108 protein-coding genes, 4 tRNA genes and 4 pseudogenes are annotated in these 113,511 nt (G+C 58.7%); 55 read left to right on the top strand and 61 right to left on the bottom strand.

The window, feature by feature from the left end:
* Together CHU71_RS01025 and CHU71_RS01020 are read left to right on the top strand one after the other, a co-directional pair.
* The coding region (locus CHU71_RS01025) for a recombinase zinc beta ribbon domain-containing protein (RefSeq protein WP_187271983.1) at nt 1-859 on the top strand (859 nt) is incomplete at its 5' end.
* A gap of 61 nt (nt 860-920) precedes the next feature.
* The gene (locus CHU71_RS01020; RefSeq protein WP_172454638.1) at nt 921-1,382 is read left to right on the top strand and encodes a GCN5 family acetyltransferase; all 462 of its coding nucleotides are present in this window, start codon (nt 921-923) and stop codon (nt 1,380-1,382) included.
* A gap of 25 nt (nt 1,383-1,407) precedes the next feature.
* On the opposite strand, the gene CHU71_RS01015 is transcribed toward CHU71_RS01020, so the two are convergent.
* A complete protein-coding gene (locus CHU71_RS01015) occupies nt 1,408-2,040 on the bottom strand; it encodes a type I restriction-modification system subunit M N-terminal domain-containing protein (RefSeq protein WP_223197396.1) in 633 nt (210 codons plus the stop codon).
* A 127-nt stretch (nt 2,041-2,167) separates the two neighbouring features.
* Between CHU71_RS01015 and CHU71_RS01010 the strand changes: the two genes are divergently transcribed.
* From CHU71_RS01010 to CHU71_RS13150, 5 genes and pseudogenes are all read left to right on the top strand, one after another.
* On the top strand, nt 2,168-2,776 hold the full coding sequence (locus CHU71_RS01010) for a CueP family metal-binding protein (RefSeq protein WP_147759913.1): 609 nt from the start codon (nt 2,168-2,170) through the stop codon (nt 2,774-2,776).
* Nucleotides 2,777-3,034: 258 nt separating this feature from the next.
* Nucleotides 3,035-4,603, top strand: a complete 1,569-nt coding sequence (locus CHU71_RS01005) for an alkaline phosphatase (RefSeq protein WP_147759912.1) — start codon at nt 3,035-3,037, stop codon at nt 4,601-4,603.
* A 189-nt stretch (nt 4,604-4,792) separates the two neighbouring features.
* Entirely contained in the window at nt 4,793-7,321 is a 2,529-nt protein-coding gene (locus CHU71_RS01000) for a hypothetical protein (protein WP_255456369.1), read from the top strand.
* A 29-nt stretch (nt 7,322-7,350) separates the two neighbouring features.
* Complete coding sequence (locus tag CHU71_RS00995) at nt 7,351-8,001, top strand: MOSC domain-containing protein (RefSeq protein WP_147759910.1); 651 nt, start codon at nt 7,351-7,353, stop codon at nt 7,999-8,001.
* Nucleotides 8,002-8,435: 434 nt separating this feature from the next.
* Nucleotides 8,436-8,525: pseudogene (locus CHU71_RS13150) on the top strand (aminoacyl-tRNA hydrolase); the annotation flags it as partial.
* A gap of 54 nt (nt 8,526-8,579) precedes the next feature.
* On the opposite strand, the gene CHU71_RS00985 reads toward CHU71_RS13150, so the two are convergent.
* Nucleotides 8,580-8,888 carry a HigA family addiction module antitoxin gene (locus CHU71_RS00985; RefSeq protein ID WP_083279048.1) on the bottom strand — a complete coding sequence of 103 codons (309 nt, stop codon included), beginning with the start codon at nt 8,886-8,888 and terminating at the stop codon, nt 8,580-8,582.
* Nucleotides 8,875-8,979: pseudogene (locus CHU71_RS12960) on the bottom strand (type II toxin-antitoxin system RelE/ParE family toxin); the annotation flags it as partial. The gene CHU71_RS00985 and the pseudogene CHU71_RS12960, both read right to left, overlap by 14 nt.
* Before the next feature lie 149 nt (nt 8,980-9,128).
* Here CHU71_RS12960 and CHU71_RS00975 point away from each other — a divergent pair.
* Both CHU71_RS00975 and CHU71_RS00970 read left to right on the top strand, forming a co-directional pair.
* Nucleotides 9,129-9,488, top strand: a complete 360-nt coding sequence (locus CHU71_RS00975; RefSeq protein ID WP_005530797.1) for a helix-turn-helix transcriptional regulator — start codon at nt 9,129-9,131, stop codon at nt 9,486-9,488.
* Nucleotides 9,485-11,377, top strand: coding sequence for a cation-translocating P-type ATPase (locus tag CHU71_RS00970; protein ID WP_147759909.1), 1,893 nt, complete (start codon nt 9,485-9,487; stop codon nt 11,375-11,377). Before CHU71_RS00975 ends, CHU71_RS00970 begins: the two co-directional genes overlap by 4 nt.
* 406 nt (nt 11,378-11,783) lie before the next feature.
* On the opposite strand, the gene CHU71_RS00965 is transcribed toward CHU71_RS00970, so the two are convergent.
* From CHU71_RS00965 to CHU71_RS00955, 3 genes are read right to left on the bottom strand one after another with little or no spacing between them, the layout of a single operon-like run.
* Nucleotides 11,784-12,566, bottom strand: coding sequence for a zeta toxin family protein (locus tag CHU71_RS00965; protein WP_239299026.1), 783 nt, complete (start codon nt 12,564-12,566; stop codon nt 11,784-11,786).
* Nucleotides 12,563-12,826 (bottom strand): hypothetical protein, encoded by a 264-nt coding sequence (locus CHU71_RS00960; protein WP_061925390.1) that lies wholly within the window; start codon nt 12,824-12,826, stop codon nt 12,563-12,565. Before CHU71_RS00960 ends, CHU71_RS00965 begins: the two co-directional genes overlap by 4 nt.
* A gap of 30 nt (nt 12,827-12,856) precedes the next feature.
* The gene (locus CHU71_RS00955; RefSeq protein WP_147759908.1) at nt 12,857-14,266 is read right to left on the bottom strand and encodes an aldehyde dehydrogenase family protein; all 1,410 of its coding nucleotides are present in this window, start codon (nt 14,264-14,266) and stop codon (nt 12,857-12,859) included.
* Nucleotides 14,267-14,392: 126 nt separating this feature from the next.
* Here CHU71_RS00955 and CHU71_RS00950 point away from each other — a divergent pair, with 126 nt between their 5' ends.
* Entirely contained in the window at nt 14,393-15,328 is a 936-nt protein-coding gene (locus CHU71_RS00950) for a helix-turn-helix domain-containing protein (RefSeq protein WP_147759907.1), read from the top strand.
* Nucleotides 15,329-15,337: 9 nt separating this feature from the next.
* On the opposite strand, the gene CHU71_RS00945 is transcribed toward CHU71_RS00950, so the two are convergent.
* The 10 genes from CHU71_RS00945 to CHU71_RS00900 all read right to left on the bottom strand — a co-directional run bounded on the left by CHU71_RS00945 (nt 15,338) and on the right by CHU71_RS00900 (nt 27,068).
* Nucleotides 15,338-16,669: an NAD(P)/FAD-dependent oxidoreductase gene (locus CHU71_RS00945; protein WP_086890507.1), complete on the bottom strand. Its 1,332-nt coding sequence runs from the start codon at nt 16,667-16,669 to the stop codon at nt 15,338-15,340.
* Nucleotides 16,670-16,685: 16 nt separating this feature from the next.
* Nucleotides 16,686-18,179 (bottom strand): APC family permease, encoded by a 1,494-nt coding sequence (locus tag CHU71_RS00940; protein WP_147759906.1) that lies wholly within the window; start codon nt 18,177-18,179, stop codon nt 16,686-16,688.
* A 237-nt stretch (nt 18,180-18,416) separates the two neighbouring features.
* Nucleotides 18,417-18,986: a GMC oxidoreductase gene (locus CHU71_RS00935; protein ID WP_304505060.1), complete on the bottom strand. Its 570-nt coding sequence runs from the start codon at nt 18,984-18,986 to the stop codon at nt 18,417-18,419.
* A gap of 96 nt (nt 18,987-19,082) precedes the next feature.
* On the bottom strand, nt 19,083-20,558 hold the full coding sequence (locus tag CHU71_RS00930) for an NAD-dependent succinate-semialdehyde dehydrogenase (protein ID WP_147759905.1): 1,476 nt from the start codon (nt 20,556-20,558) through the stop codon (nt 19,083-19,085).
* Nucleotides 20,559-20,566: 8 nt separating this feature from the next.
* Nucleotides 20,567-21,346 (bottom strand): HpcH/HpaI aldolase/citrate lyase family protein, encoded by a 780-nt coding sequence (locus CHU71_RS00925; RefSeq protein WP_147759904.1) that lies wholly within the window; start codon nt 21,344-21,346, stop codon nt 20,567-20,569.
* Entirely contained in the window at nt 21,331-22,116 is a 786-nt protein-coding gene (gene hpaH, locus CHU71_RS00920) for a 2-oxo-hept-4-ene-1,7-dioate hydratase (RefSeq protein ID WP_147759903.1), read from the bottom strand. Before hpaH ends, CHU71_RS00925 begins: the two co-directional genes overlap by 16 nt.
* 107 nt (nt 22,117-22,223) lie before the next feature.
* Nucleotides 22,224-23,300, bottom strand: a complete 1,077-nt coding sequence (hpaD, locus tag CHU71_RS00915) for a 3,4-dihydroxyphenylacetate 2,3-dioxygenase (protein ID WP_147759902.1) — start codon at nt 23,298-23,300, stop codon at nt 22,224-22,226.
* A gap of 33 nt (nt 23,301-23,333) precedes the next feature.
* Nucleotides 23,334-24,848 (bottom strand): 5-carboxymethyl-2-hydroxymuconate semialdehyde dehydrogenase, encoded by a 1,515-nt coding sequence (hpaE, locus tag CHU71_RS00910; protein ID WP_110378768.1) that lies wholly within the window; start codon nt 24,846-24,848, stop codon nt 23,334-23,336.
* 13 nt (nt 24,849-24,861) lie between these two features.
* Nucleotides 24,862-25,602: a GntR family transcriptional regulator gene (locus tag CHU71_RS00905; RefSeq protein ID WP_147759901.1), complete on the bottom strand. Its 741-nt coding sequence runs from the start codon at nt 25,600-25,602 to the stop codon at nt 24,862-24,864.
* Nucleotides 25,599-27,068, bottom strand: a complete 1,470-nt coding sequence (locus CHU71_RS00900) for a fumarylacetoacetate hydrolase family protein (RefSeq protein ID WP_110301743.1) — start codon at nt 27,066-27,068, stop codon at nt 25,599-25,601. Before CHU71_RS00900 ends, CHU71_RS00905 begins: the two co-directional genes overlap by 4 nt.
* A 123-nt stretch (nt 27,069-27,191) precedes the next feature.
* Here CHU71_RS00900 and CHU71_RS00895 point away from each other — a divergent pair, with 123 nt between their 5' ends.
* Nucleotides 27,192-28,553, top strand: coding sequence for an MFS transporter (locus CHU71_RS00895; protein WP_147759900.1), 1,362 nt, complete (start codon nt 27,192-27,194; stop codon nt 28,551-28,553).
* A gap of 296 nt (nt 28,554-28,849) precedes the next feature.
* A complete protein-coding gene (locus CHU71_RS00890; RefSeq protein ID WP_147759899.1) occupies nt 28,850-30,700 on the top strand; it encodes an FAD-dependent monooxygenase in 1,851 nt (616 codons plus the stop codon).
* A 69-nt stretch (nt 30,701-30,769) separates the two neighbouring features.
* Here the strand turns inward: CHU71_RS00890 and CHU71_RS00885 are convergent, their stop codons facing one another.
* Nucleotides 30,770-31,426: a hypothetical protein gene (locus tag CHU71_RS00885; RefSeq protein WP_147759898.1), complete on the bottom strand. Its 657-nt coding sequence runs from the start codon at nt 31,424-31,426 to the stop codon at nt 30,770-30,772.
* A 295-nt stretch (nt 31,427-31,721) separates the two neighbouring features.
* Here CHU71_RS00885 and CHU71_RS00880 point away from each other — a divergent pair, with 295 nt between their 5' ends.
* Genes CHU71_RS00880 through trpA form a run of 6 tightly spaced genes read left to right on the top strand, consistent with a single transcriptional unit; the run spans nt 31,722 to nt 38,398 of the window.
* Complete coding sequence (locus CHU71_RS00880; RefSeq protein ID WP_147759897.1) at nt 31,722-33,257, top strand: anthranilate synthase component 1; 1,536 nt, start codon at nt 31,722-31,724, stop codon at nt 33,255-33,257.
* On the top strand, nt 33,254-33,904 hold the full coding sequence (locus CHU71_RS00875) for an anthranilate synthase component II (protein ID WP_147759896.1): 651 nt from the start codon (nt 33,254-33,256) through the stop codon (nt 33,902-33,904). The genes CHU71_RS00880 and CHU71_RS00875 overlap by 4 nt, the downstream gene beginning before the upstream one ends.
* Nucleotides 33,905-34,927: an anthranilate phosphoribosyltransferase gene (gene trpD / locus CHU71_RS00870; RefSeq protein ID WP_147759895.1), complete on the top strand. Its 1,023-nt coding sequence runs from the start codon at nt 33,905-33,907 to the stop codon at nt 34,925-34,927. It abuts the gene before it with no gap.
* A complete protein-coding gene (gene trpCF, locus CHU71_RS00865) occupies nt 34,920-36,329 on the top strand; it encodes a bifunctional indole-3-glycerol-phosphate synthase TrpC/phosphoribosylanthranilate isomerase TrpF (protein WP_147759894.1) in 1,410 nt (469 codons plus the stop codon). The genes trpD and trpCF overlap by 8 nt, the downstream gene beginning before the upstream one ends.
* Before the next feature lie 30 nt (nt 36,330-36,359).
* Nucleotides 36,360-37,574, top strand: coding sequence for a tryptophan synthase subunit beta (gene trpB / locus CHU71_RS00860; RefSeq protein WP_147759893.1), 1,215 nt, complete (start codon nt 36,360-36,362; stop codon nt 37,572-37,574).
* Entirely contained in the window at nt 37,574-38,398 is an 825-nt protein-coding gene (gene trpA / locus CHU71_RS00855; RefSeq protein WP_147759892.1) for a tryptophan synthase subunit alpha, read from the top strand. The genes trpB and trpA overlap by 1 nt, the downstream gene beginning before the upstream one ends.
* A 139-nt stretch (nt 38,399-38,537) precedes the next feature.
* Here trpA and CHU71_RS00850 read toward each other — a convergent pair whose 3' ends face one another.
* Nucleotides 38,538-39,764, bottom strand: a complete 1,227-nt coding sequence (locus CHU71_RS00850; RefSeq protein ID WP_100086711.1) for a dicarboxylate/amino acid:cation symporter — start codon at nt 39,762-39,764, stop codon at nt 38,538-38,540.
* A gap of 167 nt (nt 39,765-39,931) precedes the next feature.
* Here CHU71_RS00850 and CHU71_RS00845 point away from each other — a divergent pair, with 167 nt between their 5' ends.
* The 3 genes from CHU71_RS00845 to CHU71_RS00835 all read left to right on the top strand — a co-directional run bounded on the left by CHU71_RS00845 (nt 39,932) and on the right by CHU71_RS00835 (nt 41,309).
* Nucleotides 39,932-40,387 (top strand): SdpI family protein, encoded by a 456-nt coding sequence (locus CHU71_RS00845; RefSeq protein WP_005530735.1) that lies wholly within the window; start codon nt 39,932-39,934, stop codon nt 40,385-40,387.
* 299 nt (nt 40,388-40,686) lie between these two features.
* Entirely contained in the window at nt 40,687-40,899 is a 213-nt protein-coding gene (locus tag CHU71_RS00840) for a hypothetical protein (RefSeq protein WP_239298894.1), read from the top strand.
* Between the two features lie 38 nt (nt 40,900-40,937).
* Entirely contained in the window at nt 40,938-41,309 is a 372-nt protein-coding gene (locus CHU71_RS00835; RefSeq protein ID WP_100086708.1) for a Rieske (2Fe-2S) protein, read from the top strand.
* Nucleotides 41,310-41,428: 119 nt separating this feature from the next.
* Here CHU71_RS00835 and CHU71_RS00830 read toward each other — a convergent pair whose 3' ends face one another.
* Entirely contained in the window at nt 41,429-42,493 is a 1,065-nt protein-coding gene (locus CHU71_RS00830; RefSeq protein WP_147759891.1) for an NADH:flavin oxidoreductase/NADH oxidase, read from the bottom strand.
* A 28-nt stretch (nt 42,494-42,521) separates the two neighbouring features.
* Between CHU71_RS00830 and CHU71_RS00825 the strand changes: the two genes are divergently transcribed.
* Together CHU71_RS00825 and CHU71_RS00820 are read left to right on the top strand one after the other, a co-directional pair.
* Nucleotides 42,522-43,481: a bile acid:sodium symporter family protein gene (locus tag CHU71_RS00825; protein WP_147759890.1), complete on the top strand. Its 960-nt coding sequence runs from the start codon at nt 42,522-42,524 to the stop codon at nt 43,479-43,481.
* Nucleotides 43,478-43,789, top strand: a complete 312-nt coding sequence (locus CHU71_RS00820; protein ID WP_049146217.1) for a hypothetical protein — start codon at nt 43,478-43,480, stop codon at nt 43,787-43,789. The genes CHU71_RS00825 and CHU71_RS00820 overlap by 4 nt, the downstream gene beginning before the upstream one ends.
* Here CHU71_RS00820 and CHU71_RS00815 read toward each other — a convergent pair.
* The 4 genes and pseudogenes from CHU71_RS00815 to CHU71_RS00800 form a co-directional block, all read right to left on the bottom strand.
* Nucleotides 43,786-44,118, bottom strand: a pseudogene (locus CHU71_RS00815) (branched-chain amino acid transporter permease). The gene CHU71_RS00820 and the pseudogene CHU71_RS00815 overlap by 4 nt on opposite strands.
* A pseudogene (locus tag CHU71_RS00810) lies at nt 44,118-44,821 on the bottom strand (AzlC family ABC transporter permease). Before CHU71_RS00810 ends, CHU71_RS00815 begins: the two co-directional pseudogenes overlap by 1 nt.
* A 17-nt stretch (nt 44,822-44,838) precedes the next feature.
* A complete protein-coding gene (locus CHU71_RS00805) occupies nt 44,839-45,435 on the bottom strand; it encodes a YqgE/AlgH family protein (protein WP_100086702.1) in 597 nt (198 codons plus the stop codon).
* A gap of 3 nt (nt 45,436-45,438) precedes the next feature.
* Entirely contained in the window at nt 45,439-46,842 is a 1,404-nt protein-coding gene (locus tag CHU71_RS00800) for a CCA tRNA nucleotidyltransferase (RefSeq protein ID WP_049064439.1), read from the bottom strand.
* Nucleotides 46,843-46,870: 28 nt separating this feature from the next.
* Between CHU71_RS00800 and CHU71_RS00795 the strand changes: the two genes are divergently transcribed.
* From CHU71_RS00795 to CHU71_RS00755, 9 genes are all read left to right on the top strand, one after another.
* A complete protein-coding gene (locus CHU71_RS00795) occupies nt 46,871-47,455 on the top strand; it encodes an NUDIX hydrolase (protein ID WP_147759889.1) in 585 nt (194 codons plus the stop codon).
* A complete protein-coding gene (locus CHU71_RS00790) occupies nt 47,452-49,479 on the top strand; it encodes a DUF6049 family protein (protein ID WP_147759888.1) in 2,028 nt (675 codons plus the stop codon). The genes CHU71_RS00795 and CHU71_RS00790 overlap by 4 nt, the downstream gene beginning before the upstream one ends.
* Before the next feature lie 20 nt (nt 49,480-49,499).
* Nucleotides 49,500-52,640, top strand: a complete 3,141-nt coding sequence (gene murJ, locus CHU71_RS00785; protein WP_147759887.1) for a murein biosynthesis integral membrane protein MurJ — start codon at nt 49,500-49,502, stop codon at nt 52,638-52,640.
* A 217-nt stretch (nt 52,641-52,857) separates the two neighbouring features.
* Nucleotides 52,858-53,385: a YceI family protein gene (locus CHU71_RS00780; RefSeq protein WP_005530720.1), complete on the top strand. Its 528-nt coding sequence runs from the start codon at nt 52,858-52,860 to the stop codon at nt 53,383-53,385.
* A gap of 110 nt (nt 53,386-53,495) precedes the next feature.
* On the top strand, nt 53,496-55,976 hold the full coding sequence (gene pepN, locus CHU71_RS00775) for an aminopeptidase N (protein WP_370450466.1): 2,481 nt from the start codon (nt 53,496-53,498) through the stop codon (nt 55,974-55,976).
* An 81-nt stretch (nt 55,977-56,057) separates the two neighbouring features.
* Entirely contained in the window at nt 56,058-56,612 is a 555-nt protein-coding gene (locus CHU71_RS00770; RefSeq protein WP_005530716.1) for a sigma-70 family RNA polymerase sigma factor, read from the top strand.
* A gap of 142 nt (nt 56,613-56,754) precedes the next feature.
* A complete protein-coding gene (gene trxB / locus CHU71_RS00765) occupies nt 56,755-57,681 on the top strand; it encodes a thioredoxin-disulfide reductase (RefSeq protein ID WP_005530714.1) in 927 nt (308 codons plus the stop codon).
* Between the two features lie 6 nt (nt 57,682-57,687).
* Complete coding sequence (gene trxA / locus CHU71_RS00760; protein ID WP_049064447.1) at nt 57,688-58,017, top strand: thioredoxin; 330 nt, start codon at nt 57,688-57,690, stop codon at nt 58,015-58,017.
* Between the two features lie 61 nt (nt 58,018-58,078).
* On the top strand, nt 58,079-59,260 hold the full coding sequence (locus tag CHU71_RS00755) for an N-acetylmuramoyl-L-alanine amidase (protein WP_005530710.1): 1,182 nt from the start codon (nt 58,079-58,081) through the stop codon (nt 59,258-59,260).
* A 29-nt stretch (nt 59,261-59,289) separates the two neighbouring features.
* Here the strand turns inward: CHU71_RS00755 and CHU71_RS00750 are convergent, their stop codons facing one another.
* Genes CHU71_RS00750 through rpmH form a run of 8 tightly spaced genes read right to left on the bottom strand, consistent with a single transcriptional unit; the run spans nt 59,290 to nt 64,148 of the window.
* Nucleotides 59,290-59,865: a hypothetical protein gene (locus tag CHU71_RS00750; RefSeq protein ID WP_005530708.1), complete on the bottom strand. Its 576-nt coding sequence runs from the start codon at nt 59,863-59,865 to the stop codon at nt 59,290-59,292.
* Nucleotides 59,865-60,878 carry a ParB/RepB/Spo0J family partition protein gene (locus CHU71_RS00745; RefSeq protein ID WP_046646417.1) on the bottom strand — a complete coding sequence of 338 codons (1,014 nt, stop codon included), beginning with the start codon at nt 60,876-60,878 and terminating at the stop codon, nt 59,865-59,867. Before CHU71_RS00745 ends, CHU71_RS00750 begins: the two co-directional genes overlap by 1 nt.
* A 6-nt stretch (nt 60,879-60,884) precedes the next feature.
* The gene (locus tag CHU71_RS00740) at nt 60,885-61,733 is read right to left on the bottom strand and encodes a ParA family protein (protein WP_147759885.1); all 849 of its coding nucleotides are present in this window, start codon (nt 61,731-61,733) and stop codon (nt 60,885-60,887) included.
* A gap of 10 nt (nt 61,734-61,743) precedes the next feature.
* On the bottom strand, nt 61,744-62,352 hold the full coding sequence (rsmG, locus tag CHU71_RS00735) for a 16S rRNA (guanine(527)-N(7))-methyltransferase RsmG (RefSeq protein WP_147759884.1): 609 nt from the start codon (nt 62,350-62,352) through the stop codon (nt 61,744-61,746).
* A gap of 25 nt (nt 62,353-62,377) precedes the next feature.
* A complete protein-coding gene (yidC, locus tag CHU71_RS00730) occupies nt 62,378-63,370 on the bottom strand; it encodes a membrane protein insertase YidC (protein ID WP_082254366.1) in 993 nt (330 codons plus the stop codon).
* Nucleotides 63,371-63,379: 9 nt separating this feature from the next.
* Nucleotides 63,380-63,595 carry a membrane protein insertion efficiency factor YidD gene (yidD, locus tag CHU71_RS00725; RefSeq protein WP_005530697.1) on the bottom strand — a complete coding sequence of 72 codons (216 nt, stop codon included), beginning with the start codon at nt 63,593-63,595 and terminating at the stop codon, nt 63,380-63,382.
* A 47-nt stretch (nt 63,596-63,642) separates the two neighbouring features.
* Nucleotides 63,643-64,002, bottom strand: coding sequence for a ribonuclease P protein component (gene rnpA / locus CHU71_RS00720; protein ID WP_046646415.1), 360 nt, complete (start codon nt 64,000-64,002; stop codon nt 63,643-63,645).
* A 2-nt stretch (nt 64,003-64,004) separates the two neighbouring features.
* On the bottom strand, nt 64,005-64,148 hold the full coding sequence (gene rpmH / locus CHU71_RS00715) for a 50S ribosomal protein L34 (RefSeq protein ID WP_005530694.1): 144 nt from the start codon (nt 64,146-64,148) through the stop codon (nt 64,005-64,007).
* A 611-nt stretch (nt 64,149-64,759) separates the two neighbouring features.
* On the opposite strand from rpmH, the gene dnaA reads away from it, so the two are divergent.
* The 5 genes from dnaA to gyrB all read left to right on the top strand — a co-directional run bounded on the left by dnaA (nt 64,760) and on the right by gyrB (nt 72,015).
* Nucleotides 64,760-66,373 (top strand): chromosomal replication initiator protein DnaA, encoded by a 1,614-nt coding sequence (dnaA, locus tag CHU71_RS00710; protein WP_100622282.1) that lies wholly within the window; start codon nt 64,760-64,762, stop codon nt 66,371-66,373.
* 578 nt (nt 66,374-66,951) lie between these two features.
* The gene (gene dnaN, locus CHU71_RS00705) at nt 66,952-68,133 is read left to right on the top strand and encodes a DNA polymerase III subunit beta (protein WP_005530690.1); all 1,182 of its coding nucleotides are present in this window, start codon (nt 66,952-66,954) and stop codon (nt 68,131-68,133) included.
* Complete coding sequence (gene recF, locus CHU71_RS00700; RefSeq protein ID WP_147759883.1) at nt 68,133-69,311, top strand: DNA replication/repair protein RecF; 1,179 nt, start codon at nt 68,133-68,135, stop codon at nt 69,309-69,311. The genes dnaN and recF overlap by 1 nt, the downstream gene beginning before the upstream one ends.
* Entirely contained in the window at nt 69,304-69,825 is a 522-nt protein-coding gene (locus CHU71_RS00695) for a DciA family protein (protein WP_049064461.1), read from the top strand. Before recF ends, CHU71_RS00695 begins: the two co-directional genes overlap by 8 nt.
* Nucleotides 69,826-69,960: 135 nt before the next feature.
* On the top strand, nt 69,961-72,015 hold the full coding sequence (gene gyrB / locus CHU71_RS00690) for a DNA topoisomerase (ATP-hydrolyzing) subunit B (RefSeq protein ID WP_147759882.1): 2,055 nt from the start codon (nt 69,961-69,963) through the stop codon (nt 72,013-72,015).
* A 98-nt stretch (nt 72,016-72,113) separates the two neighbouring features.
* On the opposite strand, the gene CHU71_RS00685 is transcribed toward gyrB, so the two are convergent.
* The 4 genes from CHU71_RS00685 to CHU71_RS00670 form a co-directional block, all read right to left on the bottom strand.
* Nucleotides 72,114-72,320, bottom strand: a complete 207-nt coding sequence (locus CHU71_RS00685; RefSeq protein ID WP_147759881.1) for a nitroreductase family protein — start codon at nt 72,318-72,320, stop codon at nt 72,114-72,116.
* A 20-nt stretch (nt 72,321-72,340) separates the two neighbouring features.
* Nucleotides 72,341-72,781 (bottom strand): hypothetical protein, encoded by a 441-nt coding sequence (locus CHU71_RS00680; RefSeq protein WP_100086697.1) that lies wholly within the window; start codon nt 72,779-72,781, stop codon nt 72,341-72,343.
* A gap of 69 nt (nt 72,782-72,850) precedes the next feature.
* Nucleotides 72,851-73,120, bottom strand: coding sequence for a hypothetical protein (locus CHU71_RS00675; RefSeq protein ID WP_005530678.1), 270 nt, complete (start codon nt 73,118-73,120; stop codon nt 72,851-72,853).
* The gene (locus tag CHU71_RS00670) at nt 73,117-73,329 is read right to left on the bottom strand and encodes a hypothetical protein (protein ID WP_005530675.1); all 213 of its coding nucleotides are present in this window, start codon (nt 73,327-73,329) and stop codon (nt 73,117-73,119) included. Before CHU71_RS00670 ends, CHU71_RS00675 begins: the two co-directional genes overlap by 4 nt.
* A 78-nt stretch (nt 73,330-73,407) precedes the next feature.
* Between CHU71_RS00670 and gyrA the strand changes: the two genes are divergently transcribed.
* The 7 genes from gyrA to CHU71_RS00635 all read left to right on the top strand — a co-directional run bounded on the left by gyrA (nt 73,408) and on the right by CHU71_RS00635 (nt 79,519).
* The gene (gyrA, locus tag CHU71_RS00665; protein WP_147759880.1) at nt 73,408-75,978 is read left to right on the top strand and encodes a DNA gyrase subunit A; all 2,571 of its coding nucleotides are present in this window, start codon (nt 73,408-73,410) and stop codon (nt 75,976-75,978) included.
* A 3-nt stretch (nt 75,979-75,981) separates the two neighbouring features.
* On the top strand, nt 75,982-76,326 hold the full coding sequence (locus CHU71_RS00660; protein WP_046646407.1) for a DUF3566 domain-containing protein: 345 nt from the start codon (nt 75,982-75,984) through the stop codon (nt 76,324-76,326).
* Nucleotides 76,327-76,465: 139 nt separating this feature from the next.
* A tRNA-Ile gene (locus CHU71_RS00655) sits at nt 76,466-76,542 on the top strand.
* A 9-nt stretch (nt 76,543-76,551) separates the two neighbouring features.
* Nucleotides 76,552-76,624 (top strand) — tRNA-Ala (locus tag CHU71_RS00650).
* A gap of 301 nt (nt 76,625-76,925) precedes the next feature.
* The gene (sucC, locus tag CHU71_RS00645) at nt 76,926-78,098 is read left to right on the top strand and encodes an ADP-forming succinate--CoA ligase subunit beta (RefSeq protein WP_147759915.1); all 1,173 of its coding nucleotides are present in this window, start codon (nt 76,926-76,928) and stop codon (nt 78,096-78,098) included.
* An 8-nt stretch (nt 78,099-78,106) separates the two neighbouring features.
* A complete protein-coding gene (sucD, locus tag CHU71_RS00640; RefSeq protein WP_114975752.1) occupies nt 78,107-78,991 on the top strand; it encodes a succinate--CoA ligase subunit alpha in 885 nt (294 codons plus the stop codon).
* 42 nt (nt 78,992-79,033) lie between these two features.
* Nucleotides 79,034-79,519: a MarR family winged helix-turn-helix transcriptional regulator gene (locus tag CHU71_RS00635; protein ID WP_049152008.1), complete on the top strand. Its 486-nt coding sequence runs from the start codon at nt 79,034-79,036 to the stop codon at nt 79,517-79,519.
* A 6-nt stretch (nt 79,520-79,525) separates the two neighbouring features.
* Here the strand turns inward: CHU71_RS00635 and CHU71_RS00630 are convergent, their stop codons facing one another.
* The 3 genes from CHU71_RS00630 to CHU71_RS00620 form a co-directional block, all read right to left on the bottom strand.
* Entirely contained in the window at nt 79,526-80,074 is a 549-nt protein-coding gene (locus CHU71_RS00630) for a DNA-3-methyladenine glycosylase (protein ID WP_147759879.1), read from the bottom strand.
* The gene (locus tag CHU71_RS00625) at nt 80,074-80,922 is read right to left on the bottom strand and encodes a polysaccharide deacetylase family protein (protein ID WP_147759878.1); all 849 of its coding nucleotides are present in this window, start codon (nt 80,920-80,922) and stop codon (nt 80,074-80,076) included. Before CHU71_RS00625 ends, CHU71_RS00630 begins: the two co-directional genes overlap by 1 nt.
* A 132-nt stretch (nt 80,923-81,054) precedes the next feature.
* A complete protein-coding gene (locus CHU71_RS00620; protein WP_147759877.1) occupies nt 81,055-81,327 on the bottom strand; it encodes a hypothetical protein in 273 nt (90 codons plus the stop codon).
* 171 nt (nt 81,328-81,498) lie between these two features.
* Here CHU71_RS00620 and CHU71_RS00615 point away from each other — a divergent pair.
* Nucleotides 81,499-81,571 (top strand) — tRNA-Ala (locus CHU71_RS00615).
* Nucleotides 81,572-81,656: 85 nt separating this feature from the next.
* Here CHU71_RS00615 and CHU71_RS00610 read toward each other — a convergent pair.
* The 6 genes from CHU71_RS00610 to CHU71_RS00585 all read right to left on the bottom strand — a co-directional run bounded on the left by CHU71_RS00610 (nt 81,657) and on the right by CHU71_RS00585 (nt 87,724).
* Nucleotides 81,657-82,136, bottom strand: a complete 480-nt coding sequence (locus CHU71_RS00610; protein ID WP_147759876.1) for a GNAT family N-acetyltransferase — start codon at nt 82,134-82,136, stop codon at nt 81,657-81,659.
* Nucleotides 82,137-82,146: 10 nt separating this feature from the next.
* Nucleotides 82,147-83,832 carry an ABC transporter ATP-binding protein gene (locus tag CHU71_RS00605; protein WP_244080947.1) on the bottom strand — a complete coding sequence of 562 codons (1,686 nt, stop codon included), beginning with the start codon at nt 83,830-83,832 and terminating at the stop codon, nt 82,147-82,149.
* Between the two features lie 92 nt (nt 83,833-83,924).
* Nucleotides 83,925-85,499: an ABC transporter ATP-binding protein gene (locus tag CHU71_RS00600; protein WP_147759874.1), complete on the bottom strand. Its 1,575-nt coding sequence runs from the start codon at nt 85,497-85,499 to the stop codon at nt 83,925-83,927.
* Nucleotides 85,500-85,563: 64 nt separating this feature from the next.
* On the bottom strand, nt 85,564-85,767 hold the full coding sequence (locus tag CHU71_RS00595; RefSeq protein WP_046646015.1) for a hypothetical protein: 204 nt from the start codon (nt 85,765-85,767) through the stop codon (nt 85,564-85,566).
* Between the two features lie 114 nt (nt 85,768-85,881).
* Nucleotides 85,882-86,694 (bottom strand): hypothetical protein, encoded by an 813-nt coding sequence (locus CHU71_RS00590; protein ID WP_147759873.1) that lies wholly within the window; start codon nt 86,692-86,694, stop codon nt 85,882-85,884.
* Between the two features lie 145 nt (nt 86,695-86,839).
* Nucleotides 86,840-87,724: a GDSL-type esterase/lipase family protein gene (locus tag CHU71_RS00585; RefSeq protein ID WP_147759872.1), complete on the bottom strand. Its 885-nt coding sequence runs from the start codon at nt 87,722-87,724 to the stop codon at nt 86,840-86,842.
* A gap of 364 nt (nt 87,725-88,088) precedes the next feature.
* Between CHU71_RS00585 and CHU71_RS00580 the strand changes: the two genes are divergently transcribed.
* Together CHU71_RS00580 and metE are read left to right on the top strand one after the other, a co-directional pair.
* Nucleotides 88,089-89,012, top strand: coding sequence for a methylenetetrahydrofolate reductase (locus CHU71_RS00580; RefSeq protein ID WP_049192027.1), 924 nt, complete (start codon nt 88,089-88,091; stop codon nt 89,010-89,012).
* The gene (gene metE / locus CHU71_RS00575; RefSeq protein WP_147759871.1) at nt 89,009-91,273 is read left to right on the top strand and encodes a 5-methyltetrahydropteroyltriglutamate--homocysteine S-methyltransferase; all 2,265 of its coding nucleotides are present in this window, start codon (nt 89,009-89,011) and stop codon (nt 91,271-91,273) included. Before CHU71_RS00580 ends, metE begins: the two co-directional genes overlap by 4 nt.
* Here the strand turns inward: metE and CHU71_RS00570 are convergent.
* Complete coding sequence (locus CHU71_RS00570; RefSeq protein WP_147759870.1) at nt 91,270-91,908, bottom strand: HAD family hydrolase; 639 nt, start codon at nt 91,906-91,908, stop codon at nt 91,270-91,272. The two genes, metE and CHU71_RS00570, sit on opposite strands and share 4 nt — an antisense overlap.
* A gap of 68 nt (nt 91,909-91,976) precedes the next feature.
* On the opposite strand from CHU71_RS00570, the gene CHU71_RS00565 reads away from it, so the two are divergent.
* The 5 genes from CHU71_RS00565 to CHU71_RS00545 all read left to right on the top strand — a co-directional run bounded on the left by CHU71_RS00565 (nt 91,977) and on the right by CHU71_RS00545 (nt 96,239).
* Nucleotides 91,977-92,507: a peptidylprolyl isomerase gene (locus CHU71_RS00565; protein WP_005530645.1), complete on the top strand. Its 531-nt coding sequence runs from the start codon at nt 91,977-91,979 to the stop codon at nt 92,505-92,507.
* A gap of 67 nt (nt 92,508-92,574) precedes the next feature.
* Nucleotides 92,575-93,219, top strand: coding sequence for a rhomboid family intramembrane serine protease (locus CHU71_RS00560; protein ID WP_046646011.1), 645 nt, complete (start codon nt 92,575-92,577; stop codon nt 93,217-93,219).
* Nucleotides 93,220-93,737: 518 nt separating this feature from the next.
* The gene (locus tag CHU71_RS00555) at nt 93,738-95,024 is read left to right on the top strand and encodes a hypothetical protein (protein WP_147759869.1); all 1,287 of its coding nucleotides are present in this window, start codon (nt 93,738-93,740) and stop codon (nt 95,022-95,024) included.
* A 55-nt stretch (nt 95,025-95,079) separates the two neighbouring features.
* Nucleotides 95,080-95,649, top strand: a complete 570-nt coding sequence (locus tag CHU71_RS00550) for a hypothetical protein (protein ID WP_100086688.1) — start codon at nt 95,080-95,082, stop codon at nt 95,647-95,649.
* Between the two features lie 11 nt (nt 95,650-95,660).
* Nucleotides 95,661-96,239 (top strand): hypothetical protein, encoded by a 579-nt coding sequence (locus CHU71_RS00545; protein WP_147759868.1) that lies wholly within the window; start codon nt 95,661-95,663, stop codon nt 96,237-96,239.
* A gap of 21 nt (nt 96,240-96,260) precedes the next feature.
* Here CHU71_RS00545 and CHU71_RS00540 read toward each other — a convergent pair whose 3' ends face one another.
* The 11 genes from CHU71_RS00540 to CHU71_RS00490 all read right to left on the bottom strand — a co-directional run bounded on the left by CHU71_RS00540 (nt 96,261) and on the right by CHU71_RS00490 (nt 107,526).
* On the bottom strand, nt 96,261-96,911 hold the full coding sequence (locus tag CHU71_RS00540; protein WP_005530637.1) for a response regulator transcription factor: 651 nt from the start codon (nt 96,909-96,911) through the stop codon (nt 96,261-96,263).
* 6 nt (nt 96,912-96,917) lie between these two features.
* Complete coding sequence (locus CHU71_RS00535; RefSeq protein WP_005530634.1) at nt 96,918-97,166, bottom strand: hypothetical protein; 249 nt, start codon at nt 97,164-97,166, stop codon at nt 96,918-96,920.
* Nucleotides 97,167-97,228: 62 nt separating this feature from the next.
* A complete protein-coding gene (locus tag CHU71_RS00530; protein ID WP_147759867.1) occupies nt 97,229-98,317 on the bottom strand; it encodes a sensor histidine kinase in 1,089 nt (362 codons plus the stop codon).
* 16 nt (nt 98,318-98,333) lie between these two features.
* Nucleotides 98,334-98,606: a cell division protein CrgA gene (gene crgA / locus CHU71_RS00525; RefSeq protein ID WP_005530630.1), complete on the bottom strand. Its 273-nt coding sequence runs from the start codon at nt 98,604-98,606 to the stop codon at nt 98,334-98,336.
* Between the two features lie 70 nt (nt 98,607-98,676).
* A complete protein-coding gene (pknB, locus tag CHU71_RS00520) occupies nt 98,677-100,629 on the bottom strand; it encodes a Stk1 family PASTA domain-containing Ser/Thr kinase (RefSeq protein WP_147759866.1) in 1,953 nt (650 codons plus the stop codon).
* Nucleotides 100,630-100,632: 3 nt separating this feature from the next.
* Nucleotides 100,633-102,075, bottom strand: coding sequence for a serine/threonine-protein kinase (locus CHU71_RS00515; RefSeq protein WP_147759865.1), 1,443 nt, complete (start codon nt 102,073-102,075; stop codon nt 100,633-100,635).
* Nucleotides 102,076-102,077: 2 nt separating this feature from the next.
* Nucleotides 102,078-103,505, bottom strand: a complete 1,428-nt coding sequence (locus CHU71_RS00510; RefSeq protein ID WP_147759864.1) for a penicillin-binding transpeptidase domain-containing protein — start codon at nt 103,503-103,505, stop codon at nt 102,078-102,080.
* Entirely contained in the window at nt 103,502-104,854 is a 1,353-nt protein-coding gene (locus CHU71_RS00505) for an FtsW/RodA/SpoVE family cell cycle protein (protein ID WP_147759863.1), read from the bottom strand. Before CHU71_RS00505 ends, CHU71_RS00510 begins: the two co-directional genes overlap by 4 nt.
* Entirely contained in the window at nt 104,855-106,216 is a 1,362-nt protein-coding gene (locus tag CHU71_RS00500; RefSeq protein ID WP_049151997.1) for a PP2C family serine/threonine-protein phosphatase, read from the bottom strand.
* The gene (locus tag CHU71_RS00495) at nt 106,213-106,665 is read right to left on the bottom strand and encodes an FHA domain-containing protein (protein ID WP_005530622.1); all 453 of its coding nucleotides are present in this window, start codon (nt 106,663-106,665) and stop codon (nt 106,213-106,215) included. The genes CHU71_RS00500 and CHU71_RS00495 overlap by 4 nt, the downstream gene beginning before the upstream one ends.
* 27 nt (nt 106,666-106,692) lie before the next feature.
* Entirely contained in the window at nt 106,693-107,526 is an 834-nt protein-coding gene (locus CHU71_RS00490) for a DUF3662 and FHA domain-containing protein (protein ID WP_046646656.1), read from the bottom strand.
* A gap of 191 nt (nt 107,527-107,717) precedes the next feature.
* On the opposite strand from CHU71_RS00490, the gene CHU71_RS00485 reads away from it, so the two are divergent.
* Nucleotides 107,718-107,802, top strand: a tRNA-Leu gene (locus CHU71_RS00485).
* 149 nt (nt 107,803-107,951) lie between these two features.
* Here CHU71_RS00485 and CHU71_RS13145 read toward each other — a convergent pair.
* Both CHU71_RS13145 and CHU71_RS00475 read right to left on the bottom strand, forming a co-directional pair.
* Nucleotides 107,952-108,347, bottom strand: coding sequence for an IS3 family transposase (locus tag CHU71_RS13145; protein ID WP_147759914.1), 396 nt, complete (start codon nt 108,345-108,347; stop codon nt 107,952-107,954).
* A 12-nt stretch (nt 108,348-108,359) separates the two neighbouring features.
* A complete protein-coding gene (locus CHU71_RS00475) occupies nt 108,360-109,085 on the bottom strand; it encodes an IS3 family transposase (RefSeq protein ID WP_147759862.1) in 726 nt (241 codons plus the stop codon).
* On the opposite strand from CHU71_RS00475, the gene CHU71_RS00470 reads away from it, so the two are divergent.
* Nucleotides 109,084-110,285 (top strand): IS3 family transposase gene (locus CHU71_RS00470; protein WP_370450465.1). Its coding sequence is split into 2 segments (ribosomal slippage): nt 109,084-109,378 and nt 109,378-110,285, totalling 1,203 coding nucleotides; the frame shifts between segments, so codons are not numbered across the junction. The two genes, CHU71_RS00475 and CHU71_RS00470, sit on opposite strands and share 2 nt — an antisense overlap.
* On the opposite strand, the gene CHU71_RS13140 is transcribed toward CHU71_RS00470, so the two are convergent.
* The 3 genes from CHU71_RS13140 to CHU71_RS00455 all read right to left on the bottom strand — a co-directional run bounded on the left by CHU71_RS13140 (nt 110,192) and on the right by CHU71_RS00455 (nt 111,985).
* Complete coding sequence (locus CHU71_RS13140; protein ID WP_187271981.1) at nt 110,192-110,641, bottom strand: transposase; 450 nt, start codon at nt 110,639-110,641, stop codon at nt 110,192-110,194. The two genes, CHU71_RS00470 and CHU71_RS13140, sit on opposite strands and share 94 nt — an antisense overlap.
* Before the next feature lie 529 nt (nt 110,642-111,170).
* Nucleotides 111,171-111,404 carry a hypothetical protein gene (locus CHU71_RS00460; protein ID WP_147759859.1) on the bottom strand — a complete coding sequence of 78 codons (234 nt, stop codon included), beginning with the start codon at nt 111,402-111,404 and terminating at the stop codon, nt 111,171-111,173.
* A gap of 8 nt (nt 111,405-111,412) precedes the next feature.
* Nucleotides 111,413-111,985, bottom strand: coding sequence for a hypothetical protein (locus CHU71_RS00455; protein ID WP_086890423.1), 573 nt, complete (start codon nt 111,983-111,985; stop codon nt 111,413-111,415).
* Between the two features lie 633 nt (nt 111,986-112,618).
* Between CHU71_RS00455 and CHU71_RS00450 the strand changes: the two genes are divergently transcribed.
* Complete coding sequence (locus CHU71_RS00450; protein ID WP_255456368.1) at nt 112,619-113,044, top strand: YjdF family protein; 426 nt, start codon at nt 112,619-112,621, stop codon at nt 113,042-113,044.
* The last annotated feature ends 467 nt before the right edge of the window (nt 113,045-113,511 follow it).

Genomic DNA, 113,511 nt, shown 5'->3' with positions numbered 1-113,511 from the left:
ATCCATACGAGCAATTCTCACTAACGAGAAGTACAAGGGTGACGCCCTCCTGCAGAAGTCGTACATCGCTGACTACCTGACGAAACGTCAAGTCATCAACCAAGGCGAAGTACCCCAGTACTACGTCACCGCCAGCCATGAGGCGATCATCAGCCCGGCAGTGTGGGACTTCGTCCAAGCCGAAATAGCTAAAGGGGCTAGAGATCAGCGAACCCAGCATCGCACCCGGCCCTTCTCATCGACCTTCGAGTGCGGCCAGTGCGGGCACTTCTTCGGCTCGAAAACCTGGCACGCGGGCAGTAAGTACGAAAAGGTCATCTGGCGGTGCGGCCACAAATACGCAGGCCAGGAAAGATGCTCCACCGGGCACATCAGCAATCAACGACTCAAGGACATGTTCCTTAAGGCCATTCGCCTTCGATTCGGCTCACCGACCGACACAGGTGTCAACCAAGCCGTTCTCGACACCCTCGACACGAGTGACCTGGAGGTTGAGGCCGCCGGGCTTCTCGCACAGATCAATGAGGTGGCCAAAAAGCTCCAATCGATGATCGCCCACAATGCACGAGTCGCCCAAGACCAGCAAGACTACGAGAAGGCGTTCAACGCAAGCCACGAACAGCACCAGGCGCTGTTAGCTGAACACGCTGCCGTGCTCGCCGAGATCCAGAACAAAAACAACCGACTGGCCGCCTACCATTATTACAAAAAGGAGACTGCGAACCTCGATATTGAACAGTTAGTCTTCAGTCCATACCTCTGCGTAGCTTTGGTCGACAAAGGCACCGTTAACATCGACGGTACGGTGACTTTCCACTTCCGCGACCGCAGCATCCAAGTAGTCGCCATCAAGCAGTAACCCAGTATCTACATCCAAGCGCCTGCCAGAACCTTGTGGGCGCTCGCGTAGTCTTGGAGTGGTGGATTGCTTACAATTGAAAGTTCTTCAGCAAGTTGAGGACTACGTGACGCCGTTCCAGGTGGTCGAGGGATTCGATGACCGCTGGTGGCACGACAGGGCTGGACGAGTCGGCGACGACACCCTGGGTGGCAAAGAGTACATCCAGTTTCTTGCCGATAGTGTGGAAGTCGGGCGCGCTGAGGTGACAGATTGGCCGCTCTCCGATAGCTATATCGGAGTTGACTCGACGGTGCCAACCAAAGAGATCTGGTTCTTTGAAATCCGCCATGACCTTCGCCGACAGCACTATGGGGCTGAGTTTGCAAGGCATCTGATCAGCCACTACGCAGGTTACCCCTTGATCGCTTTCTCCGAAGGCGCTGACGAGTTTTGGGCAGGAATTGGCTGGCACTATTACCCGCGTAAAGACGGGGATCCCCATTACCGCAAGCTCTTCGTTTCCCGGAAGATCGGCCCATGACCCTCGCTCGCTGGAAGTGAACCAGTCAAGCGGCTAAATCGTAGTTGGCGCGCGTTTGTATCCGTTGTGGCATGAAAGTTTCGATAATCCGCTGCTTTGGCGTGGGCTCCATGAGAGCGACGATGAGCTCGATGATGTGGCTGGGCGTGCGGAACTGGCCGTTCGTGCCGGAGGTGGACAGCTTGTCCAGCATGTACTCGTACAAGTCGCCCTTCATATCCTTGTTGGAGAAGTGCAGCTGGTCAATGAGCTCCATGACGCGTGAGAGCGTGGCTTCAGATTCGATATCGAAGGAGGCGTTGGCCATGTGTTCCTGGAAACCCTTGCCGCCCATCGCTTTGATAAAAGGGAAGACCTTGTTGATGATGGTGGCCTTGCGTCGGGCAATATCGCGGTCCTCAATGAGGTTGCGCCACCGCAAGTCCTGCTGGCTGGCGTCAAAGATGTCTTCCGTCGCGGTGGGATCTCCTAGCGCTCGACGCTTATCAATCTGGACCTGGCGCTCGTCGAGGTCCTTGATAAAGAGCAGGTAGGTGAACTGCTCAATGACGGAAACAGGGTTGGAAATGCCGCCGGACCAGAAGGTGTCCCAAATGCGGTCGACGTTGTTTTTGAGGGCGCCGGTAATCATGTACTTCAGGGTAGCTGTTGCAGCCATTGAGACAGCTATACGGGAAGGCTCAGCCCGCGTAGCGCGAAAAGATGATCCTTCTCTCATTCCATTGATGGATACCCCGGTGGGGTATAGGCTTGAGTCAACGTATTCGGAACTATTCGGAAGACTTATGAAACGCCTCATTTCTCTTGCAGCTGTGTGCGCCGCAGCCATCACCTTGTCCGCCTGCTCTACTGACAGCCCCGTACCGAGCGAAGCTTCGAAGAGCGCCGCTTCCAGCACCGACATCCAACAGGTGCCTGCCGAGGAGATCCTCGCCGAGTTCGATCTCGAAGGGTTGGATGGCCCGGAGATCATCGACAACCTGGACCGCATGCCCAAGGAGGAGCGCCCTAGTGATCTGCACGCCTCCGTGCTGCCGAACGAGCTAGTCCTCACCGCCGAGCAGGGCCAAGCATCCCTGCCCTTGCCAGAGGACAAGTTCTACGTCTCCATCGCGCCGTACATGACCCAGACCCATGACTGCTTCAACCACTCCCTGACCACCTGCACTGGTGAGCTCAGCAAGGAAGACATCCACGTCACCATCACGGATGACGAAGGAAACGAGCTGGTCAACGAAGACACGACGACCTTTGACAACGGCTTCATTGGCTACTGGCTGCCCGCCAATAAACACGGCACCATCACCATCAAGCAGGACGGCAAGACCGGTAAGGTCCCTCTGGACACCACCGAGGAGGGCGCAACCTGCATCACCACCCTGCAGATGACCTAATCCGCTCATTCATTCACTACGGTGAATCCCACGTCCTGGGGTTCACCGTTTGTCGTTTTATGGTGTCCACGCAGTGCTTGCTGACGTCCCGGAAATAGCGCTTTCACACCCACGCTTAAGTTCCCCTGACGTTTACCTGTCCGTAGCCTTCCCGGCATCCACACTGACTACGGTTCCACAGTGGATTCCGGCCATGCGAACAAAGGCCCCGGTCCGTCTCTTTTCTTGCACGCTCTTTTCACTTTAGAAAGCTCACTAATGCGTATTTCTTCTCGTGCGCTGCGCACCTGCGCGGCTGTGACCGTCGCTTCCCTTGCCACCGCTGGTGTCGTCGCTCCCGCGCAGGCCGCAACCTCTGGCCCGAAGAATGTCATCTACATGATTGGTGATGGCATGGGCTACAACCACATCGCCTCCACCAACCTCTACGAGTCCGGCCAGTCCAAGTACCTGGTTGAGGGCGCTTTCGACGGCGAGGCCAAGGAGCTCGACGGTGAGTCCGTTCAGGCCTTCGAGGACTTCGAGCGCCTCTCCATGACCACCTTCCCGGAGGGCGGTTCTTACGACCCGGCAAAGGCCTGGACCGACCACGACTACGTCAAGAAGAACAAGGTCACCGATTCCGCCGCTGCCGGCACCGCCATGGCCACCGGCCAGAAGGTGGACAACGGTGTGCTGGGTAAGTCCCCGTACGGCCACTCCCTGAAGAACATCTCCGAGCAGGCTATCTCTCACGGCAAGTCCGCCGGCGTCGTCAGCTCCGTCCCGTTCAGCCACGCCACCCCGGCTGCGTTCGCGGCGCACAACAAGAACCGCAACAACTACACCGAGATCGCCGCTGAGATGGTCGGTTCCGATCTCTCCGTCATCATGGGTGCTGGCCACCCGGAGTTCGATGACAACGCCCAGAAGGTCGATGCCTCGAACTACAAGTACATTTCCGAGGAGTCCTTCAACTCCCTGCGCGATGGTTCCGCTGGCTGGGAGTTCGCCGAGAACACCGCTGACTTTGAGAAGTGGGCCGAGGGCAACGTTGAGGCAGACAAGAAGTACTTTGGCCTGGCACCGGTTGCCTCCACTCTACAGCAGGGCCGCGACGGCAACCCCGATGCCGCTGAGCCGGGCACCGATCCGAAGAATGACGTTGTTGACCTGCCGACCATGACCACGGGCGCCCTCAACGTTCTGGGCCAGAACGACAAGGGCTTCTCCGTCATGATTGAGGGCGGCGCCATCGACTGGTCCGGCCACGCCAATCAGACCGGCCGCGATATCGAGGAAACCCAGGACTTCAACAAGGCTGTTGACGCCGCCATCGCTTGGGTTGAGGAGAACTCCAGCTGGGATGAGACCCTGCTCATCGTTACCGCTGACCACGAGACCGGCTACCTGTCCGGCAAGGACGAGACCCAGTCCTGGAATCCGCAGACCGGTGAGAAGGGCAAGGCTCCGCAGCACCAGTGGTACTCCGGTGAGCACACCAACCAGGTTGTTCCGTTCTTCTTCAAGGGCGCCGGTTCCGAGGACATCATGGCCAAGGCCACTGGTGAGGATCCGGTCCGCGGCAAGTACATCGACAACACCGACGTTGCCAACCTGATCATCCAGGACTGGTGGTTCGCCAATGACGGCGGAAACCCGGACCAGGGCGATAATGACCAGGACAACAAGGGCGACGACACCAGCAGCCAGGTCGGTTCCTCCGTCGGCGCTGGCTTCCTCGGCGCTGGTGTTGCCGCAGCTATCCTCGGCGCTATTGCCGCATACCTGCAGTCCATGGGCATCGTGAAGGTTGACTTCGCTGCCCTGCAGCGTCTGCTTCCCTAAGTTGCGCACAGCATTCACTTTTCGACAAGGCCCCCGGTTCGTTGAACTTTCTCAACGCCGGTGGGCCTTGTCTTCTGTCGACTATTGTGAGGTGTCCTATCGATAGGACACCTGTCCTGCGCATAGGACAGTCAAGCCCTCTACCAGCGACATGGCAACAGCACCCCACGGTGTCCTATGATGAAGCAAATGAGCGCGGAGATTTATTCACTTCCCACAACGCCGTTGGTCACTACCGGCATCGCCGAGCAGGGTCCCCGGATTTCACTGCGCCGGGGGAGCAACATCCTCATGCTGGAGCTGCCGGCTACCTACCCTGAAGCGGACCTGACGGACCCACGATGGGTAGTCAAGTCCCATTTCATCGATCGCCCCCACTCGGTGCGTGAATTCGCCACCGAAAAGCCGCTGGAAGTCGGCATCCCCGGGCCTTTTACCCGCATCGAGGTAACCCTGCGCGATGGCGATGAGGACCTCATCGAGACCGTCACCTTCACCGGCATCACCGATGAGGCGCCGTTCATCGTCTATGACCGCACCACCCTCATCGCGCCGCAGGGCACGCTCGAGGATGCCGAGCCGCTGGGCATCTGGGCCGGCTGGGAAGTGGGCCCGCTTCCAGAGCAGGTGAAGGTGCCGCAGAGGGAGCCGGTGGACGTCGCCAAGCACGGCGATTTTGAGTGGGACTTTGACGTCCACATCCTGCCCCACGCCCGGGGCCTCGACGACGAACCAGTGTTTACCCAATCTCCGCGCGTGCACCTCATTGCGGAAGGGGAGTGGCGCATCGATCTGACTTATGCGCCCCTTGGCGGCGAGCAGGAAGAGATTTCGGAGCAGACTTTCGACGCTGGCATCGCCGAACCTTTCCCCAGCGATCTCTATGAAGACCCGTGGGTGGGCCGGTACAAGGTGTCGCTGTGGCGCGATGAGGAGCTTGTCGACGTCCGCTTCATCTCCCTCGCCGAAGGCCTACACATGCGCGCTGCCAACGATGGTCCGCGCGGCATGGACTTCCGCATCATTGATGCCCTGGGCGCGCATTCGGCCTTCAGCTACACGCTGGCCTCGCCGCCTAAGAAGCCCATCGCACTCGAAAAGGGCCTACGCACCTTCGAGGACACCGAGGTCTCGCGCCGCGAGGTCGTAGCCAGTGAGGCCGGCTATGAGCTGGAATTCGATGTCTGGCCCGAAGCCCTCTTTAGCCGCGTCAAGCGCATCGGGTTGGAGCCCACCGAGCATTCAGACAAGCCAGTCATTTTCGCCGGGCAGCTCGATCAGGACGACATGTTCACCGTGCACTCGCCACGCCCGCTGCCGCTGGCGAAGTTCGTTACCATCGACGGCCGCCAGAAGATCAAGGAGCTGGCGCGCACCTCGAGGACAACGCAGTCGGTGACCAGCCTGGCCGTGCCGAATGCCGCGCTGGCCAATGCTGTGCGCAAGCAGCCTTCCGCTGAGCTCTTCCTCATGTGGTCCACACTGTCCTACGAGGACTACCTGGACTCCCTCCCGGCGGGGGAGCGCGAGGCTCACCAGGCCCGCAGCTTGGAGCGGCGCATCGTCGAGTACGAAGCATCCGCATCCACCAGCCTCATCTATGCGGCGCTGGCCACCGTCCGTAAGTCCCCCTTCGTCAGCCGTGGTCTGCTCAATGGCGATGAAATCATCATCGAACAGAACGCAGAACCGCAGGCAGATTTAGTGGGCTGGGCCTGGCCATTGGCCGAGCCCACGGTGGCGCCTACCCAATTGACGCCCACCGAAGAGGGGTTTGAGCTGCCCGCCGAGCTTGCTGAGCAGGGCTCGCTGCTTGTCGATGTCCGCGAGCTCCGCGCCTCCTCCAACCTCGCCGCCCCTGCACGCCCCTCCAGCGCCTCCATTGTGATCACGCCGGAAGGCTCACCGGCGGCGCTCGCCTCAAAGGACTGGACCCCGGAGCAGCTCTGGGACACCTTCCGCGCGCTCCACGTGCTCTCCCAGCGCAGCCCCAACCCCAAACTGCAGGCAATGTTCGACAGCACCATCGATCGCCTGCGCGCCCAGCCGGAGGCCGCGGTCCACGCCCTGGCGCGCACCGGCGTCAGCGTCAACCAGCAGGCCCGCTCGCTTGCGCGCACGCGCTTGTTCCACTCGCCGCTGGAGGCCGCCGCCGAATCCGGCGTCGATAGCTACCTGGATCTTCTCCTCGAGCCTTCCGCCAGCGAAAACCCCGAGCTCACCGCCGTGCGTGAGTCCGGTGCCGATGGCCTGACCCGACCGATGCTGCTCAACGCTGCGACCATTCACAGCCCCACACCGCCCGTCGACGATCTGATGGGGGAGGCCGGCCGCGTCGCCGCGCTGCGTGAGTGCTTTGCCAACAACGGCGCCCTCGATGCGCTGGGCACCATCGAGCACCTGCGCAAGGACGCCACGGCACTGGCCTCGCTGGTGCAAAACGCGGGCGTTGACATGTCCGTTAGCCACACCCTCATCGCGTTGGGCGCCTTTGCCAGCGGAAACACCGCCGACGAGCTCAACGCCGCTGCCTGGATGCCTTATATCTCCTATGCCTTCGCCCTGGCATCCCGCGCTGCGGCGAATGACATCATCATGGAAAGCCCCCTACTCAAGGAGGACATGCCCATGCTTGCCGACGTCCTCCCGCTCGCCCCCCGACTCTTCTTCTACGACCTCGTGACCGCCGAAGCGCTCTTCCGCGATCGCGACCTGTAAGCCCGTGAGGTGTGCCACAATAGGTGAGCATGAAGGTTATCTCCACGAACGTCGCTGTCCGCCGCCCCGAGCCGCACGGGCGGCACGAGTACACGGGCATCGATAAGCAGCCACGCCCCCTCCTGGATCTGGAAATACCCGGGCCCAACTACGGTGACGGCTCTGGCGTGGTGGGGGATTCCATCGGTGACCACGCCCACCACGGCGGTGCCGAGAAGGCCGTCTACGCTTATGCCCGCGAGGAGCTCGACTACTGGGAGGGCACGCTCAACCGCGTGCTGCGTGACGGCTACTTCGGGGAGAACCTCACCACCGAGGGGATCTCCTGGCCGAATATGCTGATCAACCAGCAGATTCAGGTGGGGGAGTGCGTGCTCGAAGTGTCTATCCCGCGCACACCCTGCGCCACCTTCTCCGGTTGGATGGACGAGTCCGGTTGGCTCAAGTCCTTCACTGAGCGTGGCGATTGCGGTTCCTACCTGCGCATCATCGAGCCTGGCCGCATCACTTCTGGCGATGAGATTACGCTCATCGGCCGCCCCGACCATGACATCACCATGGGCATGGCCTTCGCGGCCAAGATGGGGGACAAGGAGCTAGCCCGGCGCGTCGTGGACGCCGGCTGCCTTGCCCCAGTCCACCACGACCAGCTGGTTAAGCGCCTGCAGCCCCGCGACTAACTGCATTCCTTCTCCTCCACCTCCAACACTGCGCGATGCAGCTATAGCCGCCATAGCTAACATTGAGCGCTTCAATGACAAAATTCTCATTGAGGTTGTCATTGATGTACTCATTGCGCAGTTGACTTGGGCGACGGGCTTCGGCGTTTCCAGCCTCCACTGCATTTCCCCAGACCTGAAACCCGAAACCTACAGGTCGGCGTCGCCAAGCGCTTGCCGACGCCCCACCACCCACGCAGGAAGTTTCGGGATCGAGGTCTGGGGATTTGGCCGAGGTCAGCGCGGCCGGTCAGATGGGATTGTCATTGGCATTCTCATTGAGGCTACATTTCAGCCTTAAAGCCCGCATGTTTAAGAGTTATCCAACCACTCATTTGCTGTTTGACGACTGGATAGCCTCTACATGCCTCACTACATTACCGAGAACTGGATCCCCGACGCAGAGCTCGGTGCGACGCCGTCTCGAAGCGAAAAAGCGGCGCTCGGAACTCAAGTCCACGCGACGGCGGCCCCAAATTCCCTAGTTCGAACCATCCGCGTGCATATCCTCACGCTGACGGACCTGGTTCGGGTAACCGCTACGCTGAGACAGCTTGGACCGGTTGAATCCGCTCGATTTCCGAGAGGATCTTGTCTTCCGCCACGTCCAAGTCATATTGAGCCTGTAACCCGAGCCAGAACTGGGGGCTCATTCCGAAGAACTTAGCCAAGCGAAGAGCAGTGTCCGCGGTTACAGCCCGCTTTCCGTGGACAATCTCGTTGATCCGGCGGGGCGGAACGCCAATGGAGACGGCGAGCTTGTGCTGGGTGATCCCCATTTCTTTGAGAAAGTCCTCCATGAGGATCTCACCGGGGTGAACCGGAGGGAGCTTGTCAGTGGTAGTCAACGATCTCAACCTCCTCTGGCCCCGCGGCGGACCACCGAAAACAGATCCGCCACTGGTCGTTGATTCAAATGCTGAACTGACCCCGCCGATCACGTCGCTCCCGCGTTGGGTGGCAGCCAAACCACAAAGGATCAGTCATCTGCTATCCCATCGACTAATTCCTGCAGGTCGCAGGACCTTCGCGTAACCGTCAGTCCAGTGCATTTTGAATAGTTCAGCACACGTTGTATTATTCAGCACATGCTGACTATTGCTTCGCGCCTCGACGTCATGAACCGGCTCGGCCGGGCCATGGCTGATCCGACGCGTTCCCGAATCCTGATGACCCTACTCGACGGTCCGGGCTACCCGGCCGAGATTTCGCAAAGCTTGGATCTGACCCGCTCGAACGTCTCGAACCACCTGTCCTGCCTACGCGATTGCGGCATCGTCGTCGCTGAGCCGGAGGGCCGTAAGACCCGCTACGAAATTGCCGATCCGCACCTCGCGGCGGCGCTCGAAGCGCTGGTCAACGCTACGCTGGCCGTCGACGAGAATGCCCCCTGCATCGACACTGAGTGCTCGGTGCCCGGCTGCGGCGAGAAAGGAACGGACGCATGAGTTCAGCATGTGGATGCGAACACGAACCCGCCACGGAGATCGAAGAGCTCGATCGGCCATGGTGGAAGGACCCCGAGCTACTGCTACCGATCTTCTCCGGCGTAGCCCTCATTACAGGACTGGCGCTGGACTGGTCCGACTTGGAGACGCCCGCAACGGTACTGTTCTGGGTCGGCCTGCTGCTAGGGGCGTATACGTTCGCGCCCGGCGCGATCCGGAACCTTGTCACGAAGCGCAAGCTCGGCATTGGCTTGCTGATGACGATCAGCGCGGTCGGCGCGGTAATCCTCGGTTACGTCGGAGAGGCCGCGGCGCTGGCGTTCCTGTACTCGATCGCCGAGGCGCTTGAAGACAAGGCGATGGACCGGGCCCAAGGCGGACTGCGGGCACTGTTGAAGCTGGTACCGCAAACCGCGACCGTGCTGCGCGACGGTACGACGGCCGAGGTCACTGCGAAGGACCTTGAGGTTGGCGAGCTGATGCTCGTGCGCCCCGGGGAGCGGATCGCCACGGACGGCATCATTCGGTCCGGACGCTCCAGCCTTGACACCTCAGCGATCACCGGAGAATCCATTCCGGAGGAGGTTGCGCCCGGCGACGAGGTACCCGCGGGAGCGATCAACTCCGCCGGTGTGCTGGAGGTCGAGACGACCGCAGCTGGAACGGACAACTCGCTGACCACCCTCGTCGACCTGGTCGAGCAGGCGCAGGCGGAAAAGGGCGACCGCGCCCGGATCGCCGACCGGATTGCCCGACCCCTAGTGCCCGGGGTGATGATCCTTGCGGTGCTGGTCGGTGTGATTGGCTCGCTGCTGGGCGACCCCGAGACGTGGATCACCCGTGCGCTGGTGGTCCTGGTCGCAGCGTCGCCGTGCGCGCTGGCAATCTCCGTGCCGCTGACGGTCGTGGCCGCGATCGGCGCGGCCAGCCAGTTCGGAGTAGTCATCAAGTCCGGCGCGGCGTTCGAGCGACTCGGCGGCATCCGTCACCTGGCGGTGGACAAGACCGGAACCCTTACTCGCAACCAGCCCGAGGTTACCGGAGTGGTCCCGGCAGACGGATTCGATCGGGCGCAGGTGCTTTCCTTCGCGGCGGCGGTTGAGCAGCAATCGACGCACCCCCTCGCCGCGGCGATCGTGGCAGCGGAGCCCGAAGCGCCCACCGCCTTGGATATCAGCGAGGAAGCCGGTCATGGCATCGGCGGCACCGTCGAAGGCCGACGGGTGCTGGTCGGCAGCCCCCGATGGATCGACGCCGGGCCACTGAAGGCGGACGTTGAGCGTATGGAGTCCGAAGGCCAGACCTGCGTCCTAGTCACCGTCGATGACGCTCTCGCCGGGGCGATCGGGGTGCGCGACGAGTTGCGGCCCGAGGTGCCCGATGCCGTGCAATCCCTGCACGACAACGACGTGGAAGTGAGCATGCTCACCGGCGATAACACTCGCACCGCCCGGGCGCTGGCTGAAATCGCTGGAATCGACGACGTGCGCGCCGAGCTGCGACCGGAGGACAAGGCAAGCATCGTCGCCGAACTCTCCTCCAAGACGCCGACGGCGATGATCGGCGACGGCATCAACGACGCGCCGGCACTGGCGGGCGCAACGGTGGGCATTGCGATGGGAGCAACCGGCTCTGACGCCGCGATCGAGTCCGCTGACGTCGCCTTCACCGGCCACGACCTCCGGCTGATCCCGCAGGCGCTGCAGCACGCCCGCCGAGGCAGCAGGATCATCAACCAAAACATCGTGCTGTCTCTGGCCATCATCATCGTGTTGATGCCACTGGCGATCAGCGGTGTACTGGGCCTGGCCGCCGTCGTGTTAGTACACGAAGTCGCCGAAGTCATCGTGATCTTGAACGGCCTGCGGGCTGCACGAGCGAAACGCTGAGGCTGTGACCGGCAAGTCTTATAAGGGTTAAACCACGCGCCGAGCGCACACACACGTTGGACCAGGCGAGTCATTAGAGTTCACCGCCTGGTCCTTCTCGATGCGTGCAGGCACGGGAACTGTGGGTGAACCTAATAGTTCAACGGCCTGATACCGCTTGCAGATTCTTCACACGAGGTAGCGGAATGGACCGAGGCCGAACGAAAACCGGAGTTAGAGACAGCGCTCTTCAACCTACCCCCAATAACGCGAAACGTCATTAACGCCTCGCGTTACACGTTGAACTTGAACTCGACGCAGACGACATCCTCAGCCTGCTCGACCTCGCAGACCGCTAGCTCGCCAGCAGCCGCTTTGACACGAAGCTCCCACCGCCTACCGGGCGCGCAGTTCCACGGGCACAGCCTTAAAGTTTGCGGATACGCTCTGCATCAGCCACGAGGTTTTGCGTGAGCTTCTCCGCTTCAAGGCCACTCAAGTCGCAGCTGTCGAAGCGGGCCAGCCAATCAGCACGAATGGCGGGGGAGTCGAACCAGGTTGCGCGCTCGGCTTCAATATCCTCGATACCGCTCAAGGTGCGGCCGTCGCGGGTGCGGATCTCGAGGTCGTCGACAAGCGGGGCAATCGCTTGAAGCCCTGGGACGATGGCCTTAAAGCCCGACGTATGGGAAACCTCATTGGTCCAGCGCGGGTAGCGGCTCACGCGCTGCGCCTCCAGGTAGCGCTGGACGACACCGAGCCTGGAGACCTCCTGCGCCACCGCCAAGCCCACGACCCTCACGCGGAAACCCGCGGAGCGAAACTTGGCTATCTCACCCGCGATGAATTCCGGGTTGGACAGCGTGTTCTCAATGATGAGGGAGTGGCCGTGCTGCCGGCCATCCTCGATCAGCGAGGACATCCAATAGGGGACCGGACCGTTGGTGAGCACATCCATGCGCAGGGGGTCGCGCTCCATGATTTCGTCGAGGGCGGGGTGATACTTACGCAATTCATCCGAAGCTAGGACAACATGGTCGTGCGTAAGCGTCTCAATCACCGAAGACTTTCCCGATGCTGGTTGTCCTGCTAGGTAGATGACCTCAGGTTCCGCGGATGGCTGGCGAAAGAGATACGCGATACGCCGCTCAAGGACGCGGCGTTTAAAAGCATCATCGACCGGAAAATCCGCAGCCTTCAGCACTGTCACGCCACCTTTGCGCGGGTTTCAAGCTCATCGAGCAAGCGAGCAAAGAATTCCGCTGCGGCACGGATTTCCTCAAGGTCGGTGTTATCAACACCACTCACAATGCGCTGGACAAAATCCTCTTGTGCAGTCCAATACTTAATTTCTAGCTCACTGTCGGTCGCAAGCTGCTGGTGGAAATAGGCAGCTTTCAGCGAGGACGCAACCTCCTTCATTGCGTCGAAGGCTGCGTACTCGATCTCCGGGACGTTGGCGGTGCTCATGGCGCTTAGAATAGCAGCGCCACGGCGGTTTTAGCCGTTGATAATCTGCGGGTAGGCCAGGCCCTTGAGGCCCTCGGTGCCAAACTCCACGCCGTAGCCGGAGGACTTGATGCCGCCGAACGGCACGCGCGGATCTACGGCACCGTGGCTGTTGATCCACGTGGTGCCAGCCTCCAGCTGCGCGGCAACTTCCAGAGCGCGCTCACGGTTGGAGGACCACACGGAAGAGCCCAAGCCCACGTCAAGCTTGTTGGCCTGCTCGATGGCCCAATCCAGGTCTGTGTACTTCACAATCGGCAGTGCCGGGCCGAACTGCTCCTCGACGACCAGCGCGTTATCCGGGTCGATGTCCGCCACCAGGGTGGTGGGGTAGAAGTAGCCCGGCGCGTCATAGTCCGGGTCACCGCCCAGCAGCACGCGGGCGCCGGAGTCCTTGGCGGCGTTGACGAGCTTGTCCACGATGTCGAACTGCTGCTTGTTCTGCAGCGGGCCGAGCACGTTTTCTTCTTCCAAGCCCACACCCATCGGCGAGGCTTTGGCTACCTCGACGAGGGCTTCGCAGACGGCGTCGTAAAGCGATTCCGGCACGTACAGGCGCTTCATTGCCGCGCAGGTCTGTCCAGTGTTGATGAACGCGCCCCAGAAAAGGTCGCCGGCGATGGCGGCTGGGTCGGCGTCGTCAAGCACGATGCCCGCATCGTTACCGCCGAGCTCGAGGGTGAGGCGCTGCAGGTTCGCCGCAGAGGACTCGACGATCTTCTTGCCGGTCGCAGTGGAACCGGTGAACATGATCTTGTCGATGTCGGCGTGAGTGGTCAGCGCTGCGCCTACCGCGCCGTCGCCGGTGACAACCTGCAGGACGCCTTCCGGAAGCACGGAATTAAAGACCTTGATGAGCGCCAGGACGGACAGCGGGGTGTACTCGGAAGGCTTAACCACCACGGCATTACCCATGCGTAGGGCCGGGGCAATCTGCCAAATGGTGATCATCATCGGCCAGTTCCACGGGCCAATCGCACCGACGACGCCGAGCGGACGGTAGTGCACGGTCGCGGTGATGTCATCATCGACAGCGGTGTAATCAGGGGACTCGAAGGACGCCGTCGCGCGCAGCCACGCGGAGCACGCACCAACCTCGAAGCGAGCATTCGGGCCGTTCAGCGGCTTGCCCTGCTCGCGGGAGAGCAGCTCCACCAGCGGCTCCGCGGCAGCCTCAATGGCGTCCGCAGCCTTGAGCAAGAGGTCACAGCGCTCAGAGTCGCTGAGCTTTGCAAAGGACTTCTGCGCCTGAACCGCGCGTTCGACCGCCGCATTGAGCTCCTCAACGTTGCCTTCAGGCGCGACACCCACAACCTCTTCGGTGGCCGGGTTGATGATTTCGCGGCCCTCATCAACGGTGATGGCTGCCAGCAGATCATCGTAAGTGGTGTACTGAGACATGGCTTCTCCTTGTAGGGTAATCCGATACATTTCCACGTATTGTTACCCATGCCACACGCATGGGGTTGACTTAGAGCGCACACAATTTGTCTAAAAATGTGCTTGCAATCACGGTATAGTGCATTCATGTCCAACACGTCCCCGCAGAATTTCGATATCGCAGCGTGGCGCACCGCCGCGTCCGAATCCTTCGGCCAGCTCAATGTGTCCGCGCCGAACCCAGGGCAGTTTTGGGCAACCCTCGCGAGCGCTGCGGTGAGCGAGGTCTCCCTGTTCGACATGCATACCTCAGCACATACTGTCACCCGCCCAGGAGAGCTCATTGCGCGTGACGACGCCCCATTTTGCAAGCTCAGCCTGCAGCTTTCGGGCACCTCAACCATGACGCAAGACGGCCGCACCTGTGAATTGCACGCAGGTGACCTAGCACTCTATGTCACCGACCGACCATACACGCTGGACTACCCAGTCGAGCAGCACACGCTCGTCGTGCACTTCCCGGAAAGTTTCCTGCATCTTTCACCCGCACAGATCCGGCAGATCACCGCCAGCCCTATCTCCCGTGAACATGGTCTCGGAAAGGTAGCGGTCCCACTGTTTGAACAGCTGGCCTACAACCTCGATGTCCTTGAGGGACCGCACGCTTCGGCGCTCGTTCATTCCGCGCTCAATCTGCTTGTGGCCGTGCTCTCCTCGGAACTAGCGGCACAAGATTCTTCACCGGCGAACCTTCTTTTCAACCAGGCCACCGCCTACATCGACAAGCACCTGGCTGATCCCGATCTTTCGCCGAGCACCATCGCACAGGCACTTTTCGTCTCGGTGCGTCATCTGCACTCGCATTTCGCAGCGCACGATCTTTCCGTGGGTACTTATATTCGAACTCGACGCCTCGACCGGATCCGCGGCGAGCTGGGCGATCCCCTCCACTCCAAGGATTCCATCGGCACCATCAGCGCGCGCTATGGCCTGCACGATCCTTCGCATTTTTCGCGGATCTTTAAGGCCGAATACAAAGAATCCCCGAGCGCATACCGCTCGAGGACCCTCAGTACTGCCTAGAAGCAGGCGTTAACCGCGCAGCTTCTCGATGACCTCTCGCGCAGTAGAGATGCCTGTCTCGATGGCACCATCGACAACGACACCGCGCCAGCCGGAGGCCCAATCCGCGCCTGCAAAATGCAGTGCCGAGCTCGGCTCGCGGAAGTGGTGCCAACCGTTGGTGAACTGACCCTGGCGCAGAGTTGCCCAGGCCTGGCCCGAGTAGTCATCCGCCACCCAGTCGTGGCCTGTCACCCCGACAACTTCGAGGTCGGGACGCCACTGATCGATCGCCTTCTGCGCATCCTCAACGCTGTTGAGGTCGATCTTGTTGTGATCGGCGCCGAAAGCCACACAGATGGTCGTATCGTCATCCTCGAAGTACTCGGAGCGCAGGACAGACACCACGTTCGGCTGCGGAGCGTAGCCGAAGATATTGTGGTGCCCCTTGATCTTGATCCACGCCTTGAATCCGGTGGAGTTCCACTTCTTCTCAATGACTTCCTGCGAGCCCGCGGGCAAAGCAGGGGAGAAGTCGATGTGGCACAGCGCTCCGACGGGGACGGTGACGATGGCGGCGTCGGCAGTCTCGGTGGTGCCATCCGCATAGGTGACGGTGACGGAATCCGCATGGTGCTCGATCTTGGTGACCTGAGTATTCAGGCGGATCTCCCCGGAAAGGTCCTTGGCGATGTTGTTGTAGATTCCGCGCATGCCGTTGACCAACTTGTAGCGCAGGGTCTGCTCATCGACTAGCGACAAGCGATGATCGCACAACGCTGCCCACTGCTTGGCCATGAGCGAGGAGCCGGTTTCCGGGTAGCCGATATAGCCCGCGGACCAGTACGCGTTGCACAGGTCCTTTTCTTCTTGGGTGAAGTCGCCGTCCTCGAGCGGATCCATGACGCTGGCGGCATCAGCCGCATAGAAGGCGTCTTTGAGTTCATCGGAGGCGCCATAGTCCTCGTCGAGGACGAGGAGCGGCTTGTGCGGCTCCGGGAAGAATTCACGGGAGCCTTCGAAGATCTTCTCCATGGGTCGCGCAAGTTTCGCATCCATCTCGGCTTCAGTGCCGGACTTCAACTCGCCATCGGCAATCCAGTAGGCCGTATCTACGATCGGAGAGGCCACGACGTCTTGCTTGTAGCGTGTGATCTCCGACCAGATATGTGGCTGGTGCCAGTGGACCCATGTGGCCCCCAACTCGAGCGGACGGCCGAGGCGATCATCGGTCCACGCGCGGCCGCCGATGCGGTCGCGGGCCTCTACGATGCGGTAGTCGATTCCGGCAACCTGCAGCTCGCGTGCCGCAGTGAGGCCGGCGAACCCGGCCCCGACGATAATGACGTGCTTGTTAGACATGAAGTTTCCTTTGCTTTTAATGTTGGTCGAGGTTGTCATGGAGGCTGGCGTAGACCTGCGGTTTCTTGCGCTTGAGGAATTCACCCCAGATAAGGCCCAATACGCCGGAGCCGAGGATTATTCCTGGCATCACCCACACCAGTGCGGCGGAGCCTGTATCGCCGATCATGAGCGGGAAGTTCACCATCACGAGGATGAAGACCGCGGTCAGGCCGATGGTCGCGATGACCGGGGAAACAATGCGGGTGAAGATGCCGTAGTTCTCCCGGCCCTTGTTCAGCCAGACCATGATGGACAAGCTGGCGACACCTAGTAGGAACACCAGTCCAAAGGCGGCGGCGTTGGTAAGCCACGTGAACAAGGTGAGAATCGGGAACATCTCGCCGAGCTCGCTACCCGCGCCGACAATGGCAAAGCCGATGACGACGACTGCAGCGATCGCAGTCTGTGCAATGGAGCCCGCCACAGGGGCGCCGCTTGGCGACGCCTTGGCGAACAGCGCCGGCAGTACCCGGCTGCGTCCCAGGGAGAAGAAGTAGCGCGCGGCGGCATTATGGAAGGCGAGCAGTGCCGCGATGAGTGAGGTCACGAAGAGGACGTTGGCGATGTTGGCGGCGACGGAGGAGTATTCGCCCAACCACACGAACACCAGGTCCGGGCCCAGCTCGGTGGACTGATCGATGATCTTCGAAGGGCCAACTCCCTGCGCAAATGCCCACGCTGACGTGGCGTAAAAGAGCGCGATGATGCCGACCGCGATGTACGTCGCCTTCGGAACGGTGCGCTCCGGGTCGCGTGCTTCCTCGGAGTAGATGGCGCCTGACTCGAAGCCCATGAAGGCCGCGATGCCGAATGCCAAGAGGACGCCGATACCGTTGGTGAAGAACTGCTCGGGCTGTACGGTTTGCGTTGTCACGCCCTCCGGCGCGACGTTGAGTGAGAGGATAGAAACTCCTCCGACAACGACGAACTCCAGCGCTACGAGGACACCGAGCACCTTCGCTGAGAAGTCCACGTTGTTGACACCCATGGCGGCGACGAGCAGCCAACCCGCTGCAGCCGCAACCCACCAGGAGATATTCGTTCCGAACCAGCCGTTAATTAGATTGGCCAGCGAGAACCCAAAGATGCCATAGAGGCCGACCTGCATCATGTTGTAGGAGACCAGCGCTAGGATGGCTGCCGCGATGCCCTGGCGATTACCCAATCCCTCGGAGACGTACGCGTAAAACGCCCCGGAGTTCTGGATCTTCGAGCTCATCACTCCATACCCCACAGCAAAGAAGACCAGAATCAATCCGAGCACGAGGTAGCTCCATGGCACTCCGAGTAGTCCGGAGACTGCAAAGTTGGTCGGCACACCACCTGCCAGCACCGTAAGCGGGGCGGATGCGGCGATGATCATGAATACGAGTGAGGTGGTGCCAAGACGCCCGGCGCCCAGGCCGTCTTGTTGGGTCGAGGAAGCCTGGTGCCCAGGCTGTGTGCTTGGTTGAAGTTGCGCAACCATGACGGTCTCTCCTTCTGTAAGGGCTATGTCGACCCGCCAGATCCTCCGCAATCGAAGAGATCTCAACGGTGTTTGGATAGCTATTGTGTCTCAAGACACATAAGAATCATTGACCGTGCGCGCTCACGTTTTGACCATGAGTGCGGTCACATGGCAAAGGCTGCGAAACACACATACACAAAGAAAGCGCCACTCAAACTGCGCAAAAGCAGAGCGAGTGGCGCGTATGCGATGTTCTCAGCGCGCGAGAATAGCCTCCGCAGCTTTTTCTCCGATCATGATCGACGGCGCATTGGTGTTTCCGGTAGGAACCATCGGCATAATGGACGCATCGGCCACACGGAGACCCGCGAGTCCATATACCCGCAGTTCATGCGGATCAACCACCGCCATGGCGTCGACGCCCATTTTGCAGGTTCCGACCTGGTGGTGATAGGTGATTGCGGTATCACGGACGTACTGCTCAAGCTCGTCGTCGCCAACCTCAGAGCCCGGATACAGCTCCTCAGGACCCCACTCTTCAAGCGCCTGCTGTCGACCCACCTCGCGACATTCCTTGACCGATGCCACCAGCGCATCGACATCCGCCTGCACGCTTAGAGCGCCCAGGTCAATAGAGATCGGATCCGCATAGTTCGGCCCCGTGAGCTTCAACTCCCCGCGCGAAGCTGGACGCACAATGCCAGCCATGAGTGAGAAGCCCATTTCTGGCCCCTCCATATCCTCGTTGTACATCGGAACCGAAAAATACAGAGGCTGGGTGTCCGGCACCACCAATTCCGGACGTGACTTGGAAGAGACATGCACTTCGGCCGGAAGAACAGCCGGGGGTAGCCTTAGCACACAAAAGCAGCCGCCCCTCTATGAGGCGACTGCTTTCAGCGTTACTTTTATTCTCTTGGCTTAGGCGTTGGCGTAGGGATTGCGCACACCGATGTACTGCAGCGAGGTGTACTCCTCGATGCCCTCGGCGCCGCCCTCCCGGCCCATGCCGGACTGCTTGACGCCACCGAATGGGGCAGCGGCGTTAGAGATGACACCGGCATTAAAGCCCATGAGACCAAACTCTAGGCCATCGCCCACACGCCACATACGGTCGGAGTCTTCCGTGAACACATAGGAGGCCAGGCCATACTCGGTGTCGTTGGCCAGCTCGATGGCCTCGGCTTCATCGCTGAAGGTAAGGATCGGCGCAACCGGTCCGAAGATCTCCTCCTGCGCCACGCGTGATTCACGTGAAACATTGGTCAGGACGGTCGGCTCGTAGAAGTAGCCAGCACCCTCACCACGGCTTCCGCCGACGAGGACTTTGGCACCCTTGGCAACGGCGTCTTCGACGAGCGCGGCGACGTTGTCCTGAGCTTTCTTCTCAATGAGCGGCCCACAGGTAACGCCCTCATCCATACCGTTGCCCACCTTGAGCTCAGAGATCTTGGCGGCAAACTTCTGTGCGAACTCTTCGGCCACGGACTCGTGCACGATAAAGCGATTAGCTGCGGTGCAGGCCTCACCAATGTTGCGCATCTTCGCGCCCATCGCACCCGCTACAGCTTGATCCAGGTCTGCGTCCTTGAAGACGATGAACGGCGCGTTGCCGCCGAGCTCCATGGAGGTGCGCAGAACGTTGTCCGCAGCAGCCTTCAACAAAGTCTTACCCACCGGAGTAGAGCCAGTGAAAGACACCTTGCGGAGGCGCGAGTCAGCCATGACCGGCTCAGAAATGGCGGAAGCGGACTTGCCCGCCACGACGTTCAGAACGCCCTCCGGAAGACCCGCGTCAATCATGGTCTGCGCGAAGTACTGAGCGGTCAGTGGAGTCAGCTTCGCTGGCTTGAGCACCATGGTGCAGCCCGCAGCAACCGCCGGCGCAACCTTGCGGGTAGCCATGGCGAGTGGGAAGTTCCACGGGGTGATAAGCAGGCACGGGCCCACCGGCTTACGGCGGGTCACCATCTGAAGGGTGCCCTCCGGTGCGGGCAAGCTGCGGCCATAGTCACGCACGGCTTCCTCAGAGAACCAGCGCAGATACTCCGCACCGTAAGTGACCTCACCGTAGGCCTCAGCCAGAGGCTTGCCCATTTCCAAGGTCATCAACGCAGCGAATTCATCTTTGCGCTCGGTAACAAGCTCGAAGGCACGACGCAGAATGTTAGAACGCTCGCGCGGGGTTGTGCGCGCCCACTCGTCCTGGACGGCACAGGCGGCATCCAGCGCGGCCACGGCATCCTCCGAGTTAGCCGAAGCCAATGTGGCTAGTACCTCACCCGTGGCGGGATTCTCCACGTCGAAGGTCTCGCCTGACTCAGCATCGCGCCACTGTCCGTTAATCAGCAGGCCGGTCGGAACCTTGGCCAACAGTTGCTCAACATTGATAGTCATAAAAGTTGCTAACCTTTCTTCGAGAATTTATCCGCCAGCGTACGCGCCGCACCGGACAGCAGCTGGACATCAGCTCCTACCAGCGCAAACGACGCACCTGCGTCGAGATAACGCTGCGCCTGCTCCAGATTGAAAGCGTTGACGCCCACCGGCTTGCCCGCGGCACGGACCGCATCGAAAGTACGCTGCACTGCGTCCAGCACGTCTGGGTGGGTCTGCTGGCCCAGCAGCCCCATTGAGGCCGCCAGATCCGATGGACCGACAAATACTTGGTCAACACCATCGACGGCCGCGATCTCCGCCGCGTTCTCCACAGCGGTGAAGGACTCAATCTGCACGGTCAGGCTGACGGTCTCAGCCGCCTTCTGCAAATACCCCTCCACACCATTCCAGCGGGAAGAACGAGCCAACGCACTGCCGACGCCGCGCACACCGCGCGGTGGGTAATACATTGCCGCTACAGCCTTCTCGGCCTCGGCGACAGTATCGACCATCGGCACCATCAGATTCTGGGCACCAACATCTAGGTATTGCTTGATAAGTGCGGTGTCATTAACCGGAACACGCACCATGCGGGTTGGCCCATACGCATCCGTGGCCCGAAGCAATTCTGCGATGGTCTCCAAGCTATAAGGGGAGTGCTCGCCATCAATGAGCAGCCAATCGAAACCGGCGGAAGCAACAATTTCCGCCGCCACCTGGGAGCCGGAGCAAATCCAAGCGCCGATCAAGGGGGCGTCGTCAAGCGCGCGCGTGAAGGTTGGCGGAAGTTCTACTGGAATCGGCATGTGATTGCTCCCAACTTTCCATAATCGGCGTGGACGGTATCGCCCGGCTCCACCCACATCGGCTTGGTGAAGGAGCCGGCGAGGATGATGTCGCCCTTCTTTAAAGTGTCGCCGTGGGCATGCAGCCTGTTCGCCAGCCAGGCGACGCCCATTGCCGGATGGTTGAGCACCGCCGCGGCGACGCCGGTGTCTTCGATGGATTCATTGCGATAGAGGAGGGCGGAGACCCAACGGAGGTCAACGTCTTCGGGACGGACTGGGTTGCCGCCATAAACCATCGCACCGAGCGCCGCGTTGTCGGAGATGGTGTCCACGATGGTGCGGCCCTTCATCTCAATGCGGGAGGAGAGGATCTCCAAGGCTGGCACCACGTAATCGGTCGCGCGGAGCACGTCAAAGATGCTGCAGTTAGGCCCCGCCAGGTCCTCCTTGAGAACGAAGGCGAGCTCCACCTCGATGCGCACGTTCGAGAACTGCGCATGCTCGATAACGGAACCGTTCTCATAAACCTGATCCGCGAAAATTGCCCCGTAGTCCGGTTCAGTAATGCCGGTCGCCTCCTGCATTACCTTGGAAGTCAGGCCAATCTTGCGGCCAACGAGGCGCCGCCCACCGGCGATGCCGCGCTTTACCCATTCACCCTGGATGGCATAAGAATCCTCCACGCCCATGTCCGGGAAACGAGTGCTCAGCAGAGGAATCATCGTGCGGTCGCGCTCGGCCTGCGCCAGCTCATCCGCGATGGCTATATGTTGCTTGCTATCTAACATTGTCGAATTCCTTAGTTCGTTGTTTCACGTGAAACATGCAGAAAAGCTGGACCGCATTTCTGGGTTTTGATCAACCTTGAAATCACAGTCCAGCATCCATGAGAGCTTTAGAGCTGGTTGCCGAGCTTGAACTCGCCCTGCTTCCACTCCGGCATATCCTCGGAATCTTCCTTGCGGGTGTAGGAGAAGCCATCCGCGCCGATGGTCTGCTCCAGCTCGGACTCATCGGTGCGCTCGACCAGCGGAACCGGATTGCCATCGAGATCGAGGACGGTGGAGCCGTCGCGGTACCAAGAAGGAACAACCGGGGTACCCCACCAGTCGCGACGCTGATTGTCGTGGACGTCCCAGGTGACAACCGGGTTGTCTGGGTCGCCGGTGTAGTAATCCTGGGTGTAGATCTCCACGCGGTGACCATCCGGGTCGCGCAAGTAGAGGTAGTAGGCATTGGAAACACCGTGACGGCCTGGGCCGCGCTCGATAGCGTCAGACTCGCGGAGAGCGCCAAGCTTGTCACAGATGGCGATGATGTTGTGCTTCTCGTGGGTAGCGAACGCGATGTGGTGCATGCGCGGGCCGTCACCACCAGTCATTGCAGTATCGTGAACGGTCGGCTTACGGCGCATCCATGCGGCATAGACGGTGCCCTGCTCATCGCGAATATCCTCAGTGATGCGGAAGCCAAGATCCTCCATGTATTCCACGGCCTTCGGGACATCCGGGGTGATCTGATTGAAGTGATCCAAGCGAACCAACGCGCCCGGGATATGGGCGTCATAGCTCCACGCCAGACGCTCGCGGTGCTCTACCTCGTAGAAGAACTCGTATGGGAAGCCCAGCGGATCCTGCACACGCACAGAGTCGCCGATGCCCTTGACAAAGCCGTCTTTGTTGCGGCGAACTTCGCAGCCGCGGGCCTTGTAAAACTCCTCAGCACGGTCCAGATCTTCTGGGCTACGCACGCGGTAGGAGAAGGCCGCCACTGCCGGAACAGGGCCCTTGCGCAGCACCAGGTTGTGGTGGATGAACTCCTCGTAGGTGCGCAGGTAGATTGCGTTGTCATCTTCCTCGGTCACGACGAGGCCTAAGGTATCCACGTAGAACTTGCGGGAGGCCTCGAGGTCGGTGACGACGATCTCCATGTAGGCGCAGCGCAGAATGTCTGGTGCCTGAACGTTGGTCATGATGTGCTCCTTTTAAGAAATGAGAGAGATGGATTAGTCCTGCTTGCCGAAGACCGGGTTGTGAACCTTGTCGAGGTTGATGTGGACGGCCTGCTGGTCGGTGTAGAAGTCGATGGAACGGTAGCCACCCTCATGGCCCAGGCCGGAAGCCTTCACGCCGCCGAATGGGGTACGCAGGTCGCGGACGTTATTCGAGTTGAGCCAAACCATGCCAGCCTCGACGTTCTGTGCGAAGTTGTGCGCACGCTTAAGGTCGGAGGTCCACACGTAAGCAGCCAGGCCGTACTTGGTGTTGTTGGCCAGCTCGAGCGCTTCCTCGTCGGTGTCGAACGGGGTGATGGCAACGACCGGGCCGAAGATCTCTTCCTGGAAGATGCGGGCGGAAGGATCGACGTCCACGAAGACGGTTGGCTGCACAAAGTTGCCCTCTTCGAAGCCCTCTGGGCGCTCGCCGCCGGCTGCCAGCTTTGCTTCCTGCTTGCCGATCTCGATGTAGGAGGTGACCTTCTCGTAGTGCTCTGGGTGAACCAGGGCGCCAACCTCGGTCTTCGGGTCAGAAGGCAGGCCCACCTTCACACGCTTGGCGACGGCGGTGTAGCGCTCAACGAACTCATCGTAAATGTCGCGCTGAACCAGGATGCGGGAGCCGGCGGTGCAACGCTCGCCGTTCAGGGAGAAGACGCCGAAGATGCAGGCGTCGATAGCGGTGTCCAGGTCAGCGTCGGAGAAGACGATGGCTGGGGACTTGCCGCCGAGCTCCATCGACAGCCCCTTCAGGTGCGGTGCAGCGTTGCCGAAGATGATCTGGCCGGTACGGGACTCACCGGTAAAGGAGATGAGCGGGACGTCTGGGTGCTTGACCAGTGGGTCGCCCGCGTAGCCCTCTTCACCGAAGCCGTTGACTAGGTTGAATACGCCCTTCGGCAGGCCAGCTTCCTCGAAGATTCCAGCCCACAGCTGCGCAGACAGCGGGGTGAACTCAGCCGGCTTCAGAACAACGGAGTTGCCAGTTGCAATTGCCGGAGCGAGCTTCCAAGACTCGAGCATGAACGGAGTGTTCCACGGGGTGATAAGACCTGCGACGCCGATTGGCTTGCGGTTGACGTAGTTGATCTGGCGGCCTGGAACCTTGTAGGCGTCGTCAGCCTGCGCAACGATGAGGTCAGCGAAGAAGCGGAAGTTCTCCGCCGCGCGCTTTGCCTGGCCGTTAGCCTGGGTAATCGGCAGACCGGAGTCGAAGGACTCCCATGCAGCGAGCTTGTCAGCGCGGGTCTCAACAATGTCAGCAATCTTGTTGAGCACGCGTGCGCGCTCACGTGGCAGGGCCTTGGACCACTCGCCGCGCTCAAAGGCAGCCTTGGCGGCAGCAACCGCTTTGTCGATGTCAGCTGGCTTACCGGAAGCAGCCTTAATGTAGTTCTGGTTGGTTACCGGATCGAGTACGTCGAATTCGTCGCCATCAATAGAGGCAACGAACTCACCATCGATGTAGTGGAGGATCTTCTCTGGAAGGTCGGCTGGCTTGGCGGCGTCATTATTGATGCTCATTGCGGCATTCTCCTTAAACTGCGGTGTCTGTAATTTCTGCTTTTGCATTGCTGTCTGCCGGGCTTTCTGCCTGGCTATTTTTCTCGCGGTATCGGCGGGAAGTCTGCAAGCGATGTTCGCGCGCAACCTTTTCCACATAAGCTTCTTCCGCGCCGATCTCGATGAGAGCGAGCAGCTTTTCGTGTTCTGCCACCGATTCCAGGGCCCGCTCCGGTACGTAGCGGAAGGTGGAGACTCGGTGGTATTCAAGTTGGTCCCATTGCTCATAAACCAAGTTCACGAGCCTTTCGTTGGGGCACTTGGCGAAAAGCACACTATGAAATTCTTTGTTGAGCTTCGTGAACTCGTCTGGGTCGTGATGCACATCGAGTTCACGCATCTTCTGATTGATTGCTCGCGCCTTAGCAAAATCCTCAGCGGTGAGAAACGCTGCCGATTGGGCGGTGGCCCGTGCCTCCAGAGTGGCCACGATATCCATCGACTCGTAGTAGGCCTCGCGATTGTGCGTGGTTACCCTGGCACCAACATTGCGTTCGTAGGTGACTAGGCCCTCGGCTTCGAGTTGCCGGATGGCTTCGCGCACTGGAACGACGCTGACGTTGAGTTCTTCTGCAATTGTTGAGAGCACCAACCGATGCCCTGGCTCATACTCACGAGTGCGAATCTGGCGGCTTATCCAGTTATAGGCTTGCTGAGACTTACTCTCAGACGCGGATTGTTCAGATTTCTGGGTCTGATCCTTTGCTGAAGTCACTGACCACCACCATTCTTGAACTCAAGGTAAGCCTCTTTATTGGCCCCCGTTGGCGGGAACATTCCGTCGAGGCTGGCGCCTGCCTTTACTTGCTCAGCAACCCACTCGTCCTCATGCTCCTTGGCCAAAGCAGCGTCTGCTACCTCTTCGGCTAGGTCACGCGGAATGACGATGACACCGTCGTCATCACCAACGATGATGTCGCCCGGAACCACGGTGGCGTTTCCGCAAGAGACAGCGATGTCGCTATCCCACGGAACGTGCTTACGGCCGAGTACGCAAGGATGCGCACCCTGAGTGAAGACAGGGAGCCCGATTTCGCGAACCGCTTCATAGTCTCGAACGCCGCCGTCGGTCACCACACCGGCTGCGCCGCGGGTCTTAGCACGAAGCGCGAGGATGTCCCCCAAGGTGCCGGAACCCGGCTCCTGGCGAGCTTCGATGACGATGACTTCGCCTTCCTTGACGGTGTCGAAGACCTTCTTCTGCTCGTTTAGGCCACCGCCGTGGGACTTAAAGAGGTCCTCGCGTCCAGCTACGAAGCGCAGGGTGCGAGCCACGCCAACCATCTTGGTTCCCTTGGTCTGTGGGTAAACGCCTTCGATGACGCACTGATTGATGCCACGGCCTCGCAGCTGTGCGGAAAGACCGGCGGTCGGCGCTTCCTCCAGTTTCTTCTTCAGCTCTGCGGAGAGCTCAGAGGAGGGAAGTGGTGGCAGGCCTGCAGACTCGCGGTCACCGTATGCGTCCTCGCGCTGCTTGTCATCGACTTTCGGCAGGTTGCCCAGGGCTGGGTCGAAGTTAGCCGGGATTTCCACGACGGTGCTCTTCAAACGTCCAGAGGTGACACCGCCCGGCACGTCAACCTCGACCTCGACGACGTCGCCTGGCTCGATGACGGTGGAGCCGGCCGGCGTACCAGTCAAAATGATATCTCCAGGCTCCAGAGTCATGTGCTGAGAAAGATCTGCCACAAACTGGGCGAGTGGGAAGATGAGGTCCTCATCAGAGGAGGTGCCCTCCTGCACGACTTCGCCATTGACCCAAGTGCGCAGACGCAGGCCCTTGGGGTCGATCGTCTGGGCGTCGATAAGCTTCGGCCCAATCGGGGTGTAACCATCGCGGGACTTGGAGCGAGTGTTGGAGCCCTTGTCCTGCGCGCGGTAGTCGTAGATGCCCAGGTCATTGGAGGCAGTCACATATGCAACGTAATCCCAAGCCTCCGCGAGGGAGACGTTGCGGGCCGCCTTTCCGATGATGAGCGCAATCTCGCCCTCGAAAGCAAGCAGCTCAGTGCCCGCGGGGCGCTCGACGACGCCGCCGGACTCGGCAAGCGTGCTCGTCGCCTTGAGAAAGTAGCTCGGGGTCTTGGGCCAGCGGCCTCGTTGTGCGGCACGAGACTCAAAAGCCACATGCACAGCAATCATCTTGCCCGGTTTCTCAGGAAGAAATTGAGGTACAGCCATGAAAAATCCTTCTTTTCTCTCAAATGCTTGCCCAAATCGTATATTATCCCTACAATCACCGCAAGTGGTTTAATTCACAAAGCTTGGAACGTATATGGCAAGCCACATATTGAAAGGAAAAACATGTCGCACGCAACCGCCACCCCGACAATCACGACGAGCGAACGTCGCCGTGTTGTCGCTGCGACCACCATCGGTACCGCCATCGAGTGGTACGACTACTTCCTCTACGCCGCAGTTGCCGGCCTCGTATTTAACAAGCTCATGTTCGGCCCGCTGGAGGGTGGTCTCGCCACCATCATCTCCTTCCTGACCGTTGGCTTGTCATTCCTGTTCCGCCCGGTCGGCGCATTTCTGGCTGGACACTTCGCTGACCGCCTCGGCCGCCGCGTTGTCCTCATGGCTACCCTCTTTGCAATGGGTGGCGCCACCACACTCATCGGCGTGCTGCCCACCTACGACTCAGCGGGTGTTTGGGCCCCAATCCTGCTTATCTTCCTGCGCATCATCCAGGGTATTTCCGCTGGTGGCGAGTGGGGTTCCGCCGTGCTGATGGCTGTAGAGCACGCCCCAGTTAACAAGCGCGGCCTCTACGGCGCCGGCCCACAGGTCGGCGTCCCCGCAGGTCTGCTGCTTTCCTCCGGCGTGCTGTCCATCATGAATAGCATTGCGCCTGGCGACGCCTTCATGCAGTGGGGTTGGCGCGTACCGTTCCTGCTCTCCTTCGTTCTGGTCATCGTTGGCTACCTCATTCGCATGGGCGTCGAGGAGTCCCCAGTCTTCGAGGAGATCGCGGAGCGCCAGGAAGAAGAGTCTGCACACCCATTCACAGTGCTGTTCAAGAAATTCTTCCCGCTGGTTCTTACCGCAGCGCTTATCTTCGCTGGCAACGGAACCGTGGGTTACATGACCACCGGTGGCTACATCCAGAAGTACGCCTCTGACCCTGAAGGCCCAGTGGCACTGGCACGCGGTGACGTCCTCAACGCCGTTACACTTTCCGCATTCACTTGGGCAATCTTCACCCTGTTTGCCGGCTATATCTCCGACTTGATTGGCCGGCGCAACACCTACCTCATCGGCTTCGTCCTGCAGGCCATTGGTGCCGCCGCCCTCTTCCCGCTGGTCAACACCGGCGATCTGAAGATGCTGTACGTCGCCCTCATTTCCCTATCCTTGGGCCTTGGCCTTACCTACGGTGCACAGTCCGCTATGTACGCCGAACTCTTCCCAGCTTCCATCCGCGCAACCGGAGTTTCCATCACCTACGCTATCGGCTCGGTTCTGGGTGGCGCCTTCGCCCCGATGATTGCCGCCTCCCTGGTGGAAGCCACCGGCACGACCTTCGCCGTGTCCGGATACCTCGTCACCGCCTCCATCGTTGGTCTGGTATGCACGTTTATCCTGCGTGAACGCAAGGGTATTCCACTCGGCCCAGAGCACGAGACAGAGCAAGCCCGTGGCCACTTCATCTTCAACAAGTAGCCGCAACCGGTAGCCACCTAGCAGCCGCTCACAGACTTAGCCGCCAGTTTCTCCTACCCGGCAAGGTGGGAGAAACTGGCGGCATTTTTGCACCTCTCAAAGCGCACGAGCACAAACCCAGAAAACTCTTAAAAGTGATTGTGCAATATCGCGCCATCATATATGATTCGGCACATAGGACTTGGATCACAGATATATGACTCATTGAAGTGGGTCACCATCAGTCCCACGAGAACCTCACACACCGCGGGGGTTCCTCCCACCCCCTCCTCATCTCGGTTAGTAAGGAGACCACAGTGCAGTTCCACCACAACGGTTATGTTTCCCAAGACCCACGCGTCCTTGAGCCAGCAGGATACGGCGTAGATCGCCCATCTGAGCTCCCAGACACCATGGACGTCCTCATCGCCGGCTCCGGCCCGGCAGGCATGATCGCAGCTGCACAGTTGGCGATGTTCCCCAACGTCAACACCCGCATTATCGAACGTCGTCCACACCGCCTCATCTTGGGCCAGGCAGACGGCATCCAGTCCCGCTCCGTGGAGACCTTCCAGGCATTCGGCTTTGCTAAGGAAATCACCGAAGAGGCTTATGAAATCACCGAGATGTCCTTCTGGAATCCGGATCCCGAAAACCACGAGCACATCAAGCGCGGTGCACGCCCAATCGATGATGAGTTTGGCATCTCCGAGTTTCCGCACCTCATCGTGAACCAGGCACGCGTCCTCGACTACTTCGCCCGCTTCGCACACCGTGCCCCGGCGCGCATCAAGCCGGACTACGGCTGGAAGTTCATCGAGCTTGAGGTCGGGGAGGGGGAGTACCCCGTCGCCGCCCACTTGGAGGATGAGAACGGCAACCCACGTACTGTCCACGCCAAATACGTCATCGGCTGTGACGGCGCAAAGTCCCGCGTCCGCAAGTCCATCAGCCGCTCCCTGAAGGGTGACCAGGCCAATCACGCATGGGGCGTTATGGACGTGGTCGTCGACACCGACTTCCCTGACTGGCGCACCAAGTGTGCAATCCACTCCAAGGCTGGCTCCATTCTTCACATCCCGCGTGAGGGCGGCTACCTCTGCCGCGTCTACGTCGACCTCGGCGTTGTTCCAGAGGGCGACAACGGCAAGGTTCGCGAGACCCCAATCGAGAAGATCATTGAGAAGGCCAACGAAATCTACTCGCCGTACTTCATCGACGTGAAGATGGTGGCGTGGCACTCCGTTTACGAGGTGGGACACCGCTTGGTCGACGCTTTCGACGACAACAACGACACCCCACGCGTCTTCCTCACCGGCGACGCTTGCCACACCCACTCCGCCAAGGCTGGCCAGGGCATGAACGTCTCCATGCAGGACGGCTTCAACATTGGCTGGAAGCTCGGCCACGTCCTCGACGGCCGCGCGCCAGAGGAGCTGCTGTGCACCTACCACGGTGAGCGCCAGCCGGCCGCCCAGAACCTCATCAACTTCGACCGCGAGTGGTCCACCCTTATGGCCACCCCTCCCGAGGAGCTCGATGATCCGGAGGCAGTAGAGAAGTACTACGTTGCTGCCGAAGAGTTCGCTGCCGGCATGATGACGCAGTACGAAGAGAACATCATCGTCGGTGACACCCAGCACCAGGATCTGGCTACTGGCTTCCCCGTGGGCAAGCGTTTCAAGTCCTTCGAGGTGCTCCGCCGCTGCGATGCCTTCAAGCTTCACCTCGGCCACCAGCACTTCGCCGACGGACGCTACCGCATCTACGCTTTTGCCGACGCCCCGAAGGCTGGCGAGGAATCCAAGCTCACCGCCTGGGCTGAGCAGATGCAAGAGATTATCGCTAAGTTCAACCCGGAAGGCGCCGATGAGAACACCTACTTTGATATCAAGGCCATCTACCAGCAGACCAACCACCACGACTACGAGATTCTCGACGCTCCGCGTCTGTTCCGCCCCTTGAACGGCAAATTCAACATCCCAAACTGGGAGAACGTCTTCAACGCGCTTTCCCCAGAGGAGGACATCTTCGAGGCCCGCGGTGTCTCCCGCGAGGGTGCGGTCGTTATCGTCCGCCCGGACCAGTACGTGGGCGCAGTTCTGCCGCTTGACGACGCCGCGGCTGTCGAGGCGTACTTCGACAAGGCACTGTTGCCAACCAAGTAAGCAACGGCTCTAAATAACAGCCACAAACAAGGCCCCGCGTAGTGTTTCACGTGAAACACAGCGCGGGGCTTAAGTTTGAAGACAATATGAGTGCGTAGCCAAGAGCTCTTCCAAGCGTTCCTCGAGCGGCTGGCGGTTTAGCTCCGCAACCCTATCGCGAAGATCGGAAGCATCGAGTTCCTCAAGAACGTGAGTTAGAACCTCTTGGGAAGATTCTTCTTGATGCTCCAGCGCGCGATAGAAAGCGGCACTCAATATGATTTGTTCCATCACCGCTATGGACTTGCCCGGAGAATATTCCGGAGCATCCGGCTCAAAGTCCCAGACCTGGACCCAGTGGAGGCCGAAGAACTTGAGAGAATTACCTTCCACGACTTCGCGGGCGTAGGTGCGGGGAAGGGCAGCGCTACGGCGGGCCGGATCGAAGATGCCGAAGACTGGCTCGCCATCGTTCTCGCCAACCACGAGCCAATCGCTGCCGTGGTATTCCACCAGCGATTGGCCGAGCACGAGTTCAACCTCATCGACGCTGAGCTTCGGAGCGACCTCACGGGCGAAAGCGTCGACATATGGCGCTTGCCATGTCTTGTGCTGCTTCAGCTTCTCATCGTCGCCGTGAACTTCCATGAAACGCCTGAAGGTCTCCGCCGCTTCCTCACGGCGCTTGGTTAGTTGTTCCGAGTACTGTTCCTGAAGTGGTGCGAGTTTGGCTTCAAGCGTGTCCATGGTCACAATCATACATAGGAGCACTCATTTTGCCTGTGTATAAAATGTGCGCGAAACCACACACATAGCACACACTCATGCTATGGTGTGTTTCATGCAACTTCTGACCAACACATCCCAGAACTGGTGGTGGCGCGCGTAACTGCGGGCCAGTTCACTCGAAACCAGAAGATTTAGGCTCGCGCTATGCGGGCCTTTCGTGGTTTTATAGCCACCACGGCGCACGCGGCGCGAATCTAAAGCTTCAAAACTCAAGAAGCCATAGACAACATTTAGCCGCGAAAGGGCACCACTAATGCCACCAACCCCTACCGCCGGAACGGTCTTCCACACCGCCTCCCAAGCGATACCTTATGAGCAGGATGCGTCGCTGCTTTTCCACCGGCTCGCGCAGTCGAAGGATAGCCTCCTCCTTGAGGCCGCCGACATCGAGTCCAAGAAGAACCTCAACTGCATCGCCGTTCTCCAGGCCGCGCTGAAAGTCACCTGCCGGGGCCAGCGCGTCACAGCCACGCCACTAACTGAAGTCGGCGAGACAATGATGGCGCGACTCAAGGATCAGCTCGGCGAGCACTTTGATGGCGAAGATTTTGTATTTAGTCTTTCCTCCAAGAGCGACGAGCGCGAGCGCCTCCGCGATGTATCGACGGCCGCTGTTCTCCGAGCCCTTCAATTAGACGCTGGTTACTCCACTCCGGATGGAGCACTTCCATTCGTCGGCGGCGGCTTTGCTTATGACTATCTCGAGAGCTTCGAGAAACTGCCCGCCGTAGGGGAGGGGCCGAACGATTATCCGGATTATGAGTTCGTCGTCGCGCAGACGCTACTGACCATCGACCACGCCACGGAGACCGCCGCGTTGCATGCGGTCGATCTGAGCGAGGAAGCGGCGTCGTCAAGCTTGGCAGAGCTCGCATCCATCGAGGCACAAGAACTGGAGCCCACTCCAAGCCGCTATCGACTCATCGCGAAAGCTTCGATGCCCGACTCCGAGTTCCGCGCCATTGTGTCACAGTTACAAAATAACGTGACTGCGGGGGACATCTACCAGGTGGTGCCCGCGCGCGCATTTTCGCTCGATTGCCCCGATGCATTCGCCGCCTACCGTCAGCTCCGCGAGACCAACCCCTCGCCGTACATGTTCTACGTGCGCGGCGCGGACTACGAACTCTTCGGTGCCTCCCCGGAGTCGAACCTGAAGTTTAATGCCTCCACCCGCGAGGTACAGCTTTATCCCATCGCCGGTACGCGCCCGCGTGGGCTCAACCCAGACGGCAGCATCAACCATGAGCTCGACATCCGCAACGAACTCGAGATGCGTACCAACAACAAGGAAGTCGCCGAGCACACCATGCTTGTGGACCTCGCCCGCAACGACCTTGCCCGCGTGGCCGTACCGCAGACCCGCAAGGTCGCGGAGCTACTCCAGGTGGACCGTTATTCGCGCGTCATGCACTTGGTTTCACGTGTAACCGCCACTCTTCACGAAGACTACGATGCCCTCGACGCATACCGCGCCTGCATGAACATGGGAACACTCACCGGCGCACCGAAGCTACGCGCGATGGAACTCATACGCGTAACCGAGGGAACCCGGCGCGGCTCCTACGGCGGGGCAGTGGGTTACCTCAAGGGCGACGGTTCTATGGATAACTGCATCGTCATCCGCTCCGCCTACGTCAAGAACGGCCAAGCCGTGGTCCAGGCAGGTGCCGGCGTAGTCCGTGATTCCGTCCCCCAAGCTGAAGCAGATGAAACCCTGCACAAGGCCTACGCAGTCCTGCACGCCATCGCTCTGGCGCACAACGCCCAATTGGAGGTTGTCCGATGACCCATTCCCCGCACGTGGTGCTCATTGATAACCACGACTCCTTTGTCTACAACCTCGTGGACGCACTCGCTGGCTACAAGACCACCATCTTCCGCAACACCGTCTCCGTCGAGGAGATTCTGGCCGCACAGCCGGACATCATCTGCCTGTCCCCAGGCCCCGGCCACCCGCGCGATGCCGGCTGCATGATGGAGCTCATCGATCACGTGCTCGGCGAGATCCCGCTTTTCGGCATCTGCCTCGGCTTCCAGGCGCTGCTGGATCACCACGGCGGAACCGTCGAGCCTTGCGGCCCGGTACACGGCAAGTCGGTGCCGATGACGCTGACCAAAGAAGGAGCCCAGCACCCGATCTTCACCGGCCTTAACGTGGACTCCGAGCCGGACAACCCGAACTATGTGGGCACGCAGGTTCCAGTGGCCCGCTACCACTCCTTGGGTTGCACGCAGATTCCCGCCGGAATGCGGGCCTTGGCGACCACGGAGACACAGATCGGTGACGTAGTGATGGCGGCCGAGACTGACGATGGAATGGCATTCGGCGTGCAGTTCCACCCGGAGTCCGTGTTGAGCCCGAAGGGTCCAATCATGTTGGAACGTTGCATCGAGAATTTATCGCTGAAATCAATTAAGGGAGAGACCAAGTAAATGGAAAATAAGAATGCACTCAAGGCCCTCCAGGGTTACCTGGATATCACCGAACCCACGGTGGAGCAGGCCATCGAGGTCTTCACCCCGTTAACCATCGGCGAATATGACGACATCCACGTCGCAGCGCTTCTCACCCATATCCGCACCCGTGGCGAGACCTTCGCCGACGTCGCCGGCGCAGCCCATGCCTTTCTCACCGCTGGCCGCCCCTTCCCGGTGACGGGGGAGGGCCTCATGGACACCGCCGGAACGGGCGGCGACGGCGCGAATACCATCAACATCACCACGGCGGCGTCGCTAGTCGCTGCGTCCGACGGCGTGAAGATGATCAAGCACGGCAACCGTTCAGTCTCCTCCAAATCGGGTTCCGCGGACGTACTCGAAGCCATGAACATTCCGCTCGACCTCAATCCACAGCGCGCCGTGAAGCAATTCGAGGCCTCGAACTTCACCTTCTTATTCGCACCCGCCTACAACCCTGCGGTGGCCCACGTGCAACCAGTGCGCAAGGCGCTAGGCATCCCCACCATCTTTAACACCCTCGGCCCACTGCTTTCTCCGGGCCGCCCGGAATTCCAGATCATGGGCATCGCGAATCCGACGCAGGGCCAACTCATCGCTGAGGTATTCAAGGAGCTCGGCCGCACCCGCGCGCTCGTGGTCCATGGCGCGGGCACCGACGAGATTGCTATCCACGGAACCACTCACGTGTGGGAACTCAACGACGGCGAGATTAAGGAATATGACATCACCCCGGAGGAGCTCGGTATCGCGCGTCACGAGCTCGCGGAGCTCGAGGGCGGCGATGGCGCCGAGAACGCCGCGCTCATCCGCAAGGTCTTCGCAGGGGAGGGCAAGCCTGCGCATTACGACGCCATCGTGGCCACCGCGGGCGCCATGTTCTACCTCTGCGGCAAGGCCGAGTCCATCGCCGCAGGCGTGGCGCACGCCAAGGAAGTCATCGACTCCGGCCAGATGGCGCAATGGCTGCGTACCCACGAGGAGGCCTACTATGGCTAGTCTGCCAACGGTGCTGGAAGGGATCGTCGCCAAGCGCCGCACGCACCTCCCTGACATTCGTGAGCGCATCGCACACGTCGACCTTCAGGCGCTGCCCAAATCGGAGCGTTCGCTTTACGACGCCCTCAAGGGCACCAACCGCTTCATCATGGAGTGTAAGTCCTCCTCGCCTTCGCTCGGTCTTATCCGCGAGCACTACGAGCCGGGCAACATTGCGCGCATCTATTCGCGTTATGCCTCTGCCATCTCGGTGCTCTGCGAGCCGGACAGGTTCGGCGGCGACTATGACCAATTGCAGACCGTCGCAATGTCGACGCACCTGCCGGTTCTGTGCAAGGACTTCATCATCGATCCGATTCAGGTCTATGCGGCGCGCTACTACGGTGCCGATGCCATCCTGTTGATGATGTCGATCGTCGATGATGAGACCTACGCCGAACTCAAGGCCCTGGCCGATTCGCTTGGCATGGATGTCCTCACCGAGGCGATCACCAAGGAAGAGGTCGACCGCGCGGTTGCCTTTGGCGTAGATATCATCGGTATTAACAACCGCAATCTGCACGATCTCAGCATCGACCTGACGCGCTCAGAGCAGCTCGCCGAGTACATTCCGGAGGGCAAGATCGTGGTCTCCGAATCTGGAATCCGCGACAACCAGACGGTGCGCCGCATCGGCGGCCACGCCAACGCCTTCCTTGTGGGTTCCCAACTAACGAGTCAGCCCGACATCGATCTCGCCGCCCGCCGCCTGGTCTACGGCGACAATAAGGTCTGCGGACTAACGTCGTGGACCGCTGCTCAAGCAGCACGTGCCGCCGGCGCTGTGTACGGCGGGCTCATTTTCGAGGAAGCCTCTCCGCGTAATGTTTCACGTGAAACTGCGCAAGACATCATAGCCCATGAGCCGGACCTGCTCTACGTTGCCGTCTCCCGCCGCATCTCCAACTTTGAAGAACTCGCCCTCGACGGCATCCACGCCATCCAGCTCCACGCGCCATACCAGGGGAGCGTTGAGGGCGAGCGTGCTCTCATCAAAGAGGCCAGCAAGCATTCCAACCACGTCTGGCGTGCCATCGATATGACGGCACCTCACGCCCCAGAGTTGGTTGCAGCGCTTGCCGACGTCGCGAATCTCTTGGTCCTCGACACCGGTTCCGGCGGCACGGGGGAGACCTTCGACTGGTCAACAGTCCCCGCTGGGATTCCCGCCCTGCTGGCGGGCGGTTTGAATCTCGCCAACCTCGAGCAGGCCCTCGCCGTAGGTACGATCGGATTAGATCTGAATTCTGGCCTCGAGACACCACGCGGTAAGGATTCTGGCCTCGAGACACCACGCGGTAAGGATTCTGGCCTCATCGCCAGGGCGTTCAGCACCATTCGTACCTACACCAAGCAGAACTAATATCCACCTCCCAACCTAAGAGGAAACACCATGACTGATACACAAGAAACCAGGGAAACCCTGCTCCCGGCCTACTTCGGTGAATTCGGCGGACAGTTCGTTCCGGAATCCCTGATTCCAGCGCTTGATCAGCTCGAAAAGGCATTCGTGGACGCACAAAACGATCCTGAATTCCGCAAGGAGCTCGCGGGCTACCTGAAGGATTACCTCGGACGCCCCACCCCACTGACCGAGGCAACCAAGCTGGGAGGTAGGGCACGCATCTTCCTCAAGCGCGAAGACCTCGTCCACGGCGGCGCACACAAGACCAACCAGGTTATCGGTCAGGCTCTGCTGGCCAAGCGCATGGGCAAGACCCGCATTATTGCGGAAACCGGCGCGGGCCAGCACGGCACCGCCACCGCCCTCGCGTGTGCGCTACTTGACCTTGATTGTGTCATTTACATGGGCACGAAGGACGTAGAGCGCCAGCAGCCCAATGTTTATCGAATGGAGCTGATGGGCGCCAAGGTAGTACCCGTTGACTCCGGCTCCGGCACCCTCAAGGACGCTGTGAACGAAGCACTGCGTGACTGGACCGCTACTTTCCATGAGTCTCACTACCTCCTCGGTACCGCAGCGGGCCCACACCCGTTCCCGACCATCGTGCGCGAGTTCCACAAGGTCATCTCCGAAGAGGCCAAGGCGCAGATGATCGAGCGGACTGGCAAGCTGCCGGACCTCGTCGTCGCCTGCGTGGGCGGCGGCTCTAACGCCATCGGCATGTTCGCTGATTTCATTGAAGACCAGGGCGTCGAGCTTGTCGGCGCGGAGCCCGGTGGCGAAGGCCTCGATTCCGGTAAGCACGGCGCCACCATCAACAACGGCACCGTCGGCATTCTCCACGGCGCGCGTTCCTACCTCATGCGCAATTCTGATGGCCAAATCGAGGAGTCCTACTCCATCTCCGCAGGCCTGGATTACCCGGGCGTCGGCCCGCAGCACGCCCACCTGTCGAAGACCGGCCGTGCCAAGTACGTCGGCATCACCGACGCCGAGGCTCTCGAGGCCTTCCAGCTGCTGAGCAAGAAGGAGGGTATCATCCCCGCCCTCGAGTCTTCTCACGCCCTGGCCTATGCGCTCAAGCGCAAGGACGAGGACATCACCATCCTCGTCTCCCTTTCCGGCCGCGGTGACAAGGACATCGACCACGTCCGCCACACTCTCGAAGAACACCCTGAACTACGCCTCCAGGAGGAGAACTAATGAGCCGCTACGACAACCTTTTTGAATCCCTGTCCGGCGAGGGCGCATTCGTTCCCTTCATCATGCTCGGAGATCCCTTCCCGGAGGTTGCCCTGGAGATCGTCCGCGCGGCTGTGGCCGGCGGCGCCGACGCCCTCGAGTTGGGCGTTCCCTTCTCCGATCCGGTAGCTGACGGCCCCACGATCCAGGCCTCCCACATCCGCGCTCTGGAGAACGGCGCTACTGTCGACGCCGCGATTGAACAGATCAAGACGATCCGCGCCGAGTTCCCTGATCTGCCCATCGGCATGCTCATCTACGGCAACGTTCCTTTCACCCGCGGCATCGAGAACTTCTACCAGGAGTTCCACGATGCGGGCGCGGACAGCATTTTGCTTCCCGACGTTCCCGTGCGTGAGGGCGCCCCATTCATCGCCGCTGCAGTCAAGGCCAACATCGACCCAATCTTCATCGCCCCGGCACAGGCAAGCGAGAAGACCCTCGCGGGCGTTGCCAAGAATTCCAAGGGCTACATTTACGCCATCTCCCGTGACGGCGTCACCGGTACCGAAAAGGCCTCCGAAACCCGCGGCCTCGACGAGGTTGTGGCTAACGTGAAGCGCTTCGGCGGCGCGCCAATCCTTCTGGGATTCGGCATCTCCACGCCGCAGCACGTCGCTGACGCAATCGCCGCTGGCGCTTCCGGCGCCATCACTGGCTCCGCAATTACGAAGATCATCGAGAAGCATGTTTCACGTGAAACCGGCACCGACATCAATGTCGAAGCACTGAAGAAGGAAATCACCGACTTCGTTGCATCAATGAAGGCGGCTACCAAGAAGTAGAAAATCCTCCCCAGGTAGGAAGAAGTGGTCATATCCCAGCGGCATGCTTGGGGCATGACCACTTTTTCATCGTTCTTCTACTACCGCAAAAGGGCATAAAAAATGACCCGGTAAAACCGGGTCATCAGGAGCAAAGAGTCTAGCTCAGTTCTTGGCGAGCAGGTTCAGCATCAGCCTCAGCCTCAAGCCCGTCAATCTTCTCGCGAGCAAAGCGGTCCACAATCATGGCGATAGCGCCATCACCGGTGACATTAGCAGCGGTTCCCACAGAGTCGATTGCAATGTAGGCGGCGATCATGAGAGCAACGAGAGATTCATCGAAGCCCATGTTCGCCTGCAGTAGGCCAACTGCCACCATTACAGCACCACCTGGAACACCCGGTGCAGCAATCATCATGATGCCCAGCAAGAAAATGAAGCTCATCGCCTTGCCGAAAGAAACATCCATATCGGTCATCGTGACGATGGCGAAGGCATAAAGCGTCAGCTTCATCATCGATCCCGATAGGTGGATGGTGGCACACAGAGGGATGACAAAGCCCGCAACTGGCTTAGAAATACCATTCTTTAATGAGGACTCAAGTGTCACCGGAATGGTTGCCGCGGAGGATGACGTACCCAGTGCAGTGAAGTACGCAGGAGCCATATTCTTCAAAGCGGTAAACGGATTCTTGCCTGAGATGATGCCAGCAAGGATGTACTGGAAGACTAGGTAAACGATGGTCATAACGACGGCAAGGATCAGCACCTTTGCAAATGCAACCAAGACGTCGCCCAGGTTTCCATTCATACCCAGCGACAGGAACATACCGAAGATGTAGATAGGCAACAACGGAATGACGAAGCCCCAAATCACCTTGACTACAACGTTCTCAAATTCCTTAGTTATTGCGTAGAGATTGTCAGACTTTACCGAAGTCATGGCTACGCCAACGCAGAAGGAAAGCAACAACGCCGACATGACCTCAAATGGCGCCGGCATCTCGACGGTGAAGTAGGGAGCGAGTGCGCCTTCCTCAATATCGGAGACATTAGTGTTGATGGACTGACCCGCCAAAAGGGTGGGGTAGAGGGCAATCGAGAGACCGTATGCAATCAGACCGGAAATGATAGTAGAGCCATAGGCAATTCCGGCTGTGATGCCAAGCCACTTACCGGCACCGCGGCCAAGGCCAGCGATAGCAGGAGCGACGAGAGCGAAGATCAAAACTGGGATGAAGAAACCCAGGAAGTTACTGAACAATCCGTTAAAGGTGGCAAAAAGACGGCCGGCCCACTCCGGGAAGAAAGAGCTGGCAATGATACCTAGGATGATCGCAACGATGATCTTGAAGAGCAAAGAGTTAGTAATACTCTTGAGGTTCATATCGTTTTCTTTTCATTGTCGTGCGCTGAGTGTGACCACAAATTTCTATTGGTCGACACGCTCAGAATATTACCAAAGTCCGTGAATAAATTACATATAACTGATGGATTATTTTGGCAGGCTACCCTCGATTTTCTTCTGACTAATTCAGGGTTAAACTAAGGGGCATGCTCGCGATCGCAATCATCTTCTTTATCCTTGCCGCTATCCTCCTCGTTGTCGGTGGGCTGGCCACCGCACGAAAACTTCCGGGCAATAGCGTTGTAGGACTTCGCCTCGTGGAGATTCGCAAATCCAAGGAGGCTTGGGATAATGCACACGCGATCGCCGGCCCGTTCTGGGCACTCGCAGGAGTCTCCCTTGTTTTCGGTGGAATCGTAGCAATCTCCGCCTCTGGTTGGATGTGGACGATCCCGGCGTTGACTTTCGTCATCGCGGTGCTTGCCCTTTCCATCGGTTCCAACATGGGCTCCCGCGCGGCATTCCTGTGGGACGAGGCCCACAAGGAAGAAGAGGGTTGCGGCGATAGCTGTAATTGCGGCGACGGTGGTTGTGGTTCGGAGGCACCCGAGGTTGATCTCGGCGCACTCCGCAAGGCCGCTGAAAAGTCAGACCACGCCTAAAAACAGTTTCAGCCCTCGATTTCGGGGCTATCTTTATACCCAATTTTAAAGACACAGTGACTAAAACGACAGGGCCCGCGCTACAGGTTAAAAACTACGTCAAGGGTGACGATATTCAGCCGTTTTGCCAGGAGATTACAGTATTGGTGGCTCACTACTGCTTGCGTATCTAACTAGTAGTTCCGTTAATCAGATTCTGAAAATCTGAAGCTGGGTAAAGTCTGGGAAGATTGCACCAAGCCGCTTGGAAACGGCGCGGAAGCGTGCCGCACGCAGAACTCGCGCGCACAATGGATGACATGAAAGAAATGAATACCAAAAGCCTCGCCGTCGCGGCAGTAGCGGTTTCCGCGATCGCCATAGGCGCCATCATCAACAACGTAGGCACCAGCGGCGCCGACAAACAAGATTCTGCATTAGCCATTTACGACGATCTCGGAAACGAGGTTGGGTCTTACGATCTCGGGGGAGCAAACGCAGACTCTGTTCCCACTTGGGACCTAGAAGTCTAAAGAGTGAGATAGCTTAGAGAGTGAGATAGTCTAGAAACATGAATACGTGCTCTCGTCGTATGTTCCTCCTCGGCACCGCAACAACATTCGCCGGCGCCTACCTTGCTGCGTGCGGCAAGGAGCCAAGCGCAGAGATCGCCGCCACTGAGATCCCAGTGGGCTCGGCGGTCATGGTGGACAAAGTGATCTTTGTCCAGCCAACAGAAGGGGAGTTTAAGGCATACTCCCAAACCTGCCCTCACCAGGGAAGCTTGATTACCAAGATTGATGGCATGACCGCCACCTGCACTTCCCACTTCACGTCTTATGACCTTGCTGACGGTTCGGTCATCGACGGCCCGGGCACCAAGCCACTGACCGAGTACGGCGTCGAGTCGGACGGCACCACCGTCAAGAACGTCTCTGCTTAAGCCACAACAGCGCTTTAAATTAACACTATTGAATTACGGCGCTGACCATCTAGAGCTTTTGGCCCCGGAAGCATGAGAGTGTTTCACGTGAATCCATTGTTTCACGTGAAACATCATAATTACTTTGCACGGCTATAGGAGGGGAGGGGCTCCAATGGCTCACCCAGTTCCTCAGCCGCGTGGCGTGCCCAGTAGGCGTCCTTCAATGCGGCACGCCCAATCTCGATGACATCAGCACGATCATCTGAAAGAATCTGCTCCGCGTGCTGCGCCTCGGTAATGAGACCCACCGTTGATACTGGAAGCCCCGACTCTCGAACGCGCGTGGCGTACTCCACCTGATACTCGTGACCCACGGGGATCTCGGCGTGCTCGTTGCCGCCAGTAGAAACATCGACGAAGTCAACGTCATGTTCCCGCAAGAGCCTGGCAAATTCGATGGTTTGCTCCACGTCCCAGGCAAGACGGCCAGTAACCCAATCAGTTGCCGAAACGCGCATGATCAACGGCATCCCCTGAGGGATAACAGCACGAACCGCATCAACCACCTCAAGAGGGAAGCGGACGCGGTTTTCAAAGCTGCCACCGTAGGAGTCGATACGCTGATTGCTCAACGGACTCAAGAAGTTGTGTAGCAGGTAGCCATGGGCACCGTGCAGTTCAATGGTGTCGAAACCGGCCTCAACGGCACGCTTCGCCGCAGCGGCAAAATGCTCGACGGTTGCAGCGATTTCCTGCGCGCTCATCTCGCGCGGGGCAGTGTAACCCGGGTAGCTAATCGCGGAAGGGCCTATCGTTTCCCAGCCGCCCTCCTCTAGCGGGACCGAGCCGCGGGCATAGCCAGGCAGCATCGGATGAGTCGATGCCTTGCGGCCGGCGTGGCCAAGCTGGATGCCGATCGGCGCGTTAAGGCTGTGGGAAAACTCGACAATCTCTTTCCACTTGTCGCGCTGTTCATCATTCCAGATTCCGGCGCAATTAGGGGAGATCCTGCCTTCGGGGGATACAGCGGTAGCTTCGACAATGATGAGGCCAAAACCGCCGGCCGCACGGGAGCCGTAATGAACTAAATGCCAATCCTGCGGAAGACCCTCTACCGCCTGGTACTGACAAATCGGCGGTAGCCACGCACGGTTGGGGAACTCGAAGTCACGCAGGATAATCGGAGAAAATAGTTTAGTCATGGGCCAATGCTACCGATATGCTTTGAGGATGACTTCGCGCCTAAAGAAGATAGATCCGCTTATTCTCCTCATCATTTCCGCAGTGGTCGTGGCGATCATCTTTCCGGCACGCGGCCACTTTGCTGAGGTCTTTGACTCGCTGACCAACGTGGTCATCGCGTTGCTGTTCTACCTCTACGGCGCACGCCTGTCCACACAAGAAGCCCTCAACGGTCTGAAGAACTGGCGCCTACACCTGACTATCTTGGCGTTTACCTTCGTCCTGTACCCGATCCTCGGCTTGGCTCTGCGCCCGCTAACTCTGTTCATTTCCCACGACATGTACCTCGGCATCTTGTACCTCACCTTGGTGCCGTCCACCGTCCAGTCCTCCGTGGCATTTACGTCAGTGGCCAAGGGAAACATCGCCGGCGCAATCGTGTCAGCGTCGGCATCGAACCTAGTGGGCGTCATCATGACGCCGCTGTTGGTCATGGCTCTGATGGGCGCTGGAAATGGCATCTCTATCGACAGCTCAGTCTTCGTCGAAATCAGCCTCCTGTTGCTTGCACCATTCATCCTCGGCCAGCTAACCCGTAAGTGGGTCAAGGACTTCGCAGCAAGCAAAGGCACGAAGATTGTCGACCGCGGCTCCATCACAATGGTGGTCTACGCCGCGTTCTCCAAGGGAGTAGTCGATGGCATCTGGGACTCAATCAGCATCTGGGAGATTGTGTTCTTAGTCGTCCTATCGATCTTGATGGTTGCCTTTATGCTCTGGCTCACCAAGACCCTGGGCTCCAAGCTTGGCTTCCCCCGCGCAGACGTCATTGCCATCGAATTCTGTGGTTCTAAGAAGTCCCTCGCTACAGGACTACCGATGGCCTCGGTCATCTTCGCCTCCGGCAGCACCTCGCTGGGCCTGCTGATTCTGCCACTCATGATCTACCACCAGGTTCAGCTCATGATCTGCTCCTGGCTCGCGGCCCGGTATGCTGGGCAGTCATGAGCACTCTGATGTACGTCCGCACCACCATGGAAGTTCCCGGCGTAGGTTCCGCCATCCACATCGCGGAGATGGAAGAGGTTGACGTTAATACCTGCACCATGCTGCGCATGATTGCGCTGGCGCCAAACGACGCCGTCGCAGGCGCAGCCACTCCTTCCAAAGCCGTGGGAAACGCAGACATTCCCCAGCGCCAGGTACCACATCCCAACACCTACAACGACTTCCCCGACATCACGGCAGAGCACATTTCCGCTGACGACTTCGCGGCGCTGTGGCGCGAAGCAGTGGCTCTTTACGGAGAACTTTAGAATACGAAGTTAACCAGCACCATGTAGGCAGCGGTGCCGCCAAAGATGGAGAGGGCCGAGTCCTTCCTCCACCAGTGCAGCCCGGCAGTAATCGCCACACCAATCAGAGCGGCGAGGATTCCGCCGGGCGCTTCTTTTTGCCCAAAGACCGTATAGACCACGAGCACTGTCATAACGCCGACAGGCATCGTCATTCCAAGCAGGCCAATAAACTGACTGCCCTTGAGCGCCTTGATGAAGTAATAGGGAAGCTACCTAAGCAACACGGTAACGATGCAGATCGGGATGAGGACTGCAGCGACCATGGAGAGGGTTACACCGGCTGGCATTAGCGCTCACCCTTTCGCAGCACCATCGCAGAATCCAGACGCGGCGAGAAGAAGCGTAGGAGGAGCAAGCAGAAATAAGCCACCAACGCCACCATGAGAACCTGGCCAGGAAAGAGCACCGTGGCGAGAATGCCGCAGACTGCAGCAGACAAAGGCAGCGAGTAGTCCTTATTGTTGTGAAAAGAATCCATGGCCAAAACTACGAAGAGCGCCACGAGAGCGAACTCGAGTCCTTTAACGTTTGGCGGGATAATCTGCCCAGCCAGCGCACCCACGATGCCGCTGAGCACCCACAATAACTGACAAAAGACCTGGATGGTGAGAATGTGGACACCGGACAATCGCTCGTCACGCGGCTTGGCGGAAACGATGGCATAAGACTCGTCCGTGAGGGCATACGTGGAATAGGCGCGGCCCAAGAAGCTCTTAATATTGTCCCGCGGGAACGTGAGGCCATAAAAGATGTGGCGGAAGTTCACCATGAAAGCGGTGACCAACGAGGTAATCGCACTCGTTCCACCAGTGACCATGCTGATTGCGAGAAACTCCATCGATCCGGCGTAAATCACCACTGAAAAATGGGTGCCCACCACCATGCGAAGCCGGTTTGGACAATCAAAATTCCGAAGGCGAGGCCGAGTGGGACAAGACCCACGGCCACCGCCCATGTATCTTTCAGTCCCTTCAGTATCTCCTCGCGCATGAGGAAATACTAGAACACTAGTTATCGTCGATGTTCGCAGGGTAAGTGGAGTACAAAGGCAGCGGCATCGGCTGGCGCTTCATCACGTCGCCCCACAGATCCGCCGCGCCAGGTGTCAGGACATCTTGAGCAAGTGCGGGAGCCACGTACCAATCGCCCCGCTCAATCTCTTCTGAGAGTTGGCCAGGGCCCCACTCGGCGTAGCCGGCGAAAAGCCGCGCGCCGGTGACGAGTTCAGCGATGTCCTCGGGTTCTGAGCGCAAATCGACATGAACGAGGCGCGGGGCCAGCTTGTTGAGCTGCGGGTGCTCCTCGATGCGAACGCCCTGTTTGGCCATTCCGAGGGCCACAACGGACTGCTGATTCAGCGGTCCACCGATGTACAGGGCCTGGGGCTTAGCCACGACCGGCAGCCACTCGGGCAGCACGTTAAAGACGGCCACCTCCGAGCGCTTGGTCAGGTCCACGCCAAAGGTCATCATGTCATTGTGCTCAATGACAAGGATGACGGAGCGAGCAAACTCAGGGGAGAGCATTCCCGGCGCGGCGACGAGCAGTTGACCCGGTCCTGGTTCGTTGCGCTCTAGGGCGTTGAAAAGTCTGTCGGCATACATGTTCTACCTAGACTCCCACCACTCGCGCAGCTTCGCAATAGCAACGTCACGCTCGAGGGGTCCTTCCTCCAAGCGCAGCTCCTTGAGGTAGGACCACGCTTGACCCACCTCGGGCCCCGGGTTGAGCCCGAGGATCTCCATGATCTCGTTACCGTCGAGGTCAGGACGTACGCGGGCGAGGTCCTCCTTGGCGGCGATCTCAGCGATTCGCTCCTCAAGGTGGTCGTAGGTGCGCTGCAGGCGCCGTGCCTTCTTGGCGTTACGGGTGGTGCAATCCGCGCGCACGATCTTGTGGAGGCGGGGGAGCAGGTCACCAGCATCGGTGACGTAGCGGCGCACAGCGGAGTCGGTCCACTGACCTTCGCCGAAGCCATGGAAGCGCATATGCAGGTACACCAGCTGCCCGATGGCCTCGATGGTGGCCTTAGGGTACTTCAGCTTCCGCAGGCGCTTGCGCACCAACTTCGCACCAACGACTTCGTGGTGGTGGAAGGTCACCTTGCCGTCGGTGGTATCACGCGTGTCAGGCTTACCGACGTCGTGAAGCAGCGCCGCCCAGCGCAGGATCAGGTCGGGCTCCTCCTCCTGATCGATGGCCTGGCGCAAGACCGTGAGCGAGTGCGCGTAGACATCTTTGTGCTGCGCGTGCTCGTCGGGAGCCATGCGCAGGGCAGGAATCTCGGGGAAAATATGATCCAGAATTCCCGTATCAACCAGCAGTTCAATGCCGGTTTCCGGGTTCTTGCCCAACATGAGTTTGTCGAGCTCCACCTGCACGCGCTCGACGGTGATCCTGCGGATTTCACCCGCCATTTCAGTCATCGCGGTCTTGACGCGCTCGGCCACGTCAAACTCCAGCTGGGAGGCAAAGCGCGCTGCGCGCAGCATGCGTAGCGGATCGTCGTGGAAGGAGATCTCCGGCTTATCCGGGGTATCGAGGATCTTGTTCTTGAGATCCGTCAACCCTCCCATGGGGTCATGGAATTCGTAACCATCCTCTTTGAGCTCGATGGCCATGGCATTGACCTTAAAGTCACGACGCACGAGGTCGCCCTCCAGGGAATCACCGAAGACAACCTCCGGATTGCGGGAATCCCCGTCGTAGGAGTCGGAGCGGAACGTGGTGATCTCGATCTGCTGTCCCTTATATACAGCCGAGACGGTACCGAAGTCGATGCCTGTGTCCCAGACAGTCTCGGCCCATCCATCGAGGATTTCCTGGACCACCTCGGGGCGAGCGTCGGTGGTGAAATCTAGATCGTGGCCCAAGCGCGACAACAACGCATCACGCACGGAACCGCCGACGAGGTAAAGCCGGTTTCCGCGAGCTCGTAATTGCTCTGCGAGGCCACTGAGCGAGGCAAGAGTCGTTTCAACGCCGTTTAGCTGAGTGTCCTGAAAATTCACGGGTGTTAGTCTACTACGATTAGCAAGGATGACTAACCACGAACAAGGCTCCCGCAGGCGGCGTCGCGGCCGCCGCCCGGAAAGGCGCCCGCAGCGCAACTCCATCACGCGCATGACAACGCGTGATGAGACCTCCGCGGGTGGACTTGTCGTGTCTGGGCTCGCTGAGGCAGTCGACGGAGACAACGTCGATCTTTCGCGCATTTACGTAGCCCTGATCGGCCGCCTCGACCGGCGCGGCCGCCTGCTGTGGTCGATGCCCAAAGGCCACGTGGAAAACGGCGAGGATAAACACGTCACCGCCGAGCGTGAGGTCTGGGAGGAGACCGGCATTCACGGCAAGGTCTTTGCGGACCTGGGCATGATCGATTACTGGTTCGTCTCTGATGGGGTGCGCATCCACAAGACGGTGCACCATCACCTGCTGCGCTTTGTCGACGGCATCCTTAACGACGAGGATCCAGAAGTCACCGAGGTTTCGTGGGTTCCTGTCTCGGAGCTCATCGAGCACCTCGCATACGCCGACGAACGCAAGCTGGCGCGCATCGCTCATGACCTCTTGCCGGACTTGGCACGAAAGGAAGCCGCCGCAGGAAAGGCGACTCCGCGGTGAAGCGGCTTTCAGCGCTGATACTCGCAGGCCTATTAGCAGCCCCGGTTCCTGCGCAAGCGCAAACCAGACTTCCGGGCACCCTCGACTTCGATCTGCTTTCTGAAGCCACCGAAGACGGGGTCATGGAAGCGACCTTCCGCATTCACAATCCCACCGAGAACAAAGTGGAGGATCTCCAGATCAACAGCCGCCGCAACGATGCGGTGTCAACCACCGAGCAGGCTCAGGAAGAGCTGGCGGCGGGCGCCTACCCGTACTATGGGGCGTCGCAAAGCGTAGGCTCAATCGATCCTGGTGAGACCAAGGAAGTAACTTTCAAGGTCCCGCTCTCGCTGGGGCAGGAACCCACGCTGGCCATGACGGAGCCGGGAAACTACCCGCTCCAGTTCACTCTGACGGGAATGCAGGAGGGCCAAGCCAACAGCTTCGCCGACGAGCGGATGATCTTTGAATTCAACGCCGAGAAAGCACCAAGCGCTGAAACAGAGGATGCCGCGGAACTGCCCGAAGAACCGAACGCACTGACAGTGATTTACCCGATCACCTCGGAGATTAACATCGTGCCTGGGGAAACCGGGGGAGAGTCGCTCATCTTGAGCGATGATCACCTGGCGGAGGAGCTGCGCGAAGGCGGCCGCCTTGATAAGCTGCTGGATTCCTACCTCGATCACGATCTCAAAGGCGCAGGCTGCGTCGCACTGGATCCCGCGTTAGTGGATACCGTAAACCGCATGGCCGAAGGCTACACGGTCAATGACACGCGTCCCTCCATCGCCGAGCGCCCCAAGCGCTTACGTGACTCCTGGTTCAATGACGACGCTTCGCAGCGCGGCAAGCCGGGTACTGGAGCAGCCGATGCCAAGGCTTGGATCGAGCGCATTCAAAACCTGCAGTGCCACATGCCGCTGCCGTGGGCAAACACGGACATTAATGCCGTAGCTCATGTCAATAATGACTTCCTCACCTACGAGGCGCTCAATCGCACTTACGAAGACATCGTGGGCAAACCCACGTCCACATTGCTGCTTCCCAGTTCAGGGTACGTAAACCGCAAATTTGAGCGGCCGGCGCTCGTAGCAAATAACACCGGTTGGGTGGGTCAGGCCGCCACTTTCGACGCCTCTCTTGGCTCCCTGCTAAACCCCGGCGCAGCTTACACGAACCCCTTCCTGCGCTATGATTTCGCGCAAGACTCGCCGACCTCGCAGGCCTTGACCAGCGCGGCGTCGGTTAGCGTGGCGGCATCCGAGGGTGACGTGGTGGCAAAGCTGCCGAACTATCTGAGCCCGGAAACAGGGGAGCAGGTCCTCGACACAGCAACGAAGCTGTTGGACGCCGGAAAGGTGCGCCCCCGTGCGGTGACGGATCTGCCACTTGAAGAGACCGACCGCCCATTGGGCACGCCCTATGAGGACGAGTCTGCTTTCAGTGACGCCGACATCGTGCGCGTGGAACAGCAGGCGCGCTACACGGACGAGTTGACCAGCATCATGGTCAACGATCCGGCTATTGCGATGACGCGCTACGACTTCACGCTCCCACTACGCCGCGACCTCCTTGTGGCGCTGTCGGGTGACTTCAACGACCGCCTGAGCAAGCAATCTGAGGTGTTGCGCACGTTGCGCTCCTCAGTGTCGCTGATCCCACCTGGCAACGTTTACACGCGCGTCTCGGAGTCATCGCCGCTGCTCATCGTGGCAGAAAACGGGCTTCCGCTGCCTGTCGACGCCTCGCTCATCTACGAATCTGAAACAGCAACGCTTAACACTCCGTCGCGCGTGCGCATACCGGCAAAGGGTTCCATTACGGTATCCATGACCGCAAACATGCCTAACGTCGACCGAACTAACATCAGCTTGTGGTTGGCCACGCCGTCCAAACAGGCCATCTCCGAGCCGGTAAATATCGCAGTTCAGACCCGTGCCGGTATCGTAAGCGTGTACGGAGTCGGCGCCATCGCCGCTCTAACTCTCATTTTGGCCCTGCTATTCCGGCTGGGGCGGAGAAAAAAGAAAAGTTCCTAAAGAGATAGTTAGTTCCTTTTATGACTAATGAAAATGGCTCTCGTCGTCGCATTGTGACGCCCACGCCGCCGGCACCTGTGCCGGAAAAGAGGGTTGCACCGATGCCAGTGGCGGAAGACAAATCCGCGTTGAAAGGCGAACATGTAGAGACTGCTACTTCCGACGGCGCGGTTGTTCGCGCCACCGGATCCATGGCGATTGCCACGCTGATCTCCCGCATCACAGGCTTCCTGCGCAACGTTCTCATCGGTTCGTCGCTCGGTCCCGCGATTTCTTCCGCGTTCACCACAGCGAACCAACTTCCCAACCTCATCACTGAGATTGTCCTCGGAGCTGTCCTAACTTCCTTGGTCGTCCCAGTCCTGGTGCGTGCCGAGAAGGAAGACGCGGATAGGGGAGAGAACTTTGTACGTCGCCTCTTTACCTTGGCGTTCACTTTGCTGGGTATTGTCACGGTAGCCTCATGCATTTTTGCGCCCCAACTGACAACCATTATGTTGACAGATGACGGCGAGGTTAATGCCACCCAGGCAACGTCCTTCGCATATCTGCTTCTCCCGCAGATCTTCTTCTACGGCCTCTTTGCGCTTTTCCAAGCGGTACTCAATACCAAGAATGTTTTTGGACCTGGTGCTTGGGCACCGGTGGTCAACAACATCATCTCCATCGCGGTGCTGGTGGCATATCAAGTGGTACCAGGGTCCTTGCACCCAGAGGCACCATCTCCGGTTTCTGACCCTCACGTTCTCTTGCTGGCACTGGGTACCACTTTAGGTGTCATTGTCCAATGCCTGATCTTGTTCCCGTACTTAAAGAAGGCAGGAATTAACCTCAAACCGCTGTGGGGTTTGGACGATCGCCTCAAGCAGTTCGGCGGCATGGCCATGGCGATCGTGGCTTACGTTGCCGTATCCCAGCTGGGCTACATCATCACCTCGCGTATTGCATCGCAGGCAGATGAAGGTGCTCCCTTTACTTACCAGCAGGCATGGCTGTTGCTGCAGGTTCCATATGGCGTTATTGGCGTCACGTTGCTCACCGCAATCATGCCACGCCTGTCCCGCAATGCAGCGGACGGTGACGTCAAGGCAGTCGTACGCGATCTCACCCTAGGCACCAAGCTGACCTTCATCGCGCTGATTCCAATCGTCATCTTTATGACCGGATTCGGCATTCCGATTGCCCGAGGTCTCTTCCAGTACGGTGCCTTTGACGCAGATGCCGCTGAGCTGCTGGGCCTAACCCTCAGCTTCTCGGCGTTTACACTCATTCCTTATGCGTTGGTGCTGCTGCACCTACGCGTGTTCTATGCCCGTGAAGAAGCCTGGACACCAACCTTCATCATTGCCGGAATTACCTTCACCAAGGTTGTTCTATCCATGCTCGCACCACACGTGGCGGATTCCCCAGAGCGCGTTGTTATTCTTCTGGGTACGGCAAACGGCTTTGGTTTCATTGCCGGTGCGGTCATCGGCGGCTTCCTCCTCAAGCGCAAGCTGGGCAGCCTCGGTGGAAAGGAAATCCTAGGCACCACCTTGTGGGCCACGTTGTCTTCCGTAGCTGGCCTCGTTGTGGCCTTTGTCCTCAACATGGTCATCAATCTCGTTCTACCGGACTCCCTACCGCCTTTCGTCGAGCTCATCCGCTTGATGGTGGTAGGACTTACCTTCGTTATTGCAACTGGCCTGGTGCTCTCACGCTCCGGCTTGCCAGAGGTTATCAACCTGGGCCGCCAGCTGCAGCGCATTCCGGGAATGAACCGTCTTATCAAGATCGACGACGCCGAAGCCATCGAGGTCGAGGAGCCGGAGATCCAGGAAATCCAACCGATCTTCAACCAGGATGCGTTCAACTCCTCGCCAGTCCCACCGCCTATGTCGGCCGGCATTGTCCGCGGCCCGCGCCTGGTACCAGGTGCTCCAGTATCCGACGGACGCTTCCGCCTCCTTGCCGACTACGGTTCGGTCCCCGGCGCTCGCTTCTGGAAGGCCCGCGAACAAGCCACCGGCCGCGTCGTTTCCCTGACCTTCGTAGACACAACGGGCGAGGCTCCGATGGCTCCGGCAACCCCATCAGTGGCAGCACGTCGTTCTGCCGACATTTCTCGCAACACCCGCAAACTCGCCGAGCTTGGATTGGAAGCGGTGGCATCCAACATCCAGATTCTGTCCTACCGCCAGGGTTGCCTTGTGGTGGCCGACTGGATTGAGGGCACGCCGCTTAAGACGGTTGCGGAAGAAGGCGACCTCGATCCGCGTGCAGTAGCACGTGCGCTCGCTCCGCTGGTCGACGCCGCAACTACAGCGCACGAGCACGATCTTGTACTGGGTATCGATAACCGCAACCGCATCCGTATCGCTACGGACGGCGTCGCCAAGCTGGCGTTCCCTGCCGTACTCGAGCGCAATAGTGTGGAAACGGACGTCGATGGAATCAACTCCACCATTACGTTACTGACTGAATCCACGACATCTACGCCGCAGGAACTACGCGACGTTGCACATTCTGAGCAGTCGCTCGAGGAGCGCGCAAAGGTCTTGCATGCATATGCAAACGAGACAGAGCAGACTCTGGAGGTGCGCGAAGAAAAGGTCGAAACTCCTGAAGCCACTCCAGGCTTCGGTGGCCGCGGCTACTCGGGATCGGGCGCGATCATCTTGGGCGTCTTTGCCACCATCTTTGTTGTGGGTATGGCTGCACTGACCGCGTGGATCATGTCTTTGGTGGGGGAGGAGTCACCCGTAACCAAGCCAACGCAGACCGTGACCAGCTTCCCGAACACCCCGCCGGTGCTACTCAAGGAAAAGTCAGCGTTCACTGTTCCGGATAACAAGGAACAGAAGGCACTCGTCGACGGCAAGGGTTCCGCACGAGTGGACATCGCCGAGGGCGCACTCGTTACCTTAGAGAAGCCGACTCAGCTGCATGTGCTGCAGGTCAGCCAGTACGGTTCCACGGGCACTAAGTTCACCGTCTATGGCGTGAACACTGACAAGTTTGATCCGGAGGAACCCGAGGGCACCGAGCTGGCCAAGGGCAAACTCAGCGCCAGCAAGCAGGACATTGAGCTGAAGAAGGTGCAGGAGGGCTTCGACGGAGTCCTCATCATGTTCGACGGCAAGGTCGCAGTCTCCGAACTACAAACCGTGGGCTTGTCCTAATTTTATTCATCCCCTTATAGCGCCATCATGCCAGTTCAGGCATGGTGGCGTTCCCTTTTGGAAATAGCAACATTACTTCAAGCGTTGACTAATTTAGTGACGCGAGTAAGCTATATGTTGTTACATCAACAAACGACAGTTTCGACCGCGCGGTTTCAAGAACTCGTTTCCGGAACTCGCCGTCACAGACAAAGCAGAATTTTTTTAGGAGAACATCATGATTGCAGGTACCTACGTACTCGACCCAGCACACACCACCATCGGCTTCGTTGCTCGCCACGCAATGGTTACCAAGACCCGCGGCAAGTTCGAGGACTTCGAGGGCACCATCACCGTTGCAGAGAACATCGCTGATTCCAAGGCTGACGTCACCATCAAGTCCGCTTCCATCAACACCGGCAACGATGACCGCGACGGCCACGTTAAGGGCGACGACTTCTTCGCAGTAGAGAAGTACCCGGAGCTGACCTTCACCGCTACCTCCTTCAACGTTGACGAGGCTGGCAACGGCACCGTTACCGGCGACCTCACCATCAAGGGCGTTACCAAGCCGGTCACCCTGGACGTTGAGACCGAGGGCCTCGCTGAGGATCCGTTCGGCAACACCCGCTTCGGCTTCGAGGCAACCACCAAGATCAACCGTCTTGATTACGGCATCGACTTCAACGCACCGCTGAAGACCGGCGGCGTCCTGGTCTCCGAGGAGATCAAGATCGAGCTCGAGGTCTCTGCAATCAAGCAGTAATTCACACAGCACACTGCTGCTAACGCGCAACGCCCCAGGAAAACCTGGGGCGTTTTTCGTATGCAGCCAGGTGCTAGCCACTGCCACAGCCAGGTTCTAAAATGACCGTCATGTCTAACTCGAACTCTTCTCACCAGGCTGGCAGCCTCACGCATGCTGAAGCCATCGCCCGCACCCAGGCGATCGATCTCAGCTCCTACCATCTCCACCTCGATGTTTCGGGAGCACAAGACAACCTGACCTTCCCTGTAACCTCCCGAATCACCTTTAGCACCCAGGAGCCCGAGCTCTTCGTGGACTACCTCGGCGAGCAGGTTACGAAGGTCGCTGTGCAGGGCGAGGACGTAGAGGTCGACTTCCACGACAATCGCATATACCTCCACGAGCTGCCGGAGGGAGAAGAGATCACCGTGGAGATCCAAGGTGTCTCTGCGTTCTCCCGCACCGGCCAAGGCATGCACCGCATGGTGGACAACGCGGACGGCAATACCTACCTGTACTCCCACTTGGAGCCATCCGACGCCCGACGCATCTTCCCGTGCTTTGACCAGCCGGATCTCAAGGCGGTCTTCTACACCACCATCACCGCGCCAGAGGGTTGGCAGGTGCTCTCCAATCAGCCGGAGGTGCGTCGCCAAGCAGCGGAAAACGCAACTGCCGCGAACGCCGTAACCGTGGAGTTCAACGAGACCCCACTGCTATCCACCTACCTAACCTCCTTTGCCGCCGGTCCCTACATTGTGAAGACGCGCACCTGGCGCGACATCGAGCTCCGCGCCTTCGCGCGCGCCTCGATGGAGGGCTACCTCGATGACGAGATCCTGGAAATCACCGCTCAGGGCATGGATTTCTTCGACGAGGCCTACAAGTTCCCGTACCCGTGGGGCAAGTATGACTCCATCTTCGTTCCCGAGTACAACCTCGGCGCCATGGAGAACCCAGGCCTCGTGACCTTCACCGAGAGCTATCTTTTCCGCTCCCGTGCTACCCGTGCGCAGCGCGCGGGCCGCACGAACACCATCCTTCACGAGATGTCCCACATGTGGTTCGGCGATCTCGTCACCCCGCAGTGGTGGGATGACCTATGGCTCAAGGAATCCTTCGCCGAGTTCATGGGCGCAGATTCTTCCGTCGAGGCCACCGAGTACACCGAGGCATGGACCAACTTCGCAGGTCAACGCAAGAACTGGGCGTACCTGCAGGATCAGCTGCCCACCACGCACCCCATCAAGGCAGACATCCCTGACGTTGACGCCGCCCGCCAGAACTTCGACGGCATCACCTACGCCAAGGGCGCTTCGGTGCTCAAGCAGCTGGTGCATTACGTGGGCCGCGAGAACTTCTACGCCGGCGCCCGCGACTACTTCCGTAACCATGCTTTTGCGGCCGCGACCTTCGACGATCTGCTCAGCGCCCTCAAGCAACACACCGACCGCGACCTGGATGCCTGGTCCACCGCATGGCTCAAGACCTGGGGCCCGGACACCCTGGCGCCGGAGCTGCACGTTGAGGGTGACAAGATCACCGAGCTAGCGATCCTCGCCGAGGCAGAAGACCGCACGCGTCCGCACCGCTTGAACGCTGCGCTTTTCGACGCCTCCCTGCACAAGTACGCAGTCCTCGACATCGATGTCGCTGGCCCGCGCACGATTGTCGACGAGGCTTCCGGCCTGCAGGCACCGGCGCTGTTGCTGCTTAACGACGGCGACCACACCTACGCCAAGGTGCGCTTCGACGAGACCTCCTTGCAGACCATCCAGGACAAGCTCTCTGATATTGATGACGAGCTCTCCCGCGCGGTCATCTGGACTTCCCTGTGGAACCTCACCCGCGATGGCGAGTGGCCGGCCCAAAACTACGTCGACACCGTGCTTAAGCACGCCGTAGGGGAGGCCCCCTCCCTGCTCACCACTGCTTTGGCCAACGCCCAATTCGCGGTCAACCACTACCTTCCGGAGTCCCCGGATTATGCCACCCAGATCTGGGAGCTGCTGCAGCAAGCGGAGAAGGGCACGGATACGCACTTGCTGCTGACCCGCGCCGCTATCAATGCGCTGGGTAGTACCCCGGAGCCGGGCAACGACCGTTTGCGCGCAGTGCTTGACGACGCCACCGATCCCGACATCCGCTGGGCGGTGCTGCGTGCGCTCGCGGCACGCGAAGCGGTCTCCCAGGAAGAACTCGACGCCGAGAAGGAGCGCGACAACACTTTGACCGGTGCAGCTGCTTACCTGGGCGTTTCCCGCTCCTTCCCGGACTGCAAGCGCGAGGTCTTCGACATGGTCCGCGAGCCGGGCGCCTACTCCAACGCAGAGGTGGATTCCTTGCTCGCCGCATTCAATGCGCCGCGTTCGAAGCACCTCACCGAGCCCTTTGCGGAAGAGTTCTTCCAGGTACTCGACAAGATCTGGCAGGAGCATCCGATCGAGATCGCCAATCGCCTGGTCCGCGGCCTTTACCCGGAGCTCGAGATGGCCGATGCCGCCACCGACGAATTCCTGCGCGAGGAGCGTCCGCGTGCGCTGCGCCGCGTGCTGCTCGAGTGCCAGGATCACCTGCGCCGCACCTTGCGCGTGAAAAATGGTCAATAGAGTAGACACTCTTCGCTAGCGCCCGGTAGAACCCCTCGGATAAAACAGGTTTAAGTACCTGTTGATCCGGGGGGAATCTACATGGCTGATCGCAGTGATCACGAACTTGTTGACGCATTCATAGCAGGGGATAACAAAGCCTTTTCGCTCATCGTGGAAAGACACCGTGCCAGGCTGACCATGGTGGCACGACGCTATACGCACAACGACACCGATGCGCAGGATGTACTCCAAGAAGCACTCTTGCGCGCAAGCTGCAACCTGCACAAATACCGCAGGGAATCCGCGTTATCTACATGGCTGCACCGTTTGGTGATGAATTCGGGATATGACTTCCTCAACCACCGAGCCAACCGCGAAAATGCTTCGCTGGACGTGGACTTTGTCGAAGATGACAGAAATCATCTCTTGGCTCACAACCCCAACGAGAACCTCGAGGACACACTGGCCGTCCGGGAGGCCATGGAGCTTCTCCACAAAGACCACCGCGAGGCCCTGTATTGGACCGACGTCGAGGGCTACGCCATCGCCGAAGTAGCTGCTTTCCAGGGAGTCGCTCCCGGCACCATTAAGTCCCGCCGCGCGCGGGCGCGGCGAGCGCTTCGAGAAGCAATGCTGCAGGGAGCAAATACTTAAAAAGGAATAACGCTCCCTGACCTCTCGTTGAATGAGAGGTCACGTTTAAGCATCAACCCCGTTTCTGATACCCGGAATTTAACGTAGCGCGGGTAGGATCTGTGGGGTTGATCCAGCAGTACATTGCAAGGGAGTTATTTAAATGACCGTCCACGATGTCGCCATCGTAGGCTCCGGCCCTGCCGGTTACACCGCTGCGCTTTATGCCGCGCGCGCTGAGCTCAAGCCGATCGTATTCGAGGGTTTCGAGTACGGCGGCGAGCTCATGAACACCACCGAGGTGGAGAACTACCCAGGCTTCCAGAAGGGCATCATGGGCCCAGAGCTCATGGAGGAAATGCGCTCCCAGGCAATCCGCTTCGGCGCTGACCTGCGCATGGAGGTTGTTGACTCGGTCGAGCTCGAAGGCGAGATCAAGAAGCTGCACGTAGGCGACGAGGTCTTTGAGGCCCGCGCCGTCATCCTCGCCACCGGCGCCGCTCCACGCTACCTGGGCATTCCAGGCGAGGCAGAGCTTTCCGGCCGTGGCGTTTCCGCCTGCGCTACCTGCGACGGCTTCTTCTTCAAGGGTCACAACATCGCCGTTGTGGGCGGCGGCGACTCCGCAATGGAGGAAGCAACCTTCCTCACCAAGTTCGCTGAGACCGTCACCATCATCCATCGCTCTGAGAACTTCCGCGCTTCCAAGATCATGCTGGAGCGTGCAAAGGCCAATCCACAGATCAAGTGGGCTACGAATAAGACAGTGGAGCGTGTGATCGAGGGCGAAGGCAAGGTCGCCGGGCTCGAGATCAAGGACGCAATCACGGGTGAAGTTTCGACGCTGGACGTAACCGCAATGTTCGTTGCCATTGGCCACGATCCGCGCTCCGCCTTCCTTGAAGGCCAAGTCGCGCTCAACGAAGGCGGCTACGTCGTTGTTGATCAGCCTTCCACCAAGACCAACCTTCCGGGTGTCTTTGCCTGCGGCGACTTGGTCGATGACCACTACCAGCAGGCTATTACCGCAGCAGGCTCCGGCTGCCGCGCAGCCATCGATGCTGAACATTTCCTCGCAGAAAGCCGTTAAACATTCATGAGCAACGTAAAAAACGTAACTACCGACTCCTTCCGTACCGACGTAATCGAGTCCTCCGCCTCCAAGCCTGTCGTCGTTGACTTCTGGGCTGAATGGTGTGGCCCTTGCAAGAAGCTTTCCCCAATCCTCGATGATGTCGCGGGCGAGCTTGGTGACGACGTCAAGGTCGTCAAGGTCAACGTCGATGAAGAGCGCACTCTTGGCGCCATGTTCCAGATCATGTCGATCCCTTCCGTGCTGATTTTCCGCAACGGTGAGAAGGTCGACGAATTTGTTGGACTTCGTTCGAAGTCTGACATCGTGGCGCAGATTCAAAAGCAGCTCTAGCTGGTAGCCTTATTCACATGCGTCTCAGGACGCACAGTATTAACACGAGAAAGGGGTAGGTGTGAATCGCGTCCTTCACATTGGCGACCAAAGTGTCCGAGTCGCTGAGGCACGTGCAACCCTCGCCCGCCTCGGCCTCATGAAGGATTACCAGGGAACTCTGTCCGACTGGAAACAGCAAAAGTACTCCGAGTCAGACAAAATCTTTGACGCCGAACTATCCGAGGTCATCAAGGCCTTCCAGCAGTCCCGCGGCATAGTGCCCAGCGGCGTCATTGATGATCTCACCCTTCGTGAGCTGCGCCAAGCGTCTTATACCCTTGGTGCACGCGTACTGGCGTACGAGCCGGGCAACGTTCAGGTTGGTGACGATGTCGCGCAACTCCAACAGCAGCTCCAGGAGCTTGGCTTTTATCAACAGCGTGTGGACGGTCACTTCGGCCCAGACACTCACGCGGCGCTGGCTGAATACCAATTGAACTACGGGCTGCAAAATGATGGTGTCTGCGGCCCCACGACCATCAATGCGTTGAGCCTGTTGGGGCGCCGCATCACGGGCGGTTCTGCACACAACATTCAGGAGCGCGAGCGAGTTCGCAACGCTGGCCCAAAGTTGGCCGGCAAGCGAGTGGTCATCGATCCTGCGCTCGGCGGTGCGGACAAAGGCCAACGCGTTAAAGGGCGCTTTGGTGAAATCAGCGAGGAAGACCTCTTGTGGGATCTTGCCGAGCGCGTCGCCGGCCGTATGATTGCCGCGGGCATGGAGACCATCATCTCCCGCCCTCGCACGGATAACCCCACCACTAAGGACCGCGCTGAGCTGGCCAACGCTTTCGGCGCTGATCTTGTCATTTCTTTGGCTTGCGACAGCTACCAAAATGACAAAGCTAACGGTGTTGCGACCTTCTACTTCGGATCAGAGCAGGGCAACTCCTCACTGATCGGTGAGACCCTCTCCGGCTTCATCCAGCGTGAGATTGTCGCACGTACGCCGTTGCAGAACTGCTGGAACCACGGTCGCACATGGGATCTGTTGCGTCTTACTCAGATGCCGGTTGTGCAGGTTGTCATGGGCTACCTCACCAACCCAGGTGACGTGGCTATCTTGACCAACCCACACATGCGAGATGACATCGCGGAGGCAATCGTTGTTTCCGTTAAACGTCTCTACCTGTTGGATGAGGACACCGCAGTAACAGGCACCTACAAGTTCGACGAACTACTGCGCGCCGAGAAGGCCTAAGCCTCCTTTGGCCAACGCGGGCCAAGGGCTTAGGCCAAGGCCCTAGCCAGCATATCTTCCACTGCCGCATCCGAAAGCAGATCGAATGCTGGTGGGAGATCAAGGCGCAGACGAGGCGTAATTGGGTGGTCTTGCACCACCATGAAACCCGCTGATTCGAGTGTTTCCACTGGAAGCAACCCGATGAAGGCGGGTTTTTCGCGTAGGAGGAACTCCGCCTCCTTGGCGTCGCGGTAGCCAAAAGCCTCGACAGCGCTGAAATCGCGCGAGGTAAGGTTCATCACCGCGGCGTCGAGAAGCACTGCTTCTAAACCCCGCGCCGCACGGTGCGATTTCACAAACAACGAGGACAAAATAGCCGCATCCTCAGATACCGGTGAGGAAGGAAGTTTCGCGGCACCTGGTGCGTACTCAGAAGGGCAAAAGAACACCGTGGCTTCATCGCCAACGGTAAGTCCACAGTCGCCGTGGCTGAGCAGCATCGCCGAGATCCAAGCCTCCTTCTCAAAGGCCGGATCAACGACGGCAGTTTTGAGCTCCCAGAAAACAGAGCGAGCCGCCAAGGGGTTGATGGTCACCCCTTCCTTGACGGACTCGACCAGCATTACTTGCCCTCGATGAGCGCGAGGATGCGCTCAAAGTCTTCCTGATCTCCGAACTCCACGACCATCTTGCCCTTACGCTTACCCATGGTCACGGTGACCTTGGTGTCAAAGCGATCGGAAAGACGCTCAGCAGAGTCGGTGAAGTATTGCGGCTGGGCAGCAGCAGGCTTCCTTTCCTGCTGTGGCTTCTCGCCCTTCTTGTAGAGGGTTACAGCCTCCTCCGTAGCGCGCACGGAGAGGCCCTCTGCGATGACGCGGTTAGCCACGATCTCCATGGCCTCGGTGTCCGGAAGACCAAGAATTGCACGGGCGTGGCCGCCCGACAAGGTGCCGGCCGCAACGCGCTTTTGGACGTTAACCGGAAGCTTGAGCAGGCGAATCATGTTGGTCACCTGCGGGCGGGAACGGCCAATGCGATCAGCCAGCTCGTTCTGGGTGACACCGAACTCTTCCAGCAACTGTTGGTAGGCATGCGCCTCTTCCAGCGGGTTCAGCTGAACGCGGTGGATGTTCTCCAGCAACGCATCACGCAGGAGGTCGTCATCCTTGGTGTCGCGGACAATCGCCGGGATGGTTGCAAGCCCTGCCTTGGAGGATGCACGCCAACGGCGCTCACCCATGATGAGCTCGAAGCCGCCCTCATCAGCCGGGCGCACAACGACCGGCTGCAGGAGACCAAACTCCTTAATGGAGTGAACGAGCTCTGCGAGGCCCTCTTCGTCAAAGACGGTACGTGGCTGCTTAGGGTTCGGAATGATGTCACCGACCGCAATCTCACGGTAGGTGGCTCCGATGACGGAAGGCTTGGCCTGACGCTTTTTGGAGTTGGACTGCTGGATGGTCGGAGCACCCTTCACGCGGCGCTTATCACCAGCTGGACCGCCGGTAGCAGCACCAAGGATGATGTCAGCAGCGTCGTTGCCCAGGCGCGGCTTACGGGAGGGTGCATCAGGGCCGGAAGGAATAAGAGCTGCCAGACCTTTACCGAGTCCACCTTGCTTATGTTCTGCCATGCTTTATTATCCTTCCAATTCCGCGTAAATCTCTGGGCTAACACCAATGGCGCCAGTGGTGGGGTGTGGGCGATAATCACCGCGGGAATTCAGTTCCCGGGCCGCCGCCGAATAAGCTCGCGCACCGGTGGAAGATGGGTCATATTGAATAACCGTCTTGCCATAACCTGGTGCCTCGGACACACGCACCGAACGCGGAATTACATTACCAAGAACTACGGCACCGAACTGTTCGCGCACTTCACTGGCCACTTGCTCGGCCAACTTCGTGCGAGCGTCATACATGGTGAGCAATACCGCGGAGATGTGTAGCTCCTCGTTGAGGTGCTCACGAATCATGGAGATGTTACCCAACAGCTGGCCCACCCCCTCCAAGGCGTAGTACTCACACTGAATAGGAATGATGACCTCTTCGGCACACGTCATTGCGTTGATGGTGAGCAAGCCGAGGGAAGGCGGGCAATCGATGAAAACGTATTCGAAGCCATGCTCCTCAAGGAAGCCGTTGTGCAGCGCGTCATAAAGACGGAACTCACGACGTACCAAGGAGACCATTTCGATCTCAGCACCCGCCAAGTCAATCGTGGCTGGGATGCAGAAGAGGTTAGGGCTGCCGGGGGAGGGCTGCATAGCCTGTTCCGCGGTGCGGTCCCCGAGAAGTACCTCATAGCTAGAGTCAGTGCCCGAGGTATGAGCAGCACCCACGGCAGTGGAGGCATTGCCCTGCGGGTCCAGGTCGATCACCAACACTTTCTTGCCGGCTTCAGCAAGTGCCGCGGCAAGATTGACAGCCGACGTGGTCTTGCCGACGCCGCCCTTCTGATTCGCGATGGTGATAAGACGTGGATTAGTCATGCCGTCTACTCTAGTTCACGCGAGGGACACGGATGATAGTCGTGCCCTTAATGGTTGTGACCTCGGCTTTTCCGCCGCCGGCGCGTTTGATGTCAGCAGCGTCACGCTCCAGCTCCTCATGAACCGAGGAACCCTTGAGTGCAATCATCTCGCCGCCAATCTTCACCAACGGCAGAGACCACTTGGCGAGCTTGCCCAGCGGAGCAACTGCGCGGGAGGTAACGATGTCAGCACCCTTCACAGCCTTCTTCACGGGGCCTTCCTCGGCGCGGCCACGGATAACGGTGACGTTGTCGAGCCCGAGCATCTCCTTGACCTCTAAGAGGTAATTAGAACGCTTGAGGAGTGGCTCAATCAAAGTGATATCGAGATCTGGGCGGGCGATAGCCAGTGGGATGCCAGGCAGGCCTGCGCCACTTCCGACGTCGATGACGCGGGCGCCTTCCGGCATCATTTCGCCGATCACGGCGCAATTCAGGATGTGGCGATCCCATAGGCGAGGCACTTCGCGGGGGCCCATAAAACCACGAATGGACCCGTCTGTAGCGAGTGAATCGTGGTAAGCCTGCGCGAGGTGCAGACGGGAGCCAAATACTTCAGACGGGTCCAATTCGGACACTTAAAACTCCTGTGTGAGGTTGTGTTTAGTTGTTGTTGCTGTTCTTGCGCTGCTTCTTGGTGCGGTTGTCCTTCTTGCGAACGCCCGGCTTAGGAGCAGAGGTGCGCTTAAGCTCAGCCTTAGCAGCCAGCTCGCGCTCTTCTTCCTCGTCCATCTTCTTGTACACGATGCGCGTCTGGAAGAAGGTCCAGACGGTGTTGGCCAACATGTAGAACAGCAAGCCAATAGGCCAAATAGCACCGGAGAAGACCAGCATGCCTGGCATGACCCAAAGCATCATCTTGTTCATGATGGCCATCTGCTGCTGCATCATCTCCGCGTTCTGACCCTGCGGGGCGGCAGTCTTACCGGAAGCACGGCGTGCCTCCTGGCGGTTGAGCGACATACGGGCATTGAAGTGGGTCAAAACCGCAATGATGACAATCAAAGGAACGATGATGACCGCTGCCTGCGACATCGTGATGCCCTGCTGATCCAGAATCGGCGAGTTCACGCGCAAGTTAGTAATCAGCGGAACACCAAAGATCTTGGCGTCTAGGAACTGCTGCACCAATTCCGGCTTGAAGATGTAGTTCGCAGTGTTCGCGTTAGCCTCCACCGACATTGGCTCACCAGCTGGGTGACCGATGCCACCCGCAGTCTGAATGGTGCGGTCGAAGGAGCGCAGAACATGGAACAGACCGATGAACATTGGGATCTGAGCGAAGACCGGTAGGCAGCCTGCCATCGGGCGAACGCCAGATTCCTTGTAGATGCGCTGCATCTCCTGCGCAGCCTTGGTCTGGTCATTCGCGTACTTGGTACGCAGCTCCTGGATTTGCGGCTGGATTTCCTGCATCTTGCGGGACGAGCGCAGCTGGGTAATGGTTGGCTTGACCATCACAGCCTTCAGTGTCCACGTCAGCAAGACAATGGAGAGAATCCACGTGATGCCCTGGGCGGGATCCATCACGAAGCTCAACAGCCAGTGCCAGAACCAGAGGACGGCCGAGATTGGCCAGTAGATGAAATTAAGCAAGGATTTTCCTCAGTTGTTGTTCGTGCCGGGTACAGGATCAAATCCTCCCGGATGCCAAGGGCCGCATTTGCAGACCCTAGCGATGGCCATGCCGGTGCCTTTGAAAGCTCCGTGAACGGAGAGTGCTTCAAGGGCATAGGCACTGCATGTCGGTTCAAAACGACAGGTGGAAACCATCTTAAGGGGTGACAGATACTTTTGGTAGAAGCGCACCGCCTTCACCATCGGTTTTGCCGCCCCATGCGCGTGCGGTATTTCCTCACCGGAGGAATTTAGATATCCCATTTGCGCAGTGCCTTGCGGATATCTTTTGCGAGTTGCTCACTAGAGGCCTCTGCGCTAGCAGGAAGCGCCCGGATGACAATGTCGGCGGTGGGAGGGAGGGCATCGAAAAGCGACATGCACACATGCCGAAGCCGCCGGGAGGTGCGGTGGCGAACCACTGCGTTCCCGACGGCTTTCGAGACCACAAGTCCGAATCGCGGGCCAGAGGCTGCGATGTCGTGACTTAAGTCTTGGCTTTTATTGTTGCGGTAGTGCACAACAACAGTGCGTGTACCCGCCCGGCGCCCGCCCTTAATCGTCCTGCGGAATTCCGCGGGTGAGGTGAGCTTATGCTGGGCTGGAAGCACGATTATGCCGACAGCTTTGCGCGGCCCTTCTTACGACGAGCTGCGACGATTGCGCGACCTGCACGGGTGCTCATGCGGGTGCGGAAGCCGTGCTTACGAGCACGACGACGGTTGTTGGGCTGGAAGGTACGCTTACCCTTTGCCACGATTATCTCCTTGAAGTTGTGCGCAGGGCTCCGGGAAGTAAATTCCTGAGCCCCACTGATGAATGGTTGTGTGAGTGGTTAGTAACCCTCGGATGGGTTCACCCTCACGCGCAACATCGGTTTGTTGCGATAGACCATGACAGATTACGTGACGAATGCACCCTTGAACAAATCGACACCCGGGTGTACCCAGAATTACAAAGATGTTTTTATCTGCAGCTAAACGGCTACTTTGCGGGGTCAGAGCACATACGGCGGCTTGCATTTTAAGTTCACGCCGTGCAAGCGCCGAAAAGCGTTAGACAGTCCCGCTAACTCGGCGGTAAAACTAAAGAATCGAATTTCACAGCCACCCACAGGCTGTGAATAACTCTAAATGTGTACTTTAGACTTTTTGCATTTTAGCAGCTAAAGACCCTAAAGTACCCTATAGCGAGTTATCCACAGCTATCCGATAGGCTGTGGATAAACAATTCATCCACACATGTGGATAACTCTGTGGAGATCGAGGTCGTACCGCAAATCCCAATGTGGATACTTCCGTGAAATTCACTGTTATTTTCTCCGTCCAAACTAGGGTCCCACACTAGGGGCCACACAAGGTAGGCGCTTTGTCTGATCAACAAGCGGTGCTTAACGCCAGCTGGCGAGCAGTAGTCGAAGACCTGCTCGCTCAATCTGAGAAACCCAACTCAGATGTACCGAACTTTAACCACACGCAGCGGCTGTACCTGCAGCTCGCGCGACCCATCATGATGATGGATGGTTATGCGTTGCTGGCAGCACACAACGAAACGGCCAAAGCCGTCATCGAGACTGACTTAGGTCCACACATCTCCCGCGCCCTCGCACGCCATTTGGGTCGCCCATGTTCACTTGCTGTAACTCTGGCGAACCCGGAGGATGACGCAGCGCTTAACGACACCGCCAGCACTCAAAGCCAGCCTCAAAACCAGGCGCCGTTTCAGTCATCTGCTTCGACGCAGCAATATGGACAGCACTCTGTGCCGCAACCTAACCAGCAGCAGGTTCAGCGTCCCATCCAGCAGGAAGCCAACCAAACACAGCCACCAGCCTGGCAAACCAGCCACGCTCCGGCCAGCTTGGATGAGCTTGCCAATCACTACAACCAGCAACAACACTCCAATGCCCGCATTCCGCGCGAGGCACCGGCTCATGATCCCAATAGGGAAGAGTCGCTGAACCCGAAGCACACTTTCGAGAATTTCGTTATTGGTTCTTCAAACCGCTTCGCCAATGGCGCGGCCGTGGCCGTGGCTGAGAACCCTGCGCGTGCCTATAACCCGTTGTTCATTTGGGGCGGTTCTGGCCTGGGGAAGACTCACCTTTTGCACGCTGCCGGAAACTACGCGCAGCTGCTGCATCCGGGCCTGCGCGTGAAGTACGTATCCTCCGAGGAATTTACGAACGACTACATCAACTCCCTGCGAGATGACCGCCAAGAGTCATTCAAGCGCCGCTACCGCAACCTCGACATCTTGATGGTTGATGACATTCAGTTCTTGGAAGGCAAGGAGTCCACGCAAGAGGAGTTCTTCCATACCTTTAATGCGTTGCACCAGGCCAACAAACAAATCATCTTGTCCTCCGACCGTCCGCCAAAGCAGCTGACCACCCTGGAGGATCGCCTGCGTACCCGCTTCGAGGGCGGTCTCATCACGGACATCCAACCGCCAGATCTCGAAACGCGCATTGCGATTTTGATGAAGAAGGCTGCCGCGGATGGCACGGAAGTCGATCGCTCGGTGCTCGAACTGATTGCTTCGCGCTTTGAATCTTCGATTCGTGAGTTGGAAGGCGCGCTCATTCGCGTCTCTGCTTATTCCTCCTTGGTCAACGAGCCGATCAGCTTGGAGATGGCAGAAATTGCTCTGCATGATCTCGCTCCGGACTCCGCGGGTCGCGAAATTACAGCAACCGCCATCATGGAGGTCACCGCAGAGTACTTCAATATCGACGTCGAGACCCTGCGCGGTGCTGGAAAGAAGCGCGCCGTCGCGCACGCGCGTCAGCTCGCCATGTACCTGTGCCGCGAGCTCACTGAATTGTCATTGCCCAAGATCGGTGATCAATTCGGAGGCAAGGACCACACCACTGTTATCTATGCGGACCGCAAGATCCGTAAGGAGATGACAGAAAATCGCAATACCTATGACGAGATCCAGGCGCTGACCCAACGCATCAAGAATCACAGCCACTCTTAGTTCTGTATTCGGTGTTGAGTATTCACCGCCAGCTTCTGTTTAAAACCGCCCGCCACCTGCCTAGGTGGCGGGTTATTTTTATCCACAGCGTTATTCACAGTTGTGTAATTTCATTGTTGTAATTCGTAGATCTTGCTCACAAATTTCTTTTCCACAGCGCATTCCCGCTGATCAGGAGCCTGTGATCAGCGCTGTGATCAAATTCCACAATTCTGGGGATAGGTTGTGGATAAAACCGGCACCCGCCCGGTTACTCACAATTCTTGTCATTTGATCACACAGATCCCACAACCCAGATCACAACGCTGATCAGTGCAAAGAGCTTGTCATTTACAGGGTTATCCACAGATCTCACAACGGCTATTACTACTACTAACTAAATTCTCTGATCTATGAAGTAAAAAGAGGATGTGTGTAATTCGACGCTCCGCTGGGCCCAAGGCCCGGCGCAAAGAGTGAATTACAAAAGTCTGTCGTGTCGGAGCTATGCGGTAAGTTGGAAACAGCTTTTGTGACTTACAAAAACACCGCGTTAGAACGCCTCACCACAACAACCCAGCAAGGAGCTCGTCGAGACCATGGACCAATCTGTGTCATTTCGTGTTGCCAAGGATGATCTGGCCAACGCAGTTGCTTGGGTAGCCCGCAGCCTGCCCTCCAAGGTGACGCAGCCAGTGCTTCGCGCAATGCTGATCACCGCGGATGACAATGGTTTGGAATTCACGGGCTTTGATTACGAGGTTTCCACCCGCGTCCGCATCGCTGCCATGGTCGATGAGCCAGGCCGCATCGCCGTTGCAGGAAAACTCCTCGCGGACATCGTTGCCTCTCTTCCGAACAAGGAGGTGGAGATGACTCAGCAGGACTCCAAGGTGCTGCTGACCTGTGGTTCTTCACGTTTCGAGCTGCCTGTCATTCCGCTTGATGATTACCCGCAGCTGCCAGTCTTGCCAGAGGTCACCGGCACGGTGAACCCACAGCTCTTCGTTGAGGCCATCAGCCAGGTTGCCTCTGCAGCAGGCAAGGATGACACCCTGCCTATGCTCACCGGTGTGCACATGGAAATCCACGGCTCTCACGTAGAAATGACAGCCACTGACCGTTTCCGCCTGGCCATGCGCACCTTCGAATGGGAGCCCACCTCACCTGACGTCGAGGCCAAGCTCTTGGTCCCTGCAAAGACCTTGCAAGACACCGGCCGCTCCCTGGATACTCACCTCAACATCCCGGTTGAGATCGCGGTGGGTACCGGTGAGAACATCGGCGCTGAAGGCCTGTTCGGTCTGCACGCAGACAACCGTGAAACCACCACTCGCATGCTCGATGCAGACTTCCCCAACGTCTCCCCGCTGCTGCCAAAGACGCACACCGCTATGGCAAGCATCGAGGTTGCGCCGCTGCAGGAAGCCATCCGCCGTGTGTCCCTGCTGACTGACCGCAACGCGCAGATCCGCATGGAGTTCTCAGAAGGCCAGGTCACCCTGGCTGCTGGTGCAGATTCCGGTAAGGCCGATGAGACCCTGCCATGCGCTTTCACCGGCCGCGATGAATTCGTCATCGCCTTCAACCCGAGTTACCTGAAGGACGGCTTGGCCGTCGTTCATACCGACCGTGTTGTCTTCGGATTCACCGAGCCTTCCCGCCCAGCCATCATGATCCCAGAGCCGGAAGAGATGCCTTTGGCAGATGAAGATGGAGTCTTTCCAACCCCGGAGACTAACTTCACCTACCTTCTCATGCCGGTTCGCTTGCCAGGTTAATGTTCATCCGCGAACTCGACGTCCGGGATTTTCGCTCGTGGCCTGAGCTCAGCATTGAGCTCGGCCCGGGAATCACGTTGTTCGTCGGACGCAACGGCTACGGCAAGACCAACATCGTCGAGGCCATTGGATACGTAGCTCATTTGTCCTCGCACCGCGTCAGCCATGACGCGCCGTTGGTGCGACAAAGTGCAGTAAATGCACGCATTTCGACGACGGCCGTAAACCAGGGCCGAGAGCTGACTGCCCATCTGCTCATCAAGCCGCATGCAGCCAACCAAGCGCAGATCAACCGCACGCGGCTCAAGAGTCCGCGTGAGTTACTCGGCGTGGTTAAGAGCGTGTTGTTCTCCCCGGAGGATCTTGTGCTCGTGCGCGGCGAGCCCGCTGAGCGCCGCACCTATTTGGACAACGTCATTGCGTCACGCACCCCGCGTCTAGCAGGCGTAAAGGCCGATTATGACAAGGTCTTGAAGCAGCGCAATGCGCTGCTGAAGTCGGCGTCGTCAAGCTTGCGTCGTGGGTACGGGGACAGCGATGGTGCCTCGGCCTTAGCCACCTTGGACGTGTGGGATGCGCAGCTGGCACGTCTCGGTGCGCAGATCATCGAGGCACGTTTGGCGCTTGTCGACGCCCTGTCGGAACTCATTCCTTCCGCCTACGCAGGTCTGGCGCCGGAGTCGCGGCCGGCTCATATCGAGTACAAGTCCACCATCGATGTTTCTGATCGGGAAGTTCTGGAAGCCGTGATGCTGACAGAACTTGCTGCTAAGAGGCAGCGTGAGATCGAACGCGGAGTTTCCTTGGTGGGGCCGCATCGCGATGATCTGGTGTTGAACCTTGGTACGCAACCCGCCAAGGGCTTTGCCAGCCACGGCGAGACGTGGTCATATGCCATTTCTTTGCGCCTGGCCGAGTTCAATCTGTTGCGTCAAGATGGAACCGACCCGATTCTCATCCTTGATGATGTCTTCGCTGAGCTGGACGCCAAGCGCAGGGAAAAGCTCGTGCATCTTGCTGCAGAGGCCGAGCAAGTGTTAATTACCGCTGCCGTTGATGAAGATCTGCCGGGCAACTTGGAACCCATCGTGCGCTACGAGGTCACGGTGACAGACACCGAGGATGGCAGAATTTCTGAAATTTCAAAAGTTGATGACCAAGTGAGTGGCGATGACTGATCCCGTCAAGGACTTCTTTGATCGTGTGCGCGCGAATTCCAAGAATGCGCCAAAGCTCAACAGACCTGCGCCAAAGATGAACGTCGAGGCTCCCAAGGAGCAACGGAAATATCAGGTGGGAAGGCCCACTGGACCCGATGGCCGGCGCCTGCGCCGCAGCCTCGACGTCCCTAGTCTCGGGGCCGCATTGAGCAAGGAAATCTCCCGCCGTGGCTGGGAGAGTGATCTTGCCGATGGATGGGTCATGGGCAACTGGACCAATTTGGTGGGGGAGCGGATCGCCGCCCACACAAAGCCCGAGCGCATCAAGGATAAGGTGGTCTATATTTCCTGTGATGCTTCCGTTTGGGCCACCGAACTGCGATATCTGCAGCGCCAGATCCTTAAGAAAATTGCGGAGCGCTTAGGTCCCGATGTCATCGTTGAGCTGCGGATTCAGGGGCCAAAGCAGCATCGAAACTACCAAGGCCGGCAGTGGGTAAAGCCCCAAGGATCGCAAGATACTTACGGATAGGCTATAAAACTCGGATCGAAAAATCGGGCTAAATTCCGCCCTCTGACTGGTGTGGAGTGCTCTTCAGTAGGGGGACACCGTGTAGAATGGCTAAAGTCTTAGATTTTGCTATAGCCAAAAGGAGTACACGTTTCCGTGGCTGAAGAACACGCATATGATGCCGGTTCAATTACCATCCTGGAAGGCCTCGAGGCCGTCCGCAAGCGCCCGGGTATGTACATCGGTTCTACCGGTGTGCGCGGTCTACACCACCTCATTTGGGAGGTTGTAGATAACTCGGTGGACGAGGCAATGGCTGGCTATGCCACCAAGGTCGTCGTCAAGCTGCTCGCTGACGGTGGCGTCGAGGTCATCGATGATGGCCGTGGCATTCCTGTTGAGATGCACGCTACCGGTGCTCCAACCGTCCAGGTTGTTATGACCCAGCTGCATGCCGGCGGTAAGTTCGACTCTGATTCCTATGCCGTTTCCGGTGGTCTGCACGGTGTCGGTATCTCCGTCGTGAATGCACTGTCGACCCGCGTCGAAGCAGAGATCAAGCGCGACGGAAAGCACTGGTACCAGAACTTCTCTAACGCTATTCCTGATGAACTGGTAGCGGGCGGAAACGCGCGCGGAACGGGTACCACCATCCGTTTCTGGGCTGATCCAGAGATCTTCGAGACCACCGAGTATGACTACCAGACCATTGCTCGCCGTCTCCAGGAGATGGCCTTCCTGAACAAGGGTCTGACCATCGAGCTCATCGACGAGCGCGTGACCAAGGAGCAGCTCGAGCTCGAGGCAATCGCCGATGCTGAGTCTGGTGAGACCGCTCTCGAAGCTGAGTCCTTCGATGACATCGACGTTGACGCTGAAGCTGATGGTCCGAGCGAGGAAAAGCTGGCTAAGAAGCTGCAGAAGAAGGTTGTCTACCACTACCCAGACGGCCTGATTGACTACGTAAAGCACCTCAATAAGACCAAGACCTCCATTCACCCGACCATCGTGGCTTTCGATGTCAAGGGCGAGGACCACGAGGTTGAGGTGGCGTTGCAGTGGAACCAGGGCTACAAAGAGTCCGTTCATACCTTTGCGAACACCATTAATACCCATGAGGGCGGTACTCACGAAGAGGGCTTCCGCGCTGCGTTGACCTCCTTGATGAACCGTTACGCCAAGGAACACAAGCTCATCAAGGAAAAGGATGGCAACCTCTCCGGCGATGACTGCCGTGAGGGCCTTTCTGCCGTCATTTCCGTCAAGGTCAGTGACCCACAGTTCGAGGGCCAGACTAAGACCAAGCTTGGTAACTCTGAGATCAAGGGCTTTGTCCAGCGTGCCGTAAACGAGCACGTCAACGATTGGTTCGATGCTAACCCGGCTGAGGCAAAGGCCATCATCAACAAGGCTGTTTCCTCCGCGCACGCACGTGTTGCAGCGCGTAAGGCCCGTGAGATGGTGCGTCGCAAGTCTGCAACGGACCTGGGTGGTCTGCCCGGTAAGCTCGCTGACTGCCGTTCCAAGGACCCGAAGATTTCGGAGCTTTACATCGTGGAGGGTGACTCCGCAGGTGGTTCCGCAAAGGCAGGCCGTGATTCGATGTTCCAGGCAATTTTGCCGTTGCGTGGCAAGATCCTGAACGTGGAGAAAGCCCGCATGGACAAGGTTCTGAAGAACGCCGAGGTCCAGGCAATCATTACTGCTCTGGGTACCGGTATCCACGAAGAGTTCGACATTGAGAAGCTGCGTTACAACAAGATCGTGCTGATGGCCGATGCCGACGTTGACGGCCAGCACATCGCAACCCTGCTGCTGACCCTGCTCTTCCGCTTCATGCCGCAGCTCGTTGAGGACGGTCACGTCTACCTGGCTAATCCGCCGCTGTACAAGCTCAAGTGGGCAAAGGGCCAGCCGGGCTATGCCTTCTCCGACGCCGAGCGCGACAAGCTACTCGAGGAGGGTCTCGAGGCAAACCGCAAGATCAACAAGGATGACGGCATCCAGCGCTACAAGGGTCTGGGCGAGATGAACGCATCCGAGCTGTGGGAGACTACCTTGGATCCGACCACTCGTATCCTGCGCCGCGTCGACCTTGAAGACGCGCAGCGCGCCGACGAGCTCTTCTCCATCCTCATGGGTGACGATGTTGCAGCTCGCCGCTCCTTCATTACGCGCCGCGCGAAGGACGTTCGCTTCTTGGACGTTTAATTTTAGGTGTTCGGACCTGCACGCAGACCGATAAAGCTAAAGGCCTTGTAGATCATGTTTCTACAAGGCCTTCGGCTTGTTTTAGCGGTTAATACGTCTTACAGTTCCACGTCGATTCCGTGTAGCGTGACGCTCTCGGAAAGGTCAGCACGGCCCGGCTCAACGTTGAAGATGGAGTTAGACGGTGCCGATTGGGCGTCGATAAGCACCTGCTTAATTACCTCTGCCGGGATGGATTCCGGCAGGTAGGCACGGACAGAGTGGCGGCTGCGGATGAATTCAGAATAGTTATTGCTTGAAGTCATGCGGGCCAGACTACACCTCTTTAGTGCATGTGCTTTTGTAGGATGCGGCCGAACTCAGGGACGTATGGCTCAACGATCTTGGAGACCTTGTTGCGCAGGGAGTTGTAGGTCTTAGCCAGGGCCGCGTTGTTGATCTGATCGGCGTTGCGGTCTGCCACGTTCATCAAGGAATCCGTGACCCGCTTGTCATTGCCGCCGAGGTAGGAGCCAAAATCATCCTGTGCGGAAGACTGGAATTCCTGCCAGTAAGACTCCAGCTCACCGAGCAGATCTGGGAGCATGCGGTGGATGCCCTTGGAAACGATGTCGGAGTCGACCTTCTTTGCCGCGGCAACCGCGCCCTTGATTGCCATGCCGGTAATACCGGACTGCTCAGCGACGACCTTGTCCACCAAAGAGACGAGTTCTGCCACCACAGCAGTGCGGGTGGGGGTTTCCAGGAGCTGGGAAAGACTAGACATGCGCTTAATCCTACTGAAGCTGCAAGGTTTCGGAGGTGGCGCGTTTGAGAGAAGCTGGGCAGTAATAAGTCAGCGTAAAGAAAGCCTGTCTTCTATTTCCATGTAGACGCGCGCGCAGACAGTGGCAAAGGCGTCGTTGTGCGCGTTTAAAGCGGGGTAGGCCACGAGCAGGTCGCGCATGGCCCGGGCGGCCTGGACCCTGTTTCCGTGGATTGCGATTCCCTCCATTTTCGCCGTGCTTAACGACGCCGCGGCCACCAATGCCCCAAAGTTCGTCACCGTCACCTTGTGCTGAGCGCAGAACTCGCGGGCGACGAGAAGGAGCTGCTCAGGCGTCATGGGCGGGCCCTTCGGATTTCGGCTTCCAACTCGGCACGGCCGGGGAGGAGGTGGCGTGCGGTGTCTTGCACGGCGGCGTCGGAAAGCGTGCGTGCTGCAGCCGCAACCACCGCGCGCACCACCGCCTCGTGCTTGGAGGTGCCTTGGGCGGAGGCGAGGAGCGTGAGCGCGTGGTCTTGTTCGGGTGTCAAACGAAGGGTCATGGCCATGCCTAAACGGTATCACGGTGGTATCACCAGCGCGGCGTAAGAGGCGCTGGAAGGCCTCAGAGGGTAGAATTTGCGGTTATGAGTGACCAAAATGGCGATCTTTTTGATCGTATTCAACCGATTGATATCAACGAGGAGATGGAGTCGAGCTACATCGACTACGCCATGTCCGTCATCGTCGGCCGTGCGCTTCCGGAGGTTCGCGATGGCCTGAAGCCGGTGCACCGCCGCATCTTGTACGCGATGTTCGACTCCGGCTACCGCCCCGATCGCGGCTACGTGAAGTCCGCCCGCCCGGTCTCGGACACCATGGGTCAATTCCACCCGCACGGTGACTCCGCAATCTATGACACGTTGGTGCGTCTGGCACAGTCCTGGAACATGCGCTACCCGCTGGTCGACGGCCAGGGTAACTTCGGTTCCCGCGGCAACGACGGCCCAGCGGCAATGCGTTACACCGAGTGCCGCATGACCCCGCTGGCCATGGAAATGGTCCGTGACATTCGCGAAAACACCGTCGACTTCTCCCCGAACTACGACGGTAAGACCCAGGAACCGGACATCCTGCCTTCCCGCGTTCCAAACCTGCTGATGAACGGCTCCGGCGGCATCGCCGTTGGTATGGCCACCAACATCCCGCCGCACAACCTGAACGAGCTGGCTGAGGCTATCTATTGGCTGCTGGATAACCCAGAAGCCTCCGATGAGGAAGCACTTGCAGCCTGCATGGAGCGCGTGAAGGGCCCAGACTTCCCAACCGCAGGTCTCATCGTCGGCGATCAGGGCATCAAGGATGCCTACACCACTGGCCGCGGTTCCATCCGCATGCGTGGTGTGACCTCCATCGAGGAGTCCGGCAACCGCCAAACCATCGTCATCACCGAGCTGCCGTACCAGGTCAACCCGGACAACATGATCTCCAACATCGCGGAGTCCGTGGCCAACGGCAAGATCGCCGGCATCGCCAAGATCGAGGACGAGTCTTCCGACCGCGTCGGCATGCGCATCGTGGTCACTCTGAAGCGCGATGCCGTTGCCCGCGTCGTGCTCAACAACCTCTACAAGCACTCCCAGCTGCAGACCTCCTTTGGCGCCAACATGCTCTCCATCGTCGATGGCGTGCCGCGCACCCTGCGCCTGGACCAGATGCTGCGCTACTACGTTGCGCACCAGATCGAGGTCATCGTTCGCCGTACCCAGTACCGCCTGGATGAAGCCGAAAAGCGCGCCCACATCCTGCGTGGTTTGGTCAAGGCCCTCGATATGCTCGACGAGGTCATCGCGCTTATCCGCCGTTCCCCAACGGTCGACGAAGCGCGTGAGGGCTTGAAGGAGCTTCTCGCGGTAGATGATGTACAGGCAGACGCCATCCTGGCGATGCAGCTGCGCCGTCTGGCAGCCCTGGAGCGTCAGAAGATCATTGACGAGTTGGCTGAGATCGAAGAGATCATTGCTGACCTCAAGGACATCCTCGCCCGCGAGGAACGCCAGCGTCAGATCGTCCACGACGAGCTCGCTGAGATCGTCGAAAAGTACGGCGATGAGCGCCGTACCCAGATCGTTGCTGCTTCTGGCGACGTCACTGACGAGGATCTTATCGCCCGCGAGAACGTGGTCATCACGATCACCTCTACTGGCTATGCAAAGCGCACCAAGGTCGATGCCTACAAGGCGCAGAAGCGCGGCGGCAAGGGCGTGCGCGGTGCGGAGCTCAAGCAGGACGACATCGTCAAGAACTTCTTCGTCTGCTCCACGCACGACTGGATCCTCTTCTTTACCAACTTTGGCCGTGTTTACCGCCTCAAGGCTTATGAGCTGCCGGAGGCAGGCCGTACCGCACGTGGCCAGCACGTGGCTAACCTGTTGGAATTCCAGCCGGAGGAGAAGATCGCACAGGTCATTCAGATTCAGTCCTACGAGGACGCTCCTTACCTCGTCCTAGCCACCAAGCAGGGCCGCGTCAAGAAGTCCCGCCTCACCGACTATGAGTCCGCTCGTTCTGCTGGCCTCATCGCCATCAACCTCAACGAGGGCGATGCGCTCATCGGCGCTTCCCTCGTCGACGAAGGCGATGACATCCTGCTGACCTCTGAGCAGGGCCAAGCCATCCGCTTCACCGCTGACGACGACCAGCTGCGCCCGATGGGCCGCGCCACCGCCGGCGTGAAGGGCATGCGCTTCCGCGGCGATGACCAGCTGCTGTCGATGTCCGTGGTCCACGACGGCGGGTACCTGCTCGTGGCCACCTCCGGCGGCTATGGCAAGCGTACGGCGATTGAGGAATACACCCCGCAGGGCCGTGGCGGCCTGGGCGTGATGACCTTTAAGTACACCCCGAAGCGCGGCAAGCTCATCGGTGCGATTGCAGTGGACGAGGAAGACGAGATCTTCGCAATCACCTCTGTTGGCGGTGTTATCCGTACTGAGGTTAACCAGATCCGTCCTTCTTCCCGTGCGACCATGGGCGTTCGCCTGGTCAACCTTTCCAACGACGTCGAATTGCTTGCAATCGACCGCAACGTTGAGGACCATGGTGAGGAAGACGCTCAGGCTGTGGCCAAGGGCGAAAAGTCCGTGGAGGATGTTCAGCAGGAGCACCTGAAGATTGCGGATTCGAAGAACACTAATGATGAGGGCAACGAGGAGTAATCCATGGCAAGACGAGACGTAACCCTTACGCGAATTTCTCCAATGTCGGCGTTTCGCGTGGGCTTGGCGATGTCCCTCGTCGGCCTCGTCGCATGGATCCTCGCGGTATGCATCTTGTACTTCGCCTTGGACCAGGCGGGAATCTGGGATTCCCTCAATAGCCTAGTTGGCGGCGTGGGTGGCGCTTTCGAGGTCACCTTTGGTGTGGTCTTGTCCATCTCGGCGTTGATCGGTGCCATCGTGGCCGTGTTCGGCACGTTGATGGCTCCGCTACTGGCGTTCATCTACAACGCCATAGTGGACGTCTTCGGTGGTTTCAAACTGGGTATCCATGAGAACGTCGACTAGGGAGAACGTCGACTAGGACGAAAAGCATTTAACCGGCACCTGATTTTAAGTGTCGGTTTTCTGCTTTTATTAGCCCTCTGACCATACGATTTGTGTTATCCCGCAAAGAGTATGTAAAGTTACAACTCGTTCCGCACAGGGGCCTATAGCTCAGTCGGTTAGAGCGCATCGCTGATAACGATGAGGTCGCAAGTTCGATTCTTGCTAGGCCCACCACGGAACAATGGGGCATTAGCTCAATTGGTAGAGCATCTGCTTTGCAAGCAGAAGGTCAGGAGTTCGATTCTCCTATGCTCCACAGCCCGGAACCCGGCACCGTAATGGTGTCGGGTTTCTTTGTTGTTTGGCGGTGAGCAGTAAGGCCGGGATATACGACATCTAAGCCGGTAGTGGGACGGGTGCCCCCAATGGCGAACTTAGCTAATTGCTATTCGTCTAGAAAATCGAATAATTGAGCAGGTTAGGGCCAAATTTCAGCGAACCGTAAAGCTTGTTAAGTTGCCATTCACGAATGTCTCCTAACCTGTTGATTCGGTTCCAGATTTCCGCGATTCTGTGAAGAGTTGTCCATCCAGAAATTGCGAGGAAACGGAGATCCAGTGGACCTCTACGAGTACCAGGCCAGGGACCTTTTCGAAAAGCATGGCGTACCCACGCTGCGAGGCATCGTCGCTACCTCGGCCGTCCAGGCCGAAGAAGCAGCCGCGAAGCTCAGCACGCCCATTGTTGTGGTCAAAGCCCAAGTCAAGACTGGCGGCCGCGGCAAGGCTGGTGGTGTGAAGCTGGCTAAGAGCCCAGCTGAGGCGGAAGAAAAGGCCAAGGAAATCCTCGGCCTCAAGATCAAAGACCACACCGTGCGCAAGGTCATGGTCGCCGAGGGCGCCGACATCGCCGAGGAATACTACTTCTCGATCCTCTTGGACCGTACCAAGCGCCGCTACCTAGCGATGCTCTCCAAGGAAGGTGGCGTGGAGATCGAAAAGCTCGCCGCGGAGCGCCCTGAAGCGCTCATTCGCCGCAGCTTCTCTCCCCTCGATGGTATGACAGACACTCTTGCCCGCGACATGGCCTATGAAGCAGGCTTTGTGGAGGAGGACGTCGCCAAGCTTGTGCCCGTCTTTAAGCAGCTCTACAAGGTCTACACTGCGGAAGACGCCACCCTGGTGGAGGTTAACCCGCTGGTGAAGACCGCACAGGGTGACATCATCGCCCTCGATGGCAAGGTGACGCTCGATGGCAACGCGGAGTTCCGCCACAGCGAGCATGCTGCCCTGCACGATCACGGTGCCACGGATCCGCTGGAGCTCAAGGCGCAGCAGATGGGCCTGAATTACGTAAAGCTGGATGGCTCGGTGGGCATCATCGGCAACGGCGCGGGCCTGGTGATGTCCACGCTCGACGTCGTGGCATATGCGGGCGAGGATCTGCCTAGCCAACCCAAGCCCGCGAACTTCCTTGACATCGGCGGTGGTGCCAACGCAGAAGTCATGGCCAACGGCCTCGAAGTGATCCTCGGAGATCCCCAGGTCAAGTCTGTATTTGTCAACGTCTTCGGCGGAATCACCGCCTGCGACGAGGTGGCCAAGGGCATCGTGCAGGCCTACAAGATTCTGGCCTCCGATGGAATCGAGCCGAAACCGCTCGTCGTACGTCTCGACGGCAACAACGCAGAGCTTGGACGCAGCATTCTCGACGACGCGCACCTGCCCAAGCTGGAGCAGGTTTCCACCATGGACGCAGCGGCTCGCAAGGCCGCGGAGCTGGCTGAATAGGAGTAACAATGTCTATTTTTCTCAACAAGGATTCCCGCATCATCGTCCAAGGTATGACCGGCGCCGAAGGCATGAAGCACACACGCCGCATGCTCGCCTCCGGATCGAACATCGTGGGCGGCGTCAACCCCAAGAAGGCCGGTGAGCGCGTCGACATTGATGGCCAGCAGATTCCAATCTTCGGCTCCGTGCGCGAGGCTATGCAGGCAACCGACGCCAACGTCACCGTTATCTTCGTCCCCGCCAAGTTCACCAAGGACGCGGCTGAGGAAGCCATCCGCGCGGGCATCGAGCTGGTCGTCATCATCACCGAGGGAGTTCCAGTCAAGGACACCGCGGAGCTCTTCGCGCTTGCGCGCGAGTCGAAGACCCGCATCATTGGCCCCAACTGTCCAGGTCTTTATAGCCCTGGCCAGTCCAACGCAGGCATCATCCCAGCGGAGACTGCTCCGAACCCGGGCAAGATTGGTTTAGTGTCCAAGTCTGGCACGCTGACCTATCAGATGATGTATGAGCTCTCCGACATTGGATTTAGCACCTGCGTGGGCATTGGCGGTGACCCAATCATCGGAACTACCCACATCACGGCCATCGAGGCCTTTGAGAAGGACCCCGAGACCGAGGCCATCATCATGATCGGCGAGATCGGCGGCGACGCCGAAGAATATGCCGCACGCTATATCAAGGAGCACGTGACCAAGCCGGTGGTGGCCTACATTGCTGGTTTTACCGCGCCGGAGGGCAAAACCATGGGGCACGCAGGAGCGATTGTCTCTGGAGGATCCGGAACCGCAGAGGGCAAGAAGGCTGCGCTTGAGGAGGCCGGCGTGAAGGTCGGCAAGACTCCGAGTCAGGCGGCGCAGCTTCTCCGGGAAGCGCTGAAATCTGCCTAGCAGATGCTTAACCTCTAAACCTTCGTTGCTAGAATAAATTTCATGACCGAGAAGGATAAGAAGTGGCTTGATGAGGAGGAACTCTCTTCCTTTGTATCCCTCATGGGAGTCACCATCCGCTTAACCAACATTCTGGATGCCCAGCTGCGTGACGACGCCGGCTTGAGCTTCTTCGAGTACACCGTTCTGTCTCGTCTTTCCGAGTCGGAGAATCGTGAGATGCGCATGCGCGACCTTGCGTACACGGCGAACGGCTCGCTCTCACGGCTTAGCCAGGTGGTCACACGCTTGGAGAAGCAAGGTTGGGTTACGCGCCGTCCAGATCCGAATGATGGCCGCACTACGCTGGCGCAGCTTACCGACGCCGGCTGGGACAAGGTTGTCGCCACCGCGCCTGGGCACGCCGCCCAGGCGCGTCGTTCCGTGATGGATAACCTCACTCGCACGCAGGTGCGGCAGCTCAACCAGATCAACGATCGCATCCTCGCGGCCATCGAGAGCGATGAACGCTACGGCGGGCGTTACTAGGCCTCATTAGCTCGGCGGCAGGCCTCTGCGCGCCGAGACGGTCTTGTCGAAAGGAATCCAAAAGCGCAAAGGTGCTTGTTTATTCTTACTGATGCCAATTCGCGGCCCGCAGACCCACTCCGGCTCTTGCTCACGCTCGGCGAGTTGAATTGGCGTGCCGTTATCTTCCAGCGTGAATCCCAGTGCTTTTCCGAGGTTCCCTGGCCCACGGGCGAGGTTATGGAAGTCGGTGGTGCCGCGGCGTCGGAAAGCGAGCTCGGTACCTTCGATGACCTCGCCGCCGCGTAGTAGACATCCTTGGCCCGTGCCCTCCGGGGCGCACACGATGTTGCCGTTGCGGTGGATGCCGTAGGAGGCGTAGACGTAAAGGCGCCCGGGTGGGCCGAACATCGCCGCGTTGCGCGGGGTCTGGCCGTTGTAGGTGTGCGCTGCCTCGTCATCCTCGCCGAGGTAGGCCTCAACCTCGGTGAGGCGGATGCTGACGCCGTTGAAGGTGAGAGTTGCCCCCAAGAGTTGGGGCGCAACGACATCTGCGGGGGCCGAGAAATCAATCATCAGCTCCGAGAGTAGTACTGCTTGCCCGGTTGTGGGTTGGGGATAAGAGTATCGAGGCTGACCGGCTCGAGGCCCTTGGCGCGCAGGCCGTCGATGACGCAGCTGGCAGCATTAACCGTGGTGGCGTGGATGTCATGCATGAGGATGATGCTGCCCGGCTGCGCGCCGCTGACTGCAGCGCTGCATACGTGCTCGGAGTTGCGGTCCTTCCAGTCCAGTGTGTCCACGGACCACATGGCCTCGGCTTGGCCGTTGGCTTTGGCCGCGGCGTCGACAGTGCCGTTGGTGGCGCCGTACGGTGGGCGCAGCCAACGAGGGTTCTGGCCGGTTGCCGCCTTGATGGCGCTGGCACCTGCCTTGATTTCCCCGTCGACGTCGCCGGCGGCGAGTTTATTCAGCTCACGGTGCGTGTTGGTGTGGTTGCCGATGGTATGGCCCTCCGCCTGCATGCGACGCAATAGCTTCGGGTGCGCGGTGGCGTTGGGCGCTAGGACCATGAAGCTGGCGTGAGTATTCTTGGACTTCAGGGTGTCGAGGAGCTGGTTGGTGAGGGGGCTGGGGCCATCGTCATAGGTGATGGCCACGCAGTTGGCGCAGTTGGGGGCGGTTTTCGCTGCGGACTGTGCTGGTTGTGCGGGCTGCTGAGCGGGCTGGGCTGCCGGTGCTGGCCGCGAGGAACCCCACTCCGGCGGAAGGGTGTTGAGGAAGCGGTCGGCTTCTTGCTGGAGGTTAGGCAGCTGAACTGCGGGTAGTTCAACCGTGGGCAGCGGGGGAAGAGCGGCCTGTGCCGTCGCGGGTAGGGCCGCGGCGGTGAGGAAGGCAACGGTGGCAACAGCGAGGCGGCGCATGGCGAAGGACCTTTCTAAGCGAGGAGTGGACAGATCCTTGATTATGGTGGCTACTTCCTATAAAAACCCTAGTGACACGCAACAGAAGTGAAAATTGTTATCTTTTGTGGCTAATGTGACTCGCGTAAAAGCCTATGCCACCTGGATCGAACGGATGTGGTTGCCCAGTCCGCGCCGAGTAAACACGGTCTTGGCGGTGCGAGGGTCGTCGGCTGCGCCCATGGTCAGCAGCAACGGCACGTAATGATCGGCGGTGGAGTGGGCAATGCGCGCGCCCGGTGCTTTGTCCATGTAGGCCATGAGCTTGTCGACGTCGCCCGCGTGAATGGCATGCGCCGCCCACTCATCGAAGGCATCGAGGTGGTGTCCGGCGTAGGCACCGTGGCTGACGAAGAGGGCGGGCATGGGTCCGTCGCTGGGCTGCCAACGGCGGTGCTGGTCAGCTAGGGGAATTGCCCGCTCACGGAGATCGAAGATTGCCCCTGTTGGGCGAGTTACTTTAAAAACAAAGTAAATTAGGTGTGTTGTGGTGGGGATTTTTTCGCGCGGGCTCGGTGGAGTAGTATTAACCGCACTGGGGCATTAGCTCAATTGGTAGAGCATCTGCTTTGCAAGCAGAAGGTCAGGAGTTCGATTCTCCTATGCTCCACAGCCCGGAACCCGGCACCGTAATGGTGTCGGGTTTCTTTGTTGTTTGGTGCATGCACCGTTCCCGACACGTTTGCTACTTAGCCCTAGAAGCGCTTCACCAGCACCACATGGCCCTCCGACTCACCGACCGGCTTGAACCCCATAAATAAGTAGAGCCGGTGCGCACGCTCATTGGTCAGGGCCACCGAGAGCGAGACGCCGGGAGCGCCTAAGTCGCGGGCGAGGTCCGTGGCGGCGCGAAGAAGTAAAGTGCCCACGCCCTGCGAGCGGTAGCGCGGTTCCACAGCAAGGGCGAGCTCCGGAATTCCCTCTTCCACGTGCCCGTAGCCGTGGCGCTGCTCAGTTCCCCAGTTCAGCCACACGCCGCCAGTGGGAACGTTGCCCTGCCACGCGATGAAGCCGCCGCGGGAGGGCTCCCATCCGGCGAGGTAGTAGTCGAAGTCGGCGTCGAATTGCGGCGTGAGCTCCTTGTGCTCCTCACCGAAAGTGTCCGTGAGGAAGTTGAGGCGGGCCAAGTAGGTGCGGTCCGCCTCGCTTAAGGGGCGCAGTTCGAAATCAGACATGGTGGCCAGCTTAGTGGCCGTGCTCCCACTGCGCATAAGCCTTGGCATAGCGGCCGCCGAGCGCCATGAGGGAGGCGTGCGTGCCGTCCTCGACGATTTCGCCCTGCTCCATCACGATGATGCGATCCGCCTCGCGGGCTTGGTCTAAGCGGTGAGCCACCACCAACGCAGTGCGCCCGCGAGTTACAGCACGTGCCGCAGACTCCAGCACGGCGGCATGCTCGGAGCCGGCTTCCGACGTCGCCTCATCCATGATGAGCACCGGCGGCTGACGCAAAATCATGCGCGCCAGCGAAATTTGTTGTGAGGCCTCCGCTCCGATTTCCTCGTTACCAGCGCCGATGAACGTATCGAGGCCGTCAGGCAGCCAGCGCGAGGACTCGTCTAGGCCGACTTCGTGCAACGCCGCCCACAATTGGGCGTCGGAGGCGCCGGGGAGGGCGAGGAGGAGGTCGTCGCGAAGCGTGCCGGAAAACAGGTGAACCTCCTGGGTGATGAGCGCGACGTGCTCGGTCACCCACGTGTTGGGAACCGTGGCGGTGTCCACCGCATCGAGGTGAATGGTGCCGGTCGTGGGGTACTGCAGGCCCGCCACCAGCGCCGCCAGAGTGGACTTGCCCGCACCCGAGGTGCCCACCAGCGCGGTCGTGGTACCAGCCTCCAAGGTGAGGTCTATGCCGTGCAGAACCTCCGCGCCGCCGGGGTAGGAGTAGGTGACGCCGTCGATGCGTATCGCTGGCGCAGCCGAAAGAGAGTCCTGCTCTTGGTCCGGAACATCACTGCTCAACAGCGCCAACGCAACCGCGCGGCCTAGGGAAGTGACCGCATGCTGGATCTCGCCGGCAAAGAACAAGATGTTGAATACGTGCACCTCAAGGCGCATGATCAGCAGCACCGCAGCCGCCGCCTGGCCCTGCGTGACCCAGTCCCAGGCCACCATCGGCACTGACATGGACAAGGTTCCGAGTAGCAGCACCGCGAAGCTGATGGAGCCCTGGCCGATGATGCGGTTGATGAGCGGGACCTTATCGCCCCAGGCCTGCACCGTATCCCAGGAGTAGCGCTCCATGCGCTGCTCGGCCCAGCCGCCGAGCTTGAATTGGCGCAAGGTGTCCAAGGCGCGGATGGTGTCGAGCAAGACGTTGTTGCGGCGCGCCTCGACGGAGGAGACCTCATTTGCTATCTCCGGGATGTCGCGGATGGTGCCTTTGATGAACGGGTACATGATAAGCACCGCCAACGCGAAGATCAGCAGGTAAGCCGGGTGGATGAACACCATGCTCAGCGCGGTGAGTGGCAGGATGAACAGGGTGACGGCCAGGCGCTCGCCCATCATGGAGATAGAGATGACCACGGTGTCGATGTCCTTGGACAAACGCGTAATCACGTTGCCCGTGCCCAGCTCCATCACGCGGGGAACCGGCGCACGCAGCACCGAATCCAGCGCCGCGGTGCGCAGGTCCACGGCTAGGCGCCGCGCCTTGGCATTGATCATGTAGCCTCCGATGGCGCGGCCGGTGACCTCCGCGATAAGCGCTGCGGCAATGATGCCTAGCACCGCGAGCATCGCTGGGCGGCCCGAGCCGATGACAGGCAGCTCCATTCCTTGAATGATGTCCACCACGCGGCCCAAGACCTGGGAGCCTAAGTTCATCATCACGATGGTGACGGTGAAAACGGCAAAGACCAGCAGCATCTTCGGGCGCGTTGGCGCCGAGGGCAAAGTCTTGAGGAAGCGCCACGATTCGCGCGCTGAAGCCGGCGCGAGTGCATCTGCACGAGACTGACTCACAGCGCCACCACCTTGTCCGCGTTGGCGGCCCACGTCGGGGCAGCGGTTATCACCACGGTCACGCGTCCGCGGCGCAGCTTAGCCACGCGCTCAGCCACGGTGGCCAAGGTCAGGGAGTCGAGACCCGTGGTGGGATTATCGAGCACGAGCACCTCGGGATCCTGCGCGAGCGCACGGGCAAGAGCCACGCGCTGCCGCTGGCCACCGGAAAGGTTCAGGCCGGCCTCGCCGATGGGGGAATCAGGCAGAGTGCCGTCGTGCCCAAAGCCGCCCAGGCGCGTCACGATGTCGCCGCAGGCGGCGGCCTCCAGCGCAGCGTGCACCTGCTGTGCGGGGAGGGTGCCAAGCGGGTCGATGTTATCGGCCAGGGTGCCCTCCAAAACTGAAATGTGGTGCGGCGGGCAAAGAGCACCGTGGGCGGAAAGGTGGGTGGTCCAGGCGTCGACAAGCGCGCGGCCCTTAGCCGTCTCCGGTATCCACACGTTGAGCCCTGGTTCCAAGTCTACCGGGGTGCCCTGCTTGGCGACGTCCCCTTTTCCCAGGTCCTGCAGCAACTCACCCACGCGTTCCACCGACGCCTGGCCCTTAGCCCAGTTCTCGGTGAGATGGCCGAGCGACAAGCCCAACGCGGTGAGCGTGGGAGGAGCGAGCATCGTAATAGACATCATGCCGCCTGGCTCGATGTTCCCTTCGAAGGTCTGCCAGGCCGTCCACGTGAGAAGGAAGACGGCAAAGAGGGTGGGCACCATCTGGCGCAGCCACGACAACAGGACGCTCAGGCGCAGTTCGCGGAGCATCGAAATAAGGGCGTCGTGTGCAGCCAGAGTGAAGCGTTCTTTGGCCACCTCGTTGGCTCCGAGACCTTTGATGACGCGCGAGCCTTGGGCAAAGTCAGTGGCTAGGGCCAACGCAGTGTTTTCCTTGGCGCGCCGGGCAGATGCAACGCCCGTCAGGGGCTTTGCGGTGGCCCACGAAGCAATGGCGGTCAGGATCGCGCCCACGATGAGCCCGAGGGAAACCACCCAGGAAATCGGAGCCAGGCTGAAGATGGCGCCGATGAGATATCCCGCCATGAAAAGCGGGAAGTTAAGCACCTGCTTGAGTTGGCCGATGTAGTGCGAGTCCTCGTCCATCGTGTTGAGGAGGCGGCCGGGGCTGAGTCCTTTGGTGGAGGCGTCGAGAAGCTTGTGTAAAAGGCCCAAACGCAAGGTATGCGTGGTGCGAGCTTGGCTAAGATCCGTGAAGGCGTCCGCTGTGGCCTCCGCTAGGTACATGATGTAGAGCAGCAATGCCGTGACCAGTACGGGAACGCCCAGTGTTCGCCAGGAAGGATCGCTGAATGCGTACTGCGTGGCCTGACCAATGACCACGGAGACCAGCGCACCCAACGGGGAGTTGATGGCGGCCGCTATGAGTAGGCCCACCACGCCAACAGGCTGGGCAAACAGCAGTCGCCGAGTGGCAGCACTAGGCTTTGCCCAATTGGTGGTTTCGGTGAGAGAAGTTTCCCCGGTGGGAGGCTGATCTGGTAGATACCAGGACCAGGTTTTCATGCGAGGATAGACAGTCATAGCTGCATATCCTATAAGAAAAGGTCGCCTTCTAATTCACTAGAAAGGCGGCCTTTAAGGGCTCTTAAGCGAGGTGATAATTCGACACGTCGTAACCCGAGAACTCGCGGTCGATGCCACTGTCATCCACGGAGTGGAACGTGGTGCCGTTCTCGATAGCAAAGCGGAGATTGTCTACCCGATGCGAAGGATCGCCGCTGACGGAACCAGCAGGGAAGTAGTAGGTCGCACCGCTCTTGAGCTTGACAATGAGGGACTCGAAGCTCATCAACTCTCCTTGGGATTGTTTCGAGATACCCAAAAATTCAATCAGCTTCGAGCCCGTCAAGCAAAGGATTGAGATCCAGACAACGTTTGCTTTACCCCCTTAAACGGGGTGGATTTACTCCTGCTCGTTGGTCTGCAGGCGGTGCTTGCCCTCGTCATCGCGGTCATCGGTGATGCGGGAGGTATCGGCGTCGGCAGCAGCCTCGGCTTCTTCCTTGTGCTTAGCTAGTTGCTCATCGATGGAGCCCAAGAGCTCTTCGTCGCGCTCGACGACGCCCTCTTCCGCGAGGTCGGAGACCTTGTGGTCGTCCTCGGTGGTGGAGGTGTAGACCAAGGTGGAGCCCTCAGCTGCGGCATCGGCACCGGTGGTGAAGTCCTCGACGCGCGGCGGAAACTCGGAAGCCTCTTCCTTGCGGATCTTGAAGAAGTAGTAGAGGCAGCCACCGATAGCGGAGATCAGGGCGAGGATCAGCGCGAACGGCCAGAACTTGGAGCTCTTCTTCTCCTTGCCGAAGTTGATGTTCTTGAGCTTCTTAGCGCTGCGCTTCTGGGCCTTGTCAGCAGCCTTGCGTGCGGCCTTTGCCTGTTTGCGGGACTGCTTCTTGACGTTCTTCTGTGCCTTCTTCTGGGCCTTCTTTGCGTCCTTGCGAGCTTCATCGAAGCGCTCGGAAGCCTGTTTGCTAACTTCCTGACCCCGGTCCTTGAGCTCGGCGATGCTACGCTCCAAGCGATCGTGGGCTGCCTGGGTGACGGCGCCGGCGCTGCGGCGAGCCTCAGGGAAGGCGTCCTTGCTGCGCTCTTCTACCTCTGCTGCAGCAGCTTCCAGGGCGGTGTAAGCCTCGAGAGCCTTCTCGTCGCGGTAATCCTTAAACCTCTTCCACAGGTTGGTGGCCAGGCCGACGGAAGCGGAAATTGCGGTGGGGTTCATGCGAACGCTCCTTAAATTAGCTTTATCGTGTGCTTCCCACCAGCGTAGTGGCGGGCGTTAAGGCCCGCCACTATACGTATGAAGGAAAAGCAAAGGGTCGCCCCTGCATGATGCGGTGGTGACCCTTATGACGCTTGATTATGACTTAGCGGGCGAGAACGTGATCGGTCAGGATCCGGGCTACGCCGATGTTGCCGTTGTGGGTTAGGTGGTTGAAGAAGTTGTGCGGTTCGGAGAACTCAAAGACGCCGGCCGTCCAACGCATGCCAGCTGGGGCACACATGTTGTGCTCGATGGTTGCCGAGCGTAGGTCGAAATAGTTAACGCGGGATTCTTGTGCGGCCTGGAAGAGTGCAAAGTTAACGTTGTCTTCAACGTTCCTGACCACGCCGAGGGCGGAGAGGTTGGTGCCGAGGTTCGGGTTTTCTTTCACTCGTACCGGGCACAGGGAGCCGTTAGCAGCCGAGAATGCTGGGTAGCCCACCAAGGTGATCTTGGCATTAGGAGCTGCGGCGCGAATACGTCCGATCTCATTGCGCATCGCGGTCTTGAACGCAGTGCGATTGGGATCAACGATGAAGTTTGTCGAAGTGATGTCATTGAAGCCGAATTGAATGAGAACGTTGCGGGTTCCTGGATTCAAATCTCGAGTGGCAAGCGCGTGGTTGACCTGCTCCGTGAAGTCGGGACGAGGGGTGTTTCCCGCGGCTGCGGCGCCAGAGCAGGAGTAGTTGATAACGCGCTGGCCGGAGGCAACGGCGAGCTCACGGCCAACGGTGGACGCGCCCTGCGGGCAGCCCTGTGGGCTTGGTGCGCCAGGATCGCTGTTGATCTTCATTGCGCTCGACATATTTGCAATGCCCGAACCGATCTGGTCGAAGGTGGGGTTGGCAAACATGGAGTCACCAAACATGAGCGTCTGTGCCTGTTGTGCGGAGGCTGCAGCGGTGCCGAGTGACGCCGCGGTCAGGGCTGCGGCGCAGGCGGCAGTGATCTTGCTAAGCAGTTTGTGAGTCAGGAGTTTTTTCATGGAGAGACAGTCTGGTTCGGGTTCTTTTCTTATTTGGTTTTAGTACCAAGTCCACTTGGCATGATGGGTAATCCCACCGGATGTTACGGAAGTAACATTGGTTGTCAAGCTCAAAGCCTTTTAGCCCTAGCCTGTAGAGCCGGATTAACCCTAGCCTGTAGAGCCGGACTTTTGCACGTAATAAGAGCTGACTACTAGACAGCTTGGTACGCAACCGCCTATTTTTATTCGTGCCAATTTTCAAAAAGCCTGCAGGCACGCCACTTTTAAAAGTACTATTTAATAAGTTACCCTTCCCCGAAAAATGGACAGCTTGGTACATTTCATCGCAAGCAAAATCCGTTGACCAGTAAGGGAGGTGAACATGACTCCGCGTCTATCCGCTTCAGCACCACTAGACCAATTCAGTGAAGTATCTGTTAAGCCGCGCCAAAGGACCGCACTCTCTTTCGAAGTGATTCCACCGCGCAACGACGCTGATGCGAGCACTACCGCCGAGCTCCTAAAGGTGTTGCAGGGGTACAACCCGGACTACATCGCGGTGACGAGCTCACAGCGCTCCGGATGGCTGGAAGGCACCGCGGCATTCATCGAACAAATCTCACGCACCACGTCCATGCGCCCGCTCGCTCACCTCGCCTGCACGGCTGGCACGCGGGAGGAGCTCATCGGCTGGATCGATGCGCTTGTCGACGCCGGCGTTCGCGGCCTGCTCGCTCTTCGCGGCGACCTACCCGAAGGCGGCATGCCGGCGCACTACCTGCAGCATGCCGACGAGCTGGTCCGGCTCATCCGCCATCGCGAGGCGGGCCAAGCCGCACGTTTCGCCGCAGGCAGCCTCGCGGTGGGAGTGGCTTGCTATCCCAACGGCCACGCGGAGTCCGCGAACCTCGACGAGGACTTCGACGTTCTGCTCGCCAAACAGCGACTCGGCGCGGACTTTGCCATCACCCAGCTTTTCTTCGACGCCGAAGACTACGCCCGCTTTGCCCAACGCGCCCGGCTGGCCGGCGTGCGTATTCCGCTCATCCCGGGAATCATGCCGATGACCAGCGTGGCCCGGCTCGAGCGAATGGCCAAGCTGTCCGGGTTGCAGGTCCCACCCCGTGTGCGGGCCGCACTCGCGGCAGCATCGACCCCAGATGAAGAACATGAAATCGGAATGGAACTCACCGCCGAGCTGACTCGAAGCGTACTGCGCTCAGGGGCAGACGGCCTCCATATCTATACCCACAACAACCCTCACATCACTCAAGACCTTTTGAATCGAATTGGAGTACACCCATGAACGCACCATTTCCTAAGGCCACCATCGAAGGCTACCCACGCGTCGGCGCGAACCGCGAGCTCAAGCGCGCACTAGAAGCCTACTGGTCCGGCAAGATCGACACCGAGACCTTTGAGTCGGCAGCGCACTCGCTGCGTCTTGACACTTATGCGCGCCTGCGCGACCTCGGGCTTAACGAGGACTACGCCATCCCAGCAGACGTGGCTTACTACGACCACGTCCTCGAGACCGCCCTGACCGTTGGCGTGGTGCAGGGAGAGACCCTCGATGACGAGTTCCGCCTGGCCCGTGGCAACGCCGACTCCGCGCCTCTCGAAATGACTAAGTGGTTCGACACCAATTACCACTACATCGTCCCGGAGATCGCCGATGACCAGACGTTTAACGCCCGCCCGCAGCGCGTTCTCAAGATCGTGGAAGAAGCTCGCAATGCCGGCCACGCCGTGCGTCCCGTGCTCATGGGTCCCGTGACCTTGCTGGCTTTGTCCAAGCAGGCAGACGGATCGAGCACGCAGCCGCTCGAGCACCTTGATGCCGTGGTCGATTCCTATATATCTGTCCTCGAGCAGCTCCACGCCGCCGGGGTGGAGTGGGTACAGCTCAACGAGCCCGCTCTGGTCGCGGATCTTGCCGCGGCTGACGACGCCGCCCTTGCCCAGGCACTCCTGAGCGCTTACCGCCGTATCCTCGCCGCGGAAAAGCGCCCGCAGGTTTACCTGACCACGCCTTATGGCTCGGTGCGCAAGGGTCTGGACGCCGTCAACGAGCTGCAGCCGGAGGCGGTGCAGGTGGATCTTTCCGTGGGCACCCTCGCGCTGGACCCGAGTTACCTGGAGCGCGTGGCTGGACTGAAATCCCACCTCAGCGCCGGACTGGTTGACGGCCGCAACGTGTGGGCGGCAAATCTGCGTGACTTGCGCGCCAAGCTGGAGACCCTTCCGGGCGCATCGGTAACCACCTCGGTCTCGCTGCAGCACGTTCCGCATACCGTGGAAGCAGAGACTTCGCTTCCCATTGACGTAGCCAACTGGTTCTCCTTCGCCAATGAAAAGGTGCGCGAGGTCGTCGCCCTGAGCGCTGGCCCGCTTGCAGCACCGGAGGCGTATGCCCAGGCAGACCGTGCAGTGCGCACACGAGCCGAGTCGGCCCGTACCCACAACGAGACGGTGCAAAACCGCACCGCGCAGTTGCCGGAGGGCGAGGTGCAGCGTCAGCCGCTGTTCGCCGAGCGCAACGCAGCGCAAAAAGCTCTTGGCCTGCCGCTGCTGCCGAGCACGACCATCGGTTCCTTCCCACAAACGCAGGAGATCCGTGCGGCACGTGCGGCTCACCGCAAGGGCACGCTTTCCGACGCCGCCTACGTCGACGCCCTGCGCGACGAGGTCAAGCAGGTCATCGAGCTGCAAGAGCGCCTAGGCCTGGACGTGCTGGTGCACGGCGAGCCAGAGCGCAACGACATGGTGCAGTACTTCGCCGAGCTGCTCGACGGCTTCGTGGTCACCGAGAACGGCTGGGTCCAGTCTTATGGCTCCCGCTGCACCCGCCCGCCAATCGTGGTGGGCGACATCTCCCGCCCGCAAGCGATGACGGTGGAGTGGGCACGCTATGCGCAGTCCCTGTCCGAGAAGCACGTCAAGGGAATGCTCACCGGGCCAGTAACCATCCTCGCGTGGTCCTTCGTGCGCGATGACGTTCACCAGTCCGTCTCCGCGGATCAGCTGGGTGTGGCTCTCGCCGACGAGGTGCGTGATCTCGAAGAGGCTGGCATCGACATCATCCAAATTGACGAGCCCGCCCTGCGCGAACTGCTGCCACTGCGAGAGCAGGATCGCAAGGCCTACTTGGACTGGGCGGTGCGTTCCTTCCGACTCGTTGCTTTGGAGGCAAAGCCCACGACGCAGATTCACACGCACCTGTGTTACTCAGAGTTCGGCCAAATCATCGATGCGGTCGCTGGCCTTGACGCCGATGTCACCTCCATCGAGGCGGCGCGTTCCCGCATGGAGCTCCTCGAAGACATCGACGATAAGTTCCACTCCGAGATCGGCCCAGGCATCTATGACATCCACTCGCCGCGCATCCCATCCGTGGCGGAGATGGCAGAGCTCATCCGCGCGGCCCTGCGCAACGTTCCAGTCGAGCGCCTATGGATCAACCCGGACTGCGGCCTGAAGACCCGCGGCTACGACGAGACCGAGGCCTCGTTGCGCAACATGGTCTTGGCCCGCGAAGAGGTGCTCAGCTCACTCGTTCCCGCCTAGAAGCTCAGCTCGTCCAAGCTCGAAATCTCGCCCGAGCCGTCGCGTTGCAGGTACACCGCCTGCAGCCCGGCGGCGCGGGCGCCTTCGACGTCGTTAGCCAGGGAATCGCCCACCATGAGCGTGTGCGCAGGCTCGCTTCTCAGCACGCGGCAACCCTCGTGGTAAGCCGCAGCCTGCGGTTTGGGAATGCCCAAATCTACGGTGGCAATCAGTTGCACTTCCGGAAGATTAAGTCCGCCCGCGCGGAGCTTGCCCTCCTGCATCTCACGGGCACCATTGGTGAGAATCCCAACGTTTAGCCCAGCCGCCAGTGCGCGGCGCAACGCAGGTAGAGCATCCGGAAATGCCCGCCAATTGCGCTGATATGCAGCCAGGTAGCCGTCGTAGGCGGCGAGGGAGGCGGCGTCGTCAAGCGTCTGCCCCAAAAACTCGCGGCAGCGTTCAATGCGTTGCTCTTGGTGCGTGACCTCTCCACGCTCATAAGCACTGAACCATTTGCGCTCGAGGGCGGAGAAACGCGCGTGCTGGCCCTGCGCAACGCCTAGCTCTGCACACCATTCATCCAACCCGGCGTGCATGGCGAAGGTGTGGTCCATGAGGGTGTCGTCGAGGTCGAAGAGCACGGCGCAAATCATGGGGATAAGCATAGTGATCGCTTAGGGCGTTATGTCATTTGCGGCGCGCGAGCAAGAAATTCCATACAATGGTCGGCATGACTCAGAAGACCGCAACTGCAACGATGCACACCAATCACGGTGATATCGTTATCGACCTTTTCGGTAACCATGCACCGGTAACTGTGGAGAACTTCGTCGGCCTGGCCAAGGGCGAGAAGGACTACTCCACCCAGAACGCAAAGGGCGAGCAGTCCGGCCCGTTCTACGATGGCGCAATTTTCCACCGCATCATCGACAACTTCATGATCCAGGGCGGCGACCCAACCGGTACCGGCCGTGGCGGCCCTGGCTACCAGTTCCAAGACGAGTTCCACCCAGAGCTGCAGTTCGACCGTCCGTTCCTGCTGGCCATGGCTAATGCCGGCCCAGGCACCAACGGTTCCCAGTTCTTCATCACGGTGGCTCCGACTCCGCACCTGAACAACCACCACACCATCTTCGGTGAGGTCACGGACCCGGCTTCCCAGGATGTCGTTTCCAAGATTGCCAAGGTTGCAACTGACCGCATGGACCGTCCGCGTGAGGACGTCATCATCGAGTCCATCGAGATTGCATAAGAGCTCCTGCGTTGAGCCCACCGCCACTTTTTAGTGGTGGTGGGCTCCTTCCAGTTTTGGGGGAAAGTTGAAGAACTACATCAAACAAGCGCCCGTCACCGCAGCAATCGTAGCGGTGTGCTTTCTGGCTTGGGCAGTGACAGCTATCCAGTCCCGCTCTCTTTCAGGGTCCTACTATGACTCTTCTTTGGCTTATGCGTGGACTCTGTGGGGGCCAGAGTTTGCCGCCGCCCCGGCCACGGCCATCACGGCCGGCTTCATGCACATCGACGTCGGGCATCTGACACTCAACATGTGCCTTCTCGTCTTTATCGGGCGCGAGATCGAGCAGGCACTTGGGCATGCGCTTTATGCGGCGAGCTATGTGGTCTCCGTCTTGGGCGCCTCCGCGGCTGTGCTGTGGATGGACTACGACGCGCCGACTGTGGGGGCGTCGGGCGCGCTTTATGCCTTGCTGGCGATGCTGGTGGGTGTTTACCGCAGCCGAGGAATGGATCTGCGCGCGCCCATCTTCTTGGTGCTCGCAAATGTGGTTTACACGTTCATCATGAGTGGCGTCTCCTTGTGGGGACACCTGGGTGGGCTTTTAATCGGCATTGTGCTGACTCTGTTCCTGTTTTCGCGCCGGAAGGCTGTGCACTGGATTGGAGTTGCTGCAGTGTTCGGGGTTGTCGGCGTGTTGTTGGCCTTGAGAGCTGGGCTTTGGGGATAACTCCGGCGAGTTATTCACCAAAACGCTTGTGCGAAAGAATTCCACAATAGTTATCCACAATGTGGATAACTACATTTTTGTAATTTACCGAACGCATGGCCGGAGTTTTCCCTGATCATGCAGGCAAGAAGACTTACATCCTTGTAATTTAGCCCTTGTGGAAGTGGGTGAAAACAGTTATCCACAGGCTGTGGAAGAAACCTGGGGAATTTGATTTTCACAGAGTTATCCCCAGCCTGTGGATAACTTTCCTCCCATCTTGTTGGCAACTCGGGAAAAGGGGGCAGAAGCGGGTGTGTACGAAAGGACATTTTCGAGTGTTTCTCGAATGGCAATTAGCTGGGAAAAGCCTGTAAAGATCCAGCTCAAGGGGCAATTATCCGAAAGTATCTGAGGTATTGAAGGATGTGATGGTGGCCGTCTAGCGTCATGTGAGTAGTTCACAGCGCGTGGAGGGAGAGACCGTGCCGCTGTGAACCTCAAACTGCAAAAAATAGTGAATAAAAGGAAACGTAGCGATGCGCATTCCCCGCCTCCATCTCAGCTACTACGTAGCAGCCGCCGCGCTGTCTGCGGCAAGCCTCGTTGCCCCTGCTGCGGCGCACGCAGAGATCCCCGCCATGCCACAGGGCTATCCGATTGAGAATCTCTACCAGGAGTGCAGCCCAGCAGAAGCTACTGCAGCGGGTTATCCGGATTGGCATTTTGGTGAAACTGGCCGCCGTTACCTTTCGGATGGCACCATCCAGTTCACCAACACCACCAAGCAGACGGTTCCGTACACCGCCACCATCGAATCCGGCACCAATCACGAGATCGAAGCAAACTCTGCCGCCAAGTGGCCTTCCAACTGGAACACCACCGCAAAGACAGACATCGGTCTGACTCTGTCTAACGGCTGGATAGAGGGGGAAACCATCGGGCCCATCAAGCTTGCGCCTGGCGATTCCTTCCGCGTGGAATACGGCACCGTGGAAAAAGACTTCATTTCCATGTTCGTGGACTGTAAGGATGGCATCTATACCAATATCCCGGGTGCAAATGTCATCAGAGGTACCGCACCGGCCGAGCGTTATGCCTGGGCAACCGTAATCCACGCCGACGGCACCGTTGATGACCAAGCGCTTGAGATTCCGTCCCGCGCGCCGGGTGCGAACAGCAAGGTTGTTGACGGCGGCTACAATGCCATCTCCGGCCCAAGCCTGGAGAAGATTGCCGATGAAAAGCAGGACCATGTGGTCAAACCTGCTACCGACCTGCAGCGCGAGAATTGGCCGAGCGAAGGCGAAGAGTGCACCGCTGGCGATATGCAGTGGTACCCGAACGCTATTGAGGGCGTAGCTCCTACCTTCCGAAAGCCGGGCTATTCCCAGGACTTCATGAACTGGACTGAGGCTGACTACACCTATCGTGGCATCACCGACCACCTGGTGGGCGCGCAGTACAACGGCCAGATGAACTGGCTGGGCAATAAAGGCCGCCTGCCGGAGGGCTGGCTCGGCTCCATCGGTGCCGCACAGCGTGCCTACATGCCGGTGGGTACCGCATTGGCGCCACTCGACCTTAAGCCAGGTGAGCGCGCACGCATCGAGTACGGCACCACCATGATGCGCGTGAACTACAGCGAGCTGCACTGTGGCCGCGACGGTAAGTACAGCCTCGTTCACGACTTCAAGCAGGCCTCCGCGCCGGCAGGTTTCTGGGCAGAAGCCACCGTCACTGGCAAGGATGGCTCGACCCGCAAGGTTGACGTCACCCCAGATGAGTGGCGTGACCTACCAGTTGCGACCCAGACCGCTTATTAACACCACGACACTGCCTACCAACCCCACTGTTTTTCTCACTAAATAGGAGTACATCATGCGCTTTAACCGCACTCTCGCCCTGGCAGCATCCGCAATTGCTGCAACTTCCATCGCCGCTGCACCAGCAATGGCACTGCCTGCCGTCAACCACGGCGCTGCTAACCCGACCACCATCGGTGAAAAGTGCGTCAACCCAGGCGATACCGGCCAGACCGTTGAGATTGTCCGCACCTACTTTGATGGTTCCGCAGGCACCTGGACCGTCTCCAATTACAACGCTGAGCCGCTGCCACTGACTCGTTCCATCAAGGAGACCAAGACCAAGACCTGGAATGTTTCCGCAGGCGTCGACTTCGACATCCTGAAGCTGGTCAACATCAAGTTCAGCGCGGGCTACACCGATTCCCAGACCTACGAGGTGGGCGAGACCGTCGGTCCGTACAACGTTGCTCCAGGCAAGACCGCCGTCATGCGCGCGGGTTGGATTGTTTCCGACTTTGCAGGCGAGAAGACCGTGTGCGGCCAGGACGGCACCTGGCAGGGCACTGGCGAGACCTTCACCGCGTCTCTGCCAGCAGAGCGCCACGTTGAGGTTTCCACTCGCGACAACATGAAGTTCAACTAAGGGAGGCAACTGTGCGCAAATTTGCACGCATCGCCGCAGCATTGCTGGTGGCAGTAAGCGCGGCCACGCCAGCTGCGCAAGCTGTCGATGGCGCGGCTTCTTACCGCCTGCCGCAGCGCTGGAACGATGACTACAAGCCGGGCACGCACTGTGCAACACCGGGCGCACAGGGCACGTACGTCACTGCGGAGCGCATGTGGTTTAAGCAGACTGATGCAGCCAGCGTGGCTAACCGCAACGACCACACTGTTCCAGTTAGCCACACCGTGACTGATAAGCGTACGCAGACCACGGAGGTCAGCGCATCGGTGAAACCAATCGGCGACATTGAAAAGTACATGTCGAACGCGTTTGGCTTTAACTTCGTCCACCAGATCCATTGGAGCCTCGGTCAAAAGATTGGCCCCTACGATTTGGAAGCTAATCAGCAAGGCAAGCTCGTGTGGGGCTTTATGATGCTCGACGCGGATTCGCAGGATGTGCGTTGTTCCGAGGATCAGCAGTGGGTAGAAAAGGGCGCGCCGTACTTTGTCAGCGCACCGTACTCGCGCTATTCGGAGCTACGCATTGACGACGCCCCGGTGTATTAAGCCGTGCTTTAGCCTCAGTGCCTAGCTACCTGCCCCGCCTAAAATCTTGGTTACAAGATTTAGGCGGGTGCTTGCGTTAAAGGTGACGATGAGGCTGGAGACGTGTTTTTTCACCGAAGATTCGGAGATCTCCAGCGCTGCTGCGATCTCGGAATTCGAATTGCCCTGTAACAGCAGCTTCAGCACGTTGATCTCGCCGTTGCTCAGCGAATGCGATTCGATGGCAGCGGCGACTGGGTCTTTACGAGGAGCATCGCCGATGTATCCCACCAGGCGATGCATCGCTACTGGCGCTACAACGGTTCCGCCGTGGATTGCCTCCCGGACAGCATCGATGATGGATTGGGGTCGCTGATTTTTCAGAATGTAACCAGCACCGCCCTCTTGCAGGATCTTGAGCATGGTGTCATCCGAATCAAAGGATGTCACTGCCAAGAACACAGGCGGGGAGGGGTACTGCTTGATGCGGCGCAGCAAGGTGATGCCGTCCATCGTGGGCATGTGTATATCTGCCAGGACGATGTCAACATCAACTTGTTCCAGCATTGAGAGGCATTCTGCGCCATTGGCTGCCTCAGCTACCACCGAGATGTCATCGGTGGTTTCGAAATAAAGTCGTAGCGATGAGCGGACCAGCGGGTCATCATCAACGAGGAAGACTCGAATGGACATCGAGGTTTACTTGCGGTACTTTGCGCACCACCAACGCTGCGGGCTGGTGGAGCAGCGGAAGAGGTTGGCAGCGTCTTCCGCCATGGAGGTGTAGTAGGTGAAGCCACCGGTGTAGGCGGTCTCGTTGGTGGTTTCAGTTTGAGTGGCAGACTCAGCGGAGCTGGAAGAACCGAAAGAAGAAGCAGCGCTAGCAAATGGGGTGCTCGTCAAGCAAAGGACCGCACCGGCTGCGGCTGCAACGGAACGAAAACGCATGTAGATACTCCTATTGGGACGGGAAATAAAGACGATGGGCCTTAGCCTACTACAAGGTAAGTTTATCTGCGCACCATACTTGAAAGCGGGATGTATAGCGTGCTAATCCACATTCCGTTTTTAGGTCCGCTGCTAAAAGTGCCGTTGGCTGCTGCGACACGTTTTTGAATTTCGGAAATGCCCAGTCCGGTGGTTATGTGTTGATCGGCCTGTGCTTTGGCGATGACAGAGCGAATTTGGATATCGATGCCGCGGTGGTTGCGTTTGAACACGATGGCAATTTGTGAGTCTGCAGCGGTGTATTTGATGAGGTTTGCGCAGAGCTCTGAAAAGACCAAATGCAGGTCATTGGGCAGCGCCATGGTTCGCGCTAGCTTTCCGAGTCTGCCTTCCACGGTACAATCAAACCCATGGCTGTGCAGGAAGGACTGCATCTCTTCGAGCTCCTCAGCAGCGGTTGAACGTGCTTTCTTGAGCAGAGGTTCGTCTTCGTTCTTCATCAGGCGGAGTAGATCGCGGACTTCACCCATGGCCTTGCGTGCGTCGTCAGCGATAGCTGCGGAGTTTTCTTTTAGTTTTGGGTCGGTGCCCATGAGTCCGAGAGTCTCCGAGCGCATGACCACCGAGGTTAATGTGGTGGCCACTGAATCATGCAAGGTGGTCATCAGCGCGTGCCGGTATTCCTGGCTACGCTGTTCAGCCGCTTGCTGGCGCTGACGTGCCTTCTTTAGCGAGACACCAACGATGATTCCCGCGACATTAAAGGCAGCCACTAACAAGAAGCTAAAGAGATCCAGCGAAGCCAGCACGCCTTGGGTTGGATCGACAATTGAGAGTAGGACCAATACGAGCCCGGGGATAACGGCGTGAGTCCACGGGCGTCGGTAGGAAATAAGCCCTACGATGACTGCACTCCATGCTAGAAGCAAAAGGGAGCGCCATTCGGGATGCCATCCACAAATAGCAAAAAGCACGCTATATGCCGCAGCCGCCCACAGCGGGTGGTTCATACCGAGCGGGGTAAGAGCCACGCCGAGGGCAGCAATCAATAGCGCGCCAGGGGAGAGGAATTGCGGATCGGTGGCCACGGTCAGCATCACCACGATGATGCAGCCGACGCCAGCGAAACGATAGAACCTCGTAGAGTTCACGGTTTAGGGATGAAGTTTAGCGCCAGCCCATGGTCATCAGGAGGCCGATGATGGCGAGACCGAAGCCAATGCCGTAGTTCCAGGCGCCGAGCTCCTGCATGAACGGGATGGACTCGCCAGCCAGGTAGTTAACCACGAGCCATAGCAGGCCGATGACCATCAGGCCCAGCATGATGGCGATGTACCACTTCGGCGTGCCCTCGGAATTGATCTTGACCGGAGTGCGGTTGGCCGCAGAGCTAGAGGACTGCGGAACGCCCGAGCTCTGGGTGATCTTTGACTTTGGCATTGCTAAACCTTCAACTTTTCTTTAGGCATTCTTTTTAACGGTTACTTTAGCAGGCGAAATTCGTCTGCTACTAGCGTGGGAGCAGCGCCGAGGCGTTGAACTCCCAAACGCGGAGCTCCACGGTTGCGTTCTTGCGGATGAGGTCGCCCGAGTTAACGGAGGCCCAGCCGACGCGGCCGTTATCCACCAGCGCACCGGTAGGAACAACGGGGCCGGTACGCACGCTACCCTGCCAGCCGGCAGAGCGCAGCGCGGATTCAGCCTCAGAAGGCGTCTTGTGCAACAGGTCCGGTGCCGTAATGAGCATGCCATTGGAGACCTCAATCGTGACGGTCTCACCCTTCGCCAGTTTCCTGCCTTGGTTGCTCACCGACACCACCCGGTCTTCCGGCTCCTGCGAGTCAACGACGTTCACGTTGACCTTGAAGCCAACGGACTCCAGCATGCTGACAGCGCGTGCTTGTGGCATGCCGGTGACGTCTGGAACCTGAGCTTCTTCCTTGCCCTTAGACACGGTGACCTTAACCTTTGAGCCCTTGGAAAGCTGCGAGCCGCCGGCTGGGTTCTGCGAGACGATCTGACCAGCCGGCGCGTCGTCGTTGGTCTCCTCGATCTTGTCGTTGAGGGAAAGACCGGCGTCGGAAAGCGCCTTGCCTGCCTCTTCCAACGTCATTCCGGAGAGATCCGGGACATCAGTGATCTCGTCGCCCGAGGAAACGGTCAGCGTCACAGAAGAGCCTTTTTGCAGCTCAGATCCCGGAGCCGGATTGATGCGAATGACCTTGTTGCGTTCAATGTCGGGATTAGCCTCTTCATTGACAGTGACCAAAAGGCCCATCTTCTCAAGTTCTGCCACAACCTCATTGCGCGGACGCTTTTCCACCTTCGGCACCACGACCATGTTGGCGCGTGCCGCAGCGTCTCGTTGCTGTTGTTCGATGCGGCTTTCCTCGCGGGAGGACTGCCAGAAGTCCCAAGCAAAGTAGCCCATGATGGCAACCAAAAGACCCGCTAGGAACAAAGCGAGCCATTTCAACCCGTTGCCGCCCTCGTCATCCTCAGAAGGGCGCGTGGATTTCACCGGCGCGCGGTGCTGGCCAACCGATGCATCCGCGACCGGCGCGACCATGGCCGTGGGGGGCTCTTCCTCAGTGACGTGCCCGCGGGCCGCTTCGGTGAGTTGGCCATTGCCCATCCGCCTTAGGTCCTCGCCCATCTCCCACGCAGATTGGTAGCGATCCGCTGGGTGCTTGGCCATAGCGGTCAAGATGACGGCATCGATGTTGAGACGTTGCGTATCGGTTAGATGCTGCAGGTCCACGTACTGGGTCGGAGGAACTGGGTCCTCTTGGACGTGCTGGTAGGCCACCGCGAATGGTGTCTCGCCTTCGAAAGGAGTGCGGCCGGTGACCGCCTCGTACATGACACAGCCCAGGGCATAAACGTCGGAGCGGGCATCGGCAGGTTTGCCACGGGCCTGTTCCGGGGAAAGATACTGGGCAGTGCCGATCACGGCAGAGGTCTGCGTCATGGCTGAGGTGGAGTCATCCAGAGCGCGGGCGATGCCGAAGTCCATCACCTTTACCTGGCCGGTGCCAGTCAGCATGATGTTTGCCGGCTTGATATCGCGGTGGATAATTCCCGCCTCGTGGGAGGCCTGCAATGCGTCGGCGACAGGCGCCAGAATCTGTGCAGCTTCCTGCGAGGGGAGCGGACCATCTTCGCGTACGATATCGCGCAGAGTACGTCCGTTGACCAGCTCCATCACGATATAAGGGATGGTCAGGCCGTTGACGTCCTTCTCGCCGGTGTCAAACACCGACACGATGTTCGGGTGATTGAGTCTGCTGGAGTTTTGCGCCTCGCGGCGGAAGCGCTCACGAAAGTTGACGTCGCGCGCCATCTCAGGGCGCAGCATTTTTACAGCAACTGTGCGTCCCAGAACTGTGTCTTCAGCCTCGTAGACCTCAGACATGCCGCCAGATCCGATGACGTGGCGGAGGTGATAGCGGTCATTGCCCATGTTCTAGGCACCATCCTGGGGTAGTAGTTTCTCAAAGGGGTTTTCAGGCTGCGAGTTTACTTCGGAATTAGCAGTTGTCTGTTCATTGACCTGCGTCTCCTGCTCTTCTGTGGCGGGAATTTCCTGTTCGGTGGAAGGTTCAACTGGCTGTACGGGCGTCGGAGTCTGTTGCTGTGAGGTTTTCGGCTCCACCGAGTGCGTGGTTGTTACTGTCACTTCTTCCGGAGTATCCTCCGTGGATTCTTCGGGCGTAATGACTTCAGTGGTGACAGGGCCACGGTATTCCGTCACCACGATGGACTCAGGGGTGCGGGATGTCTCTTCCGATTCTCCAGTGCCTTTGAAGAAGTTGGCGGCGAAAAATCCCAGTGCCACGAGCGCCGCAATGGCCGCAGCGATGAGTAGACCGACGCCAAAGCCGGAGCTCTCCTTGCTTTTTTGCTGGTGGTTGGCCGCCGGGCGTGGGGTGTCCTTGACCGGCGCGTACTCAGGAGTAGCGGTCTTCGGGTTGGCCACGCTGGCCAGCATTTCCGTCGATGCGGACGGGGAAGGCTCAGCAGCGAGCGGCGCGAGCGCAGCAGACTTGGGCTGCGGCGGACGCTGGCCGTCACGCACCGCGGAGATGGCGTTGGTGAACTCGTTGCCATCGGCAAAACGGGTGGTGGGATCCTTACGGAGCGAAATTCCGATGAGCTCACGAGCAGGTGCGCTAATCGACGTCGAGAGCGCCTCCGGCGCCTGGCTGATGTGGGCAAGCGCCACGGAGACCGAGGAGTCGCCGCTAAACGGGCGCTTGCCGGCCAGCATTTCATAACCGACAACGCCGAGGGAGTAGACGTCGGAAGCCGGCGTCACGTCGAGGCCCTGCGCCTGCTCCGGGGAGACGTATTGTGCGGTGCCCACCACCATGCCCGTGCGGGTCAGCGGAACAGCGGCTGCGGCTTTTGCGATGCCGAAGTCGGTGATCTTGACCTGTCCATTTTGGGTGATCATGAGATTGCCAGGCTTGATGTCGCGGTGCACCAGGCCCATTCGGTGAATGACAGAAAGTCCGTGTGCTGCCTGCTGCATGACGTCGAGTGCTAGGGACTCAGGCAAAGCGCCCTCGCGCGCCAGGAGATCCGCCAAAGACTCACCGCGCACGTATTCCAAAGCCATGAAGCAGAACGTGCGGCCGTTGTCCTCTAGCTCACGGTAGTCATAGGTGGCCACGACATTCTCAGAGGAGATGGACTCGGCTGACTTGGCCTCGTTCCGGAAACGGCTCAAGAACTCATTGTTGTCTGAGAACTCTGGCCGCAGAACCTTGAGGGCAACCTCGCGGTCGCCATGGACGTCGTCAGCGAGCCACACAGTAGACATGCCGCCGTGGCCGATAATCCACTGCAGCTGGTAGTCGTCGCCGATGAGATGCTGGAGATGCTCTCTATTATCCGCATTGCTCATTACTACTGACCTCCATATGCGCGCAGAATTGCGCGCCCGATTGGGGCGGATACTTGTCCACCGGTGGCGCTCTCCCCAAGGTTGCCACCGTCTTTGACCACCACCGCGACAGCGATGTCTCGGTCTGGGTCAAAAGCCACGTACCACACGTGTGGCGCGAGGCCCTCGCCGTGCTCGGCCGTACCGGTCTTCGAGGCAAAAGTGTTGCCGTCATAGCCGTACGTCGAACGCTCCGAGCTGAGCATCAAGTCCTTGATCGTGTTCGCAACGTCTTCCTTTACCGCTTCCTTGGCTTGGCGCGGCTGGGTGGCACGGATTTCGTTCATCTGCGCATCTGTGATGCGGTTGACCAAGTAGGGCTGCATGCGCTTGCCCTTGTTGGCCACGGTTCCGGCCATGATTGCCGCCTGCAAAGCAGACATGGTGACGTCACGCTGGCCGATGGCGGACTGGGCGACCTGCGCGCCGTCGCCAAGCTCGCCCAAGTTACCTGGGGACGTGTCGACGCCCAAGTTGTAGTTCTCGCCTACGCCGAAAGCGTCTGCGTACTTGCGTAGCTCGTCGGCGCCGATGGATTCGGACATCTGCACGAAGGCAGTGTTACAGGACAACGCGAAGGCGGTCTGCAGGGTCACCGTCTGGGACCCGCCGCACATCTGATTACCGTAGTTGGTCAACTCGGTGACTGTGTCAGGCAGGACGATGGAGTTCGCGCCGGTTAGCGAAGAACTCGGGTTGAAACCGTTGTTGAGGCCGGCCGCGGTGGTGATGATCTTGAAAATCGAGCCCGGTGGCAAGGTGTCCTGCGTGGCGTGGTTGAGAAGCGGCGCTCCCGCCTGCTCCTGCAGTGCGGTCCAGGTGTCGTCGGCGTTGTCACCCAGCAGGTCATTTGTGTTGTAGCTCGGTGAGGAAGCCATGGCCAGGATCTTGCCGGTGGAAGGCTGGATCGCCACCGCGGCGCCATTGTAGCCAGGGCCGGTGAGCTGGTCATAAGCAGCCTGCTGAAGGGCAGGATCGATGGTTACCTCGACGTTGGCGCCTACCTTTTCCTTGCCGGAGATGGTGTCGAGCCAGTTCTGGGCAAGCAGCGAATCGTCAGTGCCGTTGAGGATGTCATTCTGGGAAGCCTCCAGCTGGGAAGCGCCAAACTGCGTCGATAAGTAGCCTGTGATGTTGGAAAAGGCCGGGGAGTCAGTGGGGTAGGAACGCGAGTAATTGCCCTCGGAGTCCGCAGTGGACTTAGCCAAGACGGTGTCCCCTGCGAAAATCTGGCCGCGTGGGGTGGACTGCATGGCGTAGTAGCCACGCATGTTTCTCGGGTTATGCGCGTACTTGTCGTCTGAAAATGCCTGCACCACAGTGAGGTTGATCAACAGAACTGCGGTCAGAAGGACGGCGAAGAGAGAGACGAGGCGGATCGACTTATTCATCGGGTTGCCTCCTGTACAGCGGGGAACATGGATGTGTCGCTCGGCGCGTTGCTGGTGGTCTCACGCGCCGGGCGGCGAGCTGCATTAGAGATCCGCAGCAGGATTGCCAGGAGCATGTAGTTGGCCATCAGCGAGGAACCGCCGGCGGACATGAATGGGGTGGTCAGGCCGGTCATCGGCAGCATTGCAGAAATGCCGCCAGTGACCACGAAGACCTGCACGGCCAGCGTCAAGGACAGGCCGGATGCCACGAGCTTGCCGTAGGAATCGCGGGACTTCAGTGCGGTGTTGAAGCCGCGGGAGATCAGCATGGCGAACATGGTGAGCACGGCTGCCAAGCCTATGAGGCCGAACTCCTCACCGATTCCGGCGAGGATGAAGTCGGAGTGCGCGACCGGCACGATCTCTGGGTGGCCCTGGCCCAAGCCGGTGCCAGAGATGCCGCCCGAGGACATGCCGAACAATGCCTGGGATAACTGGTATCCGCCGTTGTCATAGTTGCCGAGCGGGTCCAGGAAGTTGGAAAAGCGCAGCTGAATCTTCGACGAGATCTGGTAAATGCCGAAGCCGCCAACACCCACGAGGAGCAAGCCAATGAGCAGCCAGCTGACACGGCCCGTGGCCATAAATAGCATGCCCAAGACCGTGGAGAACAGCAGCAGCGCTGGGCCAAAGTCATTGGAGATGCCCATGATGACGATCGCGATGCCCCAAATCACCAGAATCGGTGCGAGGTCGCGTAGACGCGGCAGGGAAAGCCCCAAGAACTTGTAGCCGGCTACCGTGAACAGCGAACGCTTCTGGGTCAGCAGCATGGCGAAGAACAAGATCAGCATGATCTTGGAGAACTCACCCGGCTGGATGGAGAAAGGTCCAAGCCACAGCCAGATACGGGCCTCAACTCCTGGGGGCTGCGGCCATACCAGCGGCAGTGCCAGAAGGACCAGGCCAGCTGCACCCAGGATGTAGGAATAGCGAGTCAGCGAACGGTGATCTCGCAAAACCACCAGCACCAGGACGAACAGAATGAGACCGACGATGGTCCACATCACCTGGCGGGTTGCCAGGTTACCATCATTGGCGAGGTCCAAGCGCGCCAGCATAATTAGGCCCGTGCCGTTGAGCAGCGAGACTATAGGCAGCATCAGCTGATCGGAGTGCGGCGCCAAGAAACACAGCGCTAAATGCGCGACAGTGAACACGCCGATGAATCCACCGATGAGGTAGAGGACATCCACGGTGAGGATGTTGCCCTGGGAAAGCTCCAGGCTTACGAGGGTGATGGCAAAGACGAGGGTTGCCAGGATCAGCAGCCCGAGCTCCGTGCCACGGGAAAAAACCTTCTTCACTTAACTCACCTCCCGGCAAGTAACTCCTGGTTTCGCGGCTTTGTTTTCTAACTTCTTGTCCGTTTTTCCGCTGGGCGCGGTGATGCAAGGCTTGAGTGCCTTGGAGGACAAGGTCGACAGTTGGGTCTGAACCTCCGCATAGGTACCGGAGGGCAGGTTTCCAACCGCAGCGCGCTCGGAATCTGGAAGGTCGCTCACCTTGAACGCGGAGAAGTCTCCCTCGCAGGGCGCGGAGCCCAGACGCAAAGTATTTGCCTTATCGATGCACGCATTTTGGTACTGGTGTTGCAGCGAGCGGCCGAAGATGGAGAAGTCCACGCCTTGGTGGATCGTTATCACTTTCTCTTCGCCGATGGCTACGTAGAAGTTGTTCGAAATCTCGTTCTTGGTCCAGAATCCGCTGCCGATGACGAGCACAAGCACAGCCACGAGTGCGCCGATGATCTTCCAGCCCACCTTTTTCTTGGGACTGTGAGGCTCCTCGGACTCTTCATCTTCTTCTGCGGCCTGCCGGGACGCAGCAATGCTTGGCGACGCCTCCCGCGGGCGCGTCAGCGCCGCCGCCCGACTCGCAGCGGAGTCGGGGTGAGTAGGTTCTGGGACAACGCCGGCGATCGCGCCGACGGTGACAGGCGAGCTGTCACCCTTGCCCTCAACCACTTCCGCCAGGACGATAGTCACGTTGTCCGGACCGCCGGAGCGCAGGGCGAGATCGCGGAGGGTTACCGCGGCGTCGTCAAGCGTGCCCTGGCCCAGCGCCAACTCAATGGTGGAGGCTGTGACGGGATCGGACAAGCCGTCGGAGCACAGCAGCAGGCGGTCTCCGACCTTGGCGTCCAGCATGAACAAGGTGGGTTCCACCGGGCGGCCGGTATAGGCCTTGAGGATGAGCGACTTCTGCGGGTGTGAAGAGACGTCAGCTGGGTCGAGGCGACCCTCATCCACCAGGGACTGCACATAGGTGTCGTCCTTGGTGATCTGCGTCAACTTGCCCGCGCGCAGGCGGTAACCACGGGAGTCACCGACGTGGCAGACACCAAACTCGGAACCGTTGAACATCATCGCGGTCAGCGTGGTGCCCATGCCCTCGGTCTCTGGGTGCTGCTCGACGTGCGCTGCGATGGACGCGTTTGCATCCTCAGCTGCGGCGCCCAGGAGGGCGAGCATGTCGTTGTCCTCGGGGTCTTGCTCGAGGTGTTCCAAGTGCTCGACCATGAGCTTGGATGCGACCTCGCCTGCGGCGTGGCCTCCCATGCCGTCAGCCAAAAGCAAAAGATGGGGACCGGCGTGCGCGCTGTCCTCATTGTTTTGGCGTACTAGGCCGCGGTCAGTAATCGCGGTGAATTTTAGGCTCAATGTCATGCCATCAACCTCACGGTCGTGCGGCCAAGTTTGATGTCGCTGCCAACGCCAACTCGTTCCGGCTGGTCAATGCGAACGCCACCGACGAAGGTGCCGTTGCGGGATTCAAGGTCTTCAATAAACCATTCGCTGCCGCGGCGGAAAAGCCGGGCGTGATGACCGGAAGAAAAGTCATCACCTGTGACAAAGTCACAGTCTTGGGCGCGGCCCATAGTGCATTCCTCGAGGGTGCCCAACTGCATGTGGGAGCCGCGTAGCGGACCATCCACGATGTTGATCTGCTTAGGAACTTCGCGGCGCCGCGGGGAAGACTTAGTTTGCGCTGAGGGCTGATACACGCCGGCAGCCTTGTTGGCGTCTCGGCGCATCGCATTCAAGGCCACCAGGATGAAAAGCCACAACAGTGCGAGCAGGCCGATGCGCAGAGCTAACAAAACGACCGAATCCATGGTGACCTCCTTTCTCTCGAGCTTGTATTAGTAGTTTTTGTTTGGCTGTGTACCGGTGATACGAACCTCGATGTGGGAATGGCCCATGGTGATGACGTCACCGTCTGCCAGGAGCCAGTTATCGATTGGGGTTTCGTTCACGGTGGTGCCGTTGGTGGACTGTAGGTCTACCAGGATGGCGTCTTGGCCGTTCCAGGTAATTTCAGCATGCTGACGGGACACGCCGGTGTCTGGCAGGCGAAGGTCGGCGTCGTTGCTGCGGCCGATGATGTTGGAACCTTCCTGCACGTGGTACACGCGGGAGGAACCGTCCTGCAACATGAGGTTGACAGCTGGGCCATGTGGCTGCGGCTGCTCCGGCTGCTGGTTCTGTGCCAAAAAAGCGGTGGTTGCGGCCTCATCTGCATTATTGGGGTTAGTCATATGGTCCTCCTGACCATCGTCTTCGTGGAAGATTGCGTCAAATCCGGTTTCCTCAGTGGGCTCGTGATCGATGAACGAGGACACGCGGAGCTGTCCTGTACGCAATCCCGATTCCTCCGCGATGCGCACGATGACCGGGCCGGCGAAGGCCCAGCCGTGGTTCCTGACAAAGCGGGTGAGTTGCTCGGCGAAATCCGCAGGAAGATCTCTGTTTTGAGAGAGGTTCTCCAAATCCTTGGAGGACACGCCTACGGTCATAACGTTGGGGCTGTAGAGATTAGCATCGTCTCCGCGTGCGAGATTGTCCTGCGCTTCTTGCTTGAGGAGCTCTTCAATCTCAGCAGGGACGACCTTGCCTCCGAAGACAAAGGCCATGCCGTTGTCTAAGCCTCGCTGCATGGCGGAATCCAGCTTCGCGAGCCTTTCAAGTAATGCCACGTGCTGTCCTCCTTTTCTATAGCAGCGCTAATTATAGGGTGCTTACCCCTTCTAAACGTAGCCGTACAGGCCAAAGTTCCCAGGTTTATCCGGGACTTTTCCTCAGAAAAGTTTGGCTTTGCCAGCGGATTTGTTATCAATACGCTGCTACATGCTAATGTTAGTTGGTCGCCAAGACATTTAGATACCCAGCCCGGGTGGCGGAATTGGCAGACGCGCTGGCTTCAGGTGCCAGTGTCCTTATAGGACGTGCGGGTTCAAGTCCCGCCCCGGGCACGCTGAGCAGTTCAACAAACTGCTACACCGGAAGTAACAAACTCGAAAGGGTATGTTACCTCCGGTTTCTTTTATTTTTCAATCTTTGAGGTGCGAAGATTGTAGGGCTAAGTAGCAAAAAAGGGGATGCGGACATTTTTTAGGAATGTTCAGAGTAGCAGTTCGCGCCTGCGTTGGTTGATGCTTAATCCGTCGAACTTAAGCTTGATTCTTCGTTCGTTGTAGAAGCCAACATATTTATGAATTGCTTTCTCTAGTTCCTCACAATGGGGCCATTTGCGTCCATAGAACATTTCATTTTTCATTCTGCCGAACAATCCCTCGCATGCTGAATTGTCGGGTGAACATCCCTTCTTCGACATCGAACGCGTAAAGCCGATGTCCTGTGAGGCTTGAATCCAGCTGTTGCCCCGATAATGGCAACCTCGATCGGAATGAATTACTAGTTTTGCGGGGTCAGGAGGTGCATTATTTTCAAGCGCCTGCTTCAGACAGTCGTCGGCAAGCTGCTGATTAGGGTGTCGGCTCGTTGTTGCCCCGACAATCTTCCCATCGAATCAGTCCACTAACGCCGAGAAGTATATTTTCCCGTCATCAGCAGGAAACTCGGAAATATCCGTCAACCACAGTAAACCCGGCGCTTCGGCATGAAAATTTCGTTTAACCAGATTCGGTGGCGCATCCGAAATCTCACCACGATAGGACGAATAGCGACGCCTTTTCTTCACGTAGCGCACCGTGAGTCCTTCGGCAGAGATGATTCGACGCACAACTTTCTCACTGACCTTGATACCTAGTTTCTTCAGCTGGATCCATACGCGACGATATCCATAGCTGAATCCAGAATTCTCGACGATTTTGGTTACCACCTCTGTCAGTTCTGCATATTTTGACGGGCTATTTAGGGCTTTGAGCTGGTAATAGAAGCTGGATGAAGACAGACCAACAATGTCGAGCAACAACGAAACTGGAAAAGAAGACCGTAACGCATCGACCACAATGGCTTTGAACTTGTTACTGAGGTTGGCTGGGTCGATGCTGTCGTCTTTTTTTAATTCTTCCAGTTCTTTTTCTAACACCGCCTTTTCCGCTGATAGGCGTGCTGCCAGCTTCTTGAGCTCGACATCGTCATCTGGAAGTGACTTTTCCAAGGCTTTACGAGTGACAATGCCGGCAGACTGTTTGCGTTCAGTTGCGCTCATCAAGCCCCACTTCGGACCTGGCCCCTGTTTGGTGGACACCCTGAAACCAGCATGATGCTGGGAAAGGTAATCTGCCGCCATGCCAAGCAAGACCTACTCCGAGGAGTTTAAGCGCGACGCTGTCGCGCTCTACGAGAAGTCCCCGGGCACGTCGATCCAGACCATCGCCACAGAACTGGGAGTCAACCGCAACACTCTCCAGAACTGGCTCAAGAAATACGGCACCGGAGCCCGCACCAACATCACCACCACGTCAGGCCCATCGCCGGACTCGGTGACAGAGGCCGAGCGGATCCGCCAGCTGGAACGGGAAGTCAGCCGGCTGCGGGAAGAACGCGATATCCTGCGCAAGGCCGCTAAATATTTTGCGGAAGAGACGAACTGGTGAGCCGCTTCCGGTTCGTTGACGACACCCGACACGACCACTCGGTTAAGCGGTTATGTGAGGTCCTGAAACTGAATCGGTCCTCGTATTACAAATGGAAAAGCACTGCCCACATCAGGAAGAAACGCCTGCTCAGTGATGCTATCCTCGGGGCTCGGATCAAGACCGTGTTCACCAAGGAACGCGGATGTTATGGTGCCAAACGCATTACCGCTGAACTCAACAACGACTCGGCCGGCATCCCGGTCAATCACAAGCGGGTCGCCCGGATCATGCGTTCGCTGAAGCTATGCGGCTACACCAGAAAACGCAAGGTCACCACCACAGTGCCTGAACAGAAGAAACCGGTGTTCCCGGATCTGGTGGGCCGGAAATTCACCGCTGAGAAGCCGAATCAGGTGTACGTCGGGGACATTACGTATCTGCCGATTGCTGATGGGTCGAATATGTACCTGGCCACGGTCATCGACTGTTTCTCCCGCCGGCTGGTTGGCTTCGCGATCGCGGACCACATGCGCACGGGCCTGGTCCAGGATGCCCTGCTCATGGCGAAAGGCCAGCGCGGCAGCCTGGAGGGAGCCGTTTTCCACTCCGACCACGGCAGTGTTTACACTTCGCATACATTTCAGGGCGCCTGCAGAAACCTTGGGATCAGGCAATCGATGGGAGGAGTTGGTACCAGCGCGGATAATGCGCTGGCGGAGTCCTTCAACGCCGCCCTGAAGCGGGAAGTCCTCCAGGACGCCAAGACGTTTGCCAATCAGCTCCAGTGTCGGCGGGATGTCTTCCGCTGGTGCACCCGCTACAACACGGTTCGTCGGCATTCCTGGTGTAAATATCTCGCGCCAGCGGTGTTTGAGGAGAGGTGTCCTGTTATCCTGAAATCTGCTTCCTGATCAAATCCCCCGTGTCCACTTTCCGGGGGTCGGGCCCTTCCTTCTTCGCGGAATCGTTGGGCCCAAGCATAGACGCTCATTTTCGAGTTCAACGAAAGCTCAGATGCGACGGCGTCAGGAGACATACCAGCGGTAAAGAGCTCAACGGCTTTGAGCTTTACGCCAAGTGGGTAGCGCTTTAAGGTCGTACGCCGAATGGGGGCAGCTGGGGGTTCATCACGCTCTCTTATCCATCGATGGAGTGTCCAACGGCCTGGGTAGCCCAACTCACGAACGGCCTTGGTAGCAGATTGTGTTCTATCGAATACCTCTAATGCCTTGAGCCGCTGGGTATCCGTGTATCGCACATTAGTCATACGGGAAATCCTCCAAGATTTCGTCCGCATCCCCCGATGTGGCAATCAAGGTCATAACACTTGTGACCGTAACGGTGAAGCTCATTGCGGTGATGCTTCACTTGGGTCTTTAGGCCCGAGGGTCTCAACGAGCCGGCACTCGTTGGGACCCTTTTATTGTGCAGCCGCAATTCAAAGGTGAACTGTGCTGTCGTATTTTAGGATAATGCGCGCGCGGGGTTTCGCAATACTCCCACACTAAACCCGTAGAACCATTTCCTACTGCGGCCGAAAGACTGCGTAGCCGGGTATCACCTTCTGTACACCCATGAAGCCTGCTATATGACTAAACATAAGTTTCCGAGAATGCGTCACTGCCCGCAGTTTCTACGTCTAAACGACAGCAGTCTAATAAATAGAAAAGCGCACTCCCACCAGCGGGAGTGCCTTCATTTACTCGATTCAAAAGCGGAATTTGAGACCTAAGATAAGGCCCGCAATTGTGTCACGCATACCCAAATAGGATAAATAACTGATGGTCGTATAGAACTCATTTACGGGGGACTTTGGTTCTGCGCCAAACCGTATAAGTTCCGGCGAGAAAAATAACGGCAAAGACTCCAGCGATTCTAAAGTAGAAAAAACCATTCTCTAATCTACGAGAAATATCCGCTAATGAGGTTGAATTCTCCTCAGTCAAAGCCTTAGCAACGTGCATCGCATTTAAACCACCAATAAGATACCCGAGACAAAGAGCTAGCGATATAAAAATCGCAATCTTCATCAGAGCTACTAAGGGTGAATTGCGTGGCACTGCTCTCCCCTAAATTCTCCCATTACAAATAGACGTGCGCACTCAGCATTGCCTTTAACATCGAAGTTTTTGAATCCGTCATCATGTACATGCCCAAGGGAGCAATCATTGTGGGTTTTCCCCTTACGGGTTGCATGAATTCCATGCTCGTCTCTGTTTTGGTAGTCCACTCTCCAGTTGCACATCGTTCCGTTAGTAAACGTCGCGGAGGCACTTTCGGAGTCTATGTGATGGCCTTTACCCTCAATTGCATGCTCAAGAGTTACTACGGGAACTTTGAAGTTATGCCCCTGAAACTCAAATCCAAAGCCGTTGATTGTGGCTGCTCCGAATGCTGATCTATCCGCAGTGTTCGGAACTGGATCACTTCCTTCAGGAAGGTAATTGTAAGCCGTTGGATCCGTGCTTTGGTAGTTTCCCCCCATAATCGTTTGGGGGTCTTCCTGCTTTCCTTGTGTCGTTTCTGCTTGAGCGGTTCCAGACAAGACAGGAAGGAGGGCCAATACAGACAGAAGGGAAGCGGCAGTTTTCAATGTCTTAGGCTTATCCACTTTTTCCTTTCCATAAGAAATAGTTTACTTATATTAAAGTAAAGCTGAAACTTGTTGTCGTCAAGGCGGTAAAATTACACGCAGTCGTCAGCCCTTCCATATGTCCGACGGTATGCAGTTTTACCTGCTGGTTCTTGCATTGAGCCGAGCTCCGAAAATGCCGGCCCACAGGGTGAGTAGACCAAGCGACACAATAAGTACGGTAAAGATTAGCGGCAGCTCCGCGAGGGTAAAAAGAAGATAAGCCCCCAAAACCATTGCCACGCTGGTTCCGCCCCAATCACGGCACAACGCATACGGTCTTGTGGCCGTGCGCGGCGGATGGTCTGGACGGCCAAGGCGGCAGCACACACCAGCGCAGCCAGGACGATGATTATGTACATTCCTCTTCTCCTTTCGCGGTTTGTGCTTATCCTATCGGGAGGGTGTGCACAGCCCGTGCGCTGTATTTTCTAAAAGTCAGGGTGTGTTAGTGTTACCTCCCGTAAGATCCTGATGCGCAAAACGCACAGTCTCAGTAGGAAGTCTGAGCGATAGCACTAGCCAGTGCTATCCGTCGCTTTAGCTCTTTCCCTCACGAGGGCTAAGGAATCCAGCGTCGTCAGGTCCGCTTTAGCGTACCTGGAGACGACTTTGCCTGCTCAATTCACCCTTTTTCACGATGGACAATTTTGGTGCGGAGTCTACGAGACTTCCAGCAACAACCAACTCCGCGCCGTCCGAGTAGTTTTCGGTCCAGAGTCTAATAATGCCGAACTTTATGAGTGGCTGCTCGTCAACGGTTCTTCCCTAGTCAAACGTGCCCATCATTCCGCACCTATACCTGGCACTATTGAAAAGCCACAGCGAGGAAATCCCAAACGCCTGCAGCGGAAAGTCAATAAGGAGCAACGCAAGACCTCAGGAGTGTCCTCGAAAGCCCAAGAAGCAACAAAGTTAAATTTCGAATTAGCTAACGCAAACAAGAAGGAAGCTTCGCGGATCGCTCGGCGCGAAGAAGCACAACGGAAATTTCAGATCCGTGCTACTAAAAAGAAGGCTAAACATAAAGGCAAGTAATCGAAGGCGTCAAAGCGAATTTGCCATACTGCAGAAGCAAAGCTGTGTAGCCACCTGTCAAGTTATGCGCAGTCGCCAGGCCTGCCGCATGGCGGGACATATGTTACACCATATGACACAACATATGCTTTAGCATATGTTTAATTGCATATAGTTCTACCTGCATTTATACAGTCCTCTCGAGAAATAAGGAGCACTCCGCGAGAGGATTACGAGCGTTCTCCACTATAGACATAAAGTGGAAAAGCAGTTCTCCGAGGACGCTTTTAGGATTGGAGGAGATTTCTTCGAAAACGGGGAAACTTCCCACGCGGTTGGTTTTTATTTTAAATAATGGCGCTATGGACATGGACAAGGTGCAGAAGATAAAAATCGGAGTTTTGCTCGCTTTGGCGGCCGCTTCTTTGGTGCTTTTCGTTTTGTGGCTAACTGATGTACTAGGGCTCGGCTTAGTGGTCATTTTGAAC

The organism is Corynebacterium sp. LK14 (assembly GCF_008042215.1).
Classification (GTDB): Bacteria; Actinomycetota; Actinomycetes; order Mycobacteriales; family Mycobacteriaceae; genus Corynebacterium; species Corynebacterium striatum.
Note: the sequence above shows the minus strand (reverse complement) of the source record. Positions and strands in the feature narration are given on the sequence as shown.

Bases quoted from the DNA above. Each gene is read 5' to 3' on its own strand.
- CHU71_RS01015 (WP_223197396.1), bottom strand. From the start codon at position 2,040: ATGGCTGCAACAGCTACCCTGAAGTACATGATTACCGGCGCCCTCAAA.
- CHU71_RS01010 (WP_147759913.1), top strand. From the start codon at position 2,168: ATGAAACGCCTCATTTCTCTTGCAGCTGTGTGCGCCGCAGCCATCACC.
- CHU71_RS01005 (WP_147759912.1), top strand. From the start codon at position 3,035: ATGCGTATTTCTTCTCGTGCGCTGCGCACCTGCGCGGCTGTGACCGTC.
- CHU71_RS01000 (WP_255456369.1), top strand. From the start codon at position 4,793: ATGAGCGCGGAGATTTATTCACTTCCCACAACGCCGTTGGTCACTACC.
- CHU71_RS00995 (WP_147759910.1), top strand. From the start codon at position 7,351: ATGAAGGTTATCTCCACGAACGTCGCTGTCCGCCGCCCCGAGCCGCAC.
- CHU71_RS00975 (WP_005530797.1), top strand. From the start codon at position 9,129: ATGCTGACTATTGCTTCGCGCCTCGACGTCATGAACCGGCTCGGCCGG.
- CHU71_RS00970 (WP_147759909.1), top strand. From the start codon at position 9,485: ATGAGTTCAGCATGTGGATGCGAACACGAACCCGCCACGGAGATCGAA.
- CHU71_RS00960 (WP_061925390.1), bottom strand. From the start codon at position 12,826: ATGAGCACCGCCAACGTCCCGGAGATCGAGTACGCAGCCTTCGACGCA.
- CHU71_RS00955 (WP_147759908.1), bottom strand. From the start codon at position 14,266: ATGTCTCAGTACACCACTTACGATGATCTGCTGGCAGCCATCACCGTT.
- CHU71_RS00950 (WP_147759907.1), top strand. From the start codon at position 14,393: ATGTCCAACACGTCCCCGCAGAATTTCGATATCGCAGCGTGGCGCACC.
- CHU71_RS00945 (WP_086890507.1), bottom strand. From the start codon at position 16,669: ATGTCTAACAAGCACGTCATTATCGTCGGGGCCGGGTTCGCCGGCCTC.
- CHU71_RS00940 (WP_147759906.1), bottom strand. From the start codon at position 18,179: ATGGTTGCGCAACTTCAACCAAGCACACAGCCTGGGCACCAGGCTTCC.
- CHU71_RS00930 (WP_147759905.1), bottom strand. From the start codon at position 20,558: ATGACTATCAATGTTGAGCAACTGTTGGCCAAGGTTCCGACCGGCCTG.
- CHU71_RS00925 (WP_147759904.1), bottom strand. From the start codon at position 21,346: ATGCCGATTCCAGTAGAACTTCCGCCAACCTTCACGCGCGCGCTTGAC.
- hpaH (WP_147759903.1), bottom strand. From the start codon at position 22,116: ATGTTAGATAGCAAGCAACATATAGCCATCGCGGATGAGCTGGCGCAG.
- hpaD (WP_147759902.1), bottom strand. From the start codon at position 23,300: ATGACCAACGTTCAGGCACCAGACATTCTGCGCTGCGCCTACATGGAG.
- hpaE (WP_110378768.1), bottom strand. From the start codon at position 24,848: ATGAGCATCAATAATGACGCCGCCAAGCCAGCCGACCTTCCAGAGAAG.
- CHU71_RS00900 (WP_110301743.1), bottom strand. From the start codon at position 27,068: ATGGCTGTACCTCAATTTCTTCCTGAGAAACCGGGCAAGATGATTGCT.
- CHU71_RS00895 (WP_147759900.1), top strand. From the start codon at position 27,192: ATGTCGCACGCAACCGCCACCCCGACAATCACGACGAGCGAACGTCGC.
- CHU71_RS00885 (WP_147759898.1), bottom strand. From the start codon at position 31,426: ATGGACACGCTTGAAGCCAAACTCGCACCACTTCAGGAACAGTACTCG.
- CHU71_RS00880 (WP_147759897.1), top strand. From the start codon at position 31,722: ATGCCACCAACCCCTACCGCCGGAACGGTCTTCCACACCGCCTCCCAA.
- CHU71_RS00875 (WP_147759896.1), top strand. From the start codon at position 33,254: ATGACCCATTCCCCGCACGTGGTGCTCATTGATAACCACGACTCCTTT.
- trpD (WP_147759895.1), top strand. From the start codon at position 33,905: ATGGAAAATAAGAATGCACTCAAGGCCCTCCAGGGTTACCTGGATATC.
- trpCF (WP_147759894.1), top strand. From the start codon at position 34,920: ATGGCTAGTCTGCCAACGGTGCTGGAAGGGATCGTCGCCAAGCGCCGC.
- trpB (WP_147759893.1), top strand. From the start codon at position 36,360: ATGACTGATACACAAGAAACCAGGGAAACCCTGCTCCCGGCCTACTTC.
- trpA (WP_147759892.1), top strand. From the start codon at position 37,574: ATGAGCCGCTACGACAACCTTTTTGAATCCCTGTCCGGCGAGGGCGCA.
- CHU71_RS00850 (WP_100086711.1), bottom strand. From the start codon at position 39,764: ATGAACCTCAAGAGTATTACTAACTCTTTGCTCTTCAAGATCATCGTT.
- CHU71_RS00845 (WP_005530735.1), top strand. From the start codon at position 39,932: ATGCTCGCGATCGCAATCATCTTCTTTATCCTTGCCGCTATCCTCCTC.
- CHU71_RS00840 (WP_239298894.1), top strand. From the start codon at position 40,687: ATGAAAGAAATGAATACCAAAAGCCTCGCCGTCGCGGCAGTAGCGGTT.
- CHU71_RS00835 (WP_100086708.1), top strand. From the start codon at position 40,938: ATGAATACGTGCTCTCGTCGTATGTTCCTCCTCGGCACCGCAACAACA.
- CHU71_RS00830 (WP_147759891.1), bottom strand. From the start codon at position 42,493: ATGACTAAACTATTTTCTCCGATTATCCTGCGTGACTTCGAGTTCCCC.
- CHU71_RS00825 (WP_147759890.1), top strand. From the start codon at position 42,522: ATGACTTCGCGCCTAAAGAAGATAGATCCGCTTATTCTCCTCATCATT.
- CHU71_RS00820 (WP_049146217.1), top strand. From the start codon at position 43,478: ATGAGCACTCTGATGTACGTCCGCACCACCATGGAAGTTCCCGGCGTA.
- CHU71_RS00805 (WP_100086702.1), bottom strand. From the start codon at position 45,435: ATGTATGCCGACAGACTTTTCAACGCCCTAGAGCGCAACGAACCAGGA.
- CHU71_RS00795 (WP_147759889.1), top strand. From the start codon at position 46,871: ATGACTAACCACGAACAAGGCTCCCGCAGGCGGCGTCGCGGCCGCCGC.
- murJ (WP_147759887.1), top strand. From the start codon at position 49,500: ATGACTAATGAAAATGGCTCTCGTCGTCGCATTGTGACGCCCACGCCG.
- CHU71_RS00780 (WP_005530720.1), top strand. From the start codon at position 52,858: ATGATTGCAGGTACCTACGTACTCGACCCAGCACACACCACCATCGGC.
- pepN (WP_370450466.1), top strand. From the start codon at position 53,496: ATGTCTAACTCGAACTCTTCTCACCAGGCTGGCAGCCTCACGCATGCT.
- CHU71_RS00770 (WP_005530716.1), top strand. From the start codon at position 56,058: ATGGCTGATCGCAGTGATCACGAACTTGTTGACGCATTCATAGCAGGG.
- trxB (WP_005530714.1), top strand. From the start codon at position 56,755: ATGACCGTCCACGATGTCGCCATCGTAGGCTCCGGCCCTGCCGGTTAC.
- trxA (WP_049064447.1), top strand. From the start codon at position 57,688: ATGAGCAACGTAAAAAACGTAACTACCGACTCCTTCCGTACCGACGTA.
- CHU71_RS00750 (WP_005530708.1), bottom strand. From the start codon at position 59,865: ATGCTGGTCGAGTCCGTCAAGGAAGGGGTGACCATCAACCCCTTGGCG.
- CHU71_RS00745 (WP_046646417.1), bottom strand. From the start codon at position 60,878: ATGGCAGAACATAAGCAAGGTGGACTCGGTAAAGGTCTGGCAGCTCTT.
- CHU71_RS00740 (WP_147759885.1), bottom strand. From the start codon at position 61,733: ATGACTAATCCACGTCTTATCACCATCGCGAATCAGAAGGGCGGCGTC.
- yidD (WP_005530697.1), bottom strand. From the start codon at position 63,595: ATGGTGAAGGCGGTGCGCTTCTACCAAAAGTATCTGTCACCCCTTAAG.
- dnaN (WP_005530690.1), top strand. From the start codon at position 66,952: ATGGACCAATCTGTGTCATTTCGTGTTGCCAAGGATGATCTGGCCAAC.
- recF (WP_147759883.1), top strand. From the start codon at position 68,133: ATGTTCATCCGCGAACTCGACGTCCGGGATTTTCGCTCGTGGCCTGAG.
- CHU71_RS00695 (WP_049064461.1), top strand. From the start codon at position 69,304: ATGACTGATCCCGTCAAGGACTTCTTTGATCGTGTGCGCGCGAATTCC.
- CHU71_RS00685 (WP_147759881.1), bottom strand. From the start codon at position 72,320: ATGACTTCAAGCAATAACTATTCTGAATTCATCCGCAGCCGCCACTCT.
- CHU71_RS00680 (WP_100086697.1), bottom strand. From the start codon at position 72,781: ATGTCTAGTCTTTCCCAGCTCCTGGAAACCCCCACCCGCACTGCTGTG.
- CHU71_RS00675 (WP_005530678.1), bottom strand. From the start codon at position 73,120: ATGACGCCTGAGCAGCTCCTTCTCGTCGCCCGCGAGTTCTGCGCTCAG.
- CHU71_RS00670 (WP_005530675.1), bottom strand. From the start codon at position 73,329: ATGGCCATGACCCTTCGTTTGACACCCGAACAAGACCACGCGCTCACG.
- gyrA (WP_147759880.1), top strand. From the start codon at position 73,408: ATGAGTGACCAAAATGGCGATCTTTTTGATCGTATTCAACCGATTGAT.
- CHU71_RS00660 (WP_046646407.1), top strand. From the start codon at position 75,982: ATGGCAAGACGAGACGTAACCCTTACGCGAATTTCTCCAATGTCGGCG.
- sucD (WP_114975752.1), top strand. From the start codon at position 78,107: ATGTCTATTTTTCTCAACAAGGATTCCCGCATCATCGTCCAAGGTATG.
- CHU71_RS00635 (WP_049152008.1), top strand. From the start codon at position 79,034: ATGACCGAGAAGGATAAGAAGTGGCTTGATGAGGAGGAACTCTCTTCC.
- CHU71_RS00630 (WP_147759879.1), bottom strand. From the start codon at position 80,074: ATGATTGATTTCTCGGCCCCCGCAGATGTCGTTGCGCCCCAACTCTTG.
- CHU71_RS00625 (WP_147759878.1), bottom strand. From the start codon at position 80,922: ATGCGCCGCCTCGCTGTTGCCACCGTTGCCTTCCTCACCGCCGCGGCC.
- CHU71_RS00620 (WP_147759877.1), bottom strand. From the start codon at position 81,327: ATGCCCGCCCTCTTCGTCAGCCACGGTGCCTACGCCGGACACCACCTC.
- CHU71_RS00610 (WP_147759876.1), bottom strand. From the start codon at position 82,136: ATGTCTGATTTCGAACTGCGCCCCTTAAGCGAGGCGGACCGCACCTAC.
- CHU71_RS00605 (WP_244080947.1), bottom strand. From the start codon at position 83,832: ATGCTGCTGGTCTTTGCCGTTTTCACCGTCACCATCGTGATGATGAAC.
- CHU71_RS00600 (WP_147759874.1), bottom strand. From the start codon at position 85,499: ATGACTGTCTATCCTCGCATGAAAACCTGGTCCTGGTATCTACCAGAT.
- CHU71_RS00595 (WP_046646015.1), bottom strand. From the start codon at position 85,767: ATGAGCTTCGAGTCCCTCATTGTCAAGCTCAAGAGCGGTGCGACCTAC.
- CHU71_RS00590 (WP_147759873.1), bottom strand. From the start codon at position 86,694: ATGAACCCCACCGCAATTTCCGCTTCCGTCGGCCTGGCCACCAACCTG.
- CHU71_RS00585 (WP_147759872.1), bottom strand. From the start codon at position 87,724: ATGAAAAAACTCCTGACTCACAAACTGCTTAGCAAGATCACTGCCGCC.
- CHU71_RS00580 (WP_049192027.1), top strand. From the start codon at position 88,089: ATGACTCCGCGTCTATCCGCTTCAGCACCACTAGACCAATTCAGTGAA.
- metE (WP_147759871.1), top strand. From the start codon at position 89,009: ATGAACGCACCATTTCCTAAGGCCACCATCGAAGGCTACCCACGCGTC.
- CHU71_RS00570 (WP_147759870.1), bottom strand. From the start codon at position 91,908: ATGATTTGCGCCGTGCTCTTCGACCTCGACGACACCCTCATGGACCAC.
- CHU71_RS00565 (WP_005530645.1), top strand. From the start codon at position 91,977: ATGGTCGGCATGACTCAGAAGACCGCAACTGCAACGATGCACACCAAT.
- CHU71_RS00555 (WP_147759869.1), top strand. From the start codon at position 93,738: ATGCGCATTCCCCGCCTCCATCTCAGCTACTACGTAGCAGCCGCCGCG.
- CHU71_RS00550 (WP_100086688.1), top strand. From the start codon at position 95,080: ATGCGCTTTAACCGCACTCTCGCCCTGGCAGCATCCGCAATTGCTGCA.
- CHU71_RS00540 (WP_005530637.1), bottom strand. From the start codon at position 96,911: ATGTCCATTCGAGTCTTCCTCGTTGATGATGACCCGCTGGTCCGCTCA.
- CHU71_RS00535 (WP_005530634.1), bottom strand. From the start codon at position 97,166: ATGCGTTTTCGTTCCGTTGCAGCCGCAGCCGGTGCGGTCCTTTGCTTG.
- crgA (WP_005530630.1), bottom strand. From the start codon at position 98,606: ATGCCAAAGTCAAAGATCACCCAGAGCTCGGGCGTTCCGCAGTCCTCT.
- pknB (WP_147759866.1), bottom strand. From the start codon at position 100,629: ATGGGCAATGACCGCTATCACCTCCGCCACGTCATCGGATCTGGCGGC.
- CHU71_RS00515 (WP_147759865.1), bottom strand. From the start codon at position 102,075: ATGAGCAATGCGGATAATAGAGAGCATCTCCAGCATCTCATCGGCGAC.
- CHU71_RS00510 (WP_147759864.1), bottom strand. From the start codon at position 103,505: ATGAATAAGTCGATCCGCCTCGTCTCTCTCTTCGCCGTCCTTCTGACC.
- CHU71_RS00500 (WP_049151997.1), bottom strand. From the start codon at position 106,216: ATGACATTGAGCCTAAAATTCACCGCGATTACTGACCGCGGCCTAGTA.
- CHU71_RS00495 (WP_005530622.1), bottom strand. From the start codon at position 106,665: ATGGATTCGGTCGTTTTGTTAGCTCTGCGCATCGGCCTGCTCGCACTG.
- CHU71_RS00475 (WP_147759862.1), bottom strand. From the start codon at position 109,085: ATGGCGGCAGATTACCTTTCCCAGCATCATGCTGGTTTCAGGGTGTCC.
- CHU71_RS13140 (WP_187271981.1), bottom strand. From the start codon at position 110,641: ATGACTAATGTGCGATACACGGATACCCAGCGGCTCAAGGCATTAGAG.
- CHU71_RS00460 (WP_147759859.1), bottom strand. From the start codon at position 111,404: ATGAAGATTGCGATTTTTATATCGCTAGCTCTTTGTCTCGGGTATCTT.